Origin of the sequence: Bacillus sp. LBG-1-113 (assembly GCF_020708615.1) — a bacterium.
Classification (GTDB): Bacteria; Bacillota; Bacilli; order Bacillales; family Bacillaceae; genus Bacillus; species Bacillus mojavensis.
Genome location: NZ_JAJFDG010000006.1, coordinates 1 through 115,343 on the forward strand (window position 1 = coordinate 1; position 115,343 = coordinate 115,343).

Genomic DNA, 115,343 nt, shown 5'->3' on the forward strand with positions numbered 1-115,343 from the left:
AATACATTTATTATTATAACAACATTCGTATTCAAACGAAACTAAACAGCCAATCACCAATAAGCTATCGGCAATTGGCTGTATAAAAGGTGTTTTGATCCCTGTCTCAAAAACAGGGGTCAGTCCCTTCGCGGGCGCTTTTTTCTTATTCAGATTTTTCACCTTTTAAAAGGCACATAAAAATGATGATCAAAATAAAAGCAATCAAGGCCAGAAACGGAATGGTTACAAAACCGAACCAGTTAATATATTGACCCGAGCAAGGCACACCGCTTATACATGGCTTGATGCCGCTAAAGCCCGGCACTTTTTGCTCCAGATAGTGCATAATCGAAATAAAGGCGCCGATAATCGACATCGGCAGCACATATTTTTTCACGCGTGTGTCACCCTGAAAGGTGGCGATTCCTAAAATCAGAACGAGCGGATACATGAGAATACGCTGGTACCAGCACAGTTCACACGGGATGAACTTTCTGATTTCACTGAAATACAGGCTGCCCAGCATGGCAATTAGAGCGACAACCCAGGAAGTATATAAAAAAACCATTCTATTTTTCATGCGCTTACTTCCCTTTCAGCTCTTTTTCTATCGTTTCTTTAATTTCTTCATAATCCGAAAAATCACTGATCACTTTATCATTAACGTAAATTGTAGGCGTTGCTTTTATGTTCATTTTATTATTAAGAGCCGAATCCTTTTCCACTGCAGAAGCAAATGTTTCCTTATCAAGATTGTCCTTCAGCGTATCAGGGTTTACCTTTGTCGTGCTTTTTGCAATATCACCGAGAACCGCTGGCGTTACCCATTCCTGCTCTGTGTCCGGCTGCTTGTCAAACAGCTTTTCATGAAAAGCCCAGAAAGAATCAGGATCTTCTTTCCATACTTCCTCTGAGGCAAGAGCTGCTAACGTTGAGCCTTTTCCATGGAACATGACGTTCACGAAAGAAAATTTCACATCGCCCTTGTCAATAAAGTCTTTTTGGATTTTGGGGAAGATGTCGCTGTTAAACATCTTGCAAGACGGACATTTGTAATCTCCGAATTCCACTACTGTTACCGGTGCATCATCGTCGCCAAGCACAGGCTGGCCTTTGATAGACGGCTGTCCTGACACTGCTTCGTTGCCTTGCTCTGTTTTGTTATTAATGATGACAATTGCTGCTAATAAGACAACAACGACAACCGTAAGGATGACCGCGAATTTCGCAGAAGACTGCTGTTTCTTTTTCACTCCGACACCTCATCGTTTTAAAATTAAAAAAGAAGCGGATCTCCATTGACCCACTTCTTTATTTTAACAAGACAACCGTCTATAAGAAAAGCCCGAAATAGTGAATTCTGTCCGACAATTATCTCATTTTGAGGCGCATCACACGCATGGCGTTTGCAACAGCAAGAAGCGTAACACCGACATCTGAGAAAACCGCCTCCCACATGGTCGCAAATCCAAACGCTCCGAGTAAGAGGAAAATAGCCTTAACACCTAAAGCAAAGCCGATGTTTTGCCACACGATTCGCCGAGTCCGTTTGGCAATCCGAATCGCTTCCGCTATTTTCGACGGCTGATCTGTCATCAGTACAACATCCGCGGCTTCTACAGCTGCATCTGATCCGAGTCCGCCCATCGCTGCTCCGATATCCGCGCGCGCAAGCACCGGCGTGTCATTAATTCCATCACCGACAAAAATGAGCTTTTCATTCGGGAGCAGCTTCGATTCCAGTGCTTCTACCCGCTCCACTTTATCTTCCGGCAGCAGCTCCGCGTAAACCTCGTCGAGGCCGAGCTGTTTTCCGACTGTTTCTCCTGTCTGTTTTGAATCGCCCGTCAACATGACTGTCTGTTTGATACCGAGTGATTTCAAATCTGCGATTGCTTGTTTTGCGTCTTCCTTTACTTCATCTGCTATGATGATCGCCCCGGCATAGCGCTGATCAATAGCCACGTGAACAATTGTACCGGCGTTTTCATCCGGGACGCTCTTAATCTGTTCTCTTTCCATCAGCTTCTTGTTCCCCGCAAGGATTTCTTTTCCGTTCACCTTAGCGAAAATACCGTGGCCGGATATTTCCTCATATGACTCGATTTTGTCTGGAGAAAGCGGCTTACCATAGGCTTTCCGGACAGATTCTGCAATCGGGTGCTGAGAGTGAAGCTCAGCGTATGCCGCGGCTTCGAGTAAAGTCTCCTTCGAAAGGCCTTCCGCAGGTTTGATCTCTGTCACTTCAAAGCTGCCTTTTGTCAGGGTGCCTGTTTTATCAAACACAGCGTACTTGACTTGATGTAAGGCTTCTAAATAATTGCTTCCTTTCACAAGCACCCCGGCCTTCGAAGCTGCGCCGATACCGCCGAAAAAACCGAGCGGAATGGAGACTACAAGGGCGCATGGGCATGAAATGACTAAGAAAATAAGCGCGCGGTACACCCAATCAGAAAGTAAAGCGCCAGGAATAACCAGCGGCGGGACAAATGCCAGCAGGGCGGCGATAATGACGACAGCCGGTGTATAATACTTGGCAAACCTCGTGATAAAGTTTTCAGTCCGCGCTTTGCGGCTGCTCGCATTTTGAACCAAATCTAATATTTTGGATACCGCGGAATCCTGATACCCTTTTGTTACTTCGATATGCAGAACGCCGTTTTGATTGATAAAGCCGGACATGACTTCTTGTCCTTCTGCCGCTTTTCTTGGAACAGATTCTCCTGTCAGCGCTGATGTATCAACCATCGCCGATCCCTGCACAACCTTTCCGTCCAGCGGTATGTTTTCTCCCGGGTTGACGACAATGATATCTCCTGTCTGCACGTCCTCCGGAGAAACGGTCTTGATGCCGTCTCCTATTTTCATATTAGCGTAATCCGGCCTGATATCCATTAATGCACTGATCGATTTTCTTGAACGGCTGACCGCGGCTCCTTGAAACAGCTCTCCGATTTGATAAAACAGCATCACAGCAACGCCTTCCGGGTATTGCTGAATCAAAAAAGCGCCGATTGTAGCAAGAGCCATTAAAAAATGTTCATCAAACACTTGTCCGCGGCTGATATTTTTGACCGCTCGAACGACAATGTCCCCTCCGATTATCAAGTAGGCGGCGAAGAATAATAAAAATTCCAGCATTGGGCCGGCATGAATCAAATATGCCGCCGCTCCGAGAAGGACCGCTGCTGCCATTCTGATCAGCATATTGATCATTCTTTTTCGATAACCGTCATCTGCTGATTTCTTTTTATGTTTTGGACGAACCGTTACATGAGGATCAATTGATTTTACTTTTTTCTCGACCTTATTGGTGACCCATTGTTCTTCTTTGCCATCGGCTGAGACAGTCAGTGTGCTTGCTGCAAAGTTAACCGCACATCCGTCAACGCCTTTGATGCATTTGATGCCATTTTCGATTTTTTGTGCGCAGTTGCTGCAATCCAAACCGTCCAGAACATATTCCCGCTTCACTTGTTTCATTTGTCTCACCTTACCTTCCGATTTAGGATTCCCTCATCAAAGCATATGAATGAGTGTGAGTATCAAAATTACATATATGAGCATATACTCATATAATGGTTACATCTATTATATGGTGTTTTCCAAGAAATTGTCAATGAAAAATAAAAACCGGCAAATCGCCGGTTTTATTTTACTTTTTGCAGACGCAGCGCATTTAGAACAACAGATACAGAGCTAAAAGCCATTGCCGCTCCCGCTATCCATGGCGCTAAAAATCCAAGGGCCGCGACCGGAATGCCGAGACTGTTATAGCCAAGTGCCCAGAATAAGTTTTGTTTAATGTTTTTCATGGTAAGTCTGCTCATACGGATGGCGTCCGCAATACTGTTCAGATCACCGCGAATGAGCGTAATGTCCGCTGTTTCCATCGCGATGTCGGTGCCTGTTCCAATTGCCATGCCGATATCCGCTGTGGCAAGCGCGGGTGCATCGTTGATTCCATCACCGACCATTGCCGTCTGCCGCCCTTCTTTTTGCAGGCGGGAGATTTCAGCGGCCTTTTGCTCAGGAAGGACCTCAGCAATGACGCTGTCAATTCCAGCTTCCTTCGCTATCGCTTCTGCCGTTCTGCGATTGTCCCCGGTCATCATGATGACATCCAGATCCATTTCTTTCAGACGGGTGACTGCCTCCCGCGACGTGTCTTTTATCGTGTCGGCAACCGCTACAAGTCCCGCTGCTGCTCCATCAATGGACACGAGCATCACCGTTTTTCCTTCTCCTTCAAGCTCCTCCATTCGAGAAAGAAGAGCCGCATGCTCAATCCGTTCGCTTTCCATTAACCGTCTTGTGCCGACGAGTATCGCTTTGCCTCCGGCTTCGGCTGAAATACCTGCGCCTACTTTCGCTTCAAAATGGGTCAGCTTCGGTATCTCCAGCCCTTTATCTTTCACACCGGCAACGATCGCTTCACCGAGAGGGTGTTCCGAGCCCGTCTCAGCTGCTGCAGCGAACCGGAGCAGCTCTGTTTCTTCAAAGCCATCGGCCAAAATGACATCAGTCAGCTTCGGCTTTCCGTTAGTCACTGTTCCGGTTTTATCGAGAACAATGGTATCAAGGCGATGTGTTTTTTCTAAATGCTCTCCGCCTTTAAAAAGAATGCCGAATTCAGCCGCCCGTCCGGATCCTGCCATAATGCTTGTCGGGGTGGCAAGGCCCAGTGCACATGGACAGGCGATGACGAGAACCGCAATAAACTTGCTGATCGCTTCAGCAAAATCACCTGGAGACGCCCAAAGATACCAAATAAGGAACGTGAGAACGGCGATACCCAATACAATCGGCACAAAAATGCCTGAGATCTGGTCGGCGAGACGCTGGATCGGCGCTTTTGATCCTTGTGCTTCCTCCACAATTTTGATGATATGAGAAAGCGCTGTTTCTTTCCCGACGTTCACAGCCTTGATTTTCAGAAAACCGTTTGAGTTCACAGTCGCTCCTGTCACACTGTCACCGGGAGATTTGTCAACGGGAAGACTTTCTCCTGTGATCATGGATTCATCTACAGCCGAGCGGCCTTCCAGCACCTCTCCATCGACAGGAATTCGTTCGCCTGGTTTGACATGAACAATATCACCAACAGCCACTTCATCTATCGGGATGATTTGCTCCTGTCCGTCTCTTACGACCGCCGCTGTTTTGGCTTGCAGCTTCATGAGCTTTTTAATGGCATCTGATGAGCGCCCTTTCGCCTTCGTTTCAAACAGCTTTCCTAACAAAATGAGCGTCAGCAAAATCGCGCTAGTTTCATAGTAAAGGCCGTCAGTATGCCCATGGGAACCGAGGCTTTGAATCGTAAGATAAAGACTGTAAGCATAAGCAGCCGTTGTTCCGAGTGCAACCAATACATCCATATTGGCGCTTTTATTTCTAAGCGCCTTATATGCGCCGACGTAAAACGGCCAGCCGATCAAAAACTGCACCGGAGTCGCAAGGGCAAATTGCATCCACGGATTGAGGAATAAATCCGGCACCCAAATGAACGAAGTAAATGTAAAATGGCTCACCATTGCCCACAGCAAAGGAAATGACAGAATAGCTGAAAAGATCAGTCTCGCTGTTTGCTGCCGTTCTTCTTTCTTTTTAGAAGCAGCGGCTTCGCTATCCTCATCGCCTTTCAGCTTAAGTTTATATCCGAGCTTATCAACGGCTTCTTTAAAATCGCTGACAGCCGCTTCTTTTGGGTTGTATTCAACTGTCACAGTTTCTAAAGCAAAGTTCACCGGAGCATTTGTAACGCCTTCTAATTTATTAAGCCGTTTTTCAATTCGATTGGCGCATGCCGCACAGGTCATGCCCTCAATATCAAACTCAGCTTTTTCCGTTACGACGTGATAGCCCAGTCTTTCTATTTTTTCTTGGATTTTTTCTGTTCCTGTTTCAGCAGGGTCATAGGTGACATTTGACGTTTCCGTCGCCAGATTCACATTGGCGTCTGTGACACCAGGCATCCGTTTCAAGCCTTTTTCAATTCTGGCGGCACACGCCGCACAAGTCATACCAGATACCTGCATCGCAATTTCCTTTTGCTCACTCAATACACTCACTCCTTTATATACACCCGGGGGGTATATAAAAATGAAAGAAATATCGCACCTTCATCAAGGTGCGATACCGTGAATCAGTTGGCTACATCATAGCCTTGGTCTTCTATCGCATCCGTAATGTCTTTGACTGACACTTTGCCGGCATCAAACGTGACATCAACTTTCCCTGCTTCAAGATGAACGCGAACAGCGCTAACGCCGTCCAGCTCTCCCACACTCGTTTCAACTGCTTTGACGCAGTGCTGACAAGACATGCCTTCAACTTGTAATGTTTTTTGTTCCATATCAATACCTCCTGTTTGTTTTGTCTGTTTTCATCCTACCATACCCCCGTAGGGTATTACAATGATGAAAGCATCATTATTTCGTTAATTTTTTAAATACGTCTAATAGCTCGGAAATGGCTTGGTCTCCGTCTCCGCTTTTGATGGCGTCTGCTACGCAATGATGGGCGTGATCTTCAAGCAAGTGGAGAGCCACTTTTTGCATCGCCGCCTGAACAGCTGAAATCTGCACAAGAATGTCAACACAATATCGATCGTTTTCCACCATATTTTGAATGCCTCTGACTTGGCCTTCAATCCGTTTCAATCGATTTGTAATTTGATCCTTTTCTTTCGAGCTTTTATGGTTTAATGCTTTATGTTCATTATGCTTCTCCATGCGCACACCTCTGTTTCATATATTAATTCCCATTATACTGATTGTCCAAACCGTTGTCTAAGCTTGCGGCGGCAAAAAAATTCACTATGCAGGTTTTACCATTTGAAGAAAAGGGTATATACCTTTATCAAAGCACTTTTAAAAGGGGAGAAGAAAAGTGGATACGATACAGGTAGGGATATTAGGGTATGGACTGTCAGGCTCCGTCTTTCACGCGCCGCTGCTTGCCGTTCTGAATGAGTATCATATCAGTAAGGTGATGACGTCGCGAACGGAAGAGGTGAAGCGTGATTTCCCTGATGCCGAAGTAGTGCATGAGCTTGAGGAGATGACAAATGACCCGGCAATTGAGCTTGTCATCGTCACCACTCCGAGCGGCCTCCACTACGAGCACGCATTGGCATGCATTCAGGCGGGCAAACATGTCGTCATCGAAAAACCGATGACAGCCACTGCTGAAGAAGGGGAAAAATTAAAAAAAGCGGCCGACGAACGAGGCGTCTTGTTAAGCGTATACCATAACAGACGATGGGATAATGACTTTTTAACAATTAAAAAACTGATTGATGACGGGTCTCTAGAAGATATCAATACATATCAAGTCTCCTATGACCGATACAAACCAGAGGTTCAAGCAAGATGGCGGGAAAAAGAAGGGGCTGCCACCGGTACGCTGTATGATCTCGGCTCCCATATCATAGACCAGGCACTGCATTTATTCGGAATGCCTAAAGCTGTAACCGCAAAAGTCATGGCTCAAAGAGAACATGCTGAAACCGTTGATTACTTTCATCTGACAATGGATTACGGTAAGCTTCAAGCCATTCTATACGGCGGATCAATCGCCGCTGCAAACGGCCCGCGTTATCAAATTCACGCACAGCATTCAAGTTTTATCAAATACGGGATCGACGGACAGGAAGATGCCCTCAGAGCCGGAAAAAAACCGGAGAATGACAGCTGGGGTGCGGATGATCCCGAATCATACGGTCAGCTGACAACAGTTAATGGCGAAAACAAAAAAACTGAAACCATTCCATCAGTTAACGGCTCTTACCTTACCTATTACCGCAAAATAGCGGACAGCATACGCAAAGGCGCGCCGCTCCCTGTCACAGCTGAAGAGGGAATTGATGTCATCCGGATTATTGAAGCGGCTGTGAAAAGCAGTGAAGAGAAACGGACCATTTCGTTAGAACAATAAATAAAGCCTCCCTTTATACGGGGAGGCTTTTTTCATTAGAATGTTTTTCCTGCTTCTTTTGCGCGGGCAATTGCATCTTCTTTGATTTGCTGTGCTTTGTCAGGCTCTGCATTATGGCCCTCTACGAAAATGCCATCGAAGGATGGAACGCCGAAGAAGTTCATCATAATGCCGATGTAGCGGTGGCCCATTTCCATTTCAGCCGCAGGGCCTTCTGAATAATAGCCGCCGCGCGCTTGAATGTGAATCGCTTTTTTATCAGTTAACAAGCCGACTGGACCTTGTTCAGTGTATTTAAAAGACTTTCCTGCTACTGCAACTGAATCAAGGTATGCTTTCATCACTGGCGGGAATGAGAAGTTCCATAGTGGCGTGACGAACACATATTTATCAGCAGATGCAAATTGATCGCTAAGCTCTCCTAAACGGCCCACTTTCGCTTTTTCGTTTTCAGAAAGTTCATCGCCGGACTGGAGCTTGCCCCAGCCGCTGAATACATCAGCATCAATGTGAGGAATGTTTTCTTTGTACAAGTCGATATGTACAACTTCATCATTTGGATTTGCTTCTTTGTATGATTCGATAAACGCTTTACCTGTTGCCATGCTGTAAGAAGTCGCTTCATCATGCGGGTGAGCAGTGATATACAATACTTTTGCCATTTTTACCAGCCCTTTCAATTTTAAAATTACACATCCGTTATTATCATTCAGACGCGTCATGATTATTCTATATCTCTTAATCCTTATTATAGGTGCAATAAAAATTGCTTTCAAGTAAAATATCTCGAATTAAAGATTTTTTTAAACCCGTACGAACTGCTTACTTTTCATAAGCTGTTCGCAAACCTGTATACAATGTGTAGAGTTCCCCGCTGATTCGCGGATAATACGGAATACGCGGCACTTCTATCACAGCCGGCGGCATTTTCATCAATACTGATTGCTCAGCCTGTTCAAAAAACGCTCTCAAATGGTTTATTTCTTGTTCAGAAACCGGAGAGGGCGGGCGGTGATAGGCTTGGGCGGAGAGCAAATAATAACCTAAGTGCTGGACTCCAGAGATCGCCGGCCACAGCGTATCCGCTTTCGCTTTTGGAAAATCTCCTAGTGCTTTATCATATGCATCCCGCAGCCTGACTAAGCTCACTCTTAGCTGATGTCCGTCTATTTGCTGTCCTGCTAACAGCCTCTCCATAAACTGTCCTTCCAGCCGGATCACTTCCCTCATGTGTTCAGGCAGGCGTTTTGCTGAAAAACGTCTCCACAAAAGGATCGTTCCCAATAGCCCAATTGTGCTGCCGACAGCGACATCGGTCAGCCTCGCCGTTATAAAATAACCGGTCCCTAAGCCGCCATGCATGCTTTCTGTGATGACAAGCGCATTTGCGGTCAGAAAAGGATCCCCCACACAACAGACAAAGGAGAAACAGTTAATTGCTGATGTTTCCATTCGTCAGCAGCAAAAAAGTGCCTCCTAAAGCCAACAAAAGCCCCAAAAAATCGAAAAACTGAAATGAATTCTTTCGGGTAAGAAGCAAATACAGCATAATCAGAACAGGCGCTAAGTATTGGAGCAGCGTGGCCACCGCTGCGTTCCCGTTGCCGATTGAAGCTAAAAATGTATACTGAACACCCAGCATGCCGGCAATCCCGAAAACAATAAGCTGGACAGCCGCTTTTTTATCTTTCCATATGCCCCAAACTGCCCTCCTGTTTTTACTGGCGGACACAATAATCAGCACCAACAGGCCTGATAACAGTAAACGCACCGTTACAAGCCACTCCACCGATACATCACTCGTTTCAAATAAATGCTGGGCAACTGTTCCCGATAATCCCCAAAAAGCGGCTCCGACAATCACCATAAAAAAGCCGTACAACCGTTGTTTCTGAGTCGCCAACGTATACTCTCCTGACATGTAATATGCAATATATTACATATTGTATCGTTAAATTTTCTGAAAACAAGGTGTTTTCGAAAAATAAAAGCAGTGCTACTCGCACTGCTTAGATAAAAGTCTGTGAATAAAAAATAAAGGATAAATCAACAGGTATCCATTAAACAGCCACCATGCAAGATCAAAATCCCCGCTAAATGTCCAGAATGATAAAGCCTGAAGGCCTGAACAGAAGGTCAGCACAAGAGAAATCAGCGCCATCTGCCTCCATATTGCTCTTTTGACGCGCTGCAAATACAAGCTGTACAAACCAGTCATGGAGATTAAAATATCCAAGGGAAAAAAGGACCAATTCCAAGCGATCATAAACGGATCTTGATAATGTTTAAAGGCCCAGCTTTCCGGCATTAATGAAAAGCCGGCAGACAGCCAGTACAATATAAAACCGATATCAGTCACGAGAAAGAACAGTTTCATCACTCTCATGTTACTGCTCACTTTTATGTACCGTTTGAGGCTCCGCCCCTTGATCGATCAGGTTTAAAGAAACAACACCGGCAATAATCAGCCCGATTGAAATCAGTTTCATGACACTTATATTCTCTTGAAAATACAAAAACCCAACAATTGTGATCAGGACAATGCCCATCCCCGAGCAGACAGCTTAAGCAATAGATACATCGATAGATTTGAGCGTAAGCGTCAGAAAGAAAAGACTCCCGCCATAAAAAAACATCAATAGCACACTCGGCAGAAGCCTTGTAAAACCCGATGAAAGCTTCATACTGACGTTCCGGCAACTTCAAATAAAATGGCCAAACATAAAAACATCCACTGCACGCGCCACCAGCCTCCTCATTTTTCTGTTATGCCGTTACATAATACATCTACAATTGATTCAAGAACCTCTCCTGTTGTGTACTGATGTTTAAGCGGATAATCAGGATCGTACACTTGGTTGATGCTCCCTATATACATTTGAACCAATAAATCTATATTGATGTTTCTGATCTTCTTTTGCTCCTTGCATTCGTTTAACAAATCGATAACAACTGACCATTCCTCCTTCATAAAGATGTCTAATGTGAGCCACGCGTCGTAATGGGATTTCTTCAGCTCTTGTAATAACCCCATGTTCAGCAGTTCCATTTCCTGTGGAAGACCGATCAGCAATTGCTTCACCTTTTCAAGCGCATCTAGGGTCTCATCTTCATAGATGCTTTTTTCCATTTGCTTCATCTCTGAGATGAACTGCTCCACGACGGCCTCCGCAAGCTGATCTTTCGACGAATAATGCGCATAAAGCGTCCGCTTGCTTGTTCCAAGCGCTGCCGCCAGATCGTTCATTGTAAATGAAAAACCTTTCTGTCTGATCAGCCGAATGGTTTCCGCCAATATTCTTTTCTCCAAATCAACCACCTCGCTTTTGGTACTATCAAAACTATTTCGGTACCAATATTATACGACAGCAGGTTCTGGAAATCAATATAATAAAAAAACCTCATCCCAGAGGGAGAGGTTTTCTAAAAGACGCTGCGGACCAAGCCGCCGTCCGCCCGCAGTGCCGCGCCATTAATTGCGGAAGACAGCGGACTGCTTAGGAATGTAACAAAATGGGCAATTTCTCCCGGCCGAATCAGCCTTTGGATAATTGAAGTCGGACGGTTTTCCTTCATAAAACGGGTCTCGGCTTCTTGAACAGTCAGGTTTTCACCAGGATACAGAGAGTTCAGCATTGTTTCCACTCCCTCTGTTAAGGTTGAACCCGGCATGACTGTATTTACCGTTACATTTGTGCCGGTTGCCAGCTCAGCCAAGCTGCGGGAAATGGAAAGCTGCATCGTTTTCGTCGCGCTGTAATGGGCCATTTCCTGTGAAGGCATGATTGCCGCTTCACTGGCAATAAAAATCACCCGGCCTTCTTTTTTCTCTATCATCTTGTGTAAATACTTGCGTGTGAGCCTCACACCGCTCATAATATTCACTTCAAAAAATCGGAACCACTCCTCATCAGGAATATCAAAATACTCCGCCGGTTCAAAAATCCCTAAATTATTGACCAAAATATCAACCTGCGGATATGCCTGAAACAGGTCATTGCAGCCTTCATCGGTTCCAAGGTCGAATGCGGCCGGATGAAACACAGCCTCTGCATGCTGTTTTTTCAAATCGTCTATCGTCTGATTCACTTTTTCTTCCCGGCGTCCGTTAATGATAACCGCCGCGCCTTCTTCCGCTAACGAAGCGGCAATCGCTTTGCCGATCCCCGACGTTGAGCCAGTCACCAGTGCGGTTTTTCCATGTAAATTCAGCTTCATTCATTCATCCCTCCGTTTTTGTTTCCTCTTATTTATTAACAGAAATGTGATTGGTGAAACATCTGCTGTAAATCAGTATGAAACAGCTGGGATTGAAATGGAAGTACGCACTTTTTGGTGCCTGTTATACGAAAAAAATAAAGCAGAACCTGTAAAAGGTTCTGCTTTATTTGCATTATGTATGGAGACGGTGGGAGTCGAACCCACGTCCAGAAACATCGATTACTTAAGCGTCTACGAGCGTAGCCTGCATACTTATGTTTTCACTCATCTTCTTGCCTGCTGGCGGGCCTTCCGAGAGCTAGTCTGTTTGTCTCTTCTTACGTTCTCAGACAGGAACGCAAGCGTAGCCTACTTGGATGTGCTCTTCACAGACACATAGGCAATGTCAGGAAGAGCTCGCTGCGCTTATTAGGCAGCTAATGCTACGTTTTGGTTAAAACTGTTAGTTTTGCCAGTTATATTTATGTGCGTGTTTACGAGATCGCCTCTCGGCTCGCAGCTCAAGCTCGATCCATCCCTGTCGAATCCGTAACGTCCCCTTGTTATAAGGGAAATACGGGAGAAATATCAAGCTCTCACTCAAACTGGCTACATTCCTATTATAACATGATCACGGCTTATTTCAATTGACAAATCCTTCAAGAAAAGACCGTGTCATCTCGTCGTGAAATCAGTATAGCACAGGCTGGATTTCAGTATCAAGCGTTATGCTTTTAGAACCCTTTTTGACTGTCTCTGAACGCTCTTTCAATTTCACGCTTCGCATCCTTGCGCTTCAGATCTTCACGTTTGTCATAGTTTTTCTTCCCTTTACCCAGACCGAGAAGAACTTTGGCAAAGCCGTTCTTCAAATATAGCTTGAGCGGAACGAGTGAATAACCTTTTTCCTTTGTTAAGCCGATCAGCTTATTAATTTCCTTACGGTGCATTAACAGCTTTCTCGTCCGGAGCGGATCGTGGTTATAGCGGTTTCCCTGCTCATACGGGCTGACGTGCATATTGTGGAGAAATACTTCTCCCCGTTCAATTTTGGCGAAGGAATCCTTAAGGTTCACGCGGCCGGCGCGAATTGCTTTGATTTCTGTTCCTTGCAATACAATGCCTGTTTCATATGTTTCTTCTATAAAATAATCGTGATTGGCTTTTTTGTTTTGAGATAATACTTTTCCTGACCCTTTCGGCATGCCAGAACCTCCTCTCACTAAGGAAAACTGTCCACCTTTGCGATACGCTCTATTTTACCAAATGTCACGCATGGCGACAATGAAAAGCTGTTTCCGAAAGAAAGCAAATAGAGCACTGCGGCCCTATTTGCTGGTTGAGCTGCTATTTCTTCTTTTTCCGTTTCTGCTTCGGTGCGTTTTGAAAGCCTCGTTTTTTCTTTTTCTTCTTCGGCTTTGTGAACCACTCTCCATTTTCCTCGGAAGGAGCAGGAGATACAGGCGTATTTGTGCTTAACACGCGTTTTCTGGCAGGTTTTCCGCGTTTTCGGCTGCGGCTGTCCATTTCTCTCGGACGGCGCGGGGTGCCTTTCATACCGACGATCTCGAAGTCGATATTGCGCTCGTCTTTATTGACGTCAACGACTTTGACTGTAATTTCATCCCCGATACGGAACACATTCCCCGTCCGTTCGCCGATCATCGCAAAATGCTGCTCATCAAAGCGATAATAGTCATCCGTCATAAAACTGACGTGGACGAGTCCTTCAATTGTATTCGGCAGCTCGACAAACATCCCGAAGTTTGTCACAGAGCTGATCATGCCGTCAAATTCTTCACCAATTTTATCAAGCATATATTCCGCTTTTTTCAAATCATCTGTTTCACGCTCTGCGTCAACTGCACGGCGTTCCATTGATGAAGTATGTTCAGCGATATCCGGAAGTCGTTCAGCCCACTTCTCCTGTGTCGCTTCATCGACTTTGCCGTTGATTAAGTACGTTCTGATCAAACGGTGAACGATCAAATCCGGATAACGGCGGATCGGCGATGTGAAATGAGTATAGAATTCCGTTGACAGGCCAAAGTGCCCCAAGCTTTGCGGATCATATTTCGCCTGTTTCATGGAACGAAGCATGACAGTAGATATCACTGTTTCCTCCGGTCTGTCACGAACAGCGTCAAGAATGCTTTGCAGCGCGCGCGGATGAATATTTCCCGCCGTACCTTTTACAACATAGCCAAATGTCGTCACAAACTCTAAAAACTTTTGCAGTTTTTCAGCATTGGGCTCTTCATGTATCCGGTAAATAAACGGAACGTTCATCCAATGGAAATGCTCTGCAACAGTTTCGTTCGCAACAAGCATAAATTCTTCAATCAGTTTTTCGGCGACAGAGCGTTCTCTGATCACAACGTCCTTGACCGCGCCTTCATCATCAACAAGCACCTTTGCTTCTTTGAAGTCAAAATCAACGGCGCCGCGGTTCATCCGCTTTTCGCGAAGAATTTCTGCCAGTCGCTCCATGTCTTTGAACATCGGCACAAGCGGTTCGTATTTTTGTTTTAATTCTTCATCATCATCAACAAGAATTTGATTCACATCGGAATATGTCATTCTTTCCGTTGTTTTGATGACGCTTTGGAAGATTTCGTGCTCTGTGACTTCACCCTGGCTGTTGATGGTCATTTCACAAGAAAGTGTCAGGCGGTCAACCTTCGGATTTAATGAACAAATTCCATTTGACAGTCTGTGCGGAATCATCGGAATCACACGGTCAACCAAATACACACTCGTTCCTCTTTCCATCGCTTCTTTGTCAATCGGCGAATTTTCAGTCACGTAATGGCTGACGTCGGCAATATGAACGCCAAGCTTATAGCTGCCGTCATCCAGCTTTGTCACTGTAACCGCGTCATCCAGGTCCTTCGCGTCTGCTCCATCAATGGTAACAATGACCTGATCACGGAGATCACGGCGGTCTTTCAGATCTTTTGCATCAATCGTATCAGGCGTGCTTGTCGCTTGTTCCATTGCGTCGGCAGGGAATTCTCCCGGCAGGCCGTGCTTATGGATGACCGATAAAATATCAATGCCCGGATCATTTTTATGGCCGAGAATGGATTCAATCTCACCCTCTGCGTTCATGCGGCCTTCGGGGTAGCTGGTCAGCTTAACAACAACCTTATGTCCTTCAGCCGCTCCGTTTTTCCCGCTATTAGGAATGAAAATATCGCTTGTGATTTTTTTGTCATCCGGAATCACAAAACCGAAGTTTTTTGTTTCTGTATACGTTCCGACAACACGCTGAATCGCCCTTTCTAAAATGCGTATGACGGTGCCCTCTTGTCTGGAGCCACTTGACTGCGAATTCAGGCGTACCATTACGATATCGCCGTTCATAGCTGTATTTAGCTCATTAGGCGGAATAAACACATCGCTTAACGATGTATCCTCAGGCAGCAAAAAGGCAAATCCCTTCGGATGCGCTGAAAGCTTTCCTTTAATTAAATTCATTTTTTCCGGAATGCCATAACGGTCGCTTCTCGTCCGCACGATAAGCCCTTTTTCTTCCAGCGCAACCAGTGCTTTGACGAGCTCTTTAAATTCCTCGGCTTCCGTAATCTGTAACATCTCCTCAAGTTCCTGAACAGTCAGAGGCTTATATGCCTCTTCCTTCATAAACGAGAGAAGCTTATCCATAAATGCTTCTTTTTCCATCATCCGACCTCCTGTTAGTTACCAATCCAGCTTCTCTAAAAATTCATACACATCCTGATGTACGATGTCCCGTTCCTTGTCCAGCGTGATAACATGGCCTGATTCCTCATACCATTTCAGCTGTTTATCGTCAGTTTCCACTTCATTATAAATAATATTGGCACTTTCGGTATTAATCATGTGATCATGACGGGCTTGCACAACAAATGTCGGAGAATAAATCATATCGACATTCTTTCGCACATCGGCAATCAAGTCTTGCAGCGCCTTAAGGGTTTTCATCGGCGTTTTTTCAAATTCCTTCATTTCCTCTTCTATTTGTTCCGGGCTTTTCCCCTCGAATTTTTTGTAATTGCGCGCATAGGAAAGGACGCCCTGATACATGACCTCTTCGCTTTTGATATGCATTGGCGCGCACATTGGAACAATTCCCTTTATGGGTACAGTGTAACCCAATTTCAGCGAAAAAACCCCGCCAAGCGACAGTCCGCAGGCAGCAATGTTCTCATAGCCTTCAGATTTTAAATAATCATAGCCATCCATGACGTTTTTCCACCAGTCTTCCGGCCCCGTATGTACCAATTCTTCAGGAGGAACGCCGTGTCCTTCATATTGAGGCGCGTGGCACGTATAGCCTCGTTCATTCAAATAACGTCCCAGCATTCTCACATCCGCTGTATTCCCTGTAAAGCCGTGCAGCAGAAGCACCGCTTTGTCTCCGCCTTTAAATGTAAATGGTTTTGGTGTCACAACTTTCATGCTCATTTCTCCCTTTCTTTCTGCACGATCATTTTAGTTTTCCACAGTTTGATCAGAAAAAAACGCTCTGATATCAGCCAGAAACGTGAAAAAGGCCTGACTTTACATCAGACCTTATACAAACATTGCCCTATAGGATATAAGCAAGCGCAATCGTCAACACGAAAAACAAGACTGCCAGCACAACCGTAATGCGGTGCAGAATCAAATCAAGACCTCTTGCTTTTTGTTTCCCGAAGAGCTGCTCCGCTCCGCCTGAAATCGCACCAGATAATCCGGCGCTTTTACTGGATTGAAGCAAAACGACAATAATAAGTGCAATACTGACGATAACCAATAAGGTAATCAAAACCGCGTGCATCCCTTACACCTCCAGACTCACTGGCCTACATTACTTCTATTTTACATGAAAAGGTTTGGCATGTCACGCCGTATCAGACGCCAAAAGGCCGGATAAGACATTTTGTTTTGGTTAGCCTATTCATATAAATTGAGCGAAAAAGGAGAACAGCAATGCCGATCGTCAGCACAGTCAATAAGAAACAACTATATTATGAGGAATATGGACAGGGAATCCCTGTCATTTTTATTCACCCGCCAGGCATGGGACGCAAGGTTTTTTATTATCAGCGCCTTCTGGCGGATCATTTCAGGGTGATATTTCCCGATTTAAGCGGTCATGGCGACAGCGATCATGCAGACCAGCAAATCTCGATTTCCTATTACGCAAACGAGATCGTGCAATTTATGGATCGTTTGCACATTGATCAGGCTGCAGTATTCGGGTATTCCGCCGGCAGCTTAATCGCACAGCACATTGGCTTCACCCGGCCGGACAAAGTGTCTCATTTGGTGTTGGCCGGCGCTTATCCCGCTGTTCATACCATGGTCGGTCAGCAGCTTCACAAAATGGGAATGTATCTTCTTGAAAAAAATCCCGGCATGCTGATGAAAATCATCGCCAGCAGCCATACGAAAAACAGACAGCTCCGAAATATATTAACGAGTCATATGAAGAAAGCTGATCTTGGCCATTGGTATCAATATTATCAGGATTCGCTCCGCTACAGCTGCCTTGGACAATTGCGCCGTTTTAACATGCCGATGCTGTTTATGTATGGCGGCCTGCGCGACTGGACCTTTACACATGCAGGCTATTACCGGAAAGCATGCAGCCACGCTGAATTTTTCAGGTTGGAATATCAGGGCCATCAGCTGCCGACAAAGCAATGGAAAACTTGTAATGAACTTGTGACGGGTTTTGTATTGACACATTAATCAAAGGCTTAGAAAACGCTTGGTTCCCCAGGCGTTTTTGCATCATTGACTTTTGTCAATAAAATCATAGTAAAAAAGATCCTCAAACTTCAAGTCAAAATAGTGAAGCATTTTTCCGATCACAAGCTGTCCCGGCCGTCTTTCTCCATTCAGCACACGGCTCAGTGTGGCGGGTGAGACTCCGATTTCCAGCGCAAGCTGATTGAGGGAATAATCGTTATTGACCATATACTGCAATACATAATCACGTCTAATCTGTATCTTTTCTACTGGCACTTTCCTCACCTTCCGTTCATGAAAAAACTTTTTTCTATACATTTACATTACGGCGTTTGTTAACTTTTGTCAATACATTTCCAGCCTCCCTATTCCCTTTAGTCAATAAACATACTAAAATATGAGTAACAGTGAGGGACGGGGTGAGACATATGGAAAGCTTTGGCGAACAATTACGGGCATTGCGTGAGGAGAGAAAGTTAACCGTCAACCAGCTGGCGACTTATTCCGGTGTAAGTGCGGCCGGCATCTCCAGAATTGAAAACGGCAAACGCGGCGTTCCTAAACCTGCCACCATCAAAAAACTGGCGGAAGCCTTAAAAATTCCTTATGAAGGGCTTATGTATAAAGCGGGATATATCGAAGAGATTCATGAAGCCAGAGCGCCTTATGAAACGAAGTGCCAGCTGCTTGAAAAGGCGGAGGCTTATGACCTGAAAAATCTTGCCCTTCTTGAGAGTGAAAAATGGCAGTATCTCAATAAAGAGGATTTGCTCATGCTGGATCATTATTTCTCCTTCATTTCAGACGAAGCCAAAAAACGATCTGCTGATCAATAACTCTTAGTGGAAATGCGAGGCGATTATCATGTCAACATTCGGACAGGAATTAAGGGCGCTGCGCCGCGCCCGCAAACTAACAGTGAACCAGCTTGCAGTGTATTCGGGCATCAGCTCAGCGACCATCTCAAAAATAGAAAACGGCAAGCGCGGCACACCGAAGCCCGCGACCATAAAAAAGCTCGCAGCTGTGCTGAAAATACCGCACGAAAACCTGATGGCAGCTGCAGGGCACATCACCGCTTTTCCTGAAGAAATTCGAGAGGCTTCGGAAGGCTATCAGTCTATTTATGCGATTTATCAGACAGCAGTCACTCGCGGAGCGGGGAACCTGTCTCTTTTTAACAGCAAGGAATGGAAGCACCTCTCAAAAAAGGATATTGAAAATCTCAGCAAATACTTCGATTTTTTAGCTTCCGAAGCGAAAAAACGCTCTTCTTCCACGTGATCCTCTGCATCTCTTTCCGCATTTTATCAATCACGCATGCATACGTTCCCTCGTTATTTGCGTTATAATAATGAACAGACGAGGTGAAAAAGCATGAACCAATCAGAAATGTGTCCTAGATTTGAAAAAGCAGTCGACATCTTGAGCAAACGCTGGGTTGCTTTAATCGTTTTTCAACTGTTGAACGGTCAGCAGCGATTTAGCGAAATAGAAGCAGCACTTCCAAATCTAAGCGGCAGAGTTCTGTCAGAAAGGCTGAAAGAACTTGAGCAAGAAGGAGTGGTTAAACGGGACGTCATCCCCGAAACTCCGGTTCGCATCGAATATTCATTAACTGACAAAGGAATGGCGTTAGCGCCCATACTGGGTGAAATCTCCAAATGGGCGACTGAATGGATTGACCCTTCCTTTCATATGTAATTGCTAAAACGGTTCTGATCTCAAAGGAGAGAACAGAGCCGTTTTTTATTTTTTATTTCCAGGTGAAAAAACAATTTCTCAGCCGATATATAGTACATCACATCACTTTTTTTAAAAGGAGAACACTTATATGCGACTGACGATTTCCCGCAAATTCAGCCTGGTCTTTTTGACACTGATCCTCATCAATCTGCTTATAGGCGGAATAGGCGCTTTCAATATGCAGCACATCATCAAAAAGACAGATGAAATCAACACAAAATGGATAGACGGCATTAAAGAAATCACATCTATTAATTATTTGACAGAGCACCTTTCCTCTACGGAAAAGGATTTCCTGATTTATACAGACAAAGACAAAATGGATACGCTGGAACAAGGTATGAACCAGATCCTTAAGGATATCAATGAAAAGCTTGATAACTATGAAAAAACAATCTCTAACGACAAAGAACGCAGCATTTTCGAACAGCTCAAGACTGAAGTCAACTCATATACGAATATTCATAACCAGATTTTAGAGAGCGGACGCACGAATGATATAGATAAAGCAAGGGGTTTATTGGTACAGACTGAAGCAAGCTTTGAGGATATGAAAAAATCAATCACTGAACTGGTTGACTTTAATAAAGAAGGCAGCAACACGGCGGTGAAAGAAACCAAGGACGTTTATTATAAAGGCCTCATTTACACGGCTTTGCTTCTGGCAGCTTCCATCGTCATCAGCATATGTATTTGGCTTTATATCAATCGCAGCATTGTAAAACCGATTATTCGAATGAAATCATCTGCGAATGAAATCGCCGAGGGCAATCTGTCAAATGACATAGAGCCGCTGGCATCAAAAGACGAGCTTGGCGATCTGAACGAAGCGCTTCAGAAAATGGTAGGGAATTTAAGAGATATCGTCGGGTATTCAAAAGAAATTTCCACCCGCGTGCTTTCTTCATCACAGGTGCTGACCACTGCAACGAATGAAACAAGAACCGGCAGCAGGCATATTACCGAAACGATGAACGAAATGGCTGAAGGCTCCGAGCAGCAGGCGCAAGACGCTGTGACGATTGCCGAATCAATGAATGAATTTACAGAAAGCATTGATAAAGCCTACAATCACGGCATGACGATCAGCGATACGTCTCAAAACGTTCTCGAACTCGCCGTAAACGGAAACGAAAATATGAATACGTCAGTGCAGCAAATGAAAACGATACATCATATCGTTCAGGAAGCCGTTCATAAAGTGAGATCGCTGGAACAGCATTCACAGGACATCAACAAGCTTGTTCAGGTCATCAACGGCATTGCCGAGCAAACGAACTTACTGTCACTTAATGCCGCAATTGAGGCAGCCCGCGCAGGAGAAAGCGGCAAAGGCTTCGCCGTTGTGGCCGAAGAGGTCCGAAAGCTAGCAGACGGCGTATCTGACTCCGTTCAGGATATCACTAAAATAGTAGGCGGCACACAGCAGGAGATCAACACTGTCATTCAATACCTGGAAAGCAGCTTTACCGAAGTAGAAAAAGGTACCGAAAACCTGACTGACACCGGACAGGCCATGCAGAACATTAAGCAATCGGTCACCTATGTAGCGGATAGCATTAAGGAAGTAACGGACGGATTAAAGCAGTTAACAAACCAATCGATCACAATTAACCAATCGATTGAAAATATCGCCTCCGTCTCTGAAGAATCCGCCGCCGGCATTGAAGAAACATTTTCCATTACCGAGCAATCCGCCCATTCAATGGATCAAGTGCTTCAAAATGCTGAGGAGCTTGAGCGTTTGGCGAAAGAACTTAATGAGAAAATGGATCAGTTTACAATTTAAATATGAAAAAAGAGGCTGGAATCATCCAAGCCTCTTTTTTTGTTCTTATGCAGCTGTTTGAATACGTCTCACCCTGGTTCTTTTTTTCTTAACCGGATGTAACGCCCGCTCCAGCCAAGCCATGAGCAAATCAGCCGCAACCGCCATTACCGCAGTCGGAATCGCGCCTGCTAGAATAATCGCCGTTCCGTTTGTGGCGTTTGACCCGCGGACAATCATATCCCCAAGGCCGCCAGCGCCGACAAATGTGCCGATGGCTGTAATGCCGATGGCGATGACGAGAGCCGTTCGAAGGCCTGCCATAATGACAGAAAGCGCGAGCGGGAGCTCAACCATCCGAAGAATCTGGAATTTCGTCATCCCCATCGCTTTTCCTGATTCTAAGGTTGCGTGTTCAATGCTGACAATGCCTGTGTACGTGTTTCGGATAATCGGAAGCAGGGAATACAAAAATAATGATAAAATCACGGTGTTTGCACCGAGCCCCATAACAAGCATCAAGACTGCCAGCATGGCGAGCGCCGGAATCGTCTGAATGACATTTGTAACGGCGAATACCCAACCTGACAAGCGGCGGAAATGCGCAATGAGGATCCCCACCGGAACACCGACGACAGCGGCAAACAAGACGCCGTAAGCCGACATGAGAAAATGGCGGCCGAATTCTTCTATGACGTAGCTGCCGTTCTGTGCATAATACGACATTAACTGTTCAAGCACATTCATTGGTCAATCCCCCTTTCACGATTCGAAGTAGTGATGCTTTTGCAAATATTCCTTGGCAACGACAGACGGTTCTTTTAGGTTACCGTCGACTTCATAGTTGAGCTCCTGCATCGTGGCTGTATCGATTTTTCCGATCATTTTTTGAATGATGCTTTCCAGTTCAGGATGTTCTTTCAGCACCTGTTCCGGAACAACCGGAGAGCAGTCGTACGGCGGGAAAAATTGTTTATCATCCTTTAGCATTTTGAGATCATAGGACTTAATTCTCCCGTCCGTGGAGTAAGCGAGGATAATGTCCATTTTTCCGCTTTTTACCGCGTCATACACAAGCCCGATCTGCATTGGATACGTGCCGCCGAATGTCATGCCGTAGGTTTTCGTAAAATCCTGATAGCCGTTCCCCTTCAGCTTCATCCAATAGTTGTCGACGCCCAGCTTTAATTGCGGCGCCCATTTTTTGACGTCTGATACGTTTTCTAAATGATATTGGTCCGCAAGCTTCTTGCTGACGGTAAAGGCATACGTATTATCAAACCCGTAGGAGTCATACCATTTTAAATCATATCTTTTATTAAACTCCCGCTGTGTCAGCGCCAGCGCTTTGTCCGGATCTTTTTCAGGTTTCATCCTCAGCGTGCCTGTCAGCGCGTCACCTGTATATCTTGTGGCCGCTATATCGATTTCTCCGTTCAATAAGGCCTGCTGCTGTACCGCGTTGGAGCCGAGATTTTTAATGGTCGTTGTTTTTAGATCCGTATGGTGTTCGATCAGCTGGCCAAGCATGCTGGCGATGATTTCTGATTCACTCATGCTTTGCGCGCCGATTTTAATGGTCTGGTCTGAAGCGGCGCTGAGACCTGGAAGCGAACAGCCGCTTAGCATCAGCATTACTGCGAGCGGTAAACCGATCATCCACTTGAGATATTTTCTTTTCATAGCCGCCTCCTTATGAAACTTCCTTCAATCTCTGCATGCCGGCAGGTGTCAGTTTTCGTTCAGTTACTGCCAGCACATAATCAATGACAATCGCCAATATCGTGACAGGAACCGCTCCTCCGATGATATATTCCGGCTGATATAAATTCAGGCCGATGAAAATATAATCACCCAATCCGCCGCCGCCGATAAAGGATGCAAGCGTTGCCCATCCAATTAAATAAATCGTAGATGTTCTGATCCCCGCCATGATGACGGGCGCGGCAAGCGGCAGTTCCACGAGGCGAATCTGTTCAGCAGCCGTCATCCCGATGCCTTTTCCTGATTCAAGCAGATTTTTGTTAACGCCGCGAATCCCGGTATACGTGTTGCGCAGGATCGGCAAAACGGAATAGAAAAACAAGGCCGCAATAGCCGGGACTTTTCCGACTCCCAAGAGCGGGATAAAGAAAGCGAGGATTGCCAGACTAGGCAGCGTCTGAATGATATTTACAATACCGATAATGGTGCCGGCTCCTTTTTTCATTCTGGTCAGCACAACCCCAAGGGGCACAGCGGCAGCTATGCCTAAAATGACGGCGATGAGAGAAATGGTGATATGCTCATATGTTTTGTAAAGCAGCTCGCCCCCGTTGGTTTGCAAAAATTCAATGATATGATTCACGTCTTACAACCTCCCTATGACAATATTGCGAGCTGTTTTTCTTCTCCCCAGATAGACTCATATACAATGTCAACCAGGCTCGCTCTCGTCACAATTCCTATTAAACGGCGGTCTTCATCTACAACCGGCACATACTTTACACCCCGTTTTAAAATTTTGTGTACTGTATCCCGCAGCAGTGTGCCGCCCAATACGGTGTAGATGTCTTGATGCAGGACCTCGCCTACCAGATTGGCTTTCTTCCGGCACTGATCAATGATTTCCACATCCACATAGCCTAGAAGAACATGGCTGTCATCTACAACCAGCAGCGAGTCGACACGCTCCTGCCTCATCAGCTGGATCGCTTCAGAGAGCGTTTTATCTTCCGTAATGGTCACCGGGTGTGTACTCATCATTTGATCAACCCGCTCAACATCAGGACTTGATGACTGAATCAGGCGCTCCTTGCCGATAAATTCCTCAACAAATTCGTTTGCCGGATTTCTCAGAATATCATCAGGCGCTCCGATCTGCACAATCTCTCCGCCTTTTAAAATGACAATCCGGTCTGCAAGCTTAATCGCTTCATCCATATCATGGGTAACAAATACGATGGTTTTATGTAAGGTTTTTTGCAGTTTTTTAAATTCTTCCTGAAGGGAATCCCGCGTAATCGGGTCAAGCGCCCCAAACGGTTCATCCATTAAGATAAGCGGCGGTTCCGCGGCAAGTGCCCGTAATACACCTATTCGCTGCTGCTGTCCCCCGCTTAATTCATGAGGATAACGGTCTAAATAGTCAGGTCCCATATCGACCAATTTTAAAAGCTCACGCGCACGTTCTTTCCGCTGCTGCTCCGGCCATTTCAGCAGCTTAGGCACAAGTGAAATGTTCTGCTGAATGGTCATATGGGGGAACAGACCGATCTGCTGAATGACATAGCCGATCTTACGTCTGAGTTCTACCGGGTCTTGTTCCATAATGTTCTCTCCGTCAATAAAAATCTGGCCGGCTGACGGCTCAATTAATCGATTAATCATTTTCATCGTTGTCGTTTTTCCGCAGCCGCTTGGACCGATAAAACAGATAAATTCACCTTTTTCAATCTCCAGGTTCACGCTGTTCACAGCTTTTTTGCCGCCCTTATATGTTTTCGAGACATTTTGTAATGTCAGCAAACATCGCACCTCCAAAATTAAATTCATTCAATTCGTTCAATTCATATTTAATTTTTCAGACAATTGAATGCTTCTCATTATAGAATAAAGTTTATAAAATAAAAAGTTTACAATTTGTTCATATTATTTATAAAGTATGTGTAAGCCCTGATTTACCCGTATTGACCGGTAATGATCTCCTTATTGCTCCAATTTCCTGCCAAATTCTATGGTTACAGCATTTCCGCCGCATCAAAAATGTGGTATATTGACATCGGAATTGTTAGCTGAAAGGATTGAAACTGTTGGAGAAAGATCCGTTAACGATAATTGAACAGACTGAAGACCACCTCATAGAAAGAATTGCGGAAAACATGCATGCATTTGGAATGCCCTCTACCGTTGGACGTGTGCTGGGCATTATTTATATGAATCGCAAGCCGATGACGCTGACGGAATTATCAGAAGCGACCGGCATGAGCAAAACGCGAATGAGCCAGGTCGTGCGGGACATGCTCGATGCCAACATCGCCGAGAAGGTGTTCGAAAAGGGCGTGCGAAAAGACTTATACGATGTTGAAGAGGATTACTACCAAACCTTTATCACACTGTTTACAGCCACTTGGAGCAAAGTCGTCAGCAAAAATAAAATGATGCATAAAAAACTCAACCGGGAGCTGCTCAGTATCTTGGATGAAGAGCTTTCTCCTGAAGCGGAAGAAAAGGTGAATGAGCTGTTGAAGGAATTAAAGGAATGGCTCGACTATTACAATTGGCTCGGCCGTCTGATTGAGTTTTTTGAGAGTGAAGAGATTTTTAAATATGTGCCGAAACCGTAAAAACGCCCTGTCATGAACAAGGCGTTTTTTTACTAAGCTGCACTGAGCAGTTTTTTCTTCTTTTTAATTGGGCTTAACACGCGTTCAAGCCAGCCCATGACCAAATCAGCTATCACCGCCATAAGGGCTGTCGGGATCGCGCCAGCTAAAATAATCGCGGTCCCGTTTGTTGCGTTTGATCCCCTGACGATGATGTCTCCGAGGCCTCCGGCGCCGACAAATGTCCCGATGGCTGTAATGCCGATGGCAATGACGAGCGCGGTGCGAAGGCCGGCCATAATGACAGAAAGCGCCAGCGGAAGCTCGACCATCCGCAGCACTTGAAACTTTGTCATGCCCATCGCTTTTCCGGATTCAAGATAGGCATGTTCAATGCTGACAATGCCTGTGTACGTATTTCTGATGATCGGCAGCAGTGAATAAAGAAATAACGATAAAATGACCGTATTGGCGCCAAGCCCCATCACTAGCATCAGCACGGCCAGCATGGCGAGCGCCGGCACCGTCTGGATCACGTTCGTGACGGCGAAAACCCAGCCGCTTAATGTTCGATATCTGGCAATCAGGATGCCAAGCGGAATACCGACGATGGCCGCAAACAAAACGCCGTACACCGACATCAGAAAATGGCGGTAAAACTCTTGCAGCACATAACCGCCGTTTTGCGAATAGTAAGTGCCAAGCTGCTGTAATACTTCCATTTAATCTGCCTCTTTTCTTAGTCAAAATAATGATGTTTCTCTAAAAATTCCTTTGCCACAACAGACGGCTCCTTCAGCTTGCCGTCTACTTCGTAGTTGAGCTCCTGCATGGTTTCCGTATCAATCTTCCCGATCAGTTTATGAATAATGCCTTCAAGCTCAGGATGGTCTTTAAGCACCTTTTCCGGAATCACAGGTGAACAGTCATACGGCGGGAAAAACTGTTTGTCGTCTTTTAGGATTTTCAGATCATATGCCTTAATCCGGCCGTCTGTGGAATAAGCAAGAACGGCGTCCATTTTCCCGTTTTTGACTGCGTCATAGACAAGTCCGATCTGCATCGGATAGGTTGTTCCAAATTCAAATCCATACATGCTGACAAAGCCTTTATACCCGTCGCCCTTCCGTTTCAGCCAGGCATTGTCGACCCCCAGTTTATATTCAGAAGCGTTTTTCTTCAGATCAGACACGGTGTTTACATGCTCTTTTTCCGCAAACTTTTTTGTTACGGTAAAGGCGTATGTGTTATCAAATCCGTAAGAATCAAACCATTTATATTTAAAACGTTTATCAAATTCTTTCTGCACGATATTTAACGCTTTTTCCGGATCCTTTTCAGCCTCCATTCCGAGGGTGCTCGTTAAATCGGTCCCTGAGTAGCGCGTGGCGGAGATGTCAATGTCACCGCCAAGCATCGCCTGGTGCTGAACATAGTTTGATCCGAGATTTTTGACTAACGCCGTATTTAAATCCGTATCATGTTCAATGAGCTGCGCAATCATACTCGCTAAGATTTCTGATTCTGTTATGCTTTGCGCTCCGACCTTGATCGTATCTTTGGAGGCGCCGCCAAGTCCCGGCAGAGAACAGCCGCTCAGCAGCATGACAAAGGCGAAAGCGAGCGCGCCGATCCATCTGATTTTTTTCGTTTTCAACACAGCCAACTCCTTAAGAAACTTCCTTCATTCCTTGCAATCCCTTCGGTGTCACTTTTCGTTCCGTCACGGCTAACAAGTAATCAATGATAATGGCTAAGATCGTAACCGGCACAGCACCGCCAATGATGTATTCAGGCTGATACAGGTTCAGTCCGATAAAAATGTAATCACCGAGACCGCCGCCGCCAATAAATGAGGCAAGGGTCGCCCAGCCGATTAAATAAATCGTTGATGTACGGATTCCCGCCATAATAATTGGGATCGCCAGCGGAATCTCGACGAGCCGAATCTGCTCCCAGACGGTCATTCCAATCCCTTTTCCTGACTCAAGCAGATTTTTGTTTACACCTTTAATGCCTGTATACGTATTGCGCAGAATCGGAAGCACCGAATAGAAAAATAAAGCGACGATCGCCGGCACTTTTCCCACACCGAGAAGCGGGATAAAAAACGCCAGAATCGCCAGACTTGGCAAGGTTTGCACAATGTTGACGGCACCTATAACCGCGCCAGCCCCTTTTTTCATTCTGGTCAGCAGAACACCGAGCGGCACCGCAACGATAATGCCCAATACAACAGCAATGAGCGAAATGTATAAATGTTCACCTGTTTTATACAGCAGCTCACCGCCGTTCGTCTGTAAAAAAGTCATCATTTGATTCATGTATAAGAGCTCCTCTCCTAATCAGATCGTCATTAGCTGGTTTTCCTCGCCCCATATGGAATCGTATACGATGTCCACAAGGCTTGCTCTTGTCACAATCCCTGCTAAATGGTGCTCTTCATCAACAACGGGAACATACTTCATTCCTTGCTTCAAGATTTTCCGGACGGTATCTCGGAGAAGGGCTCCTTTTTGCACGGTATACATATCCGATCGGTACACTTCACCAACTACGCTCGCTTTTTTGCGGTTTTGATCAATGATTTCAACATCTACGTATCCCTTCAGCACATTTTGCTCATCTACAACAAGCAGCGAGTCGACGCGTTTTTCTCTCATCAGCTGAATGGCCTGAGAAAGCGTTTTGTCCGCTGTGACCGTGACAGGCATCCTGTTCATCATCTGCTCAACCCGCTCAATTTCAGGTCTTGTCTGGATCAGGCGCTCTTTCCCGATAAATTCCTCTACAAATTCATTTGCCGGATTTCTGAGAATCTCATCAGGTGTGCCGACCTGAACGATTTCACCCGCTTTTAAAATCACAATCCGGTCAGCTAGCTTAATAGCTTCGTCCATGTCATGGGTCACAAACACAATGGTTTTGTTTAACGTTCTCTGCAGTTTTTTAAATTCTTCCTGAAGGGAATCCCGCGTGATCGGGTCAAGCGCTCCGAATGGTTCATCCATTAAAATGAGAGGGGGTTCCGCAGCCAGTGCGCGCAGCACGCCGATTCTCTGCTGCTGTCCGCCGCTGAGCTCGTGGGGATAACGGTCTAAATATTCAGGGCCCATATCAACAAGCTTTAACAGCTCGCTCGCCCGTTCTTTCCGTTTTTCTTCAGGCCATTTCAGCAGTTTCGGTACGAGTGAAATGTTCTGCTGAATGGTCATGTGGGGAAACAAACCAATCTGCTGAATCACATAGCCGATTTTTCTCCTCAGTTCAACCGGGTCCTGTTCCATTATGTTTTCTCCGTCGATAAAGATCTTTCCTGACGACGGTTCAATCAGTCGATTAATCATCTTCATCGTCGTCGTTTTTCCGCAGCCGCTCGGGCCGATAAAACAGATAAATTCACCCTTGGCAATATCTAAATCAATGCTGTTCACAGCTTTTTTGCCGCCTTTATATACTTTTGACACTTGTTCTAATTTCAGCAATCCGTGCACCTCCGCAGGTTTCCATTCATTTTTCTGAAAAGTATAATCTTTATTATAATTTGAACTTTATAAAATAAAAAGTTTACAATGTGTTGAAATTATATGTTATTTACAGATATTTATTGCTATGACTCAGGCAGAGAAGGTGTTCTTACAATTACGCCGGATACCTCTCGCTTCCTCCGCATACAGCTGTTTTCAACAACTGGCAGAAATATGATATATTGACACCATCAATTGCCATTTGAAGGGATGATCAGCTGTGGAAAAAACTGCTCTCGACATCATTGAACATGCTGAAGAGCATCTCATTGAGAAGATTGCCGAAAATATGCATACGTTTGGAATGCCTTCTACTGTCGGGCGTGTGCTCGGGATTATTTATATGAATCGAAAACCGATGACGTTAAGCGAGCTGTCAGAAGCAACAGGCATGAGCAAAACACGAATGAGCCAGGTCGTCCGTGAAATGATTGATGCCAACATTGCCGAAAAAGTGTTTGAAAAAGGCGTAAGAAAAGATCTTTACGACGTAGAGCAGGATTATTACCAAACCTTCATATCTTTATTTGCGGCGAATTGGACAAAGGTCGTGAGCAAAAACAAAGTGCTGTATAAAAAATTAAACCGGGAGCTGACAGACCTTTTACAAAGGGACGGGCTTACCCCCGAAGCGGAAGAGAAAGTCAATCAGCTGCTGAATGAATTAAGAGAATGGCTCCATTACTATGACTGGCTGAGCCGCTTAATTGAGTTTTTTGAGAGTGAGGAAGTATTTGAATACGTGCCGAAAACAGCTGAAAGCAGCTCCCTGAAGTAAGGGAGCTGCTTTTCTACATGATGAGATGAATAGTGGAAACATCATATATGAGAACATCGTATACTTCCTCCATGTGACATTGGCCTTACCCAGAGGCTGATTCTTCGCAAACGTTTATAGCCGTTCGGAAACGCCACATGCTACAATGAAGTGACTATGTAAATAGGAAGGATGTATCTATATGTTCAAGAAAATTGCAGCAGATGCACTCGGATTATCAGATATCGGAAAAATTATCGAACCTCAGGATTATGACAAAACAGATGCTGATGATTATGTCATGCATGAAGACAACGAAAAAATTTATTTCCTGATTAAAACAAAAGCCGATGAATATTGCTTCACGAATCTGGCGCTGATCCATGTTGACGGCGAACGTGCCACTTCCTCTAAACGAACGCTGAAACGCTACCCTTATTCCCAATATAAAATCTCTGATGTTTTTCTGGAAACTGCCGGGAAAGTCGATTTGGATGTTGAAATCAAGTTCAAGCTGGGCTCTGAACAATTTGATATCGATGTGCATAAAGAGCAAATTGAAAAGCTAAAAGATTTGTATAAAGCCCTTCTCCGTATCTCTGAAACGATCTATGAAAATGACATTTTGATCAATCAGGCTGAACAAAGTCTGGAACGAGCCGTCACCATCCTTCAGCATACCCGCCCTGAGCACGTCAATATTGAAACACAATACAAAGAGCTGACCGAATTTGGATTTACATGGGTCACTTCCGTCCGCTCGCAGTACCATATTAAAGATTTCGGTGACGTATTTGAAAAATATATAAATAACTAGAAAAAAGACACGGGTTCGCATCTGGCAGCCCGTGTCTTTTTTCTGATACATATCTTGGAGAAAATTTTTGGATAGATATTGGTTACTTTTCTACTTTTTTTCTTTTATAATGACATTATTAGTCTATTTTCCCTATATTACATGTAAAAGGAGTCATCATATGTTTTGTCCTCAATGCGGCCATCAAGCAGATGGCGGAAAATTTTGTGAGAAATGCGGTTCTCCTCTTCCACGCCAAGCGGGCGAAAATCAAGGAGCACAGACGGGAGCTGAGGCTGCAAAACAAGCAGCAAAGCAGTTCGGTTCATTTGTCCTGGCTGTTCTGAAACGCCCTTATCAGGAGTGCAAAACAACAGGTGGAGAACAGCTGATCAGCGGAATCATTACAATGGTGCTTTTCAGTTTACTAACTCCGCTGATGTTTTATATTCTTTTTTCAAATGGTCCCGGCAGTGCGAGCTTTACAGAAATCTTTTTCAAGCCAACCATTTACTTTGCCCTTTATATTTTCGGGTTGCATGCATTGATCTTTTTTTCCTTAAAAATCGCGGGAAACCAAGTGTCATTTAAAGATTCACTATCCAGATTTGGTGCGTTTCTTATTCCGTTTACAGCTATTTTAATTCTTGCACTTCTATTGTTTTTATTACATACAGATCTTTGTTTCACTGTGTTAGCAATTGGTTTAATCGGCGCATTCTTCGCTATTCCCCCTGCGATGCTGAGCAGTTACCAGCATTCCTATAAAGGAAAGGCTGATATCATTTACTCAACCATTGTGATTTATCTGATCACGTGCGTTGCGTTTCGGTTCATCATCGAACATTATATCAAAGAGATTTTCCGTTATATCTTCTTTTAAAAAACAACCCCATCACCTGCTGGTGATGGGGGTTTGTTTTTATTGAATAGATGTTAAATAAATTCTTCCGTCTTTCACTACGCCGGTGTAGGTCCAGTTGTATGTTCTGCGCTTTGTACTGCCGCCTGATTTTGTAATATCAAATTCTTCATAGGTTTTAATTGTGATAGTCGAGCCGCTTTGATTAAAGCTTTTTACCTCTACATCAATAAATACTTCAGTCGTCCCCTCGCTGTACAGCTTCTTAACCAATTTCTGCTGATCATTATATAATGAACTTCCTTTTTCCAGATTGCCTTCCATGACCGCAAATTCATTTAAATTCACTGCGGTTGATTGATTTGTCAGATAACTAACCATAAATGATGTCACTTGTTCATCCGTGACATCGCCGGTCGATGGGCTTACGCTTGCTTTCTTGCCTTTTGCGTCTGCCCAGGCTGACGTGTACGTCTCTGCATGATCATTTTTTATTTTCTTTATGTTTGTTCCGGCAGAATCAAAAGTTGATTCCGCATCTTCGAAAATCCACTTTTTCTGTTTTTTATCATATGAAAGCAGATATTCATAGCTCGGGCTTTCATCCGACATTTCAGGTTTCGTATAGTCATTATAATTAGCCGACTGGTGAAGTTCTTTTCCTTTTACCGTCGCCTGCCATGTACCGTCATTCTTCTGGGATAGAGCAAATGTATCCAAATCAAAGTCTGTTTCCAGATATTTATCTTTTAAGTAAGAATCCGTGTTTTTCATCGAGTCCACGTTCTCTTTTACTTCGGCTTTCCAACTGGCACTTGCCTCTGTCATCTGAGCTGTATTTCCATCAGAAAGCGCTTTGGAATATTGCTTCGTCGTTTTGACAATCGTGTTCATGATTGTTTCTTGTGTGTCTTGGTCAGGAATTAACGTTAACTCCATTTCTTTGCTATCAATCGGCACGCCCGCTGTTTTTGTTTTTCCCCATGGGAACTCCGCTTCGACCGCAGCTGTCATTGATCCGTCTGTCAGAAGCGGGCCGTATGTGACAGATTTGAACGGATCTTTATGAATGGATGTACCGTTAATGAGCAACTCTCCCTTTCCATCCTTGATGTCATCCGCTAAGCTGAATGTTACATTGTCTGCTTCTAATGAGAGATCAACATGGAAGCTGTTGTCACCAACCGCCTGAATGTCTTCCTTTTTCACAAGATCGACTACATCGTTTTTCAGTTTGGCTGAGACTGTATATTCGCCGGGAATATACGGTCCGAGGGTTTGTGCTTGATCTGCTTTCTTTACAGATCCGGCTTCCTCTTTATTCACATAGAGATCCGTATGTTTATAATTGCTGGTTACTTCAAAATAAACAGGTGCTATTTTTAAATCATAATGGTCAAACACTAGCAAGCTTTTCCCATCTTTCTCCGCGTATACAATATCCTTTTGGACTGTTTCAGCACGCAGCGATGCAAAAAGCTCATCTTTTTTGTCAGGATGATCCTTCAAATATGTAAGAAACGGCTTTACATTATTTTTAGTCAGCTTAAGCTTATCATTTACCGGCGTAAGGAGAGACGCGATTTGGTCTTTATCTTCATCATTTACAGCCTGTTCAAACTTGTCGACTAACCTATCCTTTGAAGTCAGGTACGCTCCGGTTTTATATGCGGCGATTAATATGACACACGCTGCGGCAATGCTGCTCCATAACATGATGGTTTTCTTAGGGATTGTTTTTCGCGGTGCCTGCCTCGTTTCAGCAGTGCTTGCTGTTTCTTTATTTGCCTTTCTGCCGATCCCTCCGATCGGGGTGCCGCACTCTTTACAAAACTTGGCCCCTTCATTATTTTTTTGACCGCATTCCTTACAAAACATGTGACTTTCCTCCTATTTGCTATCCACTATTTTGTACATATTTCCTATGTTACATATTTTATAATAGAATGGTATGAAATTGGAGGAAATCACGAAAATATCTCTATAAACATGTGAAAAGGTGGAATGATGATGCAACAGCTCACCATTCAAAAAGCGACAAACTATGATCAAGCGCTGTATGAGCTTCTGCTGCTCGCCGATCCGTCAAAAGAAATTGTTGATGAATACATTGCCAGAGGAGAATGCTACACAGCTTATATATCGGGCGAATTAGCTGGTGTATACGTGATCATCACAACTAGACCGCAAACCGTAGAAATTGCTAACATCGCAGTAAAACAAACCATGCAACAACAAGGCATCGGCAAGCTTCTTATCCGCGACGCCATCGAACAAGCGAAACATATGGGAGCAAAGGTGATTGAGATTGGCACTGGAAATTCCAGCATCCATCAGCTTTCTCTTTATCAAAAATGTGGATTTCGCCTGCAAGCGATCGACCATGATTTTTTTATTAGACATTATGAGGAGGAGATCTTTGAAAACGGCATCCAATGCCGTGATATGGTGAGGCTTTATTTGGATCTGTAAAAAGCACAAAAAAACCGCCGAGATTTCTCTCGGCGGTCATTTTATTACTTGTTTAAGTTGTAGAAAGAGTTAATACCGTGGTATTGAGCAGTTTCAGCCAACTGATCTTCGATGCGAAGAAGCTGGTTGTATTTCGCAACACGGTCCGTACGTGACGGCGCACCTGTTTTGATTTGTCCTGCGTTTGTTGCCACAGCGATGTCAGCGATTGTGCTGTCTTCTGTTTCACCAGAACGGTGAGAGATAACAGCAGTGTAGCCTGCACGTTTCGCCATTTCGATCGCATCGAATGTTTCAGTCAATGTACCGATTTGGTTTACTTTGATCAGGATAGAGTTGCCTACGCCGTTTTTGATACCTTCAGCAAGTTTTTTCGTGTTTGTAACAAAGAGGTCATCACCAACAAGCTGAACTTTTTTGCCAAGACGCTCAGTAAGAAGCTTGTGGCCTTCCCAGTCGTTTTCGTCAAGTCCATCTTCGATAGAGATGATTGGGTATTTAGAAACCATTTCTTCGTACCAGTCAACCATTTCAGCAGACGTTTTCACAACGCCTTCGCCAGACAGATGGTATTTGCCGTCTTCTTTGTTGTAGAACTCAGAAGATGCAGCATCCATTGCAAGTTTTACTTCTTCGCCAGGTTTGAAGCCGGCTTTTTCGATTGCTTCAACGATTGTTTGAAGCGCTTCTTCGTTAGAACCAAGGTTTGGAGCGAATCCGCCTTCATCACCTACAGCTGTGTTCATTCCTTTAGCAGAAAGAACAGATTTCAGGCTGTGGAAGATTTGAGCGCCCATGCGAAGTGCTTCACGGAAGTTAGGAGCACCTACAGGCATGATCATGAATTCTTGAATGTCTACGTTGTTGTCAGCATGCTCTCCGCCGTTGACGATGTTCATCATCGGTACAGGAAGCGTTTTTGAGTTGAATCCTCCAAGGTATTGGTAAAGAGGAATCTGTAAGAAATCAGCAGCAGCACGCGCACAAGCCATAGATACGCCAAGGATTGCGTTCGCACCAAGTTTGCCTTTGTTTTCAGTACCGTCAAGCTCGATTAAAAGCTGATCGATTGCGTTTTGTTCAGTTACATCAAAGCCAAGAAGCTCTGGAGCAATGATTTCGTTTACGTTGTTAACAGCTGTTAACACGCCTTTACCAAGGTAACGGTCTTTGTCGCCGTCACGAAGCTCAACTGCTTCGTATTCACCTGTAGAAGCTCCGCTTGGCACTAATGCGCGGCCGAATGCTCCTGTTTCTGTATATACTTCAACTTCAACTGTTGGGTTGCCGCGGGAGTCTAATACTTCGCGTGCATAAACATCAACAATGTATGGCATGAGTTTGTCTCTCCTTTGAATTTCAGCTTATTTTTGAATTAAAGATGTTCCAGTCATTTCTTTCGGTTTTTCAACACCGAGAAGGTCTAATAACGTTGGTGCAAGGTCGCCTAGGATTCCGCCTTCACGCAGCGTGATGCCTTCTTTCGTTACAATTACAGGGACTGGATTTGTTGTATGTGCAGTGTGCGGTTCGCCTGATTCTGTGATCAGAATATCAGCATTACCGTGATCAGCGGTAATGATGGCGTGTCCGCCTTTAGCGAGAATCGCGTCAACGACTTCGCCTAAGCATTCGTCCACTGCTTCAATTGCTTTAATTGTAGGTTCAACCATTCCGGAGTGGCCGACCATGTCTGGGTTTGCAAAGTTAAGGATAATCGCGTCATGCTTGTCAGCTTCGATTTCTTTGACAAGCGCGTCCTTCACTTCATACGCACTCATTTCAGGCTTCAAGTCGTATGTTGCGACTTTCGGCGAGTTGATAAGAATACGCTCTTCACCCGGGAATTCAGCTTCACGGCCGCCGCTCATAAAGAACGTGACGTGCGGATACTTTTCAGTTTCTGCAATTCGAAGCTGTTTTAATCCTTGCTGAGATAATACTTCTCCGACTGTATTATCAAGATTTATCGGTTTAAACGCCACATAGCCGTCAACTGTTTCACTGAAGTGAGTCAGGCAGACGAAATGCAGGTTTTTCGGATAATTCTCGCCGCGGTCGAAATCGCGGAAGTCTTTGTTCGTGAACGTGTTGGAAATTTGGATGGCGCGGTCCGGTCTGAAATTATAGAAAATCACAGAATCGCCGTCTTGGATTTTCGCAACAGGCTCACCGTTTTCTTTTGTGATGACAGATGGAATGACGAATTCATCGTGGATTCCATTCGCATATGAATCATCAACAACATCCAATGCGCTGCGGTAAGTCGGGCCTTCGCCGTATGCCATTGCGCGGTACGCTTTTTCTACACGGTCCCAGCGTTTATCGCGGTCCATTGAGTAGTAGCGTCCGGAAATGCTGGCGATTTCTCCGACACCGATCTCCTTGATTTGTTCGTTCAGCTGGTTGATGTACGTTTTCGCAGTTTGCGGACCTACATCACGGCCGTCAAGGAAGCCATGGATATATACCTTTGTCAGCCCTTCTTTTTTCGCAAGCTTTAACAGCGCGAATAAATGATTGATATGGCTGTGCACGCCGCCGTCTGATAAAAGGCCGAACAGATGCAGGGCTTTGTTGTTTTCTTTCGCATTGCTGATCGCGTCAAGGAATGTTTGATTTTGTTCGAACTCTCCCTCGCGAATGGCAACATTTACGCGTGTTAAGCTTTGATACACAATACGGCCCGCACCGATATTTAAGTGCCCTACTTCGGAGTTCCCCATCTGTCCGTCAGGAAGACCTACAGCCTCGCCTGAAGCAGTCAGTGTCTGATGAGGATACTGATTCCAATAGCGGTCAAAGTTCGGTTTTTTCGCCAAAGCGACTGCGTTCCCTACTGTTTCGTTTCGTAATCCGAACCCATCAAGAATGATGAGTGCAGCTGGTTTTTTACTCATATTGACCTTCCTCCAATAATTGAACGAATGACTGTGGCTCAAGGCTCGCGCCGCCGACCAAAGCACCGTCAATATCGGACTCTGCCATATATTCTTTAATGTTTGCAGGCTTTACGCTTCCGCCATATTGAATGCGAAGCTTGTCTGCCGCTTCTTGGCCGAAGCTTTCAGCGACGGTTTTACGGATATGCGCACACACGTCGTTCGCATCTTTAGATGTAGAAGATTTGCCTGTTCCGATTGCCCAGATTGGCTCATAAGCAATAACAGAAGCTGCAACTTGTTCTTCAGAAAGACCCGCTAGGCCTTTTTTCACTTGGTCAGCCACAAGATCATTTGTTTTGCCGGCTTCACGCTCTTCAAGCGTTTCACCAACACAGATGATCGGCACAATACCGTGTTTGAAAGCAGCATGTGCTTTTTTGTTAACTGTTTCATCAGTTTCAGCGAACATTTCACGGCGCTCAGAGTGGCCGATGACGCAGTAGTCAACGCCAAGGTCTTTCAGAGCAACCGGGCTGATTTCGCCTGTGAACGCGCCGCTTTCTTCAAAGTGCATGTTTTGAGCGCCGACTTTAAGGTCAGTGCCTTTCACAGCAGAAGTCAGCTTTTCTAGGAAAAGCGCTGGCGCGCAAACAACAGCTTCCGCTTTGTCTGCTGCTGGAATGGAAGATTTCACTTCTTCAACGAAGCTGACAGCCTCGCCGAGTGTTTTGTTCATTTTCCAGTTACCGGCTATAATTGGTTTTCTCATCTGTTCCACTTCCTTATAGCAGTTTTAAAATTATTTATCGTTCAGTGCAGCTACCCCTGGAAGCTCTTTGCCTTCCATGAACTCAAGGGATGCGCCGCCTCCTGTTGAGATGTGGCTCATTTTGTCAGCTAGGCCGAATTTTTCAACCGCTGCTGCAGAGTCTCCTCCACCGATGACAGAGTATGTATCTTTCGCCTCTGCCAATGCTTCCGCAACCGCTTTTGTTCCTTGAGCGAACAAATCGATTTCGAATACGCCCATTGGTCCGTTCCACACGACAAGTTTGCTGTTTTTGATGACATCAGCATACGTTTCGCGTGTTTTCGTACCAATGTCGATTGCTTCTAAATCACTAGGGATTTCAGAGATCGGCACAATTTTTACGTTTGCATCGTTAGAGAAATCATCTGCAACGAGTACATCTTCAGGCATGTAGAAGTTAACGCCTTTTTCTTTCGCGCGATCCATAAATGTTTTCGCAAGCTCGATTTTATCTTCTTCAAGCAGAGATTTACCAACCTCATAACCAAGCGCTTTAACGAATGTGTAAGCAAGACCGCCGCCGATGATCAGGTTGTCTACTTTATCAAGAAGACTTTCGATGACGCCGATTTTATCTTTTACTTTCGCTCCGCCGATAATGGCAGTGAACGGACGATCAGGGTTGGAAATTGCTTTTCCGAGTACGTCAAGCTCTTTTTCCATTAAGAAACCTGCAACCGCTGGCAGATGCTCGGCAATTCCAGCTGTAGATGCATGGGCACGGTGGGCAGCACCGAATGCGTCATTCACATATACATCTGCAATCTCAGCAAATGCTTTTGCAAGCTCAGGATCATTTTTCTCTTCACCAGGGTAGAAACGTACGTTTTCCAATACAAGAACGTCTCCGTCCTTCATGTCGGAAATTTGTGATTTTACAGCATCACCGTATGCTTCATCCGCTTTTTTCACTTCTTTGCCAAGCAGTTCACCGAGGCGTGCAGCAACAGGAGTTAAACGAAGCTCCTCAACGACTTCGCCTTTCGGGCGGCCTAAGTGGCTCGCAAGAAGGACTTTCGCGCCTTGGTCTGCAAGGTGTTTGATTGTCGGAAGTGCAGCACGGATACGTGTATCGTCTGTTACTTCCCCGTCTTTCATTGGAACGTTAAAGTCAACGCGGCAGAATACAACTTTGCCTTTTACGTCGATGTCTTTGAGAGTTTTCTTATTCATGCTTTAGGAGATCCTCCTTCAAAATGGTTTGCATGCAGCACGAAAAACGTGAAACCGTCTGATCAAGCGATGACTCCGCGAGGGCAGATCGCATACTTTTCGGCACAGGGCAGATCGTCTGAAGCCAGGGCAGTGGCCGCAGGCGAAGGCGCCGGAAAGCTGCAAAGCGCAGATGCTTTTCTTTCACAGAACGTTTTCTGAAAGCCGGTCTTCATGGAAAAAGGGAAAGGGAGTCCGTCCCCTTCCCTTGTCCGCTTTCATTATAGCGCTTCTATTCAAAAGAACCAAGTAAGGTCCTTTTTTCAGCTATGAATTAAAGACCTTTTTTAGCGATGTAAGCTGCAAGGTCAACAACGCGGTTAGAGTAGCCGCTTTCGTTATCGTACCAAGAGATTACTTTTACCATGCTGCCTTCCATAACCATTGTAGAAAGAGCATCGATTGTAGAAGAATTTTTGTTTCCGTTGTAGTCGCCAGAAACTAATGGCTCTTCGCTGTAGCCAAGGATTCCTTTAAGATCTCCTTCAGCTGCTTCTTTAAGAGCTGCATTTACATCTTCAGCTGTTACTTCTTGGTTCAGTTCAGCAACCAAGTCAACTAAAGAAACGTTTGGAGTTGGAACACGCATTGCTCCGCCGTTCAGTTTGCCTTTTAGTTCAGGAAGAACTAGAGAAACTGCTTTAGCCGCACCAGTTGAAGTTGGGATGATGTTTTCAGCTGCTGCACGCGCACGACGGTAGTCTTTGTGCGGAAGATCAAGAATTTGCTGATCGTTTGTGTAAGAGTGAACTGTTGTCATCATACCGCGTTTGATGCCGAATTTGTCGTTAAGTACTTTTGCAAACGGCGCAAGGCAGTTTGTTGTGCAAGATGCGTTAGAGATAACGTCGTGGTTAGCCGCATCGTATTTATCTTCGTTAACACCCATAACGATTGTGATATCTTCTTCGTTAGCAGGAGCAGAGATGATTACTTTTTTCGCGCCAGCTTCTAAGTGTTTCGCAGCGTCTGCGCGTTTTGTGAAGAAACCAGTAGATTCAACTACGATTTCAACGCCTTGTTTACCCCAGCTAAGTTTAGCAGGATCGCGTTCTGCAGAAACTTCAATTGTTTTACCGTTAACAACAAGGTTGTTACCGTCAACTGAAACCTCAGCGTCTAATTTTCCGTGTACAGAATCATATTGTAAAAGGTGAGCGAGCATGTTAGCATCTGTTAAATCGTTAACCGCTACTACCTCAACTTCAGGATTGTTTAATGCTGCGCGGAATACGTTACGTCCAATACGACCAAAACCGTTAATACCGACTTTTACTGCCATGATTGTTTCCTCCTTTAAATAAGTGAGAGATATTTATATTGAGGGATTATTCATCCCTTAATAACTTCTTTGCGGCTCCTTCGTCAGTGACGAGAACCGTGTTGCGCGGCTTTTTAAAGTAAGCCTCGATCGCCCCGGCTTTTGATGATCCGCCGGCTACCGCTATAATATCGGGAATGGCGTCTATGTCATCCAGCTGCATTCCGACAGAATGCACTTTGTGGACCACTTCGCCGTCCGCGTTAAAGTAGTAGCCGAACGCTTCTGTCACCGCGTCTTTATCATCTATTTTCTTTAAGTCTTCTAAAGGTGTGTTTCTCCGCTCAGCCATAGTTTTAGCTTCGCCGATTCCGTGAACCAGCATACTCGCTGATTTAATCGTGTTCAGCACCTCTTTGACAGAAGGTTCTTCAATAATAGATGAATAGGCGCCTTGTGACAGCTGTCCCGGAACAAACAAAAGCCGGTAAGTGCCTGAAGCCTTTTCCGCCATATGCGCGCATATGGTGTTCGCCTGGTTTTTTACGTCTTCGCCTAAACCGCCTCTTGCAGGCACAAACAAAAGCTCGCGGTTTTTAGAATCCGGCGTCATCATCTCGGCGACAGCTTCAATTGTCGTACCGCCGGTCACAGCGACGATATTTTTGCCTGAAAATCTTTTTTTCATACATGCGACAGCCGCTCTTCCCATTTCTTTTTTGACCCATGGGGAGTGGTCGCTGTCTCCAGATACGATAATGACATCCTTAAGATTTAATCGTTCTTTTAATGTCTTTTCCAAAAGCGTCAAACCTAAAACATCTTTCATCGTATCTTCTAAAACGGAAAGCAGTTCATAACCCTCTTCTGTCAGCGTCATGCCGTTTGTTTTAATATCGACCAGATTCTGTTCCTTTAAAAACTGAACCTCGCTTCTCAGCACACGCTCGCTGATTCCGAGACTGGCAGAGAGGCTTCTGCGGCCGATGGGTTCTGTCAGCCTGATATACTGCAAGATTTCGAACCTCTTTTGCATAACGAGCAGAAGATCAGGCAATAATTTTTTTTGAGCTTGTATTAACTGGTTCATGACTCAAACGTTCCTTCCTTTTTTTGCTGGACACCAAACGTCCCGCTATGACAAAAAACGTCCCATCATAGCCAAAAAAAATTATTTCTGCTTTCTTTAATTATTTTAACAGGGTGGAAATGTTTATTCAACTGTTAAGAGCCAATTCATCGACAATATTCGCGCAGTTTTATGCAGCTGCGTTTCTCTTTCATTATTTTTTCCTCTATATTTCTATCTTATACAGCAAACCTTTAATGGTGCGCACAAAATAAAAGAGCCCTCTCAATCGAAAGGGCTCCATTTTTTTAAAGCGTTTTCATTTTATCCAGAGCTTTTCAATCTCTTCGAGCGATTTATTCTTCGTTTCCGGACAGATTGTGACGACAAACAGGAAGCAGAGAATGTTAATAACGGCAAAGATCCAGAACGTGTAGGCCAGTCCGAACGAGCTGATCATCATCGGCACAAACTGCCCGATCGCCCAGTTTGCTCCCCATAAAAAGATGGTGGCGATTCCTGCGGCTCTCGCCCGCAGATGGTTCGGGAAGATTTCAGAAATCATAATCCATGTGATCGGACCGACCGATACACAGAACGCGGCGACAAAACCTAATATAAAGAAGATCAGCATAAAACCGCTTGTTAACTGAAAATAAAACGACGTCCCAATTAAAATCATAAAAATAGCCATGAAAGCAGAACCGATGGACATCAGTTTTTTGCGCCCGACTTTATCAATTAATAAAACCGCGATGACGGTAAAAATGACTTCCACGACACCGACAATACAGGTTGTCACAAATCCTGCATTTTGCCCGAATCCCATCATTTTAAAGATTTCCGGCCCGTAGTAAGTGATGGCGTTCATGCCGATCACTTGATTAAAGAGCGCCAGCAGGATTCCAATGATAAGCGCTTTTCTGAGGCCTGGTTTGAAGAGCTGTGATAGTGACCCCATTTGTTCTATTTTTAAAGAGTTTTCAATGTTCTTCAATTCTTCTTTTGCGACAGTTTCTCCATTAATGCGTGTCAAAATCGATAACGCTTCTTTTGTTCTGCCCGCTTTCGCCAGCCATCTTGGACTTTCCGGCACGACCAGCAGGACAAGGAAAAAGATTATGGATGGCACCATTCCGTAAGCGAGCATCCATCTCCACCCGGTTTGCACGCCCCATTCATATGTTCCGGAGCGCTGGACAGCGAGATTAATAAAGTACGTTGCGGAAATGCCCAGTATCGTAAAGAGCTGATATAAGGAAGATAAACTTCCGCGTATGGCGGGCGGCGCCGCTTCCGTAATATAAGTCACGGATAATGACGAACCCATTCCGATCCCCAAGCCTCCGATAATCCTCGCAATGATTAAGGTCGACACGTCTTGTGAAACAGCAGAAACAACTGCTGATACCGCAAATAACAGGGCCGCTGTCATTAAGATTTTTCTGCGCCCGAACCTGTCGCTTAAAAACCCGGATACCCCGACTCCCGCAACTCCTCCAATCATAATGCTTGAAATCACAAGCCCCTCCATGAACGGACTCAGGCTGTATAAATCCTTTAGAAAACCAATAGCACCGGAAATAACTGCAGTGTCATAGCCGTACAATAAACCGCCAAGCCCCGCCGCGCATGATATCAAAATCACAAATCCCATTGAATGGCTTCTTGTTACAGGAGCATTTGGTTCTAATTGAGTTGGAGTGTTCTTCATTTCTCTGCCCTCCCGAAAGTTGAGTAAAGCGTTTACATTTTCTATTACAATTGTACGTACTTATTTAAAATTTTAACGAAATTTGTTCTTTATTAGTACGTACAAATATAGAATAATCCTGTTTGTATTTTCTGTCAATGTTTTCTTGTATAGATCACTGTGATATACTAAAATTTGTCCGTATACATTTTGGAGGAATAGATATGTTACCAAAATATGCTCAAGTAAAAGAAGAAATCAGTTCATGGATTAATCAAGGTAAAATTCTGCCCGATCAAAAGATCCCTACCGAAAACGAGTTAATGCAGCAATTTGGCGTCAGCCGGCATACCATTCGTAAAGCCATTGGAGACCTCGTATCGCAAGGGCTGCTATACAGCGTGCAAGGAGGGGGCACCTTTGTCGCTTCACGCTCCGCTAAATCAGCGCTGCATTCCAATAAAACGATCGGCGTTCTGACGACCTACATATCAGACTATATATTCCCGAGCATCATTAGGGGAATCGAGTCTTATTTAAGCGAGCAGGGATATTCTATGCTTTTGACAAGCACAAACAACAATCCGGACAATGAACGCAGAGGATTAGAAAACCTGCTGTCACAGCATATTGACGGGTTGATTGTAGAACCGACCAAAAGTGCTCTGCAAACGCCGAATATTGGCTACTATCTCAATTTAGAGAAAAACGGCATTCCTTTTGCGATGATTAATGCGTCATACGCCGAACTTGCCGCACCAAGTTTTACCCTCAATGATGTGAAAGGCGGCATGATGGCTGCGGAGCACCTGCTCTCTCTCGGCCATACGCACATGATGGGTATTTTTAAAGCTGATGATACACAAGGTGTCAAACGGATGAACGGATTTATACAGGCGCATCGTGAGCATGAGTTATTCCCTTCCCCGGATATGATTGTGACGTTTACGACGGAGGAAAAGGAATCGAAGCTGCTGGAGAAAGTAAAAGAGACACTGGAGAAAAACAGCAAAAACATGCCGACTGCTATCCTTTGCTATAATGATGAAATTGCACTGAAGGTGATTGATATGCTTCGGGAAATGGATATCAAGGTGCCTGAGGATATGTCTATCGTCGGGTATGATGACTCTCATTTCGCGCAAATTTCCGAGGTGAAATTAACCTCTGTGAAGCACCCGAAATCTGTTCTGGGTAAAGCTGCCGCAAAATATGTTATTGACTGTTTGGAGCATAAAAAGCCTAAGCAGGAAGATGTCATTTTTGAACCTGAGCTGATCATCCGTCAGTCCGCAAGAAAGCTGAATGAATAAAAAAGCAATGTATGGGTTTCCCCTTTACATTGCTTTTTTATGGCCTTTATCTGTTTTTCCAAATGTCAGCCACGATTTCAAATGAACGCATTCTGTCTGCGTGATCAAAGGTTTCTGAGTTGACCATAATTTCATCGGCCTGAGTTGTTTTGACAAAGTCTTCAAGCTTTTCCTTCACTTCTTCAGGACCGCCGACGATGGTTGAACTGAGCTGTTGATGAACCATTGCTTTTTCATATGGGCTCCAGATTTGATCCATGTCTTCTACTGGCGGCTTCAGCTGGTTCGGCGTACCGCGGACAAGATCAAGGAATCGCTGGTAATGGGATGTAGCCAGGTGCTGTGCTTTCTCGTTTGTATCTGCGGCGATAATCGTTACGCCGACCATCGCATACGGTTCGTTGAGCACTTCTGACGGCGTAAAGGAATTGCGGTACAGCTCCAACGCGGGAACCGTATTCGCCGGTGAGAAATGAGCAGCGAATGCAAACGGAAGGCCCAGCTCACCTGCCAGACGGGCACTAAAGTCGCTTGAGCCCAGCAGCCAAATCGGCACATCTATGCCCTCTCCGGGAATGGCGCGGACTTGATTGCGCACATTTCCTGACGGTTTAAAGTAATTGCGCAGTTCCTCTAATTGTTCTGGGAAATCTTCACCGCTGCTGATGTTTCTGCGGAGCGCCCTTGCAGTCAATTGGTCTGTTCCCGGTGCACGTCCGAGCCCCAGATCAATCCGTCCGGGATACAGCGTTTCCAGGGTGCCGAATTGTTCAGCGATTACAAGAGATGAGTGGTTCGGGAGCATAATGCCGCCGGAGCCGACGCGGATTTTCTTTGTGCCGCCGGCAATATGGCCGATCAGTACGGCGGTGGCAGAGCTTGCGACACCTTCGATATTATGATGCTCTGCAAGCCAATAACGATGATAGCCCCACTCCTCTGCACGGCGCGCCAAGTCCATGCTGTTTCGGAATGACTCTGCTATCGTTCCCCCTTGAACAACAGGAGATAAATTCAAGACAGAAAGCAAGGTATCTTTGCGTTGGTTGTTAGACATATTGTTCTCCTTTGCAGTTGTGATATAAGTAAACAGCCTCATGCTGTTATGTCTCTATCGAAAGGACTTCTATCACACCTTAACACAACTGCGTTTAGGATGAAAAGAATTTGATTCGATGAAATTCGAACAATAAAAAAGGCGTTCATCATTTGATTTTTACATAAAAAGCTCCTGTGCCATCTCAATGAAAAGCTTAGCCGCCAAAGAAGCCTCATGTAATGAAGGAACGGCAAGCTGCACATCCCGATACACCTGCGGATCGAGATCCCTAGTCACCACATGCTCCGGCAGCGTCATCCCCGACATCGACATTTCTGATAAAATCGCCAGCCCCAAGCCTTCTTTGATCATGCTGATCGAGGTGTTAACGTTATAGACAGTGAAAGCAGTGTGCAGCGTTGAACCAGCTTGCTTGAACTTATCGATAAAAGGGGATTCATAGCCGCCGTCACAGACAACCATCGGCTCACAATCGAGATCTTTCAGCGTAATGGCTGGACGGCTGCACAGCGGATGATCATCACGCAGCACGACGACCATTTTGTCTTTTTTCAGCCGAATGCACTCCATCTTGTCTGCCGGATACAGAAGAATGCCGGCATCAATCATCCGTGTATGGAGCCACTCCTTGACTTCGTCTACGGTTCCTTCATGCAAAACAAGCTCCAATTTCGGATACCTTTGTTTAAACTCGCTGATCAGCTTCGGCATAAAATAAGCGGAGGCGGTTGGAAATGTGCCGATATGAATCGTTCCCAGCTCAAGCCCTTTTTCTGCCGCTGCGACCTGTTCAACTTTTTCGATTCCTTTTAACACTTCTCTGATATGGACTAAGATCTTTTTTCCCGTGTCCGTCAGCATCAGGCCGTTTCGGCGATCACGGATGATCAATTTCACATCAAGCTCAGCTTCAATCGCAGAAATGGCATGGCTGACAGCCGGCTGTGTCATGTTCAGCAACTGTCCCGCTTTTGTAAAACTCCCCGTTTCAGCTACTTTGACGAAGACTCTTAATTGTGTAATGGTCATAACAATTCACTTATGCTCCTCATAAAAAAGATTCATTTTATTTATCTTATGTTCTACCGTATCATATGATAGAAATGTTCTACAAGGAGTGATCAAAAGTGAAACAGCTATCAAAAACGCGGACAGCGCTCCTTCTCGCCTTTCTCGTTATCATGTGGGGCGTCAATTGGCCGCTGTCGAAAGCCGCGCTCGCCTTTTCGCCGCCTTTATTGTTTGCGGGCATCCGGACGCTGATCGGCGGGCTTTTATTAGTGATTGTTGCACTGCCGCGTATTCATAAACTGCGTTTTAAAGAGACGTGGCCGATTTATCTTGTTTCTGCTCTTTTAAATATTACGTTATTCTACGGACTGCAAACGATCGGGCTGAACCATCTTCCGGCTGGTCTGTTTTCCGCTATCGTATTCTTTCAGCCGGTGCTGATGGGTGTCTTTTCTTGGATGTGGCTCGGCGAATCCATGTTTACGTTGAAAGTGATCGGTCTTGTGCTCGGTTTTGCCGGGGTTGCTGTCATCAGTGCCGCGGGCTTTGGCGGGCATATTTCTGTCATAGGGGTTCTGCTGGCTCTAGGTTCCGCGCTCAGCTGGGCATTCGGAACAGTATTTATGAAAAGAACAGGCAGCCGCGTCGATTCCATCTGGATGGTCGCCTTGCAGCTGACGATTGGCAGCGTATTTTTGCTCGTATCCGGCTTCTGGACAGAGAGCTTTTCCGCGATCCAATGGACAGTCCCATTTGTCGCCAGTCTAATGTTCATCTCAGTGTTTGTCATCGCGCTTGGCTGGCTTGTTTTTTTTACGCTTGTCGGTTCAGGAGAAGCAAGCAAGGTCGCGTCCTACACCTTTTTGATTCCGCTCATTTCGATCGTAGCCAGCTCCATTTTTCTGCATGAACCGGTTACCTTAAGCCTCTTGGCGGGTCTGCTGCTGATTGTCACAAGCATCTGCCTCGTGAATTCAAAATCAAAAGCACAGAAAGCTGCGTTGATTTGTGTAAATGAGAAGGCTTCACAATAATAAAACCCTCTTGTCGGATGTGACAAGAGGGTTTCTTATTTACTGGTGCTTGCGGCCTTTGACCAAATATGCAACTGTTATCAAAAGGTAGATCGCCGCAGTAATGCTGGTAATGACAATTGACGTTGTCATGATGACCCCGATCAGAATGGCCAGTAACGCCAGAATCGCAAACCATGTGGTGTACGGGAACCATTTTACATAATAGGCTGGTGTTTCTGTTTGCCCTTTTCTCGATTTCAAATGAGCGAATCCGATGATCAGCCAAATAAATAAGACTGTATATCCCAGTGACCCCATTAAGTAATTAAACGTCTGGCTTCCGGCGAACAGGGAAATCAATACACCAATATATAAAGAAGAAGTACACATCAGGATCGCAAACATCGGGACGTTTTTCGATGAAAGCTTAGAAAAGACCCGCGGCAATCTTCCGTCAGTTGCCTGTGTATACAAAATGCGGGACGATCCGTATAAACCTGAATTCATAGAGGAAATGATGGCAAGCAGGATGACTGCATTCATGATATGGTCTGCCCCCGGAATGCCAACCATTTTAAAGACCATCACAAAAGGACTCTCAGGAACTGAATTCACTTGATTCCACGGGATCAGGCTGACAATGATGAAAAACGGAAGCAGGTAGAACGCGACAATCCGTGTTAATGTGCTGCGGACTGCTTTCGGGACAACCTGTTCCGGGTTCTTTGTTTCAGCAAGCGTCACTCCGATAATTTCTGTACCGCCGTAAGAGTAGATCACGACAAGCATCGCCGTAATCAGCCCAGTGCCTCCGTGCGGGAAAAATCCGCCGTGCTCTGTCAGATTCGAAAAACCGGCCGCTGTATGGTCACCGAATGAAACAAATAAGAGCAGCAATCCTAATAAAATAAAAATAATAATAACGGTAATCTTGATCATAGCCAGCCAATATTCCGTTTCGGCGAAAATTTTTACAGAAAGCAAGTTCACAATCGTAACAACAAGAGAAATTGCTAATGCCAGCACCCAGATCGGGCAGCCCGGCAGCCAATATTGAATAAAAATTGCAGCGACAACAGCTTCAGCTGCAATGTTAAGCACCCACATTTTCCAGTAGATCCAGTCCAAGAAATATGCAGCGTAATTTCCTAGCACCTGCTGCACAAGATCACGGAAGGTTCTCGCGTTTCGGTTGCGCACAGCCATTTCTGCAAGCCCCTGCATAATAAACAGCAAAATAATGCCGCCGAGCAGGTATGCGATAATGACCGATGGCCCTGCCACATCAATTGCCGAGCTGCTTCCTTTAAATAAACCTGCACCGATTGCTCCGCCCAGCGCCATCATCATAATATGACGGGATGTCATCGTGCGTTTTAACGTCTGATTGTCCTTTTCCATCCTTTTTTCCCTCTCCTTCTCGTCTTCAAAAACAAAAAAGCCCGCCGTCTCCTATCTATACGAATAGATAAAGAGACGACGAGCCTTCGGCTGACCGCGGTACCACTCTTGTTGATTCTTCCTAGAAGAATCCAGCTTTTTGACCCTGTAACGAAGGTTAGCCGTTAAAACATAAGGAATATTCAATCTATTCCGTTTCGTCCTACCACTCCCGGGCGAGTTCAAAGAAGAATCAGACTGCGTCGCACCACCCCGCAGCTCTCTGTTACTGATCCTTTCTTTTACTGCTCCCATTCTATGTGTTTTAGTTTTCTGAAAAACTCAAATTTTACGTTCTGAATATATTAACATAATATACGTGCTTCTGTTTTCTCTGTCAATAACTTGCGAGAAAAAACAAACTGTTATTTTGTCCCTTTTTGAACGGCCTTCCAGAAGGATTCCGATTCGTGTCCTAAAGCGTAGACAGAGACACCGGCTATTTTATATTGTTTCGCCAGGCGTCTTTTTGTTTCGATTGTTTTTTCATTTTCATACCAAACGACATGTTTATGTTTCTTTTTGTCAATGTAAGAAAACGTCATAGAACCTGTTTTTTTATTGAATGCCGGCTTTGCTTTCTGCTTCTTAATGAGGGACTTGATGTCATTCCATTCCCTCGCTGAGCTGCCGCTCCCGTCTTTCAGATCCCAATCATAGCCGTACGCAGGGACCCCCATGATCACTTTATTTGCTTTGATTTTTTTGACAGAAAACTGCAGCGAGCGCTTGATCCAGCTTGTGCTTGCCACTGAGCCAGGTTCGCCCCAAATGCCGTGTTCGTCGTAAGTCATGACTTGTACATAGTCCGCATATTTTCCGATTTTCGCATAATCATACGGCCAGCTCCAGTCATCGTTTTTATTATCGGCGCTTTTGGCCGGAACGGATACCATTGTTTTGATATGTTTCTTTTTCAGAGTTTGTGTGACATATTGAATGAAGCTTGAGTATGCAGAACGGTCTTTCGGATTAACTGCCTCAAAGTCAATATTGACTCCGTGATAGTGGTGCTTTTTTGCCAGAGAAATAAGCTGGTCTGTGAATCGTTTTCTCGCTGTTTTGTCAGTCATGACCCGATTCGCTAAGTTTCCGTCAAAATCATAAATAGCGTCATTATAATTGGAAATGACGGCCCACGTTTTGATTTTATTTTTCTTCGCGTATGTAAGCTGCTTGCTCGGGACATCGCCAATCACACGTCCGTTTTTATCAAACGCAAACGTATCAGTGGCAATGGAGCTGATATATTTATGGTACTTCGTAAGAGAATTGTATGATGCCGTATCCCCAGTTGTATAGCCTAATGTCATACCGGCCGCCTTTGCTTCTGTTTTTGTATACATAAACAGAACGATCGCAATCGCTAGTGAAACAGCTATGATCAGCCATTTTTTCATTTCGTTCCCTCCTTTTTCACGTCATACTCTTCTCATCGGCCAAATTTTTGGAAAATGAAGTTTTTTCAAGCAGAAAGCCCGGCATAGATAGCCGGGCTTTCTGGATCAGCGGTCAGATACGAGAAGATAAGCTGCTTTTACCGGACCGTGAACACCGACCACCAAATCCATTTCGATGTCGGCGGAGTTGCTCGGTCCTGTAATGTAGTTAATGCATGAGGGAACCGTGATGCCGTCAGCAATATTTTGCCGGATGATATCACTGGCTTGTGTCATTCTCGGCACGATGCTTGATTTTGGCACAATGGCGATATAGGTTGTCGGCAGAAGGCTGACAGAGCGGCCGATGTCTTTTGAAGAATAAAGGACAACCGTACCCGACTCGGCCAGTGTGATTTCACTGAATGTAATCCCCACATTGGCTTGCTCCGCTTTTTTGATATTTTCTTCACCTTTGTCAGCATCCCATTCCCAGACTTGCGTTCCTTCACCAGGCCAGTCTTTGGTGAGCAGGCTTTTTAAACCGTAAGCCTCAAACCGGGGATCCTTCGGAATGATGACAGGCCCTCCAGAAAACCGGCTGACTTGTTCACGCAAGGCATCGTACAGGCCGGTTGAATCCGTCTCAATCAGCTCAGTATGGATTTTGACACAATGGTTTTTGAGCACCGTGACTAAATCAACGGGCGAATACCCTTCAAATGTTTTATATTGCGGCTGATGCGCCCAATCAGGGACGGCCACGCCGCCTGTTCTTCTTTCACGGCCAAGGCGTGACGCGATCCGGTTTAAAAAGCTTTCTTGATTCTGAATGGTTCCCTTCGTCATCACTGCTCCTCCTTTGTGTGCTCAGCTGTCTCTCTGTCTGTAAACCAGTCTCTGAATCTTGATTTATGCGGTGCCGGGAAATCGCGGATTTGCGTCCAGCCTTTTAGCGGACCGGGTCCTTTCGAAATTTTGTCATCCTCTGTAAAAGGCGTCATGGCGGCCGGCGCCCATTTTGAGCCCATTTTATAAAGCGACAAAGAGGAAGACCCAAGACCGAACGCTTTCATCGCAAGCTTTTCACTGATCGGCGCTCTGCCTTCTTTTTCGACGATGTTCTGACGATGCTTGAGAAGCAGCTCATGAAGCGGAATTTTGACCGGACAGGCTTCTGAACAAGCCGCGCACAGTGTAGACGCGTACGGCAGCTCCTTGTAATCGTCATAACCGCCGAGCAGCGGCGATAAAACAGCTCCGATCGGCCCCGAGTAAATCGAGCCGTATGAGTGTCCGCCGACATGGCGGTACACAGGGCAGACATTGATACAGGCCGCACAGCGGATACATTGCAGCACAGACTGAAATTCGGTGCCCAGAATGTTGGACCGGCCGTTATCCACGATGACAAGGTGGAATTCCTCCGGGCCGTCTATTTCGTCTTCCAGTTTTGGGCCGGTTAAGGCCGTAATATAACTCGTCAGCCGCTGTCCGACAGCGCTTCTTGTCAGCATGCCGACAAGCACTTCAAATTCGGAAAATGACGGGACAATGCGTTCCATTCCCATGACAGTGATTTGTGTTTTCGGCAATGTCGTGACAAGCCGCCCGTTTCCTTCATTAGTTACAAGGCTGACTGAACCCGTGTCGGCAATGGCAAAGTTGCAGCCGGTAATGCCGATGTCGGCTTCCAGAAATTTTTGCCGCAGGATGCCGCGCGCATGCATGACGAGCTCTTCCGGTTTCTCTGTCTGTTTATAATCCAGTCTTTCTTTAAACACATCGCGAATCTGCTCTTTATTTTTATGAAGAGCCGGCGCCACAATATGTGACGGCGGGTCGTGATCATCAATCTGCAAAATATATTCGCCGAGGTCGGTTTCGACCACTTCGCAGCCTTCCTTCTCCAGCACTTCATTCAGATTGATTTCTTCTGTCACCATAGATTTAGACTTTACGATTTTTTTGCCGTTTTTCTTTTGAATCACGCTGCGGATATAAGAGGAAGCTTCTTCAGCTGTTTCAGCAAAATAAACGTGTCCTCCTCTGTTTGATACATTGGATGCTAGCTGTTCCAAATAAAAATCAAGATTTTCAAGGACATGCTGCCTGATCTCCTCAGATAACGAACGCCATTCTTCCCAGTTTCCCAGCTCTTCGGCCGCTTCCAGCCGTCTCGTCCGCAGACGCTCCTGCGCACCCGAGACAGCGCCTCTCATAAATTCATTATCGATCCCCTGTGATACCCGCTCTTTAAAAGCGTCAGTACCGATTTTCATCGCCATGATCCTTTTCCCCCTCTGTTCAAAGTGTTATCTGCTGTTGAGCACTTCGGCGATGTGCATCACTTTGACATTCTTGTCCTTACGATCAAGCCGACCTCCGATATTCATCAAACAGCCGCAGTCAGCGCCGATGAGCACCTCTGCTCCCGTATCCTCCACACATGCGACTTTCTCATCAACCATCTGCTCAGAAATCTGCGCCATTTTGACAGAGAATGTTCCTCCGAATCCGCAGCAGTTGTGTTTCCCCGGAAGTGACGTGAATTCAAGCCCCTTTACATGGCTCAGCAGTTTCATCGGCTCCTCCGATACGCCGAGCAGCCTTGTCATATGGCATGACGTATGTAAGGTCGCTTTTTTATGAAGGGTTGCGCCGACATCCTCTACCCCAAGGACATTGACGATAAAATCGGTTAATTCATACGTTTTATCGGCCAGCTTCTGCGCTTTATCCGCCCATTTCGGATCATCTTTAAACAGGTGCGGATACTCCCTGAACATTGTGGTGCAGGAACCGGATGGACTGACGACATAATCTGACTCCTGAAACGTTTCGATCATTCGTTTCATTGCTTTTTTGGCGTCATTTACGTAACCGCTGTTGTAAGCCGGCTGGCCGCAGCAGATCTGCCCCTCCGGAAAATCAACCTCACACCCGAGCCGCTCAAGCAGCTCTACCGTTGCTTTTCCTACGTTTGTTTGAAACATATCAACAAGACAAGTGACAAAAAGTGAGACTTTCATGATGAACCCCTCTCTCATCCCCAATATATGATCTGGTCATCTGATGACCTGAAGTTAAAGCGTTTACCAATATCGTACACTATTTGGACACAAAATTGAAAGCATTTTCTAATGATTTCAGCAATAAAAAAACGCCAGTACATAGGACAGCGCGTTTAAAAAAGCGATACTGCTTTTTCATGTTCTTGCACACACTTTCTGTACTTCTTATATGTTTTCACAAAGAGATAAAGGAACGAAAGACCTCATAAGCGCAAAAGGCGTTTCAAACAAAAAAGCACCGACGAACGCTGAACCTGACATATCCATAACCCCGATGTATAGTACAAGCTTTGCGGACGGACAGATAAGAAAACCAGAAAATAACCATGTAAATAAAAAGGAACCTGGTTCTGTACGATTCACCAGGTTCCTCATTAAATCCATCCTTTCTCCTCAGCTATACTAGCCGCTTCTGTCCGATTTTTTGCATTCAGTTTTTGGATGATTTCTGAGATATAGTTTCGGACTGTGCCTTGAGATAAATAGAGTTCAAGTGTGATGTCTTTTGTTGTCTTGCCTAAAGCAGCCAGCCGCAGTATTTGTTGTTCTCTTACAGTCAGCGGATTTTCATCACGAATCATGTTGAAGGTTAATTCCGGGCTGAACATCCGTTTTCCCTTTACACACTTTCGTATGGCATCTGCCAGATCGTCGATTTCCCCATCCTTCAAAAGATATCCGTGTACGCCGGCTTTGACTGCGCGTTCAAAATATCCGGGTCGGGCAAAGGTTGTCAGAATAATGACCTTGCTTTTACAGCCTTTTTTCATTAGCTCCTCTGCAACCTCCAGCCCGCTGTAAACCGGCATTTCAATGTCCATGATGCAGACATCCGGCTCCAGCTTGAGAATGGCTTTCAGCGCCTCTTCTCCATTTAACGCTTGTCCGATGACCTTCATATCCTCTTCCAGGTCAAGCAAGGATCCCAGAGCGCCTAAAAGCATTCGCTGGTCCTCGGCAATAAATAGACGAATCATCTATTTCGTCCTCCTCCTATCATTCTGCTTTTCTAATGAGCGGAATCGTCAGTGTCAACACCGTTCCGTTTTGGGCTGAGAGAGTCAGTCCTCCGTCAATAAACATCAGCCGCTCTTCCATTCCCCGCAATCCATTCCCAAACATCTTCTCCTTCACCGCTCCTGTTCCGTCGTCCCGTATCACAACGGTCATTTTGTCGGCATATTGAGAAATGGTGACTGCACAATGGGTCGCTTTGCTGTGCTTGATGATATTTGTCACTGCCTCCCGCATACACATACTGACAATATTTTGAGTGACGGGAGAGATGTCTGAAAAATCTTCGGTCCCTTCGTATTGAAAGGTGATATTACCCGCTCTTAAAATGTGCCGAATGTTGGCTAGCTCTTCCGTCATGGTGGCCGTTCTCATATCCGCTACAAGCTCACGAACTTGTTTGAGTGCCGCACGCGAGCTTGTTTCCATTTCTTTCGCTTCAAGCTTGGTCCGTTCTGCATCTGCTGCCGCCAGCCGCTGAATCAGCTGGCTTTTTAACGTGAGGAGCGAGAGGGTATGGCCGAGTGTATCATGAAGATCGCGTGCTATCCGAACACGTTCCTCCCTTTTGGTGAGTTCCTTTATATGTTCGTTGGCTTGGTCAAGCTTTTTTTCAAGCTCTATTCTTCGAAACATGGAACGAATTCCGAAGGGAGAAATCAGCATAATGACCAGAAACGGCAGAACAGAAAACAGCTCTCTGATCGAGGCCGAATCCGCCAGAAAATGATACACGCAAGGAAATATCAGCATGAAGACAAGACCAAAGAAAGCACGGTTGAACTTCGTTTTCTCACGATAATAGCCCACAAAGTTTGCCGGGAAAAAGCCTAAATAAATATAGCTGATATGATAAAACAAACTATAAATAAAAATAATGGCCATTTGCGCGCATAACCAATACGTAAATGAAGGTCTGTCCGCACTGACAAACAATTGACGATATGTCACAACAAATAGGAGCAGCATGCCATATCCCAGCACTTGTTTGCTGCCCGATTCTCTCAATAAAGAAAGAAACGGCATAATGGTATACACCAAAAAGATATAAGGGAAAAAACCGAATTGCTTGGGGAATATGGATTTTATAAGTTTCATGTATTACACCGCTTCTTGTTTTCTTCTTATATACTTAAATAGTAGCATGAAGATCACTAAATAAGCGATTAACATCAGAACATTTTTCCAGGTTGGAAGCTCGCCCTGAACAAGAGCCCACGCTCCGCTCCCAAAATGATAAGACGGGAGCCACTGCCCTATGTTTTTCAATATGTCCGGCATGACCTCGATCGGCATCCACATGCCCCCGCTTATCGCCAGCAGCATGTAAAGCACATTACTGACCCCGGCTGCCGTTTCTACTTTTCTCATGAGACCGATTAATGTTCCTAACGCTAAGAACGGAAATGCGCCAATTAAAATCCAAAGCCCGCTCATCACCCATTCAAACAGTGACAAGTCAATGCTGTTTATGATGGCGCCTGCAAGAAAAATCACAGTAATAGATAAAAGATGAATGACACTTTGCCCGATCATCTGAGCCGCCAAATAAATATGATCCGGAAGAGGCGTGATGCGGATAAAAACTGACCAGCCTTGTGCCCGTTCTTGTACCAAACGGATTCCAAGCGTCATCATAGACGAGCCCATTACGCTGAAGGTTGTCATAGACATTAAGTAATGGGCATTCCAGGCGCCTTTGTCAGCGACATTGGTATTCACTACGTTTGTAAAGAGATAGTAAAAGGCAATCGGCATAACAAGCGACCAAAACACAAAATATTTATTCCTGAGCACCCTTTTCATTTCAGCTATGCACTGTTTCCGCAGCATGTTCATCTCACATCGCCTCCCTGTTCCCGTCAGCAAGCTGTCGAAATGCCTCATCAAGTGTTCCTTGTTCGATTCGAATATCACGTGCATTGATGTGTTCTTGAAAGATGAGCGCCAACACTTTATCAGTATTTGACGTTTGAATGCTGATTCGCTGATGCTTTTGCGTCACTCGTTCTACTTCCGGATGCCGATAAAGCTTTTCCAATGATTCATCCGATGGAACCTTAAAAGAGACAGACTGTTTCTGAATCCTTGCCCTGATTTGTTTCGGCGTTTCGTCTGCGGCAAGCCGTCCTTCAGCAAAAAACAAAATGCGCTGTGCGGCATCATCTGCTTCCTGTAAATAATGGGTTGAAAAAATAATGGTCTTTCCTTGATCCGCCAAGCTATTCACTGTCTTCCAAAACTGGTGTCTGGATGTCGTGTCCATTCCGACAGTCGGTTCATCAAATACTAGTAACTCCGGATTGCCGGCAAGTGCCAAAGCAAAGCTCAGACGGCGTTTTTGTCCGCCGGATAATTTCTCTGCCGGTGTTTTCAAATCTTCTTTTGTGAGTGCTGTCAGCGAAACAAGCTCTTTCATGGATAATGGATGGGGATAATAACTGCGGATAAGCTCGAGGGTTTCACAGACCTTTAATCCCGGCATAACACTCACCTCCTGCAGCATGGTGCCGATTTTTTGACGCACCTGTTTTTCATCAGGCTGACGGTTAAATAATTTGATTTCACCCTCACTTGGCTTCAGCAATCCCAGCATCATAGAGATCGCTGTTGTCTTCCCTGCGCCATTCGGGCCGAGGATGGCGACAATCTCTCCTTTTCCTATGCTGAATTGAATGTTCTTCACTGCTGTTTTTTGCTGAAAATATTTTGTGACATTTCTTACTGACACAACCTCATTCATCACATGAGCACCTCCTGATTGCTTACATCAATTGTAAAATACCGGAACAGATGATTTTTAGTAAAGGGTGTCATGAATATGAGATGACAAATGTCATTTGTCTCAATCAGATGATATGACCGCCTTATATTATTTCCGGCACCCAGGCCATCCTCACGCTACATCTTCCCATCAATCCTGCTCTCCATGCCGCATGTCCTCTATCTGCAAGACTCCTATTTACTTTCATAGAAAGCCCGCAATTCACACCCCGAAGTGGTATGATATACATAGTAATCTTCATGTCGTTTTGGCTGAAAGGAGCAGACTATGAATCAATCAATTTTGACTAGGAATCATGTGAAGGTGAGGGGGAACGGCACAACACCAATTGTATTTGCACCTGGATTCGGGTGTGATCAAAGTGTGTGGGATGCCGTAGTTCCTGCCTTTGAAGACGAATATCAGCTGATTTTATTTGATTACGTGGGTGCGGGGAATTCTGATTTGCGGGCATATGATATGAATCGTTACAGCACACTTGACGGCTATGCACAAGATGTTATCGATGTTTGCGAAGCCTTAGATCTGTCAAAAATTGTGTTTGTGGGGCATTCTGTCGGGGCTGTCATTGGCATGCTTGCATCATTACGCCGTCCTGAGCTTTTTTCACAACTGATTATGGTGGGGCCTTCTCCTTGCTATTTAAATGATCCGCCTGAGTATTACGGAGGTTTTGAGGAAGAGCAGCTCCTTGGGTTAATCGAGATGATGGAGAAAAATTACATTGGCTGGGCAACCGTTTTTGCGGCGACCGTAGTGAATCAGCCGGATCGTCCAGAAATTAAGGAAGAGCTGGAAAGCCGTTTTTGTTCTACTGATCCTATCATCGCACGGCAATTCGCGAAGGCGGCGTTTTTTTCAGATCACCGAAAAGATCTTCCAAAGGTGACCGTGCCTTCGCTTATCCTGCAATGTTCGAATGATGTCATTGCACCGTCAGCAGTAGGTGAGTATATGCAAAAGCAGCTCCCTTACAGCACACTCATACAGATGAAAGCCAACGGGCACTGCCCGCATATGAGCCATCCCGAAGAGACAGTACAACTGATCAGGGATTATTTGAATGCATACGTGATTTAGGAACGAAAGGGATAGAGGTGACCCTCTGAATGGATCAACAATTGAATTATGCACCATGCGGTTTCCTTACTTTATCTGAAGAGGGTACAATTTTAGCTGTCAATCACACCTTGCTTAAGATTCTTGATTATGAACCGGAACAGGTGATCGGCCAGCATATCAATGCTCTTTTAACCATTCCTGCAAAGCTTTTTTATCAGCTTTATTTTGTTCCGCTTTTGCAGCTGGAGCAACACATTGAAGAAATGTACATCTCCCTGGAAACAAACAATGGGGAAGAAATCCCGGTCCTAGTAAACGCTGTTCAGAGAACGGATCAGGAAGCTGCTGTAACAGAATGCGTTGTCATTCCGATGCGGAAGCGAAATGAATATGAAAATGAACTGCTGATTGCCAGAAACGAGGTCGAGGAAGCACTGCTCGCCAAACAGAAAGCAAATGCGGAGTTAGAAAATGCTTTGCAGACGCTGAAGGAGAAACAAGAAGAGCTTCTCGCGATCAATAAGGAAAATCAGCAATTCAGATCGAATACAAAAAGAGAGCTTGAACTCGCCAGAAAGATTCAAGAAAATTCATTGACCGAACCGATGATGACGGATCATATCCAAATTGAATCGTATTATAAAGCATCCAGTGACTTATCAGGCGACTTATATGGATTTTATCAAATCGATGAGCACCGCTACGGCTTGATCATCCTTGATGTAATGGGACACGGCATTTCTTCTGCATTAGTTACGATGTCCCTCCATCCTTTGTTCCAGCGATTAATGACGCAGGGGCTCAGTCCCGACAAAGTCATGAAAGAGTTAGACTACCATCTTCACAGTTTGTTTCAAAATGATGAGGAGGCAAGGCATTATTGCACCGCTATTTGTCTTATCATTGATACAGACCGGCAAAGAATTGAATATGTCAACGCGGGCCATCCGCCCGCATTATGGCAGGATGCCAAGGGAACCCAAACAACGCTGGACGCAACCGCTCCGCCAATCGGGATGTTTGAGGAAGCGGTGTTTCAGTCAAACACCCTTCACTATACACACGGCGGAAGGCTGCTTCTGTATACAGACGGTGTGATGGACCCGACGGCTTCATGTTATTTAGTCCGTTTATTAAAGGATCATCCTGTTTTACCTATAACTGAACTGAAAAACAAAATCCTCTCATCTCTTCAAGCTGAGCCTAAAAATGATGATGAGTGTTTTATTTTAATAGATGTAAAATAAAAGAATCCATGAGAGATAACAATGCATTGTTACGCCTCATGGATTTTCATTTTTTCAGTGATTTTTCGGGATATGGCCTGTTTCCGCGTATTTGAATACCTGTAAGGACGGCAGCGGGTGTCCGTTGAAATCAAACAAAGCTTGATTATCCACTGCACTTCCCCCGTACCACTTACCTGCGTCTTCAGGATCGTATTCGGCTGCATAGCTGGCGGCCCAGCCGGAACCGTATGTTTCCCATATCGTTTTATTTCTCTCCAATTGCGTCTTCGGGCCGACAGGAATCCATGCAGGCTCCCAATAAAAAACGCCCAGTCCGGCTGTTCCTGTTTTTGCCACTGCGTCCATCACATCTCTCACGGCATTTGCCTGGCCTTGCACTGAAATCGGGTATGGCAGCGTCTGACTGCTTTTAGGCGCTGTGTTTTCATGTCCGTCTCCGTCCTCAGCCGTATAGGTGTATGACGTTTCCGCCACCATGACTTTTTTGCCGTACGTATCCGCAACAGCTTTCAGTACGGAGGACAAATTGTGTAACGTACCGTGCCAGAATGGATAATACGAGCTGGCAAATACATCATAATCGACTTTGTTTTTGTTGAGGGTTTCAGCAATATATGAATATCGTCCTGGCGTTTCTGGGTTGGTGAAATGCAGCGCGACCAATATGTCTCGATTTGTTTCCCTGACTGCCCGGCTACCTTCATTGAATAATTGACTCATCTTCTTCCAATCCGTTTCACCGGCAATTGCTCCTGTTGTTTCGTTTCCGACCTGTACCATACCGATATCAATGCCTTCCCTGACCATGGCCTGCAGACTTTGTTTTGTAAATGCATAGAGCTTTGCTTTCTTTGCTTCGAAGCTTAAGTTCACCCAAGCTTTTGGCACCTTCTGTTTTGCAGGATCAGCCCAGAAATCGGAATAATGAAAGTCTGCCAGCAGCTTCATCCCGTTCACGGTTGCCCTTTTTCCAATTTGGATGGCTTTTTGAACATCATTATTGCCTCCTCCATAACCATTGCCATGAGCGTTATACGGGTCATTCCAGATGCGGACGCGGACATAGTTGACGCCTGCTTGCTTTAAGGTTGTAAAGATGTCCTGACGTTTCCCGCTTGCATTGTAAAAGGTCACACCGCTGTTCTCTAAAGCAATTATGCTCGACACGTCAACTCCTTTGATAAAGTCCTTGTTCATGCCCGCTACCTTTTTAACAAATAAGTCATCCGCACGAAGCTCCGATACATATTTCTTCCCCTCTGCCGCAGCATATCCAGTCGAACTTCCGATCCCGCTCCAGACGATGACAGCGGCTAACAGCATGATGATTCTGCTTTTCATATTTCCACCCTCTCACGTAAGCGATTTCAAAAAAGAACCCGCCCATATCGAGCGGAGGCACACCTAATGTGAGTTCACGACAATTCTCACTTCATATTTTTCCAAGGTCAGGTCTCCTGAAAGCATTTCACCAGTAACGATATCCTTCACACGCTTATCAAACGAAACCAGCTGCTGTTGTTCCGTAAAATTCATGATGAAAATATAATCATTGTGCTGATCCTGTCTCGCCTGTACGGAGACGCCTTTTCCATGCTTAACCGGAAAAACCGGAGATAAAGACAGTTCTTTTATCAAACTTAAATAAAAATCCCGGTGAAATTGATCCTCTAAACGCGCGCCGATAAAATACCCTTTTCCTTGTTCATATTGATGGCTTGTAACCGCGGGGGTATGCGCATAAAAGTCATCCTGATACACACCCTCTGCCGTTGCGGCTTTCAATTCGATCACCGTTGCATAATCTTTCATTTCATACGTTTGATTGCGATAGCTGACAGCATTTCGATCTTTCGGATACAGCGTATCTGTTTCGAGCGTCTCAATTCCAAATATCGTTTGCAAGTCTGGATGCCAACCGCCTGTGTACGTTAAATCATGCTCATTGACGATTCCGCTGATATACGTCATCACCAAGGTGCCCCCGTTAGCCGTAAACTTCTTTAATCGCGAAATGGTTTCTTCACTGATTACATACAGCATGGGGACGATCAGCAGCTTATACGCTGAAAAATCATGTTCTTTTGTAATCACGTCGACCGGGATATCCTGTTCCCAGAAAGTGCGGTAATGCTGCTGCAGTGTTTGCGGATAACGCTTTGTCGCTTTTGCAAACCCCTGAGCGTCCTGAAGCGCCCAGTCATTTTCCCAATCATACAAAATAGCAGCTTCCGACGGCCTCTTCGTTCCAACGACATCAGCAAGCTGTTCCAATGTCTCCCCGACTTTTGCCACTTCTTGAAAGACACGGTTCTTTGGGCTGTTGTCATGATCCACAATCGCCCCATGCAGTTTTTCCGACGATCCCCGTGATTTTCGAAATTGGAAATAGAGTATGCTGTCTGATCCGTGGGCAATCATTTGCATAGATGAAAGCAGGTTCATGCCGGGGCGCTTTGCTTTATTGACGTTATGCCAATTGACAGCGCTGGGCGTACACTCCATAAGTAAAAAGGGCTGCTGCTTCAGGCTTCGGTAAAGATCATTGATAAAGCCGACCTTCATCGCCAAATCTGCTGTGCTTTCCCAATCATTGTGCCACACAGGATAAGCGTCCCAGCTGATGACATCCACATGCTTTGCAAATTTGCTGTAGTCCAGGCCTTGATACGGAATCAAATCCGGTGTGTCAGCCATAAAGTTCGTTGTGATAGGAATATCAGGCGTCAGTTCTTTCAGCGGAATGATTTCATTTTCATAAAACGAAATGGTTTGATCCGTGACGAACCGGCGCCAGTCTAAGTTCAGTCCATGCAAGCCATTTTCTCCAATCGGGGAAGGGCTTTCAATTTGTGACCAGTCATTAAATGTATGACTCCAAAACGGTGTCCACCACGCGTTATTCAATGCCTTGAGACTATTGTCATATTTCATTCTCAGCCACTCTCTGAAAGCGTTCTGGCATAGGTCACAGTGGCATTCTCCTCCATATTCATTGGAAATATGCCACATCAAAAGCGCCGGATGACCGCCGTATCTTTCTGCTAATAAACGGTTGATGTGCCGCGTTTTTTCACGATAGACCTTGGACGTCAGACAGTGGTTGTGCCGTCCGCCGTGCAGCTGTTTCACCCTGGAGGCATTGACCCGCAGCACTTCAGGATAGGTTTGCGACAGCCAGGCAGGACGCGCTCCGCTCGGCGTTGCTAAAATGACACGGCCGCCGATGCTGTGAATACGGTCAAAAACATCATCAAGCCATTCAAATTGATATACACCTTCCTCCGGCTCAAGCGCACTCCATGCAAAAATGCCGACAGAAAACGTATTGGTATGGGAAAGCTTCATCAGCTTTATATCATCGGCTAAAATATCCGGCCGATCCAGCCATTGATCAGGATTGTAGTCTCCTCCGTGGAGCATAAACTTCGCTTTTGTAACGTGCGTTTTTTCAAGCTTTGACATGATTTTTCCCCCTTATTCTCTTATCCTTTCGTTCCGCCTGCGGTTAATCCGGACACAAAGTTCTTTTGCAGCATGATAAAGATGACGGCAACCGGTATACTGATGAGCAAGGCACCCGCCGCAAATGTCGTATAACTTGCTCCCATGACATCATTGACTAAATTGAATAAGCCTACGGGCAATGTATATGATTCCGGTGTTCTCAATATCGTTGATGACAAAACAAAATCTCCGAGCGGACCGGTAAAGCCATTCATCGCAACCACTGCCGCCATCGGTTTTGATAAAGGCAGGATGATCTGCAAAAAGATCCTCGTGCTGCTTGCTCCGTCAATTTTTGCACTTTCGTCTAAATCAATCGGAATGGAATCCATATATCCTTTCATCAAGTACGAATTCATCGGGATCAGGCCGCCGATATAAAGCAGGATCAACAGCCAATGGCTATTGACCATTCCTAATATTTGAGCCAGCACAAACAGGGCAATCAAAGCAGAAAACTGAGGGATCATTTGCAGCAATAAAAAGAGTGTTAGTGCGTATTTTCTTCCTTTAAACCGAAAGCGGGAAAATGCATAAGCCGTAAACGTCACACAGATCAGTGAGCCAGCCATCGTAAACAGGCTGATTTTTATCGAGTTGATATACCACTGCACATATTGAAGGCTTTCTTTGCCCGCAAATAATTCTTTGTAGTGGTCAAATGTCGGATTCTTCGGAATGAGGGATGTACTGATTAAACTGTTGCCGGGATTAAAGCTGGCGCCTGCCGTCCAAAGGAGAGGATACACAATGATGACCGCCATGCAGGCTAAAAACAAGTAAGAGAATAGGAGCCGCACAAATTTTCTGACCTTCATATCTGCCAGCATGTCTTATGCCTCCTCTTTAAAAGACTTCGTCTGTCTGAATTGCCACAATGCAATGGCAATCACAAACACAGACAATAAAATGGTTAAAGCAGCCGCAAGGGAATATTGGCTCGACTGCATCGTCAATTTATAAATCCACGATACAAGGATATCTGTTCCGCCGGCTGTTGATCCGGCTACAGCCGGACCGCCACCATTGAAAAGATAAATAATATTAAAGTTATTAAAATTAAATGTGAACTGTGTAATGATAATCGGAGCCATCGCAATGAACACCATCGGGAGCGTGATGTATCTCAGCTTTGAGAAGATGGAAGCGCCATCAATTGTCGCCGCTTCATAAAGATCTTCAGGAATCGATTGCAAAACACCTGTTGAAACAAGGAAGATATACGGAAAGCCAAGCCAGCCCTGCATGAGGATCAGCGCCAGCCTCGACCAATTCGCATCTGTAATCCACGGAAGCGGATCAATGCCAAAGAAAGCCAAGATGTCTTGATTCATTGCGCCGAAACTATCGTTAAACAAACCGGCAAAAATTAAAATCGTGACAAATCCGGGAACAGCCCATGGCAAAATCAAAATGGTCCGGAAAAACCGTTTAAACCGGATGTCTTTCTGATTCACAATGATCGCCAGACATATCCCCAGACTGACTTGCAGAGTGGAAGCACAAAGTGTCCACACCACTGTCCAAGCCAGCACATCAAAAAAGGTCGAGCGCCAAATATCAACAGTGAAAATATCAGTGAATGTTTGAAAACCAACCCAATCTACTAATTTAGCAGGAGGGGAATGATATAAATCATAGTTTGTAAAAGCTAAGGCAAAGCTGAATAAGATGGGAAAGATCACTGCGAAAATTAAAATAAACAGAGATGGTCCGCTGACGACATATGGATAGCCTTGAGCAATAATATTTTGATATTGTTCTTTGAGAGAGCTCATAGGCTTCTTTTCATCTCGCCGTTTTCCGCTTTGATAAGCGTCTCGCAAATTCACATAATATACCGCGAGTCCAAAGCATGTCACAATGACAGCGATAATGCCTTCCGCCAGCAAAAACACCGAGTTATCCCGCGGCACTTCTGTTCCCAGCGTAAAAATTCCCCAAAGCCCCATATTCAGCAAATCTCCAAATACCGCAAAAAACGATGCGCCCAATAGGAGAAACAAGAGGCCTTTTATCCATTGTTTGTTGTAGAATTGCCCAAGGCCCGGAATGATTGACAGTAACAAAGCGACTTTACGATGCTGCACCGTTTTCACCTCTCTTACAATACAAATCTTCTTTTCTCTTTATTTTCCGCTATGCTTTGCCTTCATCTGCCCTTTGGCCGTTTCAGCAGCCTGATCTAAGGCTTTTTTTGGGTTCGCTTTTCCTGTTGCAATCGTTTGTAATGCTGAATCCGCCGGGGTCCATATTTCGTTCATTTCCGGTATATTCGGCGTCTGCTCTGAGTAGCGGGATTGCTCGGTGACCGCCCGTGCCGCTTCGCTTTTCATGATCGCCTTGTCACTCGCTAAAGATTGAACGGCCGGAACTTCTTTCGTTTGTTCATATCGTTTTTTAGAATTCTTTTCATTAGCCAGAAAAACGGCTAACTCTTGGGCCAGCTCTGCATGTTTTGAAAATGCGCTGACATTGTAGCTTTTGACGCCGATAAACGAGCTCATGTTTTTGCCGTTTTCCAGCTTAGGAAGCTTTGTGATGCCATAATCAATTCCCGCTTTTGAAAAGGCTTCTACATTCCACGGGCCTGAGATTATCGCGGCAGCCTTTCCTTCTGTAAACAGCGATTCGAGTACATTGATTCCCTGCTCTCCGACAATGCCGGCCGGGAATAAGCCGTCTTGATAAAACTTCTGAATCAGCTCAGCACCTTTGACAGCGCCTTCATTATTGATTCCAAGATCAGACGGGTCATCGTTTCCGTCTTTATCCTTTCCAAAGATATATCCGCCGTACCCGCCCATGACACTTTGCGCGTAATAAATTTGATCAAATAAGGCTAAAAATCCAAAGTTGCTGCCATCAGCCGTTTTTTTAGAGTAGTCGTACCACTCTTCCAGCGTTTGCGGCAATTCGTCCTCTGAGATGAGATCTTTGTTATAAAAAAGCACTGTTGTTTCGACGGCTTTAGGCAGGCCATAAAGCTTCTGATCCACCATTTGAGACTGAATGGATGCGTCTGTGTAGAGCGATCGAACATCCTTTTCGACGTTTAATTCTTTGATTAATCCCTCTGTGACAGCCGTTCCGATCTGGTCACCGGGCATCGTCAACACGTCAGGCCCTGTGCCGGCCGGGCCGTCCATACGCAAATCTTCAATCTGCTGGGCATAAGGTTTTTCAACAACCTTGACCTTTACATCATGCTCTTTTTCAAATTCGGCAACGGCGTCTTTAATGCCGATGCTTTTTTCTTTATCCTCCCACACGACAAGCTCCGAGCCCTTTGAACTTGTTTTTTCGCTGCTGCTTTCCTGCGGTCCGCAGGCGGCTAAAGATAAACTGACAGCCACGCAGAGCATGACACCGGTGTGCTTTTTTACCATTTTCATCAATTGTCACCCTTTCGCTCTTAATGAAAGCGCTTTAAAAATAATATAGCACGGCTGAGAAAATGTGTAAACAAACTATTTACTCACATCGGTAAATTTTTTTACTCAACAAAAAAATGACTTAGACTCCTAAGCCATTTTGAAATATGATTTAATTTAGGCTCTTTCTAACGATTAATTCAGCCCCCATATATAACGTTTTAACCGTTTTCCGTTTTTCCAGCACTCGCTCAAGCAATAATTCCACAGCGTTTTTGCATAGTTCCTTGATATCAATATGAAAGGTCGTCAGCGGCGGGGAGACGTACTTGGCAAAGCTGATGTTATTGATGCTCACGACGCTCACTCTGTTTGGTATCGCGATGCCTTTTTCATTCAGGGCTTGCAGACAGCCGACCGCGATCGGGTCTGCCGCGATAAAAAAGGCGGTCGGAAGCTGATCGCCCAATGCTTCAATCGCTTTAGTCATCAGGCGGTAGCCATTTTCGACGGAGAAGCCGCGGTGGCATAAAATATAGCGCTCGTCCAGCATCCCTTTTTCCTGCATATAGGATCGGAACGTTTTTTCACGAATATCCATTTCATCCTGATTCGTGTTCGGATTTTTGTACGTGCCGCCAATAAATCCGATATTCTTATGCCCTTTTTCAAGCAGGATGTTTACCGTTTTCTTCGTCATTTGTGCTAAGTCCGGCCTGACCGAATCAAAATGGTCAGGATCAGGGGAAGAGTCAATAAAAACACCGTTCTCCGTCAGATTTCTGAGAAACGCTAATTCTTTATCAGAAAAGGTGCCCACGGCAATAAAACCTTCTGTATGAGCTGGAATGCATTCAATACCGTCCGTTATTTTATAGGTCGTCATGTCGACATTGAAGGTTTTCGCCAAATTCTCTACTTCTAATCTCATTGTTTTGAAATAGACATCTTCCAGCTCCTCTTGATCTGTCAGCCAATATAAAAAAGCGATGTGTTTCACCAGCGGCCTTACAGTTTTCTTGCGATAATTAAGTTTCTCAGCGGCTTCATAGATCTTTTCACGCGTCTCGTCCGGTACAGAAAGGCTCTCATCGTTATTTAAAACGCGGGAAACGGTTGAAATCGAAAATCCCGCGGCTTGTGCGATATCTTTAATTGTCGCCATTATATCTGCCTCCATTTTTAAGCATGCCAGTGGCCATTTTAGTAAAACATTTTACTTCCTTTTTCTTAAATGTCAAGCAGTGTAAGCTGCACAAAGTAAATAAGACTGAACCATTGCAGCTCAGTCTTGATTGTTTGTATGCACGAGCAGCATTGCCCGGGAAATGAGTCGGTTATTGGACGTTTTCCTCAAAATATCCCGAAAGGACATCTTCCACATTCGTCAAGTGTGCCAGCATCGCTTCTTCCGCCTTTGCTCCGTCCTGGGCAGCCACGGCATTATAAATCCGTTCATGCTCCTCGTAAAGCCGCTTCACCGAGGTCTTCTTGGAAAACAGCCAGATTTTCCGCGTTTCTCTCATGGTTTCCAGAAGCAATGATGATACGTGATTCATCAAATGTTTGAGCAGATCGTTTTGTGAAGCGTCAGCAAGTGCCAAATGAAAAGCGAAGTCTGCTTTTTCACCGAGCTCCCCGTCTGTTTCAATCTCACTCATTTCCTTTAACGCCGCATAAATGCTTTGGAGATCCTCTTCTGTACGTTTTTCGGCAGCTAATGAAGCCACGCCGATTTCAAGCAGTTTTCTGACCTCGAGCAGCTGTTTGACATCTTCTTTTTTCATTAAAAGTGCGGCTGACAGAGGCTGAGAAATTTGATCGGGTTCAAACTCCTTCAGGTAAGTGCCTTCGCCCTGTTTCATTTCAACAAGCCCCATCGCTTTTAATGCGGAAAGCGCTTCGCGCACCGCTGAACGGCTGACTTGAAAGCTTTCGGAAAGCGCCTGAACGGAGTCTAATTTATCCCCTGGCTTCAGTTGGCCGTTTTTAATCATTTCTAATAATGCATCTGCTACTTCTTCATATATCTTCTTTGTTTTAATCTGTTTATATTTCAATGCAATTCACCCCGCAACTTGTAGGTCTGGCTGTTTACGATCTATTATACTCCCTTTTGAGCGCCGCCAAAAGATTTAGACAATTTCGTTAAAAAGTCTTGTACTTTGATTTTTTTCAAAATATAATGCTAGGTAACTGGTCTTATTATCCAGTCATCAGATGATCATATCATCTTTAGAAACCGCTTACAAAAAGCCGGTTATGTTTGAAGGAGGGGTTTGGGATGCAATGGACACAGGCCTATACGCCTATAGGGGGAAATTTGCTTTTATCTGCGCTTGCCGCACTTGTACCGATTATTTTCTTTTTTTGGGCACTCGCCATTAAACGAATGAAGGGGTATACCGCGGGATTGTCCACCTTGGGAATCGCGCTGCTGATTGCGGTATTGGTTTACGGAATGCCGGCGGAAAAAGCGCTGATGTCCGCTACACAAGGAGCCGTATACGGCATTCTGCCGATCGGCTGGATCATTGTGACGTCTGTTTTTTTGTATAAAATCACCGTGAAAACGGGACAGTTTGATATCATTCGCAGCTCTGTTCTCTCGATTACCGACGACCGACGGCTTCAGGCGCTGCTGATCGCTTTCTCATTCGGGGCTTTTTTAGAAGGGGCGGCGGGCTTTGGGGCGCCGGTCGCGATTTCAGCCGCGTTGCTTGTCGGCCTCGGTTTTAACCCTCTTTATGCGGCGGGAATCTGTTTGATTGCCAATACGGCACCAGTAGCCTTCGGGGCGATTGGGATTCCGATTACAGCCGTTGAAGGGCCTACCGGAATTCCGGCGATGGAGATTTCTCAGATGGTTGGGCGGCAGCTGCCGTTTTTATCTGTATTTATTCCTCTGTATTTAATTATCATTATGAGCGGGTTCAAGAAAGCCTTTGAGGTGTGGCCGGCGATTCTCGTTTCCGGTGTTTCCTTTGCCGCTGTTCAGTATCTCAGCTCCAACTTTCTGGGGCCAGAGCTGCCGGATGTTTTGTCGGCGCTAGTGTCGATGGCTGCGCTAGCTGTGTTTTTAAAATGGTGGAAGCCGAAGAAGACATTCCGGTTTGCGGGGGAGCAGGAATCGGCAGCCGCGATTGAAACGGCAAAACTGCACCCTGATGCACCGGCTTACACCGGCGGGCAGATTTTTAAGGCCTGGTCGCCGTTTCTGCTGCTGACGGTGATGATTTCTGTTTGGGGCATTCCTTCGGTCAAATCCGCGCTGACAGGACATTACGAAGGCACAGCCGTTCTCTTGAAGTGGCTGAATGTGATTGGAGAAAAGCTGACTTTTGCTCCTGGGGTGCCTTTTTTGAACAATCAGATCGTCAATGCTGACGGCATTCCGATTGAAGCGGTGTATAAGCTTGAGGTCCTCGGTTCGGCAGGCACCGCAATTTTAATTGCCGCATTGCTGTCAAAATTCATCACGTCGATTTCGTGGAAAGACTGGGGAGCTGTTTTTAGCGAAACACTGCAGGAATTGAAATTTCCGATTTTGACGATCGCCTCGGTCGTTGGTTTTGCATATGTCACCAACTCCTCGGGGATGAGCACGACGCTCGGCATGACGCTTGCGCTGACAGGCTCGATGTTTACCTTCTTTTCGCCGGTTCTCGGCTGGCTCGGCGTCTTTATTACCGGCTCGGATACGTCAGCTAACCTGCTGTTTGGCAACCTGCAGAAAGTAACGGCCTTATCGGTCGGAATGGACCCTGTTCTATCAGTCGCGGCCAATTCATCAGGCGGCGTCACCGGCAAAATGATTTCTCCGCAATCGATCGCGGTCGCGTGTGCGGCAGTCGGGCTCGCCGGGAAGGAGTCGGATCTTTTCCGCTTTACAATTAAGCACAGCTTATTTTTGCTGCTGCTCGTCTGTATCATCACCTTTTTGCAGCACCAGTTCTTCAGCTGGATGATTCCGTAAAAAAATCCTCCTTACAGGGAGGATTTTATTTGTACCGTTTTCTGGCTGCCGATGACGGAATGTTCAATTGATCGCGGTATTTCGCCACTGTGCGTCTGGAGATTTGGATGCGGTGCTGTTCATATAACAGGTCGGCAAGCTTTTGATCTGAGAGGGGTTTTGTTTTATCCTCTTGCTGAATCAATGCTTCAAGATGCGTTTTAACCGCATAGTTGGATGTATCGCCATCCCCAGAGGCCTCCGCTTTTCCTGAGAAGAACATCTTCATCTCAAACAATCCGTAAGGCGTTTGTATCGTTTTCCCTTTAATGGCCCGGCTGATGGTTGATTCATGCAGGCTTAGACAATCCGCTACCTCTCTTAGTGTCAGCGGCTTCATGGCGCTCCGGCCTTTCAGGAAAAAATCTTTTTGACGCGCGGTCAGCTCATTTACAATTCTGGTGATCGTCTGCTTCCGCTGCCTCAGCGCGCGGCACAGCCAGCGCCACTCCTGATATTTCGAAGACAAATAGGAAACCGTATCCTGACAGGCGCCCGACGATAGAAGCGGCCTGTACTGCGGATGCAGCTCAATCTCCGGGAACGAGCGGCTGTTCAGTTCCGCTGTAATGTGGCCGTTTTTAACGGTGATGAAAATGTCGGGTTCAATATACATATCATGCTCCGGACTGGCAAACAGAAGGCCGGGTCTTGGGTGAAGCGCAGCAATTTTATCAGAAATGTCCTGAATCGTGTGAAGCGGCATTCCAGTTTCTTTTGAAAGCGCTTTCCAGTTTTTTTGCGCAAATACATCAAAGTGTTCTGAAACAAGCAGTTCTGCCTGTTCATTTCTGCTCGGGAGACGCTGTAATTGCAGCAAGATGCACTCTTGAAGAGATCTTGCGCCGATGCCCGCTGGTTCAAGAGACTGAAGTTTTCTCAGAACCGCTTCCGCTTCCTCTGCCGAAACGGACAGGCGCCGGGCTGCTTCCTCCACATCTTCCTCCAGATATCCGTTTGAATCTAGCGAATGTATCAGATAATTAAAAATCTTTTTTTCAGTGTTTGACAGATTCATATCCAGCGATTGCTGTTTGAGGACATCCTGCAGTGTTTTTTGCGGATTGCTTAATTGAAGGCCCGCCTCCTGCCTGCTGATCCTGTTTTTGTTTGTTTTATGGTAAGATAGTGGCGGTGTGTCTGTTTCCTTTCGTTCAATAAGAGGGTTTTCCAGTGAGAGCTCATCAATGTATTCGGCCAGTTCCGCCGAATGATAGCTAAGCAGCGTGATGGCCTGCCTGAGCTCCTGTGTCAGTTGAGGCTTTAGTACTTGTACTTGCTGAAGTTTCATATCCATCTTGCTCACTCCCCTTTCTTCATTGTACATGATTGGGATGACACCGTATACATTTATGAAAAAGGAGCTGCCAAAGAAATGTCTGAACTTTTTTCTGTACCGTATTTTATTGAAAACTTAAAGCAGCATATTGAAATGAACCCGTCTGAGGATAAGATCCACGCAATGAACAGCTACTACCGTTCTGTGGTCTCAACACTGGTGCAGGATCAGCTGACAAAAAACTCAGTTGTCCTGAAGCGGATTCAGCATTTAGATGAAGCCTACAACAAGGTAAAACGCGGAGAATCAAAATAAACCTTCCGCTCACATATGAGCAGGAAGGTTTTCCTTCTTTGAGGCGTCCCGAATGATTTGAGTGTTTGGCACTCCCTCCATCCAAGTATGATAGTAATTGGCGTTTTTTCCGTAGGAATTATCAATGACCGTATTTTCTTTTTGAAGAAGTGAAGACAAAATGTGGCCGTGCAGCCTTGACGTTTCCACCGATTTGTAACGGCTGAAAAAACGAATGGCTTTATTGATGATGTAATCTGAATATTTTCTCCATATAAATGCGATTGGCAGAGGATTGCCCGCTTTTTTGTTCAGGACGTTCAGCGTTTGGAGAAAAGCGATTGTCCGGCGGTCTGAAGCTGATAGCACGGTGCGCCAGTCATAGCTTTCCGCTTGCGCATGTCTTTGAAGCTCATCATTTGCTTCATGATCTGTTCTGATAAATCTCAACTTTTGACCGGTCGGCTGCTGTGTCGGAATGATGGGAAACAGCTGGTGGGCCATATCAGGCAAGAGCTTGATATGATTGTTTTGAAAGTACGCCTGTGCCGTGGCATAGGAGGCTTTTTCCCTTGTGATAATATGCAGATTTGAATGGGCAGAGAAAATGTCAGCTGTCCGTTTTAAGTTATCTTCATTCTGATAATAAATCGATTGCGGCAGGATGACGATTTTGTGGTCCGGATAGGTTTGAACAATTTTCTCTCTAAATCCTTGATAGTACGGATATAAATCCCCGAAGTTGCCGCCTCCCTGACAGACAATGATCAGATTCGGATCAAGCTTTCGTCCGATTGGAAAATTGTCTGGGTTCCAGCGTTTTCTGACCCGAATGTCATTTTCTTTAAAGAAGGCTTCCGTTCCTTTCATAATAAACAAATCCCCCACATTTCCGTATAGAGGATAGTCGGCGTAAATGATTTCGGATTGCTTCGGTATCATATCGAGCAGCCCGGCCAGTTTTTTCTTCAGGCTGATCATTGAATGCTTGCTGTCCATCTCTTCACCTCTGTTGTTTGGAATAAGTGTAACAACACATCGATTACTCGGTCTTGATCTTCTTCGGTCATATTTGTTCCGGATGGGAGGCAGATCCCTCGCCTGAATAAGGTGTCGCACACACTTTCAGAATCTGTATGGGAATAAAATGCTGATGACGCAAACAGCGGCTGGGTATGCAGCGGCTTCCAAAGCGGTCTCGCTTCAATCTGTTCTTCAGCAAGATGCTGAACCACGTCATATGGAGTCAGCCCGTTATCGAGCGTAAGTGCAGTAAGCCAGCGGTTGGACACGCCTTCCGAGTATTCCGGCATAAAGCAAACGCCATCTATGCTGCCAAGCGCTTTTTCGTACCTCGCAAAAATCTCCCGTCTTTTCTCCACCCGCTCATCCAGCACCTCAAGCTGGGCAATACCGACTCCTGCAAGAATATTGCTCAATCTGTAGTTGTGCCCGATTTCACTGTGCTGATAATGAACAGCGGGATCGCGGGCCTGTGAAGCGAGAAATCTTGCTTTTTCAATGGCGGCTTCATTGTCTGACACAAGCATCCCGCCTCCTGAAGTCGTGATGATTTTATTTCCGTTAAAGGAATAAATGCCGAAACGGCCGAATGTCCCGCTCTGCTTCCCTTTATAGACCGAACCGAGGGATTCAGCCGCATCCTCAATGACCGGCACTCCGTATGAATCGCACAGGCTTACAATGTCATCCATTTTCGCGCTTTGTCCGTACAGGTTGACGGAAATGACCGCTTTCGGCGGATTTCCATTTCGTTTCGCTTCCTCCAGTGCTCTTTCTAGGGCTTTTGGAGACATATTCCACGTATCTGGCTCAGAATCGATAAAGACAGGCACCGCTTTTTCATATAAAATCGGGTTTGCCGTTGCCACAAATGTAAAAGACGGACAAAACACGGTATCTCCCGCTTTGACATCCAGCAAACGTAGCGCCAAATGAATTGCGGCGGTGCCTGAGCTGACCGCAGCCGCCCCTTTGGCGCCGACTCGTTCAGCCAATTTTTCTTCAAAAGTATTCACAAGCGGCCCAAGCGGCGCAATCCAGTTTGAGTGAAAGGCTTCTGAAATATAGTGCTGCTCCCTGCCGCTCATATGAGGAGCTGATAAGTAGATTTTTTTATGCATGTAATCATCCTTTGCTTTAGGTTTGAATAGAAGAAATCACGCGCGCCGGGGTGCCTACAGCCGTTACGCCGTCAGGGATGGAGCGGATCACCGCAGAGCCTGCGCCGACGATGCTCCAGGAGCCGATTGTGATCTGCGGAATGACGGAGGCCCCGGTGCCCACATGAGCCCCTTCTTGAACCGCAATACCTCCAGAAAGCGTTGCGCGCGGAGAAAGATGGACGAAGTCGCCGATCTGATTGTCGTGCTCTGCGATCGCGCCCGTATTGATGATACAGTGGGCGCCGATCCGAACATCCGCCTGAATAATCGCACCGGCCATAATAACCGTTCCTTCCCCGATGACAGCCGATTTGCTGATGATGGCTGACGGGTGGATTAATGTGATGAAATCTTCTTTATATAATCCCAGCCGCTCTGCCAGCTGTTTTCTGACCCTGTTGTTTCCAATTGCAATCACAAACATGACGTCAGGGATCAGCCTGCGCACTTCAGAAATGGCTTCCGAGGGGCCTGTGTACAGCTCACTCCCGGCAACAAATGTGCTGAATTTATCGTCCAGCACCGCAGCTAAGCGCGTGTCTGAACGGGCGCTTATGAGTTCTCTGATCACCTTTCCGTGACCGCCGTCTCCCACAATGGCCACGTTTCTCATGAAGACACATCTCCGCTTCCTGTGAAGCGTTCTGCCGTCACATGATTGGTTTGCTGAATGCCTTCTGAAACAAGAACTTTGCGTACCGTCAGACATAAAATTTTTAAATCGAGCAAGAATGAACGGTTGTCAACGTACCAAACATCCAGTTCAAATTTCTTTTCCCAGGAAATCGCGTTTCTGCCGTTGACCTGCGCCCAGCCTGTAATCCCGGGCTTCACCTCGTGGCGCCGTGCCTGCTGTTTTGTGTAAAGCGGCAGATAATCCATCAGCAGCGGCCGAGGGCCGACGAGGCTGAGGTCTCCCTTCACTACATTCAGCAGCTGCGGCAGCTCATCAATGCTCAGCTTTCTGATCAGCCTGCCTGTTTTCGTAAGCCGGACTGCATCCGGCAGCAGGTTTCCCTCACTGTCCCGTTCATCCGTCATCGTTCTGAATTTATAGAGGGTGAACGGCTTCCCCCCCAGGCCGGGCCGTACTTGTTTAAAAAAGACAGGCGATCCTATTTTCAGCCTGACAATGGCGATGGTGAAGAGAATGATGACACTCGTGCAGCACAATAAAAGAATAGCGGCCGTCAGATCAAAAAGACGTTTCAGGATCAAATATTTACAGCTCCTTTCGTTTTTCTAAACCGTTTCAGCACCATCTGTCGTTCTTCTTTCGTACAAACAAGCATAAAAGCGAAAACCGCGTAGCAGCAGCTGACAGCGGTACCTGCAGCAATCAGTGATGTCCAGCTTTCAATGGTGATACATAACTGGATGGCCTCACAAACCGCCCATGCAAACAAAGCGGCAAAGACCGGACCGAACATGCCTGTAAAAAACACATGTTTTTTGTAACCGGTAATGCGTGAGACATAAAGCGGCGTAAAGATAACATTTTTCAGCACAAGCGATATTGCCCCGGCAAGCGTAATGCCGTAAAGCCCAAGATGAGCCGGCCCGCTTAATGTGACCGCCAGCACAACATTCACTGCGCCTAACAGCAGAGTGACGAGCGCCGGTGTTTTTTGTTGATTAAAGGCGGTCCATATATAAAACAGCGGCATAAAGGCAAGGCTGACCGCCAAATATCCGGCGTGAATATATAATAGCGGCGCTACAGAGGAAAAAGACGGTCCAAGCCAGATCGTCAGAAAAGGCCCGGCCAACCCCCCCAATAATGCAGCCGGAAGCGCAAGCAAAAGCCCGTTCAGTCTCACTGCCTGATTGGCGTACTTGACCAAGCCGTCCATATCGCCTTTTGAATAATAAGAAGTAATGACAGGCGCAAATAGAGATGCTACTGTTCCTGCCAAACTGCGCAGCAGCAGCGGAAACTGGATAATCGCCGCATATTTTCCCGCTTCAGACGCACCCAGCACCAAGTTGGCGGTTAATAGGTCGATCTGCAAAAAAAGCAGCACGCCGATCTGATTGACTGAGTTCCAGGTTCCTGCCTGAAACAGTTCCTTGCTTACGCGAAATGACAAGTCTTTCAGCTTAAATGAAAACCATGGAATCAGTTTTCTGAAAAAGTGGAAAGACAGGATAGACGCTATGACGGCACCGGCTAAAGCGGCAAGCTGAATCTGCCAGATTTTTGGCGTGAAGCAGGCAAACAGCGCCAGCACACACAGCACGCGGATGAGCATTTGCACCGCCTGAATTGAACTGGTGATATACAGTTTGTTGGCATAAAACGGCGCCGCTCCAAACCCCGCCATCAAAAAAGTTAAAAGAAACAGCAGACTTCCAATCAAAATCGACAGCCGAACATCAGCCAAAAGCTCCTGTGGGACGTTCATGACGCGGTCAATAAAAAAAGCCGCACTCATAAGAGGCAGCAGAAGCAGCAATGAAATCAAAACAGACGCAGCCAAATAATTGCTGATATACGCATTTGCTTTTTCCTGCTCTCCCCTGTGGGCTGCGACAGAAAAAAAACGCACAACCACGGAGCTGAGCGCCACCGTGATAATGGAAAAATAATTAATCACATTTTGTGTTAAATTCACAAAGCCGAAAGCCTCCACACCAAGCGTTTTGACAATAAAAGGCGTCATCCAGACAGACAGGAATACGGACAAAAGAAAAGCTGTGAGATTGGCGCTGAAGTTTATGGTGAATTTCATGCCTGCTTTGCACTGCCTTTCATGGTTCCGCAAGTCTCAAAAAACAGCTTGATGAGAAAGACCAGCCGCCATTTGCACAGCGCTAAGACCAATCGCTCGCCTCTGCCTAATTTCTCATGCTGGAACGGTGTGTGTCTGACAGCCTGCCGCACCATGTCATAGGATAAAATCTGTCTGATCTGTTTTTTAATGTCTTTCGGCGGCTGCGGTGAGGCACAGGCGTTTGCCAGAAGCATCGGAAGCTGGTGCTTGCAAATATACACATCCAAATCTTCTTTGCACACAGCCGATAAGCCGCGCTGATTGTAAAATGCGATTTTGGCCTGATATTGTTTTTGGATATTTTCATCCATCGCAGGTTTATAAGGAATTTCCGTCAGGCTGTTCGGATTTTCACGGTATATGTACAAACCTTCATCCAGCATTTTTACCCGCTCTGCTTCATAAAAAGCAGATAAATTAAAGGGCGAGTCTTCAGCAAAACGGATATCTTCATCAAACCACAGGCTCGCCCTTTCCAAAAGCTCACGGCGATACACATACCGCCATACATACCAGATAAATCTCGTTTCGTGGGCTTGTTGGAGCTGCTCAGCTATATCCGCTTTAGTCAGCACACGGCCTGTTTCGAGCTGCGGCGGCACGTATACCCGCCTGTCTTCGGACTGTTTATAAAATCCGCAGCCAGCAATATCGAGCCGGTGCTGCTCTGCTTCGTCTGCAAGCCTTTGAAACATGGCGGGAGAGACATAATCGTCTCCGTCTACAAACCCGATATACGTACCCCGCGCCGCTTTGATTCCCGCGTTTCGAGCCGAACTCAAGCCGCCATTTTTTTTATGAATGACTTGAACTCTTGTATCCCGTTTCGCGTATGCCTCTGCCATCTCACCAGATCGATCGGGTGTTCCATCATTAACCAGGATAACTTCTATATCAGAAAGCGTTTGGGTCAGCAGCGAATCGATGCAATCTTCAATAAAAGGTTCAACGTTATACATCGGGACAATAATGCTGACGTGCGGTGTCATCGTGCTTCACCGCTGATTTTATCGCGCAGCCCTTTAAAATACATGTCCCGCGGAAAGCCGGCACGGTTTGTTTCTTTTGTCAGCAACTCTTTCACTGCGGCTGTCACACGTTCCGGCTCCGGCTGTTCAATCAGCTTCATCATTGGAACCTCTTTCAGCCATTGGTAGCCTTCCATGACTTTGTGATCAAAAGAACGAATCACGACACATGGCGTTCCTGTCAATGCACAAAAAATCATGCCGTGCAGCCTGTCAGTGACAACGGCTTCAGCACTCTGCAGCTTAGACCAAAGCGCTTCCAGCTCCTGTTCCCGTGTATCGCGGCTGACCCGGCGCCCGACCGTTGTCGTAAAAGCTTTGATCTCGCCAAATTCATCAAAAAGAGCGGTCTTCACACGGTTTCTCTGTTCCTCCTGAAGCACGCTTTCCTGATCCTCGCGCAAACATATATACACCCCTTCGCGTTCCGCAGAGGCATTGCTTCTATCTAAATACAGCACCATATCGGGCTGCTTCAGGATCTTTTTTTCTTTAAAATGCCGCTTCATAAATTGGTACGTAGTTTCATCACGCGCCATTAGCAATAAATCGGGGTGCGTGTTATAAATTTTCTGCGCCCGTTCCAGCTCTTTTCGTCCCTTTTTCGTATCAGAAAAATGAACGGTTGCCGGAAGCTGGACGATTTGGTAATCATGAAACGTTTTAATGATAAAGCGGCGCGTCCACTCTTCATACCGGTATAAATCCCCCATATTTCCGCCGCCGATGATAAAGACCATATCCTCCGGGTGGCGGGAGCGGATCAGCGCTTTTGCTGATTTGTATATGTCCTTCATATCAACCTCAACGATTTCAAAATCGGAGTATTCCTGCTCAAGAAACGCTTTGCTGGCATAAGCAATGGCATGATCCCCCAAATTATCATGGGAAGGCAGCAGAGTCAGTATAATTTTCTTCTTATGTGCGGCAGCCTTTACCGGCTGATCGGCCGCACCCAGCAAAAATTGGGACGGGTACTTAACCTTTAACAGCAGCCATTCTGCAAGATTGATTTTCAATGAATGTAACGACATCTCTTCACCCTCTGATTTTCATTTTGTACTCGATCACTCGCTGATACACGGCGGACGCCATGGCAACGAACGGAATCATTCTGTATTTCGCCATCAGCAGCAGGCATGACCGTTTTGCGTCAAAAGGCGCTGTCCCCGTTTTCGACAGGCTGCCTTGAAACACCGGATCAGCGCAAATCACGCCGACCGTTTTGAGCCTTTCCAAAAGGCGCCGGCTGCCGCTTGTTTTCCATTCGTTCAGCAGACAGATGGTGCTATGGAGAACGATAAAGAAATCAAGCTCCTTACGGTACTCCTCCAGCTTGTTGTTCTCCTGTAAAAACGCTGCGTTCGCCTGATACAGCGCCAGTCCTGATTCAAACAGTTTTTTCTGATAACCCTGCACAATGGAGGAAAGATGAATTCGGTAATGGTAGAGAGGCGCTTCTACATAGGAAACCGAGCGGGCGAAAAAATGTGCCCTGAAGCTGAAAAACTGATCCTCGACATGCTCCAGCTCACCTCTGAGCGGGAACGAAAGCCGGTGTGCGTCAATCATGCTTCTTCGGTACAGTTTATTCCACGAAAATCCCCGGACCTTCCCTTCGAATAACGCCTTGATATAGGACTCCTTGGGCTGATCCCGATAGGTTTCTGCAATGTCTGAGACAACGGTTTTTTCAGTGTCCTCAAACTCTGCGGCGTAGTTGCAAATCACCAGATCGGTTTCCTCTGATGCTGCCTGAACCATTTGCAAGCAATAATCAGGCTCGATCCAATCGTCTGAATCTATAAATGCCACAAATTCTCCGCGGGCCGCCTCGATCCCTTTGTTCCGAACAGCACCGAGCCCTTGGTTTTCCTGGTGAATGACTCTGAATCGTTTATCCTTTTGCGCATATTCTTCCGCGATGTCCGGGCTGCCGTCTGCCGAACCGTCATTGACGATGATAATTTCAATATTGTCCAATGTCTGGTTCTTTAACGACTCAAGACAGTTTCTGATATAGGTTTCTGTATTATAAACAGCGACTAACAGACTAATCGCAGGTGTTTCCATAATGACCGGCTCCTCTTGCATAAATTACCGGGAAAAAATCGTTCTGTACGGCAGAACAGATGAATCAACCGGCATAAGCAAATAACTGTATAAAAAATAACAAACCACAATGGCGATATAGATCAACGCATTCGATTTCTCATCAAATATTCTGACAAAATAAGGGACTAAGATCATTTGATACAGCCCGAAGTAAATATTAAATCTGGCAAAGATCACGTCCTTTGTGGCCAAGAGACCGAATAAAAACCCGAGAAGGCACAAATTAACAACAATATCGATTTGCGGCCACAGCTTTCGGAGACGCTCTCTGTAACAAAAAGCCAGAAACAGCGGCAGGACCAAAACAGCGATTTTGACTACATTCATTCCGTTTGTATTGGTCATCAGCCACTTTTCATAATGGCTGTATGAGCTGTTTTCAAGCACAACGACAAATACCGAAATAAATTTCTGGTATAAAAAGGTCATGCCGAGAAATAAAGCTGAGAGACCGAATATTGCCGGTGACCAGGCTTTTCTTCTGACAATAAAATAGACCGGAATCATCACCAGCGCCGAGGAGTGAAAGAGCGAACTGACCAGCACAATCAGAAAGTAACGCTTCCAGTTTCCATTGATGATATAGCGAATCGCCCAAAACAAAGCGGCTGCCACCATGTATTGTCTGATTCCGTTAAAGGATGCGTAATAATGAAAGGTTCCTAAAAATAAAAAGACGCTCAGCTCAAACGGTCTGCCGTAGTCTGCCAGCGTCTTGATAATAAAGATATAGGTCACGGCCGCTACAGTGACATACATGATTTGCGGGTCCTTCGTGATGAAATTCATCAGCCATAACAGCGCGGTAAAGCCCGGATCTGTTGCCGTTTTCGCTGTGCCAAAACCGAATATCTGCCAAATATTTTGATAGTCTCCTGCCATTTGATACAGCAGCGTATACGTCTGAAAATCTGTACCGACCCTGTAACGCAGCCCTGAAACAAGCACAAGTGAGGCGAGCGGAACCCAAATGAGAAGCTTGTTCGGTCGATAGCCCGTAGCAAGTGACCCATCACGGCCGCCGCACATTTTAGCAAACCAAGACCAAATATATACAATTCCCATATTGACGACATACACAATCATTTTTTATTGTCCTTTTTCAGTGCTAATCTGATATAAATTCATCAATGCACCTACATTTTGCTGCGCATCATAGCCGAGTTTTGCAAGGGTGCTTTTAACGAGCTCCCGCTTCGGCCTGCCTGCGGCGGCCGCTCTTACAATCGTTTCAGCCCAAATGTCCATCGGCTTAGAGAGACTCACCCTTTTCACAAGTCCGAGCCCCGTATCGACTTTTTCTGTGATCGTGTCTGAAATAATACACGGAAGACCTGAAGCCTGCGCTTCCACAAGCACAACAGGCAAGCCTTCGTACAATGATGGCATGACAAATACATCAAAGGTGCGCATGAGCTCATGAATGTGTTCTTCAGTTCCTAAAAAGAGAACATCGGAAAGCAGATTCAGCCGCCGCGCTTCCTCCTCCATCTGCTCCCGCAGCGGTCCGTCTCCTGCGAGAACCATCTGAAAGCGAACTCCCCGTTTTTTCAGGTGAACGGCGAGCTTCAGCAAAAACGCGTGATTTTTCACTTCATGAAATCGGGCCACATGACCAATGATCAGCCGGTCAGACGCTATGCCGCGTGCTTTTTTTTCGTCATCGGGCGCCTTGCCGGCTGGAGAAAACAGATCAAGGTCTATTCCGTTCGGCAGCAGATGAACCCGCTTCCGCTCCATATTGGATCGCCCGAATAAAAACCGTCCCGCATCCTCTCCGCAAGCGCACAATTCAGTCGCATATGACAAAATGAGGCGTCTGAACACCATCAGCTGCAGGCGGTCCTTCCAATTGAAGGCGGTCTTCCACGAGGTGTTATGGGAATGGCATACTCTGACCTGCACTCCAGCTAGCCTTGCCGCAAGCGCGATAAAGCCGGTTTGAAAATCTGTGTGCGCATGAACCGCGCTGAACGGCCCGTTTTCTTTTATTGTGTTTCTTACATTCTTCACAAATGTGAGGGGATTGCTTTGTCCGATACTCGGGACATAAAAAAGCCGCCCGCCTAGCGATAAAATTTCTTCATCATAAGCGCACGGATCATTTCGATAGGTTAAAAAATCAAATTGCACCTTGCTTCTATCCATTTTCCGATATAAATTCATGACCATGGTTTCCGCGCCGCCCCTGTTCATGCCGCTGAGAACATGGAGCACGCGCTGTTGGCTGTTATTCATGCTTCACAAGCCCTTCCTTCTGATTCATCACTCTTTTTTTATGGTAACGATTCATCACAGCAGGAGGCATAAACGCGCGAATGAGCGGTTTTGCGATATATATGTAAGCGGAAAAAGGAAGCTTCAGGCGTCTGCAAGCCTGGTATACAAGAATGGCGTTGTCGATTGAGTAGGTAAAAGACCGCCTCTTGAATGCGTCGCTGTCTTCCCTTACTTTATACAGCGCTTCTTGGAGGTTATAGCCTCGAAAGCCCTCTTCAAAAAAGCGGAGCCACAAATCGATATCCTCCATTCGCCTTGTCCGCCGCACCGAACGATAGCCTTTCAGCGTCTGGTAAGCGCTGGCTCTCATCATGATTGTCCCATGGCAAAACGGCGTCCCTTTCGCCATAATGGCCGGATCCGGAACAGAAGGCAGCATCCGTGTGCCCCTTACACCAAATTCATCAAACACAAGCATGCCGGTGCCGACCACCTGGTAGTGCCGATGCTTCTCTAAAAAGGCAACCTGCTTCTCCAGACGGCGCGGAAAGGACAGATCATCTCCGTCCTGGCGGGCGATATACTCGCCTGTCGCATAAGAAAGACAGTGATTTAATGAAGCGGCAAGCCGCTTGTTTTTTTGATTGTGAATGAGCTTGATGCGGTCGCTGTAATGAGCGGCATACTGCTTCGCAATACGGAGCGTGCCGTCTGTTGACGCATCATCGCACATGATCAGCTCCCAATTTTTATAGGATTGGCTGAGAATGGATTCAATGCTTTCCGCCAAAGTGGATTCACAATTATAAATGCCCATAATGACAGAAACTTTCGGTCCTGAATTCATACGCTTTTCTCCTTTTTATCCATGTACACGGAATAAATATCTGCCATTTCTTCTACCGTTCGCGCTTCAGAAAAGCGCAAGGCTGTTTGGCGGCCTTCCTGTCCAAGTGTTCTGCGCAGTTCCGGCTCAAGGTAGAGCTGTTCAATCCGGTCAGCAAAAGCAGCGCTGTCGCCCATTTTGATGAGGAAACCGTTTTTTCCGTCACGGATGATTTCCCGGTGTCCGCGGTTATCAGTGGCAATTGCCGGCTTTTCCGCCGCCATGCCCTCAAGCACATTCATGCCGAGGCCTTCTCTGATGCTGGATGCGACAGAAACATCCGCAAGCTGGATCAGCTCGTGAATATCGCGGCAAAAGCCGTAAAAGCAAACATTGCGGGAAGCTCCTAGCTTTTCAGCTAAGTCCCGATACGTTTGTTCCATCGCTCCTTCTCCGGCAAAAACAAGACGGAGCTCCGGTATCTTATCTTTCAGCAGTGCTGCAGCTTCAATTAACAGCTTCTGATTTTTATTGAGGTTCAATTCAGCCGGATAGATCAATATAAAGTCGTCTTTTTGGAAGCCGTGCTTTTCTCTCAGCCTATGCTGCTCTTCAAGGCTGACTGGCCTGAACCTGTCTGTATTAACGCCGATGCCGTGAATTTTTTCTGTCATCCCGCCCGGTCTTTGAAGCCCTTTCGCTCGCGTGTAATCTTCTTCATTTATGGTGATCAGGCAGTCTGTATAGGCAGAAAGCCATTTTTCAACCGGATAATAAAGGACCCAATTTTTCATCGGCGCTCCGCTGCAAAAATGAAATCCGTGTGCGGTGTAGAGCACCTTTGTTCCATTCCGTCTCGCATGCCTTGACGCAAGCCGTGCGAGAACGCCGCCGACCGGCGTATGGCAATGGACGATGTCGTACTCGTTGGTCTCGATCACTTTCTTCAGCTGTCTGTAAACGGCAAGGTTCTGAGGATGGAAGGGTGACCTTCGGATCGGAATGGAGAATTTCTCATCGACATACGGCAGCCGCGTCTGCCCGCTCGCAGCAACATGAACCTCCCAGCCCAATTGTTTAAACCATTTAAAGTAAGGAAGATGAAAGGCTTTAAAATGATAATCGACAGTGGCACAAAATAATATTTTTTTCGTCATCTTCACTCCCCCTAACGAATGCCGGCAGCCGTCATTTCGTTTGATGTGTCTATTGCCGCAAACAGCCGCTCTCTGAGCTCGGCTTCCGGCAGCTGATTGAAATCTTCTATAAAACGCATCAGCAATGGCCAGTCGCCGTCCACCGCTTTGCCGATATGGATTTTCGGAAAAACTTGTTCGGCATGAACTTCATTTTTGTTCAGCAGCTCCTCATACATTTTTTCACCCGGGCGAATACCTGTGAACTCAATCGGAATCTGCTCCGTCGTGTAGCCAGATAAATGAATGAGGTTTTTGGCGAGATCGACAATCTTCACGGGCTCTCCCATATCAAGAACAAAAATCTGCCGGCCTTTCGCCAGCGCTCCAGCTTGGATGACAAGCCGTGACGCTTCGGGAATGGTCATAAAATAGCGGGTCATCGCCGGATGTGTCACTGTAACGGGACCGCCTTTTTCAATCTGTTTCTTAAAAATCGGAATGACGCTGCCCCGGCTGCCAAGAACATTGCCAAAGCGAACCGCAACGAATTTCGTTCTGCTGAATTTCCCCAGATTCATAATAATCATTTCGGCAAATCGTTTCGTTGCTCCCATTACATTGGCCGGGTTCACCGCTTTATCCGATGAAATGAGCACAAACGTCTCTGTCCCGCACATATCTGCCGCTTCCGCCACGTTTTTTGTTCCGATGATGTTGTTTTTGACTGCCTCTTCAGGGTTGTGTTCCATTAAAGGCACGTGCTTATGGGCAGCCGCGTGATAGACGACGTGCGGTTCGTATTTTTTCATTAAGGTAAACATTTTGTCACGGTCTTGCACATCCGCAATTTCCGTGTGGAATACGATGTGTTTTCCGAATCGTCCATTCAGTTCAGAATAAATAGAATGAATGCTGTTTTCCCCATGGCCGAGAAGAACGATTTCCTTAGGCTGGAACGCACTGATCTGCCGGCAGATTTCCGAGCCGATTGAACCGCCCGCTCCGGTGACGAGAACTGTTTTTCCTTTGATGCGGTTTGAAATTTCGCTTGTGTCGAGGGTTACCGGCTTTCTGCCCAGCAGATCCTCGGCCTTTACATCTCTGATTTGACCGGCAGTGCGCGTTCCAAGCAGCATTTCATCAAAATGAGGCATGATTTTGATGTTCACTCCGGTTCGCACGCATTCTTTGTACAGCGCCTGCAGTTCATGGGTACGGAGAGAAGGAATCGCAATAATGATATAGTTAATTTTGAGCTTTTGTACCGCAGGCATGATACTTTCTTTTCCGCCGATGACGGGCAGCCCCATCATTTCCAGCTTATGTTTCGTTTGATCGTCATCAATAAAAGCGACAGGTGTAATGTCGGGGTCATCTTTTTGCAGCAGCTGCCTGACCATCAGGGTTCCGCCTGATCCCGCTCCGATAATCAATGCGCGGGCCGATGTGCTGCGTTTTTTTCTGATGCTTTCTTTTAAGATTCTCGATAAAACGCGGGTTCCCCCAATGAACAGAAGCTGAAGCACCCAGCACGCTGTTAACAGCCGGAAAAACATCGTATGATACACAGCGTACTGTATGATGCCGGTCACAGCGGCTGAAATCGTAATGACCTTAAGCAGAGCAATCAGTTCGCCGAGTCCGGTGTATGTCCAGACCTGCTTATACTGATGGAACAGGATAGCACATACATGATAGCTGAGGAGCAAGCTGACTGCGGTAAGCAATAATGCTCCGGAGTCATAAAATTGATAAGAATCTTTTAAAAATTGATATCCTGCAATAACTGAATTTAAAACGAGATAAGTATCCAGCGCGATAATCATTGACAGTCTTCTCCGGTAACTCAACCTTTTCCCCCCTAATACTTTTATCGGTTTAGCTGCGGCGGTTTTCGTCTTCTAAAAAATCGACAGCAGCTAAACCGATAACATTTCCTATGTATATCAAATAAGTGGGCATTTAACCCGTCCTCACGCCCCGCCAGCGACGACGAGCATCTAAGGCAGCCTGTTCAAGCTGCCCACAGCGGAGCCGAGTGCCTCCATTGATACAGGTAAGGAGACATCACCTAAAAGCACAAATTAATAGGAATAGTGTTCTGATTTTTTCATTTTCTTTTTATTTAAAAGAGCACCTAGCAGCTTTGCATTGGATTGCTCCAGTGCGTCCTTCGCTTTCAGGACGGTATCGGTTTTTGTTTTTCCGCTTAAGACAACGAGCACGCTTCCATCTGTCTGGTTCGCTAAAATTTGAGCGTCCGCGACAGCTAAGAGCGGAGGAGAATCAAAGATCACCAGACTGAATTGGTCATAGATATCTGATATCAAATCTCCCATTGCTTTCGAGGATAACAGTTCAGCCGGATTCGGCGGCGTCGGTCCGCTTGTCAGCACATATAAGTTATCGATCGGTGTCTTTTGCACCGTTTCACTGAGAGAAGCATTGCCGACCAGCACATTTGTCAGCCCGGTCAAATTTTCAACCTGAAACGTCTGGTTAATTGTCGGTTTTCTTAAATCGGCATCCACCAGCAGCACTTTCTTTTCCTGCTGCTGCGCAAAGACTGCCGCAAGATTCGCTGCACTTAACGATTTTCCTTCACCAGGCACAGAGGAGGTGACGAGAATGGACCGCAAGTTGGTCTGTACGGATGAAAACTCAATGTTTGTCCGAATGGTGCGATATTGTTCCGCAACAATTGATTTATGATGTAAAACGGATATTTGAGCCAAACCTCGCCTTGCTTTCTTTTTTCTAAAGACCACTCACTTCACTCCTCGAAATGTTTTATCCAACCCTGCGATTCCGTTTCTTTTTGACATCAGGGACAGAGCCCAAGCAGGGCAATCCGGTTTTCTCGCTGAGCTGCCGTGCGCTTTTGCACGTATCATCGAGAAAATGCAGAAAAAATGCCAGTGTAATGCCGCCCATCACGGCCGCTCCAAAAGCCATGACCATATTTCTCATCCGGGACGGCTTAATCATTGGGCTTTCAGAAGCCTTCGCCTCTGAAAGAATATGTACGCCTTGCACATTCATTCTTTCATCTACTTCTTTTTCAAACTTGTTCACTAACGTGTTTGCAATCTTAGCCGCTCTCTCCGGATTGTGATCCTGAACGGCAACGGTGATGATTTCCGATTCATTTTCACTGCTGGTCACCACTTTTCCTTTCAGCGAGGAAGCCGATTCAGAAAGATGCAACTCCGCCTTGACCTCTTCCATCAAGGCCGTGCTTTTGATAATCGATTGAAACGTGCTGCTGTACTGAAGATTTCTCTGGATGTCACTGAGATTCGAGTTTTCTTCACCGTCTGATTCATGAATCAGCACTTGAGTCGACGCCTGATAAGTCGGTGAAATGACCTTAAATTGGACAAAACCTGTAATAAAGGTGACGCCTATTGTGATGAGCAGAATCAGCACGAATCTATGTCTGACAATTGCGTATAACTCTTTAAAACTCATATTCTCATTCATATATTCATAGCCTTCAGCCTTCTCACGGCTGGCTTCCCGCGCCCCTTTCTGTTAATGATTGGATTATAAAAGAAAACTTTATTATTTAAAAATTGCAAAATAAGCCAATAAGTTCTCTTTAGAGAACAAAATCATGATTTTCCTCTAATTTACTGCACTTCCCTTATTATTTTAAATTTTATAAAGAACGAATAATTCCTTATAATGAACGAAATAACGACAGGAATAGAGGAGAATTTCATATTATGATTGGAAGAATTATCCGTTTGTACCGCAAAAGAAAAGGCTATTCTATTAATCAGCTGGCTATTGAGTCAGGCGTTTCTAAATCTTATTTAAGCAAGATTGAAAGAGGCGTTCATACGAATCCATCCGTTCAATTTTTGAAAAAAGTATCAGCAACCCTGGATGTCGAATTAACAGAATTATTTGACGCCGAAACGATGATGTATCAAAAAATCAGCGGCGGAGAGGAAGAATGGCGTGTGCATCTTGTACAAGCTGTTCAAGCCGGAATGGAAAAGGAAGAATTGTTCACTTTTACGAACAAGCTAAAGAAAGGGGAGCCTGAAACCGCCTCCTACCGAAACCGAAAGCTGACAGAATCGAATATAGAAGAGTGGAAAGCGCTGATGGCGGAAGCGAGAGAAATCGGCCTGACGGTTCAGGAAGTCAAATCCTTTTTAAAAACGATGGGAAAATGAATATCGTAGAAGGGCTGAGGTTCGCATCATCAGGACAAATCTGTTTATAATGGGGGAAAAAGGGAGAGAATGCTATGTCTGAATCAATGGTCAAAACGCAATACGGCACAGTGAAAGGCATTTCAAAAAACGGTGTCCACATATGGAAAGGCATCCCTTACGCAAAGCCGCCCGTCGGACAATTGCGGTTTAAAGCACCTGAGCCGCCGGCGACCTGGGAAGGCGTACTGGACGCAACTGCGTACGGCCCGGTTTGCCCGCAGCCGCCTGATTTACTATCATATTCATACCCTGAACTCCCCCGCCAGTCTGAGGACTGCCTGTATGTAAATGTATTTGCACCTGACACTCCGGGCAAAAATCGTCCTGTCATGGTGTGGATTCATGGCGGCACATTTTATCTCGGCGCGGGCAGTGAGCCTTTATACGACGGATCAAACCTGGCGGCTCATGGGGATGTCATTGTCGTCACACTGAACTATCGGCTGGGGCCATTCGGCTTTTTGCATTTGTCTTCCATTGATGAAGCGTATTCCAACAACCTTGGACTGCTTGACCAAACCGCGGCTCTGAAATGGGTCAAGGACAATATCTCTGCGTTTGGCGGCGATCCGGAAAATGTAACGGTGTTTGGAGAATCAGCGGGCGGTATGAGCATTGCCGCGCTGCTAGCCATGCCTGCTGCAAAAGGCCTGTTCCAGAAAGCAATCTTAGAAAGCGGCTCTTCCCGAACCATGACAGAAGAAAAAGCGGCAAGCACCGCGCATGCTTTTTTACGAATCCTTGGAATTGACGGTCACCAATTGGACAGGCTGCATACTGTGTCTGCTGAAGATTTGCTTAAAGCCGCCGACCAGCTGCGAAAAACCGAAAATGAAAATATCTTTCAGCTGTTATTCCAGCCTGCACTTGATCCGAAAACACTGCCTGCTGAGCCGGAGAAAGCCATCGCTGAAGGGGCTGCTGACGGCATTCCGCTGTTAATCGGAACAAATCGTGATGAAGGGTATTTATTTTTCACGCCGGATTCAGAAGTTCACTCTCAGGAAACAATTGATGAAGCGCTTGAGTATCTATTGGGTCAGCCGCTGGCAAAGAAAGCAGCCGATCTGTATCCGCGCTCTCTGGAAAGCCAAATTCATATCATGACGGATTTGCTGTTTTGGCGCCCGTCCGTCGCCTGCGCTTCCGCCCAATCCCGTTACGCACCTGTTTGGATGTACCGATTCGATTGGCACCCGGACAAGCCGCCGTACAATAAAGCGGTTCACGCACTGGAACTGCCGTTTGTGTTCGGCAATCTAAACGGACTGAAACGAATGGTACAAGCAGACATTACGGATGAAGTCAAACAGCTTTCACACACGATACAATCAGCGTGGCTTGCCTTCGCAAAAACAGGAAGTCCAAGCTGCGAAGATATACAATGGCCGGCTTATACTGAAGACAAACGAGAAACCTTGATTTTGGATTCCGAACTTTCTATTGAGCACGATCCTGATGGTGAGAAGCGGAAAAAACTATTACACTCGTAAGGAGAATCACATGGGAAAAACAGGCTGCATGGGTGCCGTCATCGTTGTGGCAGCATGTATCTTCATTTTATCAGCAGTCGTTTATTTACAAGACACCGTTTATTACCAGCCCATCCGCTGGATTGGGATTCTACTGTTTTTCGCGGGAATTGTGATGTGCCCACATACTCAGCAAAAAGAAAACCCGGTAAAGAGAAGTAATCCTCTCTTTACCGGGTTTTTGTTTTCTTACAATTTCCCTGCGCGAATATCGTCTGTCATTCCTTCATAAGGAGCTTTAGAAATGACTTCCTCATTATCGGCGCCCTCATTTTTCAGAAATGTAATGTCAGCAAATTCGGGCACTACGTATTTTGGATAGGTTTCGTATTTTTCGCGTGATTCTTTCATCAGGTCAATGTGGTCATTTTGGTAGCAGACCGTAATTTCAGGATGTTCATGCACCCATTTCGGGAAGAAAATAATGCCGTGCATGCGTTTTTCATTCGGCATAAAGTTTAATGAAACATCTGTGCCTGTCGGCTCTGTCCAAGACACTTTATATACGCCCTCTGTCAGTTTGACAATGTTCACTTCCTGATCCCGAACCCAGCGTCCGGCCACCATTCCGCTATGAATTCTATAATCAATTGTATGGTCATTTTTAATATAAATCTCGTATTCCCAACCGTTTTCGTAAGTATAAATCATGTGGCTTCCGATAAAGTTTTCCATATTTCACACTCTCCTTAGTCTTTTACTCTACTTCATAAATGTCTAATCGAACGTAATCAGGGGTTCTTTCTGCGGAACCGATAAACAAGCGGTCATGCAGCCATTGATAGGTTTCACTGCCTGTCTCAAATGTCGGCACCGTGCGGAAATAAACATGCTCGGTGTCAATCACTTCCCCGGCCGCTGCTCGTGTTCGGAACGGCTCGCTGACTTGCCGTATTCCATTGTTTTCAAGGTAAATCAGCTCATGATCTGCTGTTTCTATGACATATCTGGCAGATAAATCTGTTCTGCCGTCAGCGCGAATGATTTGCGAATCAGCTCCGCCAGGCAAAATACGTCCTTCCACTTCTCCGGTTACTGTTCCCGATCGAATCGGAATCCATCGTCTCAGCCCTAAACCTGTCTCACCAATGGTGATTGGAGGATCAACCTTAATGTCTAGGGAGACGAATTTCTTTAAAACTGGCTTCTTCATAAGCACCACCTGATCTTCAGAAGAAACCATGTAACTATTTACATGTTTACTTTAACACCATTGCATGAGGCTGTCAAACGATAAGAACACAAAAAAACAAGAGCCGATTACATACAGCCCTTGTTGAATAGTTCATTTTGATAGGTAAGATACGTGCTGACCGTGCTTTTTGCGAGGCAATCAGAGGAATCGATAATCGGAATATCACCGTGAACATGATCTAACACTGTGTTTAAATCTGTGCAAGCCGAAATGATGAGATCCGCTCTTTTACTGATTTCCAAATATAGCTCCCGCCATATGTCCTGAGTTTTCTGAACATGATTCGGCTGTTTGATCGCGGCGATGAGCTGATTGACTTCCCGCTGCCAATGTGTCTCATGAATAAACTCATATCCCCCCGCCTTCAAACCTTTTTGATAAAGACAGGATTGTATGGTTGAGTCCGTTCCTAAAACAGCCACTTTTTGCGCTGAATCCGGGAGCGCCTTCATCGTTTCCTCAATGATATGTAACAAAGGAATCGACAATGCTTGCTGGATGTCTTCAAAATAGACATGCGCCGTATTACAAGGAAGAGAAATAAAGTCCGCACCGGTCTTCTCCAGCTTGACGGCCCCATCGATAATCGCTTTTTTCATTTCATTATGATCGATAGGGCGATCGACATAAAAAGGGGTCGGACAGGAATAAATCATCATTTGCGGGTAATCGATATCATGTGAAGCGCCATATAGCTTCTGACAGTAATCAATGACCTTATCTAAAAATGGAGAGGTCGATTTCGGGCCCATTCCAGCTAATATCCCAATCATCAAATTCATTCCTTTCTAATTCGTCCGGACCGCTTCTCCCTCTGTTCCGTCCTGATAAACGATAAAACTTTTCGCAGTATCATCCCCTAACATAAATTCAACTTCAACAGGCAATGATTGCAGAAAGAAACGGGTTTCCGAGGAAGGAAATAATTCAAACCTCATCTGTCCGGTGATTTGCAGATAAAGCCGCTCATTCTCAGCTGTCACCGTCGCAGCGGTACCATCGTGAAAGGAGTAGCTGCCAACATAGCGGCTGTAAATCGCTGTATCAATTTCTTTTTTCTTTTTATCAGCTGGACGTTCAGGGATCTTATAAGGCTGGTCAAATAAAATATTCTCCGCTGCCTTCAGTATCGCTTGTTCATAATCAGCATCCTGTTCCATATTGCTCAAATAGATCAGCGTTTTACCATGATCTATATATCGGATCATCATCGTCGAATAGCCGGGCCACCCTCCGCTATGGCTGACAATCCGCCCTTTTTCAGGACTGTTTTGCAGCACCCAGCCAAATCCGTAGTCAACCGTTTCCCCATTGCTCAGTTGTACAGGAGAAAATGCGGCTTCCTTAGAAGCCTTGCTGATCAATTTGTCCTGATATAAAGCCTGATCAAATCGAAATAAATCGCTTGTGACAGAATTCACTGTACCGTCTCCCTGTATTCTATCCAGATACACAACATAGCTCGTTTCCTCCAGGTCATCTGGAAGAACGTACTGGCCGGAATGCACATCATACACATATCCATACGCATAGTCATCGATCTGCTCAGGACGCAGCCTCCTGTTATATACTCTCGTGTTCGCCATACCGACCGGGGTGAAAATATGCTGTTTCAAAAAATCCGCATAGCTCATGCCGGATGCCTTTTCAATCAAAACTGCCAGCAGCACATACCCCGTATTGCTGTACAGCCAGCCTTCATTCGGAGCAAAATAGCAAGGAGGCTGCTCATTCATCAGCATATCCACTACATCCTGATTCACTGCGACTCTGCTTTTATCCCAATTGACAAAAAAACACTCTATATATTCCGGAAGCCCGGACGTATGGTTCAATAAGTGCCGTATCGTAACGCCTTCATATGGAAATCCGGGAATCCAGCGCTCCACCTTATCCTCATAACCAAGCATCCCTTTCTCCTCCAATAAAACAACTGCCAGCGCTGTAAAAGGCTTTGATAGTGATGCCAGCTCAAACAAAGAATTTTCTTGCAAAAACCGTTTTTCCGGCAAATCCGCATAACCGAAAGCGTGATGGTATAAGATGCCGCCATCCTCTGCAGCTAAGACCGCCCCGTTGAATTGATTTCTTTCGCCTAATGTTTCAAATAAAGTCTTAAGGTCATTCCTTTTATCCTGCTTCATTGTTTCACCTCCCCTTTTTTGTACGATACTGAGCTATTAATGTTTCAATTATTTTGAAAATATAAAAAAGCTGATCAATCCTCAAACAGGAAAAATCAACTTTAGATTTACACGAATCAAAAATCCCTTTTTACGCAGTCGGAGAAGGAACTCTGGCGGCTGCAAAACGGGTTCTCGGAGTTGCTTGAATGACTCCGGCGGCAGTACTTCTCATTGCAACTGTCACCGTATCTCCGGCGTTTAACTGAAGAATTTCCGTAATGGCTACGACAGCCGGGAGATTCCCTGCTTGAAATGTGTTATTTCCGCCTATCACATCTTGATTCACAAGAAATACGACTTCTAAGTTGAAGTCAACAATCGCATTCGTTTGAAACTCAACTGATGCGTTAAGAGAATATACGCCTGCTGTTCTCGGTGAAAATGTAGATGTGTTGGGGTTATATTCGTTCGCCAAATCAAATTCTACATTTTGAAATAAGACTCCGCTAGCTGCATTTGCAGCCACTGACACATTCGTATTGCTGGTGGCTCTGAAAGCGGAAATAGGCTGGTTCGTATTTGCTGTAGCTGGTGCAAAGCCCTGGTTTTGTTGAGCGGATGAGGAATTTCCATTTCTTCCTTGCATGACACTTGGGGATAAAAGAGGTTCCGGCCGATCGTTCCTCTTAATCCATTTAGTTGGCCTTGGCGGCATGACTTTTTCCTCCCTATACATTTTCTAGCACTTCTATCATTTGTTTGCTTTCGCAATACATTATTATATTGATCGTTACAGGCTTTGAAACGGTATCTGCCCCCAAAGCTCACAGAAATAAAAGCAGCTAATCCAAAACAGAATACTGTTTCTATTAAAAGATTTATAAAAAAATATAAGATCCATCCACACTTAAATTGCCATTACGAGATTCAGCAATGCCAATATCGTTAGGTCGCCCTCTGTTATCTGCCGGTCACCATCGTAAAAAAGCCGGAAGACGATTCTCCCGGCCTTTCCAGCTTATTTACCTGTTTCCGCAAAACGTTTGAGCCGCTCGCCGATTTCGTCACGAACACGCTGAAAGAACGCCCATTTTTCCGTTTCGGATCCTTCCGCTTTTGCAGGGTCATCAAAGCCCCAGTGCTCGCGCTTGACGTGAGGCGGCGTCATCGGGCATTTATCAGCCGCGTCTCCGCAAAGCGTCACGACAAGATCAGCACTGTTTAAAATAGCCGGATCGATGATATCTGATGTTTGGCCGGATATGTCGATCCCCGCTTCCTTCATCGCTTTTACAGCATTCGGATTGAGCCCATGCGCTTCGATCCCCGCGCTGTATACGTTCCATTCATCTTCTAGATATTGTTTCGCCCAGCCTTCAGCCATTTGGCTGCGGCAGGAGTTGCCCGTGCATAAAAAGTAGATCGTTTTTTTAGGCATGTTTGTTCATCTCCCAAATGTTTTAGTGAATGATCAATAACCAGATATAAAGGCCGAATAGAGTAATCAGCAGGGTCGGAACAGTCAGGATAATCCCTGTTTTCACGTATGTCCCCCAAGAGATTTTCACTCCTTTTTGGGCGAGAACATGAAGCCATAACAGCGTCGCCAGCGACCCAATCGGCGTGATTTTCGGTCCCAGATCAGAACCGATGACATTTGCATAAATTAAGGCTTCTCTCATTATTCCATGTGTATCTGTACCGGCTATCGCAATAGCATCAATCATGACGGTCGGCATGTTATTCATTAACGATGATAAAATAGCCGCGATAAAACCCATACCAATGGTCCCCGCCAATAGCCCCTGATCTGCGGCTGTCTGTATAAGGCTGGACAGAAGGTCTGTTAAGCCGGCGTTTCTTAACCCGTACACGACGACATACATCCCAATGGAAAAAAACACAATCGCCCACGGTGCCCCTTTGACCACCTGCTTCGTATGAACGGCCGGGCTTTTCTTCGCCATAATAAGAAAGAAAACAGCCACCGCACCGGCGATAAAGGATACGGGGATGGACCATATCTCGCTTACAAAATAACCGATTAATAACATGCCCAGCACAAGCCAAGACATACGAAACATATTTATATCTTTAATGGCGTCAGCCGGTCTCTTCACCTGACTGAGATCATAATGTTTCGGAATCCCTTTTCTGAAAAATAAGTATAAAACGAGTATGCTTGCCGCAAGCGAAAAGAGATTCGGGACAATCATCCGTGCCGCATATTCAATGAACCCGACGTGAAAGAAATCGGCCGACACGATATTGACCAAATTGCTGACCACAAGCGGAAGCGATGTTGTATCAGCGATAAACCCGCTCGCGATAATGAATGGGAACACCAGCTTTTCTTCAAAACGCAAAGCCCGCATCATCGCAAGCACAATTGGCGTTAAAATAAGCGCCGCACCGTCATTGGCAAAAAACGCCGCCATGACAGCGCCTAAAACGGAAATATAAATAAACATACGCAGGCCGCTTCCTTTAGCCGCCTTTGCCATATGCAAAGCAGCCCATTCAAAAAAGCCAATGTGGTCTAAAATGAGCGAGATGAGAATGATCGCCACAAACGCCAGAGTGGCATTCCATACAATGCCGGTAACGTCCGCCACATCCTTCACGCTCACAACCCCAGCAAGCAAAGCCAAAACTGCTCCCCCGCAGGCTGACCAGCCAATAGACAGCTGTTTCGGCTGCCAAATAACAAAAATAAGTGTAAGAATAAAGATCATTGCTGCTAAAACCGCTGAACTCAAACGAGAACCTCCTACTTACAAGAAACTTGAGTTTCTTTTTTCTGAATAGACTGCAACACGTCATCATCTGAGCTGATGTGTGCGAGAATCGATTGAATCAATCCATATTCAGGACAAGCCGAATTAATTGAATAAAACCGCCACTGTCCCTTTTTTTCTTCATTCACAAATCCAGCCTGTTTCAGCTTCCGCAAATGCTGGCTGATAGCTGGCTGGCTCATGTCAAACATATCGACAAACTGGCAGACACAGTATGTTTTTTCCTCCAGCAGCTTCATGATCAAAAGCCTGGTTTGATCATGAAGAAGCTTCAGGCAGTGACTGATTTCAGCAGATGTCAAGGCATGCTTCATGAAAGCATCAGCTCCCTTCCGCGTTTATTGTATAATTCATCAATTATATAAGTCAATACTTATATACTAGAAGAAATAGAACCTCCAGTTAAAATTTTTTTATGGAAATGTCTTTATTTATACTGTCGTTATTTATGAATTTACATTTCTTTATCACTTTTGTGTTGTTCGGATAGGCTTGATAAAAAGGAACTTTATACCCATGCGAAAGCTTGTGATAACCTATAGAAGATGTAAAGAAATAATCAGTCTGATTAGTCCATAAGACCTGTACTCTTAAAATCTTTTTATTCATTTTCTATCAAACAAAAGAGGAAAATAGACCCGTTGAAATAAGGTTCAGTGTCTAATAGAATAATGTCGAAAAGTAAATTACGCAGGTTTGTTACTGATAAAGCAGGCAAGACCTAAAATGTGTTAAGGGCAAAGTGTATTCTTTGGTGTCACCCCTTTACATATTTTAGGTCTTTTTTTATTGCACGTAACCGACTTGCCACTCAACAGGAGGGCTGGAAGAAAGCAGACCGCTAACACAGTACATAAAAAAGGAGACATGAACGATGAACATCAAAAAGTTTGCCAAACAGGCAACAGCATTAACCTTTACAACCGCACTGCTGGCAGGAGGCGCGACTCAAGCGTTTGCGAAAGAAGCAGATCACAAACCGTATAAAGAGACATACGGCATTTCCCATATTACCCGCCACGACATGCTGCAAATCCCTGAACAGCAAAAGAATGAAAAATATCAGGTGCCTGAATTTGACCAATCAAAGATTAAAAACATCTCTTCCGCAAAAGGTTTGGACGTGTGGGACAGCTGGCCATTGCAAAACGCGGACGGCACAGTCGCAAACTATCACGGCTATCACATTGTCTTTGCATTAGCCGGAGACCCTAAAAACGCGGATGACACATCAATTTACATGTTCTATCAAAAAGTTGGCGAGACTTCCATTGACAGCTGGAAAAACGCAGGCCGTGTCTTTAAAGACAGTGACAAGTTTGCCGCAAATGATCCCATCTTAAAAGATCAAACACAAGAATGGTCAGGATCAGCTACATTTACATCCGATGGCAAAATCCGTTTATTCTACACTGACTTTTCCGGTAAACATTATGGCAAACAAACACTGACAACTGCGCAGGTTAACGTGTCAACTTCAGACAGTTCTCTTACGATTAACGGTGTAGAGGATCACAAATCAATTTTTGACGGCGACGGCAAAACGTATCAAAATGTTCAACAGTTCATTGATGAGGGCAACTATAGTTCAGGCGATAACCATACGCTGAGAGATCCTCACTATGTGGAAGATCACGGCCGCAAATACTTGGTATTTGAAGCAAACACAGGAACTGAAGACGGCTACCAAGGCGAAGAATCTTTATTTAACAAAGCTTATTATGGCAAAAGCTCATCATTCTTCCGTCAAGAAAGTCAAAAACTTCTGCAAAGCGATAAGAAACGCACTGCAGAATTAGCTAACGGCGCACTTGGCATTATTGAGCTTAACGATGACTACACATTGAAGAAAGTCATGAAGCCGCTGATCACGTCTAACACAGTGACTGACGAAATCGAACGTGCGAATGTCTTCAAAATGAACGGCAAATGGTATCTGTTCACTGACTCTAGAGGATCAAAAATGACAATCGACGGCATTACGTCTAACGATATTTACATGCTGGGCTATGTTTCCAACTCCTTAACAGGCCCGTACAAGCCGCTGAACAAAACCGGCCTTGTGCTGAAAATGGATCTTGATCCTAACGATGTGACCTTTACTTACTCACACTTTGCCGTACCACAAGCTGAAGGTAACAATGTCGTTATTACAAGCTACATGACAAACAGAGGCTTCTATGCAGACAAGCAGGCAACGTTTGCGCCAAGCTTCTTATTGAACATCAAAGGCAAAAAGACATCTGTTGTGAAAAACAGCATCCTTGAACAAGGCCAACTAACAGTTAACAAATAAACGCAAAAGAAAATGCCGATACCCTATTGGCATTTTCTTTTATTTCTTTATTAAAATCTAAAGCGGAGAAACCGAAATGACATATAAAAAAACATGCAAATGGTCAGCGGTATTCCTCATCTTTTTAGGAATCCTTTTGTTTATAGACCTATGGCCAAAAGAGGAACCGGTCAAAAAATCAAAATCAACCCATAAGCCGGACTACCGGGCGGCATATCATTTTACGGCTCCTGACAAATGGAAAAACGACCCACAAAAACCCATCTATTTCGATGGAAAGTATCATTACTATTATCTGTATAACGGGGATTATCCAAACGGCAACGGCACGGAATGGCGGCATGCCGTATCAGAGGATTTGGTGCATTGGACAGATGAAGGCGTGGCGATTCCCAAATACACAAATCCAAACGGCGACATCTGGACCGGATCATTTGTCATCGATAAAGAAAATACAGCCGGCTTTGGCAAAAATGCACTTGTCGCCATTGTGACTCAGCCTTCAGCCAAAGACAAAAAGCAGGAGCAGCATTTATGGTACAGCACAGACAAAGGGAAAACATTTAAGCCCTACACTGATGATCCCATTATGCCCAATCCGGGGACAAATGATTTCAGAGACCCTAAAGTCATATGGGATGATCAGGATCATAAATGGGTAATGGTCATGGCCGAAGGAACAAAAATCGGCTTTTATGAATCCGATAATTTAAAGGATTGGCAGTACACAAGCGGTTTCTTTACAAAGCAGGCAGGCATGATCGAGTGCCCCGACCTATACATGATGCGGGCAAGTGACGGGACGACGAAGTGGATTCTCGGCGCAAGCGCAAACGGGAAACCGTGGGGCAAACCCAATACGTACGCCTACTGGACCGGAGGCTTTGACGGAAAAGAATTTTCTGCGGATCAAACCGAACCCCAATGGCTTGATTACGGATTTGACTGGTACGGGGGTGTAACGTTTGAGGACGGGAAAGACACAGATCAATTGAATAAGCGTTACGCGCTGGCTTGGATGAACAATTGGGATTACGCCAATAACACGCCGACCCGAAAAAATGGCTTTAACGGCACAGACTCAATCGTGCGTGAAATCCGGCTCCAGCAGCAGGACGGCACATACAGCCTCGTCTCACAGCCTGTTGAAGCATTGCAGCAGCTTTCCGCTTCCACTGACGAAGTGAAAGAACTGAGTGTCAGCGGCTCCAAAACCCTGTCCATAACAGGCGATACGTATCAGCTGGATATGGATCTTTCTTGGTCAGATATGAAAAACGCCGGCGTCCGGCTGAGAGAATCGGCAGACAAAAAACGCCATATTGATGTCGGCATATTTGCTGAAGGCGGCTATGCGTATGTCAACAGAGCTTTCACAGACCAGCCTGATAAAAGCAAAAGGTTCGTTGAAAGCAAAGCGCCCTATGACAGCAGCAAACAAAATGTGCACTTAAAAATACTCGTTGATAAAACAACGATAGAAGTGTTTGTCGGTGACGGGAAAACCGTTTTTTCAAATGAAGTGTTCCCAAAATCCGAGGATAAAGGCATTACTCTTTTTTCTGAAGGCGGCTCAGCTTCCTTTAAAAATATAAAAGTGAAACATTTCGATACGATTCATCAATAAAAACAGATGCAGCGCTTGCTGCATCTGTTTTTTTGTGAGAGCCGAAAGCAATCAGCAGGTGTGTATTGTCTGTTTCATATTGGGCATTGTAAGAAATATAAGGCTTGTTTCTAAGGAGGAAGCGGATGTCTAAACAAGGAAATTTTCAAAAATCGATGTCTCTGTTTGATCTGATTTTGATCGGGATGGGAGCTATCTTTGGATCAGCATGGCTGTTCGCTGTCAGTAATGTCGCTTCAAAAGCAGGACCCTCCGGCGCTTTTTCCTGGATTATGGGAGGAGCCATTATTCTGTTAATCGGACTGGTGTACGCGGAGCTCGGAGCCGCTTTGCCCCGCACTGGAGGCATCATCAGGTATCCCGTTTATTCACACGGCCATCTGGTCGGCTATTTAATTTCATTTGTCACAATTGTCGCTTACACAAGCCTGATTTCGATTGAAGTCACAGCTGTCCGGCAATATGTGGCCTATTGGTTTCCGGGCCTGACCAAAGAGGGCTCTGACTCCCCGACTATCGCAGGCTGGATTTTGCAGTTTGCCTTGCTCTGCTTGTTTTTCCTGCTGAATTATTGGAGCGTCAAAACCTTTGCTAAGGCCAATTTCATTATTTCTATTTTTAAATATATCGTTCCGGTCACGATCATTATTGTGCTGATTTTTCATTTTCAGCCAGGGAACTTATCGGTTGAAGGGTTTGCGCCTTTTGGTTTTACAGGCATACAGGCCGCCATTTCGACCGGGGGTGTCATGTTTGCGTATCTCGGGCTGCACCCTATCGTATCTGTTGCCGGCGAGGTGCAAAACCCGAAGCGTAACATCCCAATCGCATTAATTATCTGTATTATCGTTTCCACCATCATTTATACTATTTTGCAAGTTACCTTTATCGGTGCGATTCCGACAGAAACACTGAAAAACGGTTGGCCGGCAATCGGCCGTGAGTTTTCATTGCCGTTTAAAGATATTGCGGTCATGCTTGGTTTAGGATGGCTTGCAACGCTTGTCATTCTGGATGCGATCCTGTCCCCCGGAGGAAATGGGAATATATTTATGAATACGACGTCTCGTCTCGTTTACGCCTGGGCACGGAACGGCACGTTATTCCGTGTATTTTCAAAGGTCAATCAAGAAACCGGTACCCCCCGGGCGTCTCTATGGCTTTCGTTCGGTCTCTCGATATTCTGGACGCTTCCCTTTCCTTCATGGAACGCGCTCGTCAATGTTTGTTCTGTTGCCTTAATCCTTTCTTATGCGATTGCGCCGATTTCTTCAGCCGCACTGAGAGTAAATGCGAAGGACTTAAACAGGCCGTTTTATTTAAAAGGAATGAGCATTATCGGGCCGCTTTCATTTATTTTTACAGCGTTTATTGTGTACTGGTCAGGATGGACAACCGTATCCTGGCTTCTCGGCTCACAGCTCGTCATGTTTTTGATCTATCTCTGCTTCAGCAAATACGCGCCTAAAGAAGATGTAAGCCTTGCCCAGCAGCTGAAATCAGCCTGGTGGCTCGTCGGATTTTATGTCATGATGCTGATTTTTTCCTATATCGGCTCTTTCGGGCATGGCCTAGGCTTGATCAGCAATCCCATCGATCTCATTTTGGTTGCTGTCGGCTCGCTTGCGATTTATTATTGGGCAAAGTATACCGGGCTCCCGAAAGCCGCGATTGATTATGATAAATAAAGAAGCAGGAGTTTCTCTTGCTTCTTTTTTCGCTTTACAAACTCCATCATTCGAGATAAAATGAATGATAGTCAGTCATTATAGGAGGTGCTCCTCATGCCAAAACAAACATCAGGAAAATATGAAAAGATTTTGCAGGCGGCGATTGAAGTCATTTCTGAAAAGGGACTCGATAAGGCCTCCATCTCAGATATCGTAAAAAAAGCCGGGACTGCCCAAGGAACGTTTTATTTATATTTTTCATCCAAAAATGCTTTGATTCCGGCCATAGCGGAAAACCTTCTCACTCACACGCTAGAGCAAATCAAAGGAAGACTGAATGGCGAGGAAGATTTTTGGACCGTCTTACAAACCTTAATTGATGAGACGTTTCACATCACAGAGCGCCATAAAGATATTATTGTCCTCTGCTATTCGGGGCTTGCCATCGACCATTCCATGGAAAAATGGGAGACCATTTATCAGCCTTATTATTCCTGGCTGGAGAACATCATTAATATGGCGGTTGAAAGCCAAGATGTGATTGAAGGCATCAATGCAAAGTGGACGGCAAGAACCATCATCAATTTAGTTGAGAACACAGCAGAACGGTTTTATATCGGGTTTGAACAAGATGAAAATCTTGAAGTATCTAAAAAAGAAATTTTTACATTCTTAAAACGGAGCTTAGATAAAGCTTAAAAAATGACTGGGTGACACCGCTCATTTTTTAATTTCTAAAAATGACTGACGTTCATTCATAAAAAGAGGTGTTTATGTTGTATTGGATGCTTGTTTTAATAGCAGGGCTTCTAGAAGTGGTTTGGGCCTCCTCCCTCAAACATGCGGATACGCTTTTTGATTGGATCATCGTATTTCTATTAATAGCGATAAGCTTTATACTGTTAATCCGCTCTTATCGAAAAATCCCTATGGCCGCAGCGTATACTGTATTTGTCGGAATTGGAACGGTCGGAACCTACACGACCGGAATCTACTTAGGCGAATCCTTCTCAGCAGCGCAAATCTTCTTTTTAATGCTGCTGCTAGCCGGCATTTTAGGAATGAAGCTTTTCACAAAAGAAAGTAAAACTCAGCCGAGAGGTGAAAAATAATGGCGTGGTTTTTATTATTCATTGCGGGTATAGAAGAAATTATAGCTGCGATCGCCATGAAATATATAGACGGCACACAGAAAAAATGGCCCATTATTGTGATGACTGCCGGATTTGCTTTATCTTTTTACTGCCTTTCACAGGCCATGCAAATCCTGCCATCCGGTGTTGCTTATGCCGTTTGGACCGGTATAGGCAGCATAGGCGTAACAGCAGTCAGCCTGATTTGGTTTAAGGAACGGTTTCAGCTTTCTCAGCTGATTTCTCTTTGCCTGATCCTTGCCGGTGTCATCGGCCTGCGTCTTACGTCTTAATCATAAAAGGCATATACAGATAGCTGTATATGCCTTTTATCTTTTACTCATCATCTTGATGTTTATGAAGGTGAAGCGGCGGCGGGATCAGCCAGCCCTTGTTTTTCAGCAGCCTTAAGTATTTTGCTCCTGTTGCTGCCTTGCTCATATGAAATTGCCCAAACATCATGGCAATGTCTTCGCGGATCGACTGCCCCATAATTTTGCTGCATGTTACAAGACCCGCAGCATTCTGCGCCGCTGCAGATGCGGCCACATCCGGATCGAGAAACCGCGCGCCCGGCGGGATGTCGTTAAGATCTGCATCCGGCGGCTCAGGAGAAGCGGGCGGAAGCCCCACGCCGTTTTCTTTCAGGATATTGCTGACCTGTTTGATTTCATCTTGACACTTCTCAATGGACTCATGAAGCAGCTTCTTTAAGTCGGCATCACCAACATGATGCAATAACATCTGATAATTGCCGATCATTTTATTTCCCGCCATCACATAACTCCACAAGCTGAATACCTCACCATAATGCATCGGTTCTTCTTGCGGATTACCGCTTAAAATTCCCATTGTCATCCTCCTTAGCAAATTCAATACTGTTCATTTACCTACGATGCCCTGCAGGGGGAAAATTATGTATTTGCGAGAATGTTTTCTTGTACAACACAAAAAAGACAAGAGCGGCAATCGCCAAACCCTTGTCTTTCCTGTTGTTCTATTGGACGCGCTCGGAGGGATTCGAACCCCCGACAGACGTGGTACCGGAAACCATTAAAGAGCTTCTTAACATCTGTAAATTTGTTGGTTTCATTTTAAAGTTCCGTATTTCAACATTATTATAATTTATCCTTTAAATCAGCTATTAATTGTTGTCGAAATAAGGGTTCGGTAGTTATCTTTTGAAGAAATGGCTGGTAAACATGATCAATCCATAACATATCTAAACGATTCATGTCCTCAATAAAAAAGGCCAATGAGATGGAATCTGACGCAGTTTCTTTAAAAATAGCCGACGTCATAACAAATAAGGTAGAGCCGCCTTTATACCAAATACGATTCTCAGCTTGAGGGTTCGGCGGCCCTGTTATCTCATCTAATAATCCTTTTTCCACTTCACTTAAAAGGTCCCCAGTCCCCAGACGGTACATTAAGCTGGCGTAGTTTTCGCTGGATGAAGATGGAAGTTTCCTCGTGAACTCCTTTTGTATCTCAATATGATTAGCAGAAGAAAGTGAGGATATTAACGGAGCAGCTTTACCATGCACAAGGGCATCGAAAGTTTCCCCTGAAATATCCATGAAATATTTTTGCTTCATCTCTTTCATATAACCAGAGATTTCTTTCGTTTTTTTCTTTTTATATTTTTTCAGATAAGGAGCGACTAACATCGAAGAGTTTATGGAAAAAACAGGTGTGTGGTTATCAGGCAAATATTTATCAATTATTTTTTGGATATTGTCTTTTCCGACCCTTAAGTAAATATAATCGGTACATGCATTTGAACTGTATCTCATCATACCAATGAGTACTTCTTTCATCGTCACAGTTTGACCAATATTCTCTTTGCTCTTCCAATTATCGTGTGCTCCTCCGTCAGTATTCGGAATATAAAATTTATCTATTTCAATGATACTGACAGTATCATTGAAACTTATCTGATTTTTTCTGACCTCATGCACAAATGCCAGTAAAAAAAGGATTTTCACTGTGCTGGCTAAGGGAAACATCTTACTTCCATTATGATTTAATAGGATTTGATCGTTCTGTATAATAGTGAGTGAAAAGCGTTCAGGATGAGAAAACATAAAACGTGTCAAATCATCAACCGTTCTATTTCGATCCCTTCTTTTCAAAAATGCAGCTAAACCAAAAAACCCGAATAAAAAAACAGCTACTATCAATATTAAAACAATGAGGAACAAACTATTACCCCTTTCTTTGTTGCTGATTAAGTCCGCATGCCCCATGATTACATTGCCCATGAGGAGTTATTTTCCTTTTTGAGGCAATCAAATCATATATCCTATCGCTAACATGAAACAACTTAGCTAAGAGTAATATCATATACAATACCCATAGCGGAATAACCCGCTTGCTTATTTCGATAAAAGTATCTGCACCAGAGACGATGCTTTTTTCCAACGTCTTTCCATGCATCCGTTTTTCTAATTCATCTATACCCACCTCATCAATAATAGACGTTGTCCCATCACGAAAGGACTCGAAAACAATTAAATTGAGCCAGTCCGCCCTCTCGATACGTTTTTTTGTTTTTGTACATAACGGGCACCATGCATCATAGTATACAGTCATTTTCCAGTGGGCTTGAATTTTTCGCATTACTTTTTTCCTTACCATCCAATTAAGATTATGTTTTATTTGCTGATAAGTAGAAAATATGCGATTGTACTCCTTATCGGTAAAAATCACTAACTCAATCGCAATCATGACAATAGAAAATGAATATAATCCCATTCCAATTGCAATACCTAAATGCAGTAAACAAACCATTAAGACAGCAAGCCATTTTGTTTTTTTGTTTATAATTAGAAAAGGAAAAGCAATTTTTAATAACACACTAGAATAACAAATCACAACACTTAAATAGATGTGTTGACTGACTAACGACTCAAGAAAAGGCATCGCAACCGTTTTAACTTGTGATATATAGTATAAGGCTGTTCCATTATTCCAAGTTTCACCCATAATCTGATAAATAGCAGATGTGACATATACAATACTAACTTGCATAACACAAAACAAAACAACAAAGTACTGAATAATATTAGCGATAGTTTTCCTACAGTCAGTTATATAAGCCTCTTTTTTTCGCAACGCTGCATCTATAGAAAAATATTTTGTAGTATTCGCAAACAAGAGATAAAAAAGTGTAATTATCATTAAATTGTCGCCACCGTCTCCAATATATGAGAAACGAACATATAACGAATAGAACAAAACATAATTCAAGATTCCCATGAGCCGGCCTTTAAAACCAAGAGTAAATAGAATTGCTGACACAATGCCAACGTGATATACCGCATCAAAGTAATTTAAGGATGAAGTTACATTATACAATGAGTATGTAGTTGGTTTCATAACATTATGAAATGTATTAATACCATAATCGGAAAACAAGAAATGCCTTTGATTGTAATGGATTAAATAAAAATATAAAATGAGCAAACCAAATACGATGCGAAGCAAGCTCACCCCAATATAAAAACGTTCTTTTGAAAAATATTCGATAACTCTGTTAGTGATACTGTTATTCATAATATTGTTCCTCCACTCTCATTAAAAAAATGGAACCACTTTATTATTGAACGTTTTCCATTCAAATGTAGTGCTTTGTTCTAATTTCTCTTCTTTATCATTGTTATCTCGTAGAGAAAACGGAATCGGTTTCACTGTATCTATTCTTACTCTTATTCTTTTTATTGTTTTAGGATTGTAAATAGATTTAGCATACGAACTTGCATAACGATATACATTTTCCTCGCCAATTTTTTGACTCTTCTCTATTTCCTTTGTTATAGCTTTTACCTGTTTATCATTTTCATCTGCTTTTTTAACGTATTGAAAAATGACATCATCTTGATTCGTTCCAAAAATATCAGAAGAAAGTCCATCTATAATTCTAACAATTCGATTGTAAGGGGTTACGATTTTAGTGTGATTTTGGTCTTTTAAGGGGGTTGAAATGTCAATCCACTCGTTCTTCCCCCTCGCTTTTCCAGTATCAACCTCCATATATATATTTGTATTAGTTGTAATAGGGTCTGGCGCAAATAGGTGCCAGTTCTGTTGGAATAAAGTATTTGTATAACGATCAGAAACAGGTTTGACCGCAAGAGCTAACGGATTAGGGGGTAATACAGTAGAAAAAATTAAAAAGAAATGTGCAATGAAAGTAAATAATAAAATAAACAACAAACCGATAATTAAAGTTTTATTTTTTCTCATCAAAATCCCCTCTATTAAAAAAAGGGAGACTATAATAATCCCCCTTTCTTATCAATTATTTTTTGTCAAAGATAACATCCATATCTTGTACTTCTTCGTTTGAAGGTTTAGTTATACCTAACCCTCCATTGTCTAAAAACATATTCAAAGCTTTGCCTCCATAATGCTTTGCAGCTTCAGTCCCATAAACCCAGGCTTTTTGAGCTAAGTTTCCAATGCCTGCTGCATTAGCATCTTTGCCCTCCTGAGAGACATTTTCCAGTTCAACTTTTTTTGTCTCTAATGTTGCGGCTGAAGCTGAAGAATACATTACAGATCCCAGAATCCCAGTTCCAATAGTAACAGCTATAACAAATCTTTTAAGTTTCACAAAAATCCTCCTTTTATTTGTATTCAAATCCAATATTAGGAATAATTGTTTAATATGTCAAATCTTTAAAACTAATTTAAATGTGTAATTTTATAGGTATAAATAATCTCAATTTCTATGAATTTATTGAATTGATTCGTTTAATATAAATCTAAAGTGTAGTTTTTTTGACTATATTTTATATTCAGAATATAAATAATAAACTAAAATGGGTATTAAGAACTTTTTTATTCGGATATTAATTCCATATAATTGATATTCGTTAAAATAGTGCTATCAAATCATTACCTTTAGGATTTTCCATTTAATCAACGGTATGTTATATTTTACAGCGTATCGCAATACTCAGCTGAAACCATTAAGGTTATAAAGGAGATTTTAAATGAGGAAATCTAGTAATATCTGGGCAGTTGCAGTGATTATTGGGACAATCATTACCTTATTTTCATTCGTCTTCCTACGTGATACTGACTATTATGCTGTCCGGTGGGTAGGAGTCGTTATTATGGTTGTAGGATTTGTTTGTGGCCCGACCTACATAGCACCAAAAAATAAAAATAATCGTAAAAAAGATACCCAGTAGGTTGATCTTAGCCCTGTCAAGTAGACAGTTATAAATAACCTAAGTAACCAGTCTATTATGTTAGTCTACCAAAGTACATTAGTTGCTTAGGTTTTTCTGGAATCGTTGATGATAGAACTGAATGATCTTTAAGGTTCTTATGTAGCTCTTTTTCAGTTTGGCATGAGGAAAACTATGGTGTGAGGAAAAACGATTCGATACACTAACCAGACAGTTATCCTTATAAGAATGACTGAAGGGTTCGAATGGAGATTTGCCACCTTGCCATTCGAACCCTTTGAGTCTTGCACCATAGTATCCTTATCTTGACACATTAACGAAACTAAACAGACATATAATCGGAACGCTTTTAACGTAGTCTTAGGTTATCCTATAAAAAAGTTGTCTGACTTTATTCTTTCCAAAAGATAACGGCGTATTTTATTCCAATTTTTGAGCTGGGTTGACCTCCGTATCCTTAGGGCTTTAGTTTCCTTCCCCAAGCAAGTTGACGGCTTTTAAAAATATTGTCCTTTTTGCGCCATAAAAAATCACCTCCAAGTTTAACAGCCACTGCAGAAAAGTGAGTTGCTAATTAGAAGGAACAATCAGGTTGCCGGGTTTTATTTTTTTGATATTATACTTATTTAAACCTTTTCCCCTTTTTTGTATAAAAAATGATTTCGAGCATTAAATAAGCAGCATCAAGGACATTAGAGTTGCACGCACTCTATAACATCCGCTGGAGGTTTTTCACACATCAGAAAGTTCTTATTCTTTTATTTATATAGAGAGAGGGAACAGGATCCTTAGTTTTTCATTACTCTTCACACAAAAAAGACAAGAGCGGCAATCGCCAAACCCTTGTCTTTCCTGTTGTTCTATTGGACGCGCTCGGAGGGATTCGAACCCCCGACAGACGTGGTACCGGAAACCACCGCTCTATCCAACTGAGCTACGAGCGCATATTGACATATTTTCACTGCGTGATGATAACGTCAGCATAACTCATTATACGGCATTTCAGCTAAAAAAACAACCCTCTATTTGAAAGGGCTGTTTTTTTAAGAAGACACATCATCTTCTTTCAGAACCTCACATACGATGGTTTGAACCGTTGTATTTTTGGGGAAAATGGGAAAAAGAGAAGAGTTTGCATGTCAAGCCAGCTTTTTGTTTGACCTTTATTGACCAAAAATGTATCATGTAACTACATACTTACCTAAAAGGTGAAGGAGGAGCATTATGAATTTAATACCTACAGTCATTGAACAAACGAACCGCGGGGAAAGAGCGTATGACATTTATTCTCGTTTATTAAAGGATCGTATCATCATGCTTGGATCTGCGATTGATGACAACGTTGCGAACTCCATCGTGTCACAGCTTTTATTCTTAGAAGCAGAAGACCCTGAAAAAGATATTTCTATTTACATCAACAGCCCGGGCGGCTCTATCACAGCCGGTATGGCGATTTATGATACCATGCAGTTTATTAAGCCGAAGGTATCTACAATTTGTATCGGTATGGCTGCATCAATGGGTGCGTTCCTGCTTGCTGCCGGAGAAAAAGGCAAACGCTATGCGCTTCCTAACAGTGAAGTTATGATTCACCAGCCACTTGGCGGAGCGCAAGGTCAGGCAACAGAAATTGAAATTGCTGCGAAACGCATTCTCTTGCTTCGCGACAAATTAAACAAAGTGCTTGCTGAACGTACAGGCCAGCCGCTTGAAGTCATTGAGCGCGATACTGACCGCGATAACTTCAAATCAGCCGAAGAAGCAATGGAATACGGCTTGATTGATAAGGTTTTGACACGCAACACAGATGAGCAAAAGTAATACTGCGACCTGCAAGAGACATGTCTCTTGCAGGTTTTTTCATGCTAAAGGAATTTTCTTACTGACAAGTGAACATACATACAAAACATCTGAAATGCAGCCGCTTTCTCCTCCTTTCACTTTTGAACACTATTGATTCTATACGACTTCCACTCTTCATTAAGCATATCAAATGACAAATCGCAAGTTTGCGTGACAATCAAATCAGCATCATGCATTGATTGTTCATGGCCGACTCCAACCGCAAACATCCCGGCAGATTTAATGGCGGCAATACCCGCTTCAGCGTCTTCTATTGCCGCACAATCAGCCGGAGAGACGCCAAGCAGCGCTGCGGCGGTTAAAAATATTTCGGGATCAGGTTTCCCGTTCGCAAGAGCCGTCGGGTCAACAATCGCATGAAAATCGTTAATAATCTCTAAACGTTTTAAAACCTCGGGGGCATTGCGGCTTGAAGATGCTAACCCGATTTTTATCTTTTCGCCTTTTAATTCACAAAGAAGCCTGCCGATTCCAGGCAAAAGATCTTCCGGCGTCAATTTGCTGATCAACGTTTGATAATATTTGTTTTTTTGATGCAGGAGATCTTGCTTCTCCGCCTTTGTATATTTTGCTTCCGCACCGCTCCTGATCAGTATGTTTTCAAGCGACTTTTCTCTGCTGATTCCTTTGAGGCTTTCATTCACACTTCGGTCAAAGGGAATACCAATTTGTTCTGCGATGTGCCTCCAAGCGAGAAAATGATATTCAGCAGTATCTGTTATCACTCCGTCTAAATCAAAAATGACTGCTTTCATATGCTGATGCCCATCACAGCTTCATAAGGTGCGAGGCAAATGCTCTTCAAGTCAGCCCGCTCCTGCGAATAGTTGGAAATGAGCACTTTCCAACGCTCATGAATCAGTTCCTGAGGCAATTCGAACAGCGCCTTGTCTTCCGACAAATTCACAACGACGAGGAGCTTTTCCCCTTGATATTCACGGATGTAAGAGAAGACTTGCGGGTCATCCTCCAGCAGCAGCTGATAATCTCCATCTATTAAGATCTTATATTGCTTTCGTAATTGAATGAGCTTCTGGTAATAGTAGAAAATCGAATCTAGATCGTCCAAGGACTCCTTCACATTGATTTCATGATAGCGGGGATTTACCGCTATCCAAGGGTCTCCAACTGTGAATCCCGCATGTTTTCCGGCATCCCATTGCATCGGTGTTCTCGCGTGATCCCTTCCTTTTGTCGTTACAGCTTTTAGAAAATCTTTTTCTGACATCGTTTTGTTTTCAACGACTAATTCACGATATGCATTTTTTATTTCAAGATCGTCATACATTTCCAGCGGCATATCACTGTTGACCATCCCGATTTCTTCTCCTTGGTAAATAAACGGGGTTCCTTTCATACCGTGGAGCACCGTTGCAAATGCCTTTGCACACAGCTTTCGCAGCTCGCCGTCATTGCCCCAGCGGGATATGACCCTTGGCTGATCATGGTTTTCAAGATACAGGGTATTCCAGCCGACATTCATTAACGCGTTCTGCCACCTTGTCATTGTCTTTTTTAAAGCGATCAGATCAAACGGCTTGATCTGCCATTTCCCATTTGGCGAATGTGGTTCCGTATCAATATCCATATGTTCAAACGTAAAGATCATATTCAGCTCATGTCTGGTTTCATCCGTATACTTTTTTGCCTCTTCTGTATCGGAACCGTTTGCCTCTCCCACCGTCATGCAATCGTAATGAGACAGCACTTCCCGGTTCATCTCTTGAATAAACTCATGCAGGCGGGGACCGTTTGAATGATAGCGGCCGACGATATAGCGGCGGCTGTCATCTGTTTCGTAGTCCGGAAAATCGATGTATTTCGAAATGGAGCCGATCACATCCATGCGCCAGCCGTCAACGCCTTTATCCATCCAGAACCTCATCAAATCATAAACTTCCCGGCGTACCGCTTCATTTTCCCAGTTTAAATCAGGCTGCTTTTTCGAAAAGTAGTGCAAATAATACTGCCCTGTTCCTTCATCAAATGTCCACGCCGGGCCCGAGAAGATCGACCCCCAATTGTTCGGCTCTGAGCCGTCCGGTTTTGGATTTTTCCAATAATAATAATCCCGGTAAGGATTGTCCTTTGACTTGCGGCTTTCAGCAAACCAGGCATGCTCATCTGACGTGTGGTTCACGACCAAATCCATGATGATTTTCATACCGCGCTGATGCACTTCATCAATTAACTGAAACATATCATCATTTGTCCCAAATTTTTCGTACATGTTTCTGTAGTCGCTGATGTCATATCCGTTATCATCCTGCGGGGAATCAAACACCGGGGAGAGCCAGATCACATCCGCCCCGAGATGTTTGATGTAATCCAGCTTTTGAATCACGCCTTGCAAATCCCCGAATCCATCTCCATTGGAATCATAAAAACTGCGCGGGTAAATTTGATAAACAACAGCTTCTTTCCACCATTCACTCATCAGGCGTTCTCCTTTCATATCGTTCATTTAGCACAACCGGCTCCTCATAAACTTTCATGTGCAGCGGCTCGCCTTTTAAAAGTTCAAAGATGGCGCTTTTTTCGTCAACCGTAACATTGATTAAGCGATGTCGATAATTGATTTTGAACGAATATCCATCCCAATCTTTCGGCAAAAACGGAGCAAATGACAGCGTCTCATTCGTGACGCGCATGCCGGCAAAGCCCTGAACGATCGCGAGCCAGCTCCCCGTCATTGATGTAATATGCAGGCCTTCTTCCGTGTCATGATTGTAATTGTCAAGGTCAAGCCTTGCTGTACGCTTACATAATTCAAGCGCTTTCTTTTCGATCTTAAGTTCGGCTGCGAGAACCGCATGGACAGAGGGCGACAGGCTTGATTCATGAACAGTCATTGGTTCATAAAATTCAAAGTTTCGCCGTTTTTCTTCCATTGTAAAACGGTCATGAAAAAGATAAATGCCTTGAAGCACATCTGCCTGCTTAATAAAATTCGAGCGGAGAATCTTGTCCCAGGACCAATTCTGATAAAGGGGCCGCTCAGCTGGATCTAATTCGTCCGCTGATTGCAGGTCTTTATCCAAGAATGTGTCATGCTGAATGAAAATTTGCAGGTCTTCACTATACGGATAGTACATGTGCTGAATGATATTTCTCCAGACCTTCAGTTCTTCTTCCTGCACATCGAGCAGGCGGCGTTTTTCCGCTGAAATGCTTTCAAGATTTTCTAATGTATACTCCAGCGTCCAAGCCGCAATGACATTTGTATACCAATTGTTGTTGACATTGTTTTCGTATTCATTCGGCCCTGTGACGCCGTGGATCATATATTTGTTTTTTCGTTTTGAGAAGTGAACGCGGTCCGCCCAAAACCTGCTGACACCAACAAGAACGTCTATCCCGTATTCTTTCATATAGTCGTTGTCGCCTGTATATTGGATATAATTATAGATCGCATAGCAAATCGCGCCATTGCGGTGAATTTCTTCAAAGGTGATCTCCCATTCGTTGTGGCATTCATCACCTGTGAACGTCACCATCGGGTAAAGTGCCCCCTTCAATCCCAATTTAGCGGCATTTCGTTTGGCAGCCTCCAGATGGTGATAACGGTATAAAAGCAGGTGTTTCGTCACTTCCGGATCGGCAGCAGCCAAATACATCGGCACGGCATATGCCTCAGTATCCCAATATGCGGCGCCTCCGTATTTTTCGCCTGTAAATCCTTTCGGCCCGATATTCAAACGGGCATCGCCCCCGTAGTATGTCGAGAATAACTGAAAGATATTGTAGCGGATTCCTTGCTGAAGTTCCTCATCTCCTTTAATCTCTATGTCTGCTTTTGCCCATCTTTCCTTCCATTGATCAGTGTGCCTTTGTCTTGCTTCATCATATCCGTTCTCTAGAACATCCGCCAAAAGCTCCTTGCCTTTCGATAAAAGCTCTTCCTCCCGAACATCACGGGAAGTCGTGACAATAATAAACTTTTTCAAAGAAGCCTTCGTTTGGTAGCTGTAGCGATTCTCAGCATACATACCAGCTGTTTGAAAGCTTTCACTGACAAAGCCTTCTGTCACGTTTGCCATTGCTGCCGAAACAGTAAAACGCGGTGTTCCAAATGGATTTTCAATCGTTTTTGTGATGACATGGCCGCAGTGAGAATCAGCCCCTTTCGCTTCTTCCTGCCAAAAATGTTCCTGGTAATTAGAATCTTCATTTGCGACATTTCCATCTAGGTAAGGAACAAGCGTAATGACAGCTTCTCCCGTCAGGCACTCCGCTTCGTAATGAATCGCACAAAGCTCTTTAACGGCAAGGCTAAGAAATCGCTCAGATCTGATTCTGACGGTTTTATCCTGAATGCGGACAACAGCGCTACGCCGCAGAATCCCCTCTTTCATATTAAGTTCTAACTCAAATGATTCGATTTGGTTTTGATAGAGATCGACTTTTTCACCATCAATATATAAGTCTATGCCAATAAAATTCTTCGCATTGATCACTTTTCCGAAATACTCCGGATACCCGTTTTTCCACCAGCCTACCCGCGTTTTGTCAGGGAACCACACGCCTGCGATATATGTGCCTTGATGGCTGTCACCTGAATAGCCTTCTTCAAAATTCCCTCTGACACCCATATAGCCGTTGGCAAGAGAAGTCAGGCTTTCCTGCAGCCGCATATGTTCCTTTTGAAAATGATTTGTTTTGATTTGCCATTCATCAATCTCGAATAACCGCTGATTTATCATAATTTCCTCCTGAATGTAAGTTTCCATTATAACGGCGGGTTTTGGTCAAATATCTAAATGCAAAAGAGATCATCAAGGTGACGCCACAAGAATGGATCATCAATACAGTGATCAAGTCAAAATGAACCATACCGACAGCAGCTGCCACAAAGGCTGGCAGTGCTGATGCGCAAATCGCTATAGATGCCGCTTCCTTAACTGACGCAATTGAGATCATGTTTGATAATTTTGTGATCCACATGCCTCCCGCAAGAACAGCCGTCAAAAAAAACTGGATCATAAAAATCACCGCATATGCCAGCATCATGATCATCGGCTTATACTGTGACAGCCACCATTTATTGATAAAACGCTCTACATCATGGGTGTTTGGATTCTTAAGCTTAGCGTCCATTTTCGCATAGCGAACAGAAAACCCCGCCCCATTTTGATCGGTGATGATCAGATGATCAGACTGAAATATAATTGCGTTATCATATCCAGCCACTTTCAAACGTCCATTTTCACCGCTCGTCTTAAACTCATGCTTCATATCAACCGCCAGCAAATTCTGTCCATCTTCAATCCGATCAGAGCTTTTCCCGCCTGTCAATTTTCCGTTTTTGATTTGAAAGCCTTGTAATTGATCAGCAAATCGATCATTGACCTTTTGAATAGCTGACGGCATGAAGGATTGAACGTTAAAGCGATCCATTTTCATAAACGAAACCGTCAACGGCGCCATCAAACAGGCCGTTAAAAACATAAAGAGAAAAGAGAGCTGCAGCCAGCTGAATGTATTCCTATAACGGCAAACACCTGACGG

General features: G+C 44.9%; 111 protein-coding genes, 1 tRNA gene, 1 other RNA gene, 3 pseudogenes and 1 other annotated feature (1 of these 117 running past the window's edge). Of the genes and pseudogenes, 29 read left to right on the top strand and 87 right to left on the bottom strand.

From position 1 onward, the window contains the following. The coding region (locus LJF29_RS14590; RefSeq protein WP_134980913.1) for an IS3 family transposase at positions 1–86 on the top strand (86 nt) is incomplete at its 5' end. Between the two features lie 59 nt (positions 87–145). Here the strand turns inward: LJF29_RS14590 and LJF29_RS14595 are convergent. The 6 genes from LJF29_RS14595 to csoR all read right to left on the bottom strand — a co-directional run bounded on the left by LJF29_RS14595 (position 146) and on the right by csoR (position 6,716). Next, the gene (locus LJF29_RS14595) at positions 146–562 is read right to left on the bottom strand and encodes a disulfide oxidoreductase (protein WP_229149216.1); all 417 of its coding nucleotides are present in this window, start codon (positions 560–562) and stop codon (positions 146–148) included. A gap of 4 nt (positions 563–566) precedes the next feature. Further along, on the bottom strand, positions 567–1,235 hold the full coding sequence (locus LJF29_RS14600) for a DsbA family protein (RefSeq protein WP_229149217.1): 669 nt from the start codon (positions 1,233–1,235) through the stop codon (positions 567–569). 118 nt (positions 1,236–1,353) lie between these two features. Then, on the bottom strand, positions 1,354–3,465 hold the full coding sequence (locus LJF29_RS14605) for a heavy metal translocating P-type ATPase (protein ID WP_229149218.1): 2,112 nt from the start codon (positions 3,463–3,465) through the stop codon (positions 1,354–1,356). 167 nt (positions 3,466–3,632) lie between these two features. Next, positions 3,633–6,044, bottom strand: a complete 2,412-nt coding sequence (gene copA, locus LJF29_RS14610; RefSeq protein WP_229149219.1) for a copper-exporting P-type ATPase CopA — start codon at positions 6,042–6,044, stop codon at positions 3,633–3,635. Positions 6,045–6,127: 83 nt separating this feature from the next. Continuing rightward, the gene (gene copZ, locus LJF29_RS14615) at positions 6,128–6,337 is read right to left on the bottom strand and encodes a copper chaperone CopZ (RefSeq protein ID WP_229149220.1); all 210 of its coding nucleotides are present in this window, start codon (positions 6,335–6,337) and stop codon (positions 6,128–6,130) included. Between the two features lie 76 nt (positions 6,338–6,413). Next, positions 6,414–6,716, bottom strand: a complete 303-nt coding sequence (gene csoR / locus LJF29_RS14620; RefSeq protein WP_010331880.1) for a copper-sensing transcriptional repressor CsoR — start codon at positions 6,714–6,716, stop codon at positions 6,414–6,416. A gap of 157 nt (positions 6,717–6,873) precedes the next feature. Here csoR and LJF29_RS14625 point away from each other — a divergent pair, with 157 nt between their 5' ends. Continuing rightward, positions 6,874–7,920 (top strand): oxidoreductase, encoded by a 1,047-nt coding sequence (locus tag LJF29_RS14625; protein WP_229149221.1) that lies wholly within the window; start codon positions 6,874–6,876, stop codon positions 7,918–7,920. Positions 7,921–7,955: 35 nt separating this feature from the next. On the opposite strand, the gene azoRB is transcribed toward LJF29_RS14625, so the two are convergent. The 12 genes and pseudogenes from azoRB to secG all read right to left on the bottom strand — a co-directional run bounded on the left by azoRB (position 7,956) and on the right by secG (position 16,924). Continuing rightward, on the bottom strand, positions 7,956–8,582 hold the full coding sequence (gene azoRB, locus LJF29_RS14630; RefSeq protein ID WP_168748747.1) for an FMN-dependent NADH-azoreductase AzoRB: 627 nt from the start codon (positions 8,580–8,582) through the stop codon (positions 7,956–7,958). 160 nt (positions 8,583–8,742) lie between these two features. After that, a pseudogene (locus tag LJF29_RS14635) lies at positions 8,743–9,321 on the bottom strand (FUSC family protein); the annotation flags it as partial. A 31-nt stretch (positions 9,322–9,352) separates the two neighbouring features. Continuing rightward, positions 9,353–9,823 carry an EamA family transporter gene (locus LJF29_RS14640; protein WP_229149222.1) on the bottom strand — a complete coding sequence of 157 codons (471 nt, stop codon included), beginning with the start codon at positions 9,821–9,823 and terminating at the stop codon, positions 9,353–9,355. A gap of 93 nt (positions 9,824–9,916) precedes the next feature. Further along, on the bottom strand, positions 9,917–10,306 hold the full coding sequence (locus LJF29_RS14645; RefSeq protein WP_168748751.1) for a YvaD family protein: 390 nt from the start codon (positions 10,304–10,306) through the stop codon (positions 9,917–9,919). A 1-nt stretch (position 10,307) separates the two neighbouring features. Next, positions 10,308–10,660, bottom strand: a pseudogene (locus LJF29_RS14650) (DMT family transporter). Positions 10,661–10,675: 15 nt separating this feature from the next. After that, on the bottom strand, positions 10,676–11,230 hold the full coding sequence (locus LJF29_RS14655) for a TetR/AcrR family transcriptional regulator (RefSeq protein WP_229149223.1): 555 nt from the start codon (positions 11,228–11,230) through the stop codon (positions 10,676–10,678). A gap of 113 nt (positions 11,231–11,343) precedes the next feature. After that, positions 11,344–12,138 (bottom strand): SDR family NAD(P)-dependent oxidoreductase, encoded by a 795-nt coding sequence (locus tag LJF29_RS14660; protein WP_229149224.1) that lies wholly within the window; start codon positions 12,136–12,138, stop codon positions 11,344–11,346. 179 nt (positions 12,139–12,317) lie between these two features. Next, positions 12,318–12,680: a transfer-messenger RNA gene (ssrA, locus tag LJF29_RS14665) on the bottom strand. 174 nt (positions 12,681–12,854) lie between these two features. Then, a complete protein-coding gene (smpB, locus tag LJF29_RS14670; RefSeq protein ID WP_010331890.1) occupies positions 12,855–13,325 on the bottom strand; it encodes an SsrA-binding protein in 471 nt (156 codons plus the stop codon). A gap of 142 nt (positions 13,326–13,467) precedes the next feature. Then, on the bottom strand, positions 13,468–15,804 hold the full coding sequence (gene rnr, locus LJF29_RS14675; RefSeq protein WP_229149225.1) for a ribonuclease R: 2,337 nt from the start codon (positions 15,802–15,804) through the stop codon (positions 13,468–13,470). 18 nt (positions 15,805–15,822) lie between these two features. Beyond that, the gene (locus LJF29_RS14680) at positions 15,823–16,563 is read right to left on the bottom strand and encodes an alpha/beta hydrolase (RefSeq protein WP_010331892.1); all 741 of its coding nucleotides are present in this window, start codon (positions 16,561–16,563) and stop codon (positions 15,823–15,825) included. 130 nt (positions 16,564–16,693) lie between these two features. Next, a complete protein-coding gene (secG, locus tag LJF29_RS14685; RefSeq protein ID WP_003220028.1) occupies positions 16,694–16,924 on the bottom strand; it encodes a preprotein translocase subunit SecG in 231 nt (76 codons plus the stop codon). 152 nt (positions 16,925–17,076) lie between these two features. On the opposite strand from secG, the gene LJF29_RS14690 reads away from it, so the two are divergent. Then, positions 17,077–17,841 carry an alpha/beta fold hydrolase gene (locus LJF29_RS14690; RefSeq protein ID WP_229149226.1) on the top strand — a complete coding sequence of 255 codons (765 nt, stop codon included), beginning with the start codon at positions 17,077–17,079 and terminating at the stop codon, positions 17,839–17,841. A gap of 42 nt (positions 17,842–17,883) precedes the next feature. Here the strand turns inward: LJF29_RS14690 and LJF29_RS14695 are convergent, their stop codons facing one another. Then, positions 17,884–18,117, bottom strand: coding sequence for a helix-turn-helix domain-containing protein (locus tag LJF29_RS14695; protein WP_010331894.1), 234 nt, complete (start codon positions 18,115–18,117; stop codon positions 17,884–17,886). A 152-nt stretch (positions 18,118–18,269) separates the two neighbouring features. On the opposite strand from LJF29_RS14695, the gene rghR reads away from it, so the two are divergent. The 4 genes from rghR (at position 18,270) to LJF29_RS14715 (ending at position 21,376) form a co-directional block, all read left to right on the top strand. Next, positions 18,270–18,677, top strand: coding sequence for a transcriptional repressor RghR (gene rghR, locus LJF29_RS14700; protein ID WP_024122860.1), 408 nt, complete (start codon positions 18,270–18,272; stop codon positions 18,675–18,677). A gap of 28 nt (positions 18,678–18,705) precedes the next feature. After that, positions 18,706–19,125: a helix-turn-helix domain-containing protein gene (locus tag LJF29_RS14705; RefSeq protein WP_168748757.1), complete on the top strand. Its 420-nt coding sequence runs from the start codon at positions 18,706–18,708 to the stop codon at positions 19,123–19,125. A 93-nt stretch (positions 19,126–19,218) separates the two neighbouring features. After that, positions 19,219–19,545, top strand: a complete 327-nt coding sequence (gene catR / locus LJF29_RS14710) for a catDE operon transcriptional regulator CatR (RefSeq protein ID WP_168748758.1) — start codon at positions 19,219–19,221, stop codon at positions 19,543–19,545. 130 nt (positions 19,546–19,675) lie between these two features. Beyond that, positions 19,676–21,376 (top strand): methyl-accepting chemotaxis protein, encoded by a 1,701-nt coding sequence (locus tag LJF29_RS14715; RefSeq protein WP_229149228.1) that lies wholly within the window; start codon positions 19,676–19,678, stop codon positions 21,374–21,376. 45 nt (positions 21,377–21,421) lie between these two features. Here the strand turns inward: LJF29_RS14715 and LJF29_RS14720 are convergent, their stop codons facing one another. From LJF29_RS14720 to opuBA, 4 genes are read right to left on the bottom strand one after another with little or no spacing between them, the layout of a single operon-like run. Further along, a complete protein-coding gene (locus LJF29_RS14720) occupies positions 21,422–22,102 on the bottom strand; it encodes an ABC transporter permease (RefSeq protein WP_229149229.1) in 681 nt (226 codons plus the stop codon). A 15-nt stretch (positions 22,103–22,117) separates the two neighbouring features. Beyond that, complete coding sequence (gene opuBC, locus LJF29_RS14725; RefSeq protein WP_229149230.1) at positions 22,118–23,038, bottom strand: osmoprotectant ABC transporter substrate-binding protein; 921 nt, start codon at positions 23,036–23,038, stop codon at positions 22,118–22,120. A gap of 10 nt (positions 23,039–23,048) precedes the next feature. Beyond that, on the bottom strand, positions 23,049–23,702 hold the full coding sequence (gene opuBB / locus LJF29_RS14730) for a choline ABC transporter permease OpuBB (RefSeq protein ID WP_229149231.1): 654 nt from the start codon (positions 23,700–23,702) through the stop codon (positions 23,049–23,051). 14 nt (positions 23,703–23,716) lie between these two features. Then, a complete protein-coding gene (gene opuBA, locus LJF29_RS14735) occupies positions 23,717–24,862 on the bottom strand; it encodes a choline ABC transporter ATP-binding protein OpuBA (RefSeq protein ID WP_229149233.1) in 1,146 nt (381 codons plus the stop codon). 284 nt (positions 24,863–25,146) lie between these two features. On the opposite strand from opuBA, the gene LJF29_RS14740 reads away from it, so the two are divergent. Then, complete coding sequence (locus LJF29_RS14740) at positions 25,147–25,680, top strand: GbsR/MarR family transcriptional regulator (protein ID WP_101864777.1); 534 nt, start codon at positions 25,147–25,149, stop codon at positions 25,678–25,680. Between the two features lie 32 nt (positions 25,681–25,712). On the opposite strand, the gene opuCD is transcribed toward LJF29_RS14740, so the two are convergent. The 4 genes from opuCD to opuCA all read right to left on the bottom strand — a co-directional run bounded on the left by opuCD (position 25,713) and on the right by opuCA (position 29,144). Beyond that, positions 25,713–26,381: a glycine betaine/carnitine/choline/choline sulfate ABC transporter permease OpuCD gene (gene opuCD / locus LJF29_RS14745; RefSeq protein ID WP_010331904.1), complete on the bottom strand. Its 669-nt coding sequence runs from the start codon at positions 26,379–26,381 to the stop codon at positions 25,713–25,715. 17 nt (positions 26,382–26,398) lie between these two features. Next, positions 26,399–27,265: an osmoprotectant ABC transporter substrate-binding protein gene (opuCC, locus tag LJF29_RS14750; protein ID WP_229149494.1), complete on the bottom strand. Its 867-nt coding sequence runs from the start codon at positions 27,263–27,265 to the stop codon at positions 26,399–26,401. Between the two features lie 64 nt (positions 27,266–27,329). Further along, the gene (opuCB, locus tag LJF29_RS14755) at positions 27,330–27,983 is read right to left on the bottom strand and encodes a glycine betaine/carnitine/choline/choline sulfate ABC transporter permease OpuCB (protein WP_229149234.1); all 654 of its coding nucleotides are present in this window, start codon (positions 27,981–27,983) and stop codon (positions 27,330–27,332) included. A gap of 21 nt (positions 27,984–28,004) precedes the next feature. Further along, on the bottom strand, positions 28,005–29,144 hold the full coding sequence (opuCA, locus tag LJF29_RS14760) for an osmoprotectant ABC transporter ATP-binding protein OpuCA (RefSeq protein ID WP_010331907.1): 1,140 nt from the start codon (positions 29,142–29,144) through the stop codon (positions 28,005–28,007). A 262-nt stretch (positions 29,145–29,406) separates the two neighbouring features. Here opuCA and opcR point away from each other — a divergent pair, with 262 nt between their 5' ends. The 3 genes from opcR to LJF29_RS14775 all read left to right on the top strand — a co-directional run bounded on the left by opcR (position 29,407) and on the right by LJF29_RS14775 (position 31,622). After that, a complete protein-coding gene (opcR, locus tag LJF29_RS14765) occupies positions 29,407–29,964 on the top strand; it encodes an opuC operon transcriptional regulator OpcR (RefSeq protein WP_010331908.1) in 558 nt (185 codons plus the stop codon). Between the two features lie 181 nt (positions 29,965–30,145). Continuing rightward, positions 30,146–30,760: a PH domain-containing protein gene (locus LJF29_RS14770; protein ID WP_010331909.1), complete on the top strand. Its 615-nt coding sequence runs from the start codon at positions 30,146–30,148 to the stop codon at positions 30,758–30,760. 160 nt (positions 30,761–30,920) lie between these two features. Then, positions 30,921–31,622 carry a zinc ribbon domain-containing protein gene (locus tag LJF29_RS14775; protein WP_229149235.1) on the top strand — a complete coding sequence of 234 codons (702 nt, stop codon included), beginning with the start codon at positions 30,921–30,923 and terminating at the stop codon, positions 31,620–31,622. Positions 31,623–31,661: 39 nt separating this feature from the next. On the opposite strand, the gene LJF29_RS14780 is transcribed toward LJF29_RS14775, so the two are convergent. Next, the gene (locus tag LJF29_RS14780) at positions 31,662–33,479 is read right to left on the bottom strand and encodes a zinc ribbon domain-containing protein (RefSeq protein WP_229149236.1); all 1,818 of its coding nucleotides are present in this window, start codon (positions 33,477–33,479) and stop codon (positions 31,662–31,664) included. 132 nt (positions 33,480–33,611) lie between these two features. Between LJF29_RS14780 and LJF29_RS14785 the strand changes: the two genes are divergently transcribed. Beyond that, a complete protein-coding gene (locus tag LJF29_RS14785) occupies positions 33,612–34,073 on the top strand; it encodes a GNAT family N-acetyltransferase (RefSeq protein ID WP_229149237.1) in 462 nt (153 codons plus the stop codon). Positions 34,074–34,117: 44 nt separating this feature from the next. Here the strand turns inward: LJF29_RS14785 and eno are convergent, their stop codons facing one another. From eno to LJF29_RS14805, 4 genes are read right to left on the bottom strand one after another with little or no spacing between them, the layout of a single operon-like run. Further along, positions 34,118–35,410: a phosphopyruvate hydratase gene (gene eno / locus LJF29_RS14790; RefSeq protein ID WP_003151625.1), complete on the bottom strand. Its 1,293-nt coding sequence runs from the start codon at positions 35,408–35,410 to the stop codon at positions 34,118–34,120. Positions 35,411–35,437: 27 nt separating this feature from the next. Beyond that, entirely contained in the window at positions 35,438–36,973 is a 1,536-nt protein-coding gene (gpmI, locus tag LJF29_RS14795) for a 2,3-bisphosphoglycerate-independent phosphoglycerate mutase (protein WP_229149238.1), read from the bottom strand. Then, on the bottom strand, positions 36,966–37,727 hold the full coding sequence (tpiA, locus tag LJF29_RS14800; protein WP_010331914.1) for a triose-phosphate isomerase: 762 nt from the start codon (positions 37,725–37,727) through the stop codon (positions 36,966–36,968). The genes gpmI and tpiA overlap by 8 nt, the downstream gene beginning before the upstream one ends. A gap of 30 nt (positions 37,728–37,757) precedes the next feature. Next, entirely contained in the window at positions 37,758–38,942 is a 1,185-nt protein-coding gene (locus tag LJF29_RS14805; protein WP_010331915.1) for a phosphoglycerate kinase, read from the bottom strand. Positions 38,943–38,990: 48 nt separating this feature from the next. Between LJF29_RS14805 and LJF29_RS14810 the strand changes: the two genes are divergently transcribed. Then, positions 38,991–39,143 (top strand): hypothetical protein, encoded by a 153-nt coding sequence (locus LJF29_RS14810; protein WP_229149240.1) that lies wholly within the window; start codon positions 38,991–38,993, stop codon positions 39,141–39,143. A gap of 112 nt (positions 39,144–39,255) precedes the next feature. On the opposite strand, the gene gap is transcribed toward LJF29_RS14810, so the two are convergent. From gap to araE, 3 genes are all read right to left on the bottom strand, one after another. After that, a complete protein-coding gene (gene gap / locus LJF29_RS14815) occupies positions 39,256–40,263 on the bottom strand; it encodes a type I glyceraldehyde-3-phosphate dehydrogenase (protein ID WP_010331916.1) in 1,008 nt (335 codons plus the stop codon). Positions 40,264–40,309: 46 nt separating this feature from the next. Then, positions 40,310–41,332: a sugar-binding transcriptional regulator gene (gene cggR / locus LJF29_RS14820; RefSeq protein ID WP_229149245.1), complete on the bottom strand. Its 1,023-nt coding sequence runs from the start codon at positions 41,330–41,332 to the stop codon at positions 40,310–40,312. Positions 41,333–41,630: 298 nt separating this feature from the next. Then, the gene (araE, locus tag LJF29_RS14825) at positions 41,631–43,025 is read right to left on the bottom strand and encodes an arabinose-proton symporter AraE (protein WP_229149247.1); all 1,395 of its coding nucleotides are present in this window, start codon (positions 43,023–43,025) and stop codon (positions 41,631–41,633) included. A gap of 203 nt (positions 43,026–43,228) precedes the next feature. Here araE and araR point away from each other — a divergent pair, with 203 nt between their 5' ends. Next, positions 43,229–44,317: an arabinose utilization transcriptional regulator AraR gene (gene araR, locus LJF29_RS14830; RefSeq protein ID WP_229149248.1), complete on the top strand. Its 1,089-nt coding sequence runs from the start codon at positions 43,229–43,231 to the stop codon at positions 44,315–44,317. Positions 44,318–44,363: 46 nt separating this feature from the next. Here araR and LJF29_RS14835 read toward each other — a convergent pair whose 3' ends face one another. Both LJF29_RS14835 and LJF29_RS14840 read right to left on the bottom strand, forming a co-directional pair. Next, positions 44,364–45,374: an LLM class flavin-dependent oxidoreductase gene (locus LJF29_RS14835; RefSeq protein ID WP_010331920.1), complete on the bottom strand. Its 1,011-nt coding sequence runs from the start codon at positions 45,372–45,374 to the stop codon at positions 44,364–44,366. A gap of 159 nt (positions 45,375–45,533) precedes the next feature. Beyond that, positions 45,534–46,406 (bottom strand): LysR family transcriptional regulator, encoded by an 873-nt coding sequence (locus LJF29_RS14840; RefSeq protein WP_229149250.1) that lies wholly within the window; start codon positions 46,404–46,406, stop codon positions 45,534–45,536. Between the two features lie 98 nt (positions 46,407–46,504). On the opposite strand from LJF29_RS14840, the gene LJF29_RS14845 reads away from it, so the two are divergent. Beyond that, positions 46,505–47,422: a DMT family transporter gene (locus LJF29_RS14845; protein WP_229149254.1), complete on the top strand. Its 918-nt coding sequence runs from the start codon at positions 46,505–46,507 to the stop codon at positions 47,420–47,422. Positions 47,423–47,461: 39 nt separating this feature from the next. On the opposite strand, the gene LJF29_RS14850 is transcribed toward LJF29_RS14845, so the two are convergent. The 9 genes from LJF29_RS14850 to LJF29_RS14890 form a co-directional block, all read right to left on the bottom strand. Further along, positions 47,462–48,805, bottom strand: coding sequence for an amino acid permease (locus tag LJF29_RS14850; protein WP_229149255.1), 1,344 nt, complete (start codon positions 48,803–48,805; stop codon positions 47,462–47,464). A gap of 68 nt (positions 48,806–48,873) precedes the next feature. Further along, positions 48,874–49,112, bottom strand: a binding site (T-box leader). A gap of 97 nt (positions 49,113–49,209) precedes the next feature. Next, positions 49,210–50,244: a glycosyl hydrolase family 18 protein gene (locus LJF29_RS14855; RefSeq protein ID WP_229149257.1), complete on the bottom strand. Its 1,035-nt coding sequence runs from the start codon at positions 50,242–50,244 to the stop codon at positions 49,210–49,212. 105 nt (positions 50,245–50,349) lie between these two features. Next, positions 50,350–51,072 (bottom strand): lactate utilization protein LutC, encoded by a 723-nt coding sequence (gene lutC / locus LJF29_RS14860; protein ID WP_229149262.1) that lies wholly within the window; start codon positions 51,070–51,072, stop codon positions 50,350–50,352. Further along, on the bottom strand, positions 51,072–52,511 hold the full coding sequence (gene lutB / locus LJF29_RS14865) for a lactate utilization iron-sulfur protein LutB (RefSeq protein ID WP_010331926.1): 1,440 nt from the start codon (positions 52,509–52,511) through the stop codon (positions 51,072–51,074). Before lutB ends, lutC begins: the two co-directional genes overlap by 1 nt. A gap of 27 nt (positions 52,512–52,538) precedes the next feature. Continuing rightward, positions 52,539–53,255: a lactate utilization iron-sulfur protein LutA gene (lutA, locus tag LJF29_RS14870; RefSeq protein ID WP_213417999.1), complete on the bottom strand. Its 717-nt coding sequence runs from the start codon at positions 53,253–53,255 to the stop codon at positions 52,539–52,541. 416 nt (positions 53,256–53,671) lie between these two features. After that, positions 53,672–54,274, bottom strand: coding sequence for a two-component system response regulator YvfU (gene yvfU, locus LJF29_RS14875; protein ID WP_010331928.1), 603 nt, complete (start codon positions 54,272–54,274; stop codon positions 53,672–53,674). 19 nt (positions 54,275–54,293) lie between these two features. Then, positions 54,294–55,409, bottom strand: a complete 1,116-nt coding sequence (locus LJF29_RS14880) for a sensor histidine kinase (RefSeq protein ID WP_229149265.1) — start codon at positions 55,407–55,409, stop codon at positions 54,294–54,296. Between the two features lie 3 nt (positions 55,410–55,412). Continuing rightward, positions 55,413–56,150, bottom strand: coding sequence for an ABC transporter permease (locus LJF29_RS14885; RefSeq protein WP_010331930.1), 738 nt, complete (start codon positions 56,148–56,150; stop codon positions 55,413–55,415). Position 56,151: 1 nt separating this feature from the next. Further along, complete coding sequence (locus LJF29_RS14890; RefSeq protein WP_229149270.1) at positions 56,152–57,057, bottom strand: ABC transporter ATP-binding protein; 906 nt, start codon at positions 57,055–57,057, stop codon at positions 56,152–56,154. Positions 57,058–57,363: 306 nt separating this feature from the next. Here LJF29_RS14890 and LJF29_RS14895 point away from each other — a divergent pair, with 306 nt between their 5' ends. Next, on the top strand, positions 57,364–58,176 hold the full coding sequence (locus LJF29_RS14895) for an alpha/beta fold hydrolase (RefSeq protein WP_229149271.1): 813 nt from the start codon (positions 57,364–57,366) through the stop codon (positions 58,174–58,176). 29 nt (positions 58,177–58,205) lie between these two features. After that, positions 58,206–59,405: a SpoIIE family protein phosphatase gene (locus LJF29_RS14900; RefSeq protein WP_229149272.1), complete on the top strand. Its 1,200-nt coding sequence runs from the start codon at positions 58,206–58,208 to the stop codon at positions 59,403–59,405. Positions 59,406–59,459: 54 nt separating this feature from the next. Here the strand turns inward: LJF29_RS14900 and LJF29_RS14905 are convergent, their stop codons facing one another. The 7 genes from LJF29_RS14905 to lutR form a co-directional block, all read right to left on the bottom strand. After that, a complete protein-coding gene (locus tag LJF29_RS14905) occupies positions 59,460–60,749 on the bottom strand; it encodes an arabinogalactan endo-1,4-beta-galactosidase (RefSeq protein ID WP_229149274.1) in 1,290 nt (429 codons plus the stop codon). Positions 60,750–60,812: 63 nt separating this feature from the next. Continuing rightward, the gene (locus LJF29_RS14910; protein WP_229149496.1) at positions 60,813–62,876 is read right to left on the bottom strand and encodes a beta-galactosidase; all 2,064 of its coding nucleotides are present in this window, start codon (positions 62,874–62,876) and stop codon (positions 60,813–60,815) included. 17 nt (positions 62,877–62,893) lie between these two features. Then, positions 62,894–63,745: an arabinogalactan oligomer ABC transporter permease GanQ gene (gene ganQ, locus LJF29_RS14915; RefSeq protein WP_229149275.1), complete on the bottom strand. Its 852-nt coding sequence runs from the start codon at positions 63,743–63,745 to the stop codon at positions 62,894–62,896. A 3-nt stretch (positions 63,746–63,748) separates the two neighbouring features. Further along, the gene (gene ganP, locus LJF29_RS14920; protein WP_229149277.1) at positions 63,749–65,005 is read right to left on the bottom strand and encodes an arabinogalactan oligomer ABC transporter permease GanP; all 1,257 of its coding nucleotides are present in this window, start codon (positions 65,003–65,005) and stop codon (positions 63,749–63,751) included. Positions 65,006–65,044: 39 nt separating this feature from the next. Then, entirely contained in the window at positions 65,045–66,310 is a 1,266-nt protein-coding gene (locus LJF29_RS14925; RefSeq protein ID WP_229149279.1) for a sugar ABC transporter substrate-binding protein, read from the bottom strand. 151 nt (positions 66,311–66,461) lie between these two features. Next, positions 66,462–67,454 carry a LacI family DNA-binding transcriptional regulator gene (locus tag LJF29_RS14930; RefSeq protein ID WP_229149281.1) on the bottom strand — a complete coding sequence of 331 codons (993 nt, stop codon included), beginning with the start codon at positions 67,452–67,454 and terminating at the stop codon, positions 66,462–66,464. Between the two features lie 172 nt (positions 67,455–67,626). Then, positions 67,627–68,349 carry an L-lactate utilization/bacilysin biosynthesis transcriptional regulator LutR gene (gene lutR / locus LJF29_RS14935; protein ID WP_267496071.1) on the bottom strand — a complete coding sequence of 241 codons (723 nt, stop codon included), beginning with the start codon at positions 68,347–68,349 and terminating at the stop codon, positions 67,627–67,629. A 224-nt stretch (positions 68,350–68,573) separates the two neighbouring features. Here lutR and lutP point away from each other — a divergent pair, with 224 nt between their 5' ends. Then, the gene (lutP, locus tag LJF29_RS14940) at positions 68,574–70,265 is read left to right on the top strand and encodes an L-lactate permease LutP (protein WP_229149283.1); all 1,692 of its coding nucleotides are present in this window, start codon (positions 68,574–68,576) and stop codon (positions 70,263–70,265) included. A 25-nt stretch (positions 70,266–70,290) separates the two neighbouring features. Here the strand turns inward: lutP and rpoN are convergent, their stop codons facing one another. Continuing rightward, positions 70,291–71,601 (bottom strand): RNA polymerase factor sigma-54, encoded by a 1,311-nt coding sequence (rpoN, locus tag LJF29_RS14945; protein ID WP_229149289.1) that lies wholly within the window; start codon positions 71,599–71,601, stop codon positions 70,291–70,293. Between the two features lie 78 nt (positions 71,602–71,679). Here rpoN and yvfG point away from each other — a divergent pair, with 78 nt between their 5' ends. Then, a complete protein-coding gene (yvfG, locus tag LJF29_RS14950; protein ID WP_024122922.1) occupies positions 71,680–71,898 on the top strand; it encodes a protein YvfG in 219 nt (72 codons plus the stop codon). Between the two features lie 9 nt (positions 71,899–71,907). On the opposite strand, the gene LJF29_RS14955 is transcribed toward yvfG, so the two are convergent. The 15 genes from LJF29_RS14955 to LJF29_RS15025 all read right to left on the bottom strand — a co-directional run bounded on the left by LJF29_RS14955 (position 71,908) and on the right by LJF29_RS15025 (position 87,648). Continuing rightward, complete coding sequence (locus LJF29_RS14955) at positions 71,908–72,876, bottom strand: polysaccharide pyruvyl transferase family protein (protein WP_229149291.1); 969 nt, start codon at positions 72,874–72,876, stop codon at positions 71,908–71,910. After that, positions 72,855–74,021, bottom strand: coding sequence for a DegT/DnrJ/EryC1/StrS family aminotransferase (locus LJF29_RS14960; RefSeq protein WP_229149292.1), 1,167 nt, complete (start codon positions 74,019–74,021; stop codon positions 72,855–72,857). The genes LJF29_RS14955 and LJF29_RS14960 overlap by 22 nt, the downstream gene beginning before the upstream one ends. Before the next feature lie 16 nt (positions 74,022–74,037). Continuing rightward, the gene (locus LJF29_RS14965; RefSeq protein WP_229149294.1) at positions 74,038–74,676 is read right to left on the bottom strand and encodes an acetyltransferase; all 639 of its coding nucleotides are present in this window, start codon (positions 74,674–74,676) and stop codon (positions 74,038–74,040) included. Beyond that, positions 74,673–75,281 carry a sugar transferase gene (locus LJF29_RS14970; protein WP_010331947.1) on the bottom strand — a complete coding sequence of 203 codons (609 nt, stop codon included), beginning with the start codon at positions 75,279–75,281 and terminating at the stop codon, positions 74,673–74,675. Before LJF29_RS14970 ends, LJF29_RS14965 begins: the two co-directional genes overlap by 4 nt. Next, on the bottom strand, positions 75,278–76,795 hold the full coding sequence (locus tag LJF29_RS14975) for an MATE family efflux transporter (protein ID WP_229149295.1): 1,518 nt from the start codon (positions 76,793–76,795) through the stop codon (positions 75,278–75,280). Before LJF29_RS14975 ends, LJF29_RS14970 begins: the two co-directional genes overlap by 4 nt. Further along, positions 76,792–77,826 carry a glycosyltransferase gene (locus tag LJF29_RS14980; RefSeq protein ID WP_229149297.1) on the bottom strand — a complete coding sequence of 345 codons (1,035 nt, stop codon included), beginning with the start codon at positions 77,824–77,826 and terminating at the stop codon, positions 76,792–76,794. Before LJF29_RS14980 ends, LJF29_RS14975 begins: the two co-directional genes overlap by 4 nt. Then, positions 77,823–78,899, bottom strand: a complete 1,077-nt coding sequence (locus LJF29_RS14985; protein ID WP_229149299.1) for a polysaccharide pyruvyl transferase family protein — start codon at positions 78,897–78,899, stop codon at positions 77,823–77,825. The genes LJF29_RS14980 and LJF29_RS14985 overlap by 4 nt, the downstream gene beginning before the upstream one ends. Positions 78,900–78,903: 4 nt before the next feature. Beyond that, positions 78,904–79,938 carry a glycosyltransferase gene (locus LJF29_RS14990; RefSeq protein WP_229149300.1) on the bottom strand — a complete coding sequence of 345 codons (1,035 nt, stop codon included), beginning with the start codon at positions 79,936–79,938 and terminating at the stop codon, positions 78,904–78,906. A gap of 24 nt (positions 79,939–79,962) precedes the next feature. Further along, complete coding sequence (gene epsG / locus LJF29_RS14995) at positions 79,963–81,066, bottom strand: biofilm exopolysaccharide biosynthesis protein EpsG (protein ID WP_168748804.1); 1,104 nt, start codon at positions 81,064–81,066, stop codon at positions 79,963–79,965. A 3-nt stretch (positions 81,067–81,069) separates the two neighbouring features. Continuing rightward, complete coding sequence (locus LJF29_RS15000) at positions 81,070–82,218, bottom strand: glycosyltransferase family 1 protein (protein ID WP_229149302.1); 1,149 nt, start codon at positions 82,216–82,218, stop codon at positions 81,070–81,072. Then, positions 82,211–83,047 (bottom strand): glycosyltransferase EpsE, encoded by an 837-nt coding sequence (gene epsE, locus LJF29_RS15005; RefSeq protein WP_010331954.1) that lies wholly within the window; start codon positions 83,045–83,047, stop codon positions 82,211–82,213. Before epsE ends, LJF29_RS15000 begins: the two co-directional genes overlap by 8 nt. Then, a complete protein-coding gene (locus LJF29_RS15010; RefSeq protein WP_229149308.1) occupies positions 83,044–84,183 on the bottom strand; it encodes a glycosyltransferase family 4 protein in 1,140 nt (379 codons plus the stop codon). Before LJF29_RS15010 ends, epsE begins: the two co-directional genes overlap by 4 nt. Before the next feature lie 11 nt (positions 84,184–84,194). Beyond that, on the bottom strand, positions 84,195–86,015 hold the full coding sequence (locus tag LJF29_RS15015) for a polysaccharide biosynthesis protein (RefSeq protein WP_173400508.1): 1,821 nt from the start codon (positions 86,013–86,015) through the stop codon (positions 84,195–84,197). Positions 86,016–86,249: 234 nt separating this feature from the next. Continuing rightward, positions 86,250–86,933 carry a protein tyrosine kinase EpsB gene (gene epsB, locus LJF29_RS15020; protein WP_229149310.1) on the bottom strand — a complete coding sequence of 228 codons (684 nt, stop codon included), beginning with the start codon at positions 86,931–86,933 and terminating at the stop codon, positions 86,250–86,252. Positions 86,934–86,955: 22 nt separating this feature from the next. Further along, positions 86,956–87,648 carry a YveK family protein gene (locus tag LJF29_RS15025; protein ID WP_413286577.1) on the bottom strand — a complete coding sequence of 231 codons (693 nt, stop codon included), beginning with the start codon at positions 87,646–87,648 and terminating at the stop codon, positions 86,956–86,958. Between the two features lie 245 nt (positions 87,649–87,893). Between LJF29_RS15025 and slrR the strand changes: the two genes are divergently transcribed. From slrR to LJF29_RS15040, 3 genes and pseudogenes are all read left to right on the top strand, one after another. Continuing rightward, entirely contained in the window at positions 87,894–88,352 is a 459-nt protein-coding gene (gene slrR / locus LJF29_RS15030; RefSeq protein WP_010331959.1) for an HTH-type transcriptional regulator SlrR, read from the top strand. A gap of 74 nt (positions 88,353–88,426) precedes the next feature. Continuing rightward, positions 88,427–89,887, top strand: coding sequence for a carboxylesterase/lipase family protein (locus LJF29_RS15035; RefSeq protein ID WP_229149314.1), 1,461 nt, complete (start codon positions 88,427–88,429; stop codon positions 89,885–89,887). A 10-nt stretch (positions 89,888–89,897) separates the two neighbouring features. Next, positions 89,898–90,088, top strand: a pseudogene (locus tag LJF29_RS15040) (hypothetical protein). Positions 90,089–90,115: 27 nt separating this feature from the next. Here LJF29_RS15040 and padC read toward each other — a convergent pair. The 8 genes from padC to LJF29_RS15080 all read right to left on the bottom strand — a co-directional run bounded on the left by padC (position 90,116) and on the right by LJF29_RS15080 (position 96,359). Further along, positions 90,116–90,601 carry a phenolic acid decarboxylase gene (padC, locus tag LJF29_RS15045; RefSeq protein WP_010331962.1) on the bottom strand — a complete coding sequence of 162 codons (486 nt, stop codon included), beginning with the start codon at positions 90,599–90,601 and terminating at the stop codon, positions 90,116–90,118. A gap of 22 nt (positions 90,602–90,623) precedes the next feature. Continuing rightward, positions 90,624–91,079, bottom strand: coding sequence for a DUF3237 domain-containing protein (locus LJF29_RS15050; protein ID WP_026014613.1), 456 nt, complete (start codon positions 91,077–91,079; stop codon positions 90,624–90,626). 107 nt (positions 91,080–91,186) lie between these two features. Next, on the bottom strand, positions 91,187–91,894 hold the full coding sequence (locus LJF29_RS15055) for an aspartate/glutamate racemase family protein (protein WP_229149316.1): 708 nt from the start codon (positions 91,892–91,894) through the stop codon (positions 91,187–91,189). A gap of 15 nt (positions 91,895–91,909) precedes the next feature. After that, the gene (locus tag LJF29_RS15060; protein ID WP_229149321.1) at positions 91,910–93,265 is read right to left on the bottom strand and encodes a serine hydrolase; all 1,356 of its coding nucleotides are present in this window, start codon (positions 93,263–93,265) and stop codon (positions 91,910–91,912) included. A gap of 130 nt (positions 93,266–93,395) precedes the next feature. Continuing rightward, positions 93,396–93,962, bottom strand: coding sequence for a complement C1q domain-containing protein (locus tag LJF29_RS15065; RefSeq protein ID WP_229149322.1), 567 nt, complete (start codon positions 93,960–93,962; stop codon positions 93,396–93,398). Positions 93,963–94,265: 303 nt separating this feature from the next. Further along, a complete protein-coding gene (gene arsC, locus LJF29_RS15070) occupies positions 94,266–94,685 on the bottom strand; it encodes an arsenate reductase (thioredoxin) (protein ID WP_229149324.1) in 420 nt (139 codons plus the stop codon). A 22-nt stretch (positions 94,686–94,707) separates the two neighbouring features. Next, entirely contained in the window at positions 94,708–96,006 is a 1,299-nt protein-coding gene (locus tag LJF29_RS15075; RefSeq protein ID WP_229149326.1) for an arsenic transporter, read from the bottom strand. A gap of 11 nt (positions 96,007–96,017) precedes the next feature. Then, positions 96,018–96,359: an ArsR/SmtB family transcription factor gene (locus LJF29_RS15080; protein WP_229149327.1), complete on the bottom strand. Its 342-nt coding sequence runs from the start codon at positions 96,357–96,359 to the stop codon at positions 96,018–96,020. A 560-nt stretch (positions 96,360–96,919) separates the two neighbouring features. On the opposite strand from LJF29_RS15080, the gene sacB reads away from it, so the two are divergent. The 6 genes from sacB (at position 96,920) to LJF29_RS15110 (ending at position 103,064) form a co-directional block, all read left to right on the top strand. After that, complete coding sequence (sacB, locus tag LJF29_RS15085) at positions 96,920–98,341, top strand: levansucrase (protein ID WP_229149333.1); 1,422 nt, start codon at positions 96,920–96,922, stop codon at positions 98,339–98,341. Between the two features lie 76 nt (positions 98,342–98,417). Continuing rightward, positions 98,418–99,968 carry a glycoside hydrolase family 32 protein gene (locus LJF29_RS15090; RefSeq protein ID WP_229149337.1) on the top strand — a complete coding sequence of 517 codons (1,551 nt, stop codon included), beginning with the start codon at positions 98,418–98,420 and terminating at the stop codon, positions 99,966–99,968. 125 nt (positions 99,969–100,093) lie between these two features. After that, positions 100,094–101,656 (top strand): aspartate/proton symporter AspP, encoded by a 1,563-nt coding sequence (gene aspP / locus LJF29_RS15095; protein ID WP_229149345.1) that lies wholly within the window; start codon positions 100,094–100,096, stop codon positions 101,654–101,656. Between the two features lie 96 nt (positions 101,657–101,752). Beyond that, positions 101,753–102,337, top strand: a complete 585-nt coding sequence (locus tag LJF29_RS15100) for a TetR family transcriptional regulator (protein WP_229149346.1) — start codon at positions 101,753–101,755, stop codon at positions 102,335–102,337. Between the two features lie 77 nt (positions 102,338–102,414). Then, positions 102,415–102,750, top strand: a complete 336-nt coding sequence (locus LJF29_RS15105; RefSeq protein ID WP_010331974.1) for a DMT family transporter — start codon at positions 102,415–102,417, stop codon at positions 102,748–102,750. Next, positions 102,750–103,064 carry a DMT family transporter gene (locus LJF29_RS15110; protein ID WP_229149348.1) on the top strand — a complete coding sequence of 105 codons (315 nt, stop codon included), beginning with the start codon at positions 102,750–102,752 and terminating at the stop codon, positions 103,062–103,064. Before LJF29_RS15105 ends, LJF29_RS15110 begins: the two co-directional genes overlap by 1 nt. Before the next feature lie 43 nt (positions 103,065–103,107). Here LJF29_RS15110 and LJF29_RS15115 read toward each other — a convergent pair whose 3' ends face one another. The 6 genes from LJF29_RS15115 to LJF29_RS15140 form a co-directional block, all read right to left on the bottom strand. After that, the gene (locus LJF29_RS15115) at positions 103,108–103,623 is read right to left on the bottom strand and encodes a DUF3231 family protein (RefSeq protein ID WP_229149350.1); all 516 of its coding nucleotides are present in this window, start codon (positions 103,621–103,623) and stop codon (positions 103,108–103,110) included. A 266-nt stretch (positions 103,624–103,889) separates the two neighbouring features. Then, entirely contained in the window at positions 103,890–105,035 is a 1,146-nt protein-coding gene (locus LJF29_RS15120) for a serine hydrolase (protein WP_229149352.1), read from the bottom strand. Continuing rightward, positions 104,980–106,329: a DCC1-like thiol-disulfide oxidoreductase family protein gene (locus LJF29_RS15125; RefSeq protein ID WP_229149353.1), complete on the bottom strand. Its 1,350-nt coding sequence runs from the start codon at positions 106,327–106,329 to the stop codon at positions 104,980–104,982. Before LJF29_RS15125 ends, LJF29_RS15120 begins: the two co-directional genes overlap by 56 nt. Before the next feature lie 21 nt (positions 106,330–106,350). Further along, complete coding sequence (locus LJF29_RS15130; protein ID WP_229149355.1) at positions 106,351–107,019, bottom strand: DUF5819 family protein; 669 nt, start codon at positions 107,017–107,019, stop codon at positions 106,351–106,353. 55 nt (positions 107,020–107,074) lie between these two features. Then, entirely contained in the window at positions 107,075–107,389 is a 315-nt protein-coding gene (locus LJF29_RS15135; protein WP_229149357.1) for a hypothetical protein, read from the bottom strand. Between the two features lie 1,451 nt (positions 107,390–108,840). Continuing rightward, positions 108,841–108,916 (bottom strand) — tRNA-Arg (locus LJF29_RS15140). Between the two features lie 280 nt (positions 108,917–109,196). Between LJF29_RS15140 and clpP the strand changes: the two genes are divergently transcribed. Beyond that, complete coding sequence (gene clpP / locus LJF29_RS15145) at positions 109,197–109,793, top strand: ATP-dependent Clp endopeptidase proteolytic subunit ClpP (RefSeq protein WP_229149359.1); 597 nt, start codon at positions 109,197–109,199, stop codon at positions 109,791–109,793. A 116-nt stretch (positions 109,794–109,909) separates the two neighbouring features. Here the strand turns inward: clpP and pgmB are convergent, their stop codons facing one another. The 4 genes in view from pgmB to LJF29_RS15165 are tightly spaced (each overlapping or abutting the next) and all read right to left on the bottom strand, a layout consistent with a single transcriptional unit that may run on beyond the window. Beyond that, positions 109,910–110,590: a beta-phosphoglucomutase gene (pgmB, locus tag LJF29_RS15150; protein ID WP_229149360.1), complete on the bottom strand. Its 681-nt coding sequence runs from the start codon at positions 110,588–110,590 to the stop codon at positions 109,910–109,912. Then, positions 110,587–112,272 (bottom strand): glycoside hydrolase family 13 protein, encoded by a 1,686-nt coding sequence (locus LJF29_RS15155; protein ID WP_229149365.1) that lies wholly within the window; start codon positions 112,270–112,272, stop codon positions 110,587–110,589. The genes pgmB and LJF29_RS15155 overlap by 4 nt, the downstream gene beginning before the upstream one ends. Further along, positions 112,265–114,538 (bottom strand): glycoside hydrolase family 65 protein, encoded by a 2,274-nt coding sequence (locus tag LJF29_RS15160; protein ID WP_229149366.1) that lies wholly within the window; start codon positions 114,536–114,538, stop codon positions 112,265–112,267. The genes LJF29_RS15155 and LJF29_RS15160 overlap by 8 nt, the downstream gene beginning before the upstream one ends. After that, on the bottom strand, positions 114,510–115,343 hold the 3' portion of the coding sequence (locus LJF29_RS15165; RefSeq protein ID WP_229149368.1) for a DUF1189 domain-containing protein. The gene runs 57 nt beyond the window's last position; only the last 834 of its 891 coding nucleotides appear in the window; its start codon lies beyond the right edge, outside the window — the gene reads right to left on this strand; it ends in the stop codon at positions 114,510–114,512. Before LJF29_RS15165 ends, LJF29_RS15160 begins: the two co-directional genes overlap by 29 nt.

Bases quoted from the DNA above. Each gene is read 5' to 3' on its own strand.
- LJF29_RS14595 (WP_229149216.1), bottom strand. From the start codon at position 562: ATGAAAAATAGAATGGTTTTTTTATATACTTCCTGGGTTGTCGCTCTA.
- LJF29_RS14605 (WP_229149218.1), bottom strand. From the start codon at position 3,465: ATGAAACAAGTGAAGCGGGAATATGTTCTGGACGGTTTGGATTGCAGC.
- copZ (WP_229149220.1), bottom strand. From the start codon at position 6,337: ATGGAACAAAAAACATTACAAGTTGAAGGCATGTCTTGTCAGCACTGC.
- csoR (WP_010331880.1), bottom strand. From the start codon at position 6,716: ATGGAGAAGCATAATGAACATAAAGCATTAAACCATAAAAGCTCGAAA.
- azoRB (WP_168748747.1), bottom strand. From the start codon at position 8,582: ATGGCAAAAGTATTGTATATCACTGCTCACCCGCATGATGAAGCGACT.
- LJF29_RS14645 (WP_168748751.1), bottom strand. From the start codon at position 10,306: ATGAGAGTGATGAAACTGTTCTTTCTCGTGACTGATATCGGTTTTATA.
- LJF29_RS14660 (WP_229149224.1), bottom strand. From the start codon at position 12,138: ATGAAGCTGAATTTACATGGAAAAACCGCACTGGTGACTGGCTCAACG.
- smpB (WP_010331890.1), bottom strand. From the start codon at position 13,325: ATGCCGAAAGGGTCAGGAAAAGTATTATCTCAAAACAAAAAAGCCAAT.
- rnr (WP_229149225.1), bottom strand. From the start codon at position 15,804: ATGGAAAAAGAAGCATTTATGGATAAGCTTCTCTCGTTTATGAAGGAA.
- LJF29_RS14680 (WP_010331892.1), bottom strand. From the start codon at position 16,563: ATGAAAGTTGTGACACCAAAACCATTTACATTTAAAGGCGGAGACAAA.
- secG (WP_003220028.1), bottom strand. From the start codon at position 16,924: ATGCACGCGGTTTTGATTACCTTATTGGTTATCGTCAGTATTGCACTT.
- LJF29_RS14690 (WP_229149226.1), top strand. From the start codon at position 17,077: ATGCCGATCGTCAGCACAGTCAATAAGAAACAACTATATTATGAGGAA.
- rghR (WP_024122860.1), top strand. From the start codon at position 18,270: ATGGAAAGCTTTGGCGAACAATTACGGGCATTGCGTGAGGAGAGAAAG.
- LJF29_RS14705 (WP_168748757.1), top strand. From the start codon at position 18,706: ATGTCAACATTCGGACAGGAATTAAGGGCGCTGCGCCGCGCCCGCAAA.
- catR (WP_168748758.1), top strand. From the start codon at position 19,219: ATGAACCAATCAGAAATGTGTCCTAGATTTGAAAAAGCAGTCGACATC.
- LJF29_RS14715 (WP_229149228.1), top strand. From the start codon at position 19,676: ATGCGACTGACGATTTCCCGCAAATTCAGCCTGGTCTTTTTGACACTG.
- LJF29_RS14720 (WP_229149229.1), bottom strand. From the start codon at position 22,102: ATGAATGTGCTTGAACAGTTAATGTCGTATTATGCACAGAACGGCAGC.
- opuBC (WP_229149230.1), bottom strand. From the start codon at position 23,038: ATGAAAAGAAAATATCTCAAGTGGATGATCGGTTTACCGCTCGCAGTA.
- opuCD (WP_010331904.1), bottom strand. From the start codon at position 26,381: ATGGAAGTATTACAGCAGCTTGGCACTTACTATTCGCAAAACGGCGGT.
- opuCC (WP_229149494.1), bottom strand. From the start codon at position 27,265: ATGCTGCTGAGCGGCTGTTCTCTGCCGGGACTTGGCGGCGCCTCCAAA.
- opuCB (WP_229149234.1), bottom strand. From the start codon at position 27,983: ATGAATCAAATGATGACTTTTTTACAGACGAACGGCGGTGAGCTGCTG.
- LJF29_RS14770 (WP_010331909.1), top strand. From the start codon at position 30,146: ATGTTCAAGAAAATTGCAGCAGATGCACTCGGATTATCAGATATCGGA.
- LJF29_RS14775 (WP_229149235.1), top strand. From the start codon at position 30,921: ATGTTTTGTCCTCAATGCGGCCATCAAGCAGATGGCGGAAAATTTTGT.
- LJF29_RS14780 (WP_229149236.1), bottom strand. From the start codon at position 33,479: ATGTTTTGTAAGGAATGCGGTCAAAAAAATAATGAAGGGGCCAAGTTT.
- LJF29_RS14785 (WP_229149237.1), top strand. From the start codon at position 33,612: ATGCAACAGCTCACCATTCAAAAAGCGACAAACTATGATCAAGCGCTG.
- eno (WP_003151625.1), bottom strand. From the start codon at position 35,410: ATGCCATACATTGTTGATGTTTATGCACGCGAAGTATTAGACTCCCGC.
- gpmI (WP_229149238.1), bottom strand. From the start codon at position 36,973: ATGAGTAAAAAACCAGCTGCACTCATCATTCTTGATGGGTTCGGATTA.
- tpiA (WP_010331914.1), bottom strand. From the start codon at position 37,727: ATGAGAAAACCAATTATAGCCGGTAACTGGAAAATGAACAAAACACTC.
- LJF29_RS14805 (WP_010331915.1), bottom strand. From the start codon at position 38,942: ATGAATAAGAAAACTCTCAAAGACATCGACGTAAAAGGCAAAGTTGTA.
- gap (WP_010331916.1), bottom strand. From the start codon at position 40,263: ATGGCAGTAAAAGTCGGTATTAACGGTTTTGGTCGTATTGGACGTAAC.
- cggR (WP_229149245.1), bottom strand. From the start codon at position 41,332: ATGAACCAGTTAATACAAGCTCAAAAAAAATTATTGCCTGATCTTCTG.
- araE (WP_229149247.1), bottom strand. From the start codon at position 43,025: ATGAAGAACACTCCAACTCAATTAGAACCAAATGCTCCTGTAACAAGA.
- araR (WP_229149248.1), top strand. From the start codon at position 43,229: ATGTTACCAAAATATGCTCAAGTAAAAGAAGAAATCAGTTCATGGATT.
- LJF29_RS14835 (WP_010331920.1), bottom strand. From the start codon at position 45,374: ATGTCTAACAACCAACGCAAAGATACCTTGCTTTCTGTCTTGAATTTA.
- LJF29_RS14840 (WP_229149250.1), bottom strand. From the start codon at position 46,406: ATGACCATTACACAATTAAGAGTCTTCGTCAAAGTAGCTGAAACGGGG.
- LJF29_RS14850 (WP_229149255.1), bottom strand. From the start codon at position 48,805: ATGGAAAAGGACAATCAGACGTTAAAACGCACGATGACATCCCGTCAT.
- LJF29_RS14855 (WP_229149257.1), bottom strand. From the start codon at position 50,244: ATGAAAAAATGGCTGATCATAGCTGTTTCACTAGCGATTGCGATCGTT.
- lutC (WP_229149262.1), bottom strand. From the start codon at position 51,072: ATGACGAAGGGAACCATTCAGAATCAAGAAAGCTTTTTAAACCGGATC.
- lutB (WP_010331926.1), bottom strand. From the start codon at position 52,511: ATGGCGATGAAAATCGGTACTGACGCTTTTAAAGAGCGGGTATCACAG.
- lutA (WP_213417999.1), bottom strand. From the start codon at position 53,255: ATGAAAGTCTCACTTTTTGTCACTTGTCTTGTTGATATGTTTCAAACA.
- yvfU (WP_010331928.1), bottom strand. From the start codon at position 54,274: ATGATTCGTCTATTTATTGCCGAGGACCAGCGAATGCTTTTAGGCGCT.
- LJF29_RS14880 (WP_229149265.1), bottom strand. From the start codon at position 55,409: ATGAAACTTATAAAATCCATATTCCCCAAGCAATTCGGTTTTTTCCCT.
- LJF29_RS14885 (WP_010331930.1), bottom strand. From the start codon at position 56,150: ATGAACATGCTGCGGAAACAGTGCATAGCTGAAATGAAAAGGGTGCTC.
- LJF29_RS14895 (WP_229149271.1), top strand. From the start codon at position 57,364: ATGAATCAATCAATTTTGACTAGGAATCATGTGAAGGTGAGGGGGAAC.
- LJF29_RS14900 (WP_229149272.1), top strand. From the start codon at position 58,206: ATGGATCAACAATTGAATTATGCACCATGCGGTTTCCTTACTTTATCT.
- LJF29_RS14905 (WP_229149274.1), bottom strand. From the start codon at position 60,749: ATGAAAAGCAGAATCATCATGCTGTTAGCCGCTGTCATCGTCTGGAGC.
- ganQ (WP_229149275.1), bottom strand. From the start codon at position 63,745: ATGCTGGCAGATATGAAGGTCAGAAAATTTGTGCGGCTCCTATTCTCT.
- LJF29_RS14925 (WP_229149279.1), bottom strand. From the start codon at position 66,310: ATGAAAATGGTAAAAAAGCACACCGGTGTCATGCTCTGCGTGGCTGTC.
- LJF29_RS14930 (WP_229149281.1), bottom strand. From the start codon at position 67,454: ATGGCGACAATTAAAGATATCGCACAAGCCGCGGGATTTTCGATTTCA.
- lutP (WP_229149283.1), top strand. From the start codon at position 68,574: ATGCAATGGACACAGGCCTATACGCCTATAGGGGGAAATTTGCTTTTA.
- rpoN (WP_229149289.1), bottom strand. From the start codon at position 71,601: ATGGATATGAAACTTCAGCAAGTACAAGTACTAAAGCCTCAACTGACA.
- yvfG (WP_024122922.1), top strand. From the start codon at position 71,680: ATGTCTGAACTTTTTTCTGTACCGTATTTTATTGAAAACTTAAAGCAG.
- LJF29_RS14955 (WP_229149291.1), bottom strand. From the start codon at position 72,876: ATGGACAGCAAGCATTCAATGATCAGCCTGAAGAAAAAACTGGCCGGG.
- LJF29_RS14960 (WP_229149292.1), bottom strand. From the start codon at position 74,021: ATGCATAAAAAAATCTACTTATCAGCTCCTCATATGAGCGGCAGGGAG.
- LJF29_RS14965 (WP_229149294.1), bottom strand. From the start codon at position 74,676: ATGAGAAACGTGGCCATTGTGGGAGACGGCGGTCACGGAAAGGTGATC.
- LJF29_RS14975 (WP_229149295.1), bottom strand. From the start codon at position 76,795: ATGAAATTCACCATAAACTTCAGCGCCAATCTCACAGCTTTTCTTTTG.
- LJF29_RS14980 (WP_229149297.1), bottom strand. From the start codon at position 77,826: ATGACACCGCACGTCAGCATTATTGTCCCGATGTATAACGTTGAACCT.
- LJF29_RS14985 (WP_229149299.1), bottom strand. From the start codon at position 78,899: ATGTCGTTACATTCATTGAAAATCAATCTTGCAGAATGGCTGCTGTTA.
- LJF29_RS14990 (WP_229149300.1), bottom strand. From the start codon at position 79,938: ATGGAAACACCTGCGATTAGTCTGTTAGTCGCTGTTTATAATACAGAA.
- epsG (WP_168748804.1), bottom strand. From the start codon at position 81,066: ATGATTGTGTATGTCGTCAATATGGGAATTGTATATATTTGGTCTTGG.
- LJF29_RS15000 (WP_229149302.1), bottom strand. From the start codon at position 82,218: ATGAATAACAGCCAACAGCGCGTGCTCCATGTTCTCAGCGGCATGAAC.
- epsE (WP_010331954.1), bottom strand. From the start codon at position 83,047: ATGAATTCAGGACCGAAAGTTTCTGTCATTATGGGCATTTATAATTGT.
- LJF29_RS15010 (WP_229149308.1), bottom strand. From the start codon at position 84,183: ATGACGAAAAAAATATTATTTTGTGCCACTGTCGATTATCATTTTAAA.
- LJF29_RS15025 (WP_413286577.1), bottom strand. From the start codon at position 87,648: ATGAATGAGAATATGAGTTTTAAAGAGTTATACGCAATTGTCAGACAT.
- slrR (WP_010331959.1), top strand. From the start codon at position 87,894: ATGATTGGAAGAATTATCCGTTTGTACCGCAAAAGAAAAGGCTATTCT.
- LJF29_RS15035 (WP_229149314.1), top strand. From the start codon at position 88,427: ATGTCTGAATCAATGGTCAAAACGCAATACGGCACAGTGAAAGGCATT.
- padC (WP_010331962.1), bottom strand. From the start codon at position 90,601: ATGGAAAACTTTATCGGAAGCCACATGATTTATACTTACGAAAACGGT.
- LJF29_RS15050 (WP_026014613.1), bottom strand. From the start codon at position 91,079: ATGAAGAAGCCAGTTTTAAAGAAATTCGTCTCCCTAGACATTAAGGTT.
- LJF29_RS15055 (WP_229149316.1), bottom strand. From the start codon at position 91,894: ATGATTGGGATATTAGCTGGAATGGGCCCGAAATCGACCTCTCCATTT.
- LJF29_RS15060 (WP_229149321.1), bottom strand. From the start codon at position 93,265: ATGAAGCAGGATAAAAGGAATGACCTTAAGACTTTATTTGAAACATTA.
- LJF29_RS15065 (WP_229149322.1), bottom strand. From the start codon at position 93,962: ATGCCGCCAAGGCCAACTAAATGGATTAAGAGGAACGATCGGCCGGAA.
- arsC (WP_229149324.1), bottom strand. From the start codon at position 94,685: ATGCCTAAAAAAACGATCTACTTTTTATGCACGGGCAACTCCTGCCGC.
- LJF29_RS15080 (WP_229149327.1), bottom strand. From the start codon at position 96,359: ATGAAGCATGCCTTGACATCTGCTGAAATCAGTCACTGCCTGAAGCTT.
- sacB (WP_229149333.1), top strand. From the start codon at position 96,920: ATGAACATCAAAAAGTTTGCCAAACAGGCAACAGCATTAACCTTTACA.
- LJF29_RS15090 (WP_229149337.1), top strand. From the start codon at position 98,418: ATGACATATAAAAAAACATGCAAATGGTCAGCGGTATTCCTCATCTTT.
- aspP (WP_229149345.1), top strand. From the start codon at position 100,094: ATGTCTAAACAAGGAAATTTTCAAAAATCGATGTCTCTGTTTGATCTG.
- LJF29_RS15100 (WP_229149346.1), top strand. From the start codon at position 101,753: ATGCCAAAACAAACATCAGGAAAATATGAAAAGATTTTGCAGGCGGCG.
- LJF29_RS15110 (WP_229149348.1), top strand. From the start codon at position 102,750: ATGGCGTGGTTTTTATTATTCATTGCGGGTATAGAAGAAATTATAGCT.
- LJF29_RS15115 (WP_229149350.1), bottom strand. From the start codon at position 103,623: ATGGGAATTTTAAGCGGTAATCCGCAAGAAGAACCGATGCATTATGGT.
- LJF29_RS15120 (WP_229149352.1), bottom strand. From the start codon at position 105,035: ATGGGCAATGTAATCATGGGGCATGCGGACTTAATCAGCAACAAAGAA.
- LJF29_RS15125 (WP_229149353.1), bottom strand. From the start codon at position 106,329: ATGAATAACAGTATCACTAACAGAGTTATCGAATATTTTTCAAAAGAA.
- LJF29_RS15130 (WP_229149355.1), bottom strand. From the start codon at position 107,019: ATGAGAAAAAATAAAACTTTAATTATCGGTTTGTTGTTTATTTTATTA.
- clpP (WP_229149359.1), top strand. From the start codon at position 109,197: ATGAATTTAATACCTACAGTCATTGAACAAACGAACCGCGGGGAAAGA.
- pgmB (WP_229149360.1), bottom strand. From the start codon at position 110,590: ATGAAAGCAGTCATTTTTGATTTAGACGGAGTGATAACAGATACTGCT.
- LJF29_RS15155 (WP_229149365.1), bottom strand. From the start codon at position 112,272: ATGAGTGAATGGTGGAAAGAAGCTGTTGTTTATCAAATTTACCCGCGC.
- LJF29_RS15160 (WP_229149366.1), bottom strand. From the start codon at position 114,538: ATGATAAATCAGCGGTTATTCGAGATTGATGAATGGCAAATCAAAACA.